Annotated in this window: 105 protein-coding genes, 1 tRNA gene and 1 other RNA gene (2 of these 107 only partly in view); 56 read left to right on the forward strand and 51 right to left on the reverse strand. The window is 43.9% G+C overall.

Going from position 1 to position 115,343, the window contains the following annotated elements; all coding sequences use genetic code 11:
- Positions 1 to 390, forward strand: partial view of a nitroreductase family protein gene (locus tag ACT3ID_RS09290; protein WP_491541743.1) — the 3' portion only. 279 nt of this gene lie to the left of the window's left edge; only the last 390 of its 669 coding nucleotides appear in the window; its start codon lies beyond the left edge, outside the window; its stop codon occupies positions 388 to 390.
- Between the two features lie 87 nt (positions 391 to 477).
- Here the strand turns inward: ACT3ID_RS09290 and tyrA are convergent, their stop codons facing one another.
- Entirely contained in the window at positions 478 to 1,611 is a 1,134-nt protein-coding gene (tyrA, locus tag ACT3ID_RS09295; protein ID WP_491541744.1) for a bifunctional chorismate mutase/prephenate dehydrogenase, read from the reverse strand.
- Positions 1,612 to 1,974: 363 nt separating this feature from the next.
- Between tyrA and uvrB the strand changes: the two genes are divergently transcribed.
- A complete protein-coding gene (gene uvrB / locus ACT3ID_RS09300; RefSeq protein ID WP_491541745.1) occupies positions 1,975 to 4,023 on the forward strand; it encodes an excinuclease ABC subunit UvrB in 2,049 nt (682 codons plus the stop codon).
- A 97-nt stretch (positions 4,024 to 4,120) separates the two neighbouring features.
- Complete coding sequence (locus tag ACT3ID_RS09305; RefSeq protein WP_491541746.1) at positions 4,121 to 4,678, forward strand: class I SAM-dependent methyltransferase; 558 nt, start codon at positions 4,121 to 4,123, stop codon at positions 4,676 to 4,678.
- Positions 4,679 to 4,862: 184 nt separating this feature from the next.
- Here the strand turns inward: ACT3ID_RS09305 and rplS are convergent, their stop codons facing one another.
- The 7 genes from rplS to ACT3ID_RS09340 form a co-directional block, all read right to left on the reverse strand.
- Positions 4,863 to 5,297 carry a 50S ribosomal protein L19 gene (gene rplS / locus ACT3ID_RS09310; protein WP_491541747.1) on the reverse strand — a complete coding sequence of 145 codons (435 nt, stop codon included), beginning with the start codon at positions 5,295 to 5,297 and terminating at the stop codon, positions 4,863 to 4,865.
- A gap of 12 nt (positions 5,298 to 5,309) precedes the next feature.
- The gene (gene trmD, locus ACT3ID_RS09315; RefSeq protein ID WP_491541914.1) at positions 5,310 to 6,002 is read right to left on the reverse strand and encodes a tRNA (guanosine(37)-N1)-methyltransferase TrmD; all 693 of its coding nucleotides are present in this window, start codon (positions 6,000 to 6,002) and stop codon (positions 5,310 to 5,312) included.
- 3 nt (positions 6,003 to 6,005) lie between these two features.
- Positions 6,006 to 6,545 carry a ribosome maturation factor RimM gene (gene rimM / locus ACT3ID_RS09320; protein WP_491541748.1) on the reverse strand — a complete coding sequence of 180 codons (540 nt, stop codon included), beginning with the start codon at positions 6,543 to 6,545 and terminating at the stop codon, positions 6,006 to 6,008.
- 54 nt (positions 6,546 to 6,599) lie between these two features.
- Entirely contained in the window at positions 6,600 to 7,589 is a 990-nt protein-coding gene (gene rpsP / locus ACT3ID_RS09325; RefSeq protein WP_491541749.1) for a 30S ribosomal protein S16, read from the reverse strand.
- A gap of 119 nt (positions 7,590 to 7,708) precedes the next feature.
- Complete coding sequence (gene ffh / locus ACT3ID_RS09330; protein WP_491541750.1) at positions 7,709 to 9,061, reverse strand: signal recognition particle protein; 1,353 nt, start codon at positions 9,059 to 9,061, stop codon at positions 7,709 to 7,711.
- A 156-nt stretch (positions 9,062 to 9,217) separates the two neighbouring features.
- A complete protein-coding gene (locus ACT3ID_RS09335) occupies positions 9,218 to 9,958 on the reverse strand; it encodes a DUF72 domain-containing protein (protein WP_491541751.1) in 741 nt (246 codons plus the stop codon).
- A 117-nt stretch (positions 9,959 to 10,075) separates the two neighbouring features.
- Positions 10,076 to 10,864: an Fpg/Nei family DNA glycosylase gene (locus tag ACT3ID_RS09340; protein ID WP_491541752.1), complete on the reverse strand. Its 789-nt coding sequence runs from the start codon at positions 10,862 to 10,864 to the stop codon at positions 10,076 to 10,078.
- A 132-nt stretch (positions 10,865 to 10,996) separates the two neighbouring features.
- On the opposite strand from ACT3ID_RS09340, the gene ACT3ID_RS09345 reads away from it, so the two are divergent.
- The 3 genes from ACT3ID_RS09345 (at position 10,997) to aat (ending at position 15,219) form a co-directional block, all read left to right on the forward strand.
- Positions 10,997 to 11,845 carry an enoyl-ACP reductase FabI gene (locus ACT3ID_RS09345; protein ID WP_491541753.1) on the forward strand — a complete coding sequence of 283 codons (849 nt, stop codon included), beginning with the start codon at positions 10,997 to 10,999 and terminating at the stop codon, positions 11,843 to 11,845.
- A 139-nt stretch (positions 11,846 to 11,984) separates the two neighbouring features.
- Positions 11,985 to 14,456, forward strand: coding sequence for a zinc-dependent metalloprotease (locus ACT3ID_RS09350; RefSeq protein WP_491541754.1), 2,472 nt, complete (start codon positions 11,985 to 11,987; stop codon positions 14,454 to 14,456).
- A 157-nt stretch (positions 14,457 to 14,613) separates the two neighbouring features.
- On the forward strand, positions 14,614 to 15,219 hold the full coding sequence (gene aat / locus ACT3ID_RS09355; protein WP_491541755.1) for a leucyl/phenylalanyl-tRNA--protein transferase: 606 nt from the start codon (positions 14,614 to 14,616) through the stop codon (positions 15,217 to 15,219).
- A 56-nt stretch (positions 15,220 to 15,275) separates the two neighbouring features.
- Here aat and ACT3ID_RS09360 read toward each other — a convergent pair whose 3' ends face one another.
- Genes ACT3ID_RS09360 through ACT3ID_RS09370 form a run of 3 tightly spaced genes read right to left on the reverse strand, consistent with a single transcriptional unit; the run spans position 15,276 to position 17,746 of the window.
- The gene (locus tag ACT3ID_RS09360) at positions 15,276 to 16,496 is read right to left on the reverse strand and encodes a hypothetical protein (RefSeq protein WP_491541756.1); all 1,221 of its coding nucleotides are present in this window, start codon (positions 16,494 to 16,496) and stop codon (positions 15,276 to 15,278) included.
- Between the two features lie 13 nt (positions 16,497 to 16,509).
- Positions 16,510 to 17,181, reverse strand: coding sequence for an anti-sigma factor family protein (locus ACT3ID_RS09365; protein WP_491541757.1), 672 nt, complete (start codon positions 17,179 to 17,181; stop codon positions 16,510 to 16,512).
- Positions 17,174 to 17,746, reverse strand: coding sequence for an RNA polymerase sigma factor (locus ACT3ID_RS09370; protein ID WP_491541758.1), 573 nt, complete (start codon positions 17,744 to 17,746; stop codon positions 17,174 to 17,176). The genes ACT3ID_RS09365 and ACT3ID_RS09370 overlap by 8 nt, the downstream gene beginning before the upstream one ends.
- A 404-nt stretch (positions 17,747 to 18,150) precedes the next feature.
- On the opposite strand from ACT3ID_RS09370, the gene ACT3ID_RS09375 reads away from it, so the two are divergent.
- A complete protein-coding gene (locus ACT3ID_RS09375) occupies positions 18,151 to 18,516 on the forward strand; it encodes a transposase (protein WP_491541759.1) in 366 nt (121 codons plus the stop codon).
- A 44-nt stretch (positions 18,517 to 18,560) separates the two neighbouring features.
- On the opposite strand, the gene dxs is transcribed toward ACT3ID_RS09375, so the two are convergent.
- From dxs to ACT3ID_RS09390, 3 genes are all read right to left on the reverse strand, one after another.
- Positions 18,561 to 20,483 carry a 1-deoxy-D-xylulose-5-phosphate synthase gene (gene dxs, locus ACT3ID_RS09380; protein ID WP_491541760.1) on the reverse strand — a complete coding sequence of 641 codons (1,923 nt, stop codon included), beginning with the start codon at positions 20,481 to 20,483 and terminating at the stop codon, positions 18,561 to 18,563.
- Positions 20,484 to 20,490: 7 nt separating this feature from the next.
- Positions 20,491 to 20,709: an exodeoxyribonuclease VII small subunit gene (gene xseB / locus ACT3ID_RS09385; RefSeq protein WP_491541761.1), complete on the reverse strand. Its 219-nt coding sequence runs from the start codon at positions 20,707 to 20,709 to the stop codon at positions 20,491 to 20,493.
- A gap of 97 nt (positions 20,710 to 20,806) precedes the next feature.
- Positions 20,807 to 23,275 (reverse strand): DNA internalization-related competence protein ComEC/Rec2, encoded by a 2,469-nt coding sequence (locus tag ACT3ID_RS09390; RefSeq protein ID WP_491541762.1) that lies wholly within the window; start codon positions 23,273 to 23,275, stop codon positions 20,807 to 20,809.
- Positions 23,276 to 23,410: 135 nt separating this feature from the next.
- Between ACT3ID_RS09390 and ACT3ID_RS09395 the strand changes: the two genes are divergently transcribed.
- Positions 23,411 to 24,445, forward strand: coding sequence for an isoaspartyl peptidase/L-asparaginase family protein (locus tag ACT3ID_RS09395; protein WP_491541763.1), 1,035 nt, complete (start codon positions 23,411 to 23,413; stop codon positions 24,443 to 24,445).
- 54 nt (positions 24,446 to 24,499) lie between these two features.
- Here the strand turns inward: ACT3ID_RS09395 and ACT3ID_RS09400 are convergent, their stop codons facing one another.
- The 8 genes from ACT3ID_RS09400 to ACT3ID_RS09435 all read right to left on the reverse strand — a co-directional run bounded on the left by ACT3ID_RS09400 (position 24,500) and on the right by ACT3ID_RS09435 (position 29,231).
- Positions 24,500 to 25,267, reverse strand: a complete 768-nt coding sequence (locus tag ACT3ID_RS09400) for a hypothetical protein (protein ID WP_491541764.1) — start codon at positions 25,265 to 25,267, stop codon at positions 24,500 to 24,502.
- A gap of 150 nt (positions 25,268 to 25,417) precedes the next feature.
- Entirely contained in the window at positions 25,418 to 25,834 is a 417-nt protein-coding gene (locus ACT3ID_RS09405; protein ID WP_491541765.1) for an energy transducer TonB, read from the reverse strand.
- A gap of 19 nt (positions 25,835 to 25,853) precedes the next feature.
- The gene (locus tag ACT3ID_RS09410) at positions 25,854 to 26,690 is read right to left on the reverse strand and encodes a purine-nucleoside phosphorylase (protein WP_491541766.1); all 837 of its coding nucleotides are present in this window, start codon (positions 26,688 to 26,690) and stop codon (positions 25,854 to 25,856) included.
- Between the two features lie 101 nt (positions 26,691 to 26,791).
- Positions 26,792 to 27,424: a DivIVA domain-containing protein gene (locus ACT3ID_RS09415; RefSeq protein WP_491541767.1), complete on the reverse strand. Its 633-nt coding sequence runs from the start codon at positions 27,422 to 27,424 to the stop codon at positions 26,792 to 26,794.
- A gap of 52 nt (positions 27,425 to 27,476) precedes the next feature.
- Positions 27,477 to 27,848: a hypothetical protein gene (locus tag ACT3ID_RS09420; protein ID WP_491541768.1), complete on the reverse strand. Its 372-nt coding sequence runs from the start codon at positions 27,846 to 27,848 to the stop codon at positions 27,477 to 27,479.
- Positions 27,845 to 28,129 carry a hypothetical protein gene (locus ACT3ID_RS09425; RefSeq protein ID WP_491541769.1) on the reverse strand — a complete coding sequence of 95 codons (285 nt, stop codon included), beginning with the start codon at positions 28,127 to 28,129 and terminating at the stop codon, positions 27,845 to 27,847. The genes ACT3ID_RS09420 and ACT3ID_RS09425 overlap by 4 nt, the downstream gene beginning before the upstream one ends.
- Positions 28,129 to 28,449: a hypothetical protein gene (locus ACT3ID_RS09430; RefSeq protein WP_491541770.1), complete on the reverse strand. Its 321-nt coding sequence runs from the start codon at positions 28,447 to 28,449 to the stop codon at positions 28,129 to 28,131. The genes ACT3ID_RS09425 and ACT3ID_RS09430 overlap by 1 nt, the downstream gene beginning before the upstream one ends.
- 77 nt (positions 28,450 to 28,526) lie before the next feature.
- Positions 28,527 to 29,231, reverse strand: a complete 705-nt coding sequence (locus tag ACT3ID_RS09435; RefSeq protein ID WP_491541771.1) for a YggS family pyridoxal phosphate-dependent enzyme — start codon at positions 29,229 to 29,231, stop codon at positions 28,527 to 28,529.
- A 311-nt stretch (positions 29,232 to 29,542) separates the two neighbouring features.
- Here ACT3ID_RS09435 and ACT3ID_RS09440 point away from each other — a divergent pair, with 311 nt between their 5' ends.
- The 4 genes from ACT3ID_RS09440 (at position 29,543) to ACT3ID_RS09455 (ending at position 32,969) form a co-directional block, all read left to right on the forward strand.
- On the forward strand, positions 29,543 to 30,598 hold the full coding sequence (locus ACT3ID_RS09440) for a Nif3-like dinuclear metal center hexameric protein (protein WP_491541772.1): 1,056 nt from the start codon (positions 29,543 to 29,545) through the stop codon (positions 30,596 to 30,598).
- 16 nt (positions 30,599 to 30,614) lie between these two features.
- Complete coding sequence (locus ACT3ID_RS09445) at positions 30,615 to 31,349, forward strand: zinc ribbon domain-containing protein (RefSeq protein ID WP_491541773.1); 735 nt, start codon at positions 30,615 to 30,617, stop codon at positions 31,347 to 31,349.
- 167 nt (positions 31,350 to 31,516) lie between these two features.
- Positions 31,517 to 31,878: RNase P RNA component class A (gene rnpB, locus ACT3ID_RS09450), an RNA gene on the forward strand.
- 581 nt (positions 31,879 to 32,459) lie between these two features.
- The gene (locus tag ACT3ID_RS09455; protein ID WP_491541774.1) at positions 32,460 to 32,969 is read left to right on the forward strand and encodes an OsmC family protein; all 510 of its coding nucleotides are present in this window, start codon (positions 32,460 to 32,462) and stop codon (positions 32,967 to 32,969) included.
- 235 nt (positions 32,970 to 33,204) lie between these two features.
- Here the strand turns inward: ACT3ID_RS09455 and ACT3ID_RS09460 are convergent, their stop codons facing one another.
- The 5 genes from ACT3ID_RS09460 to ACT3ID_RS09480 all read right to left on the reverse strand — a co-directional run bounded on the left by ACT3ID_RS09460 (position 33,205) and on the right by ACT3ID_RS09480 (position 37,607).
- Positions 33,205 to 33,978, reverse strand: a complete 774-nt coding sequence (locus ACT3ID_RS09460) for a M90 family metallopeptidase (protein ID WP_491541775.1) — start codon at positions 33,976 to 33,978, stop codon at positions 33,205 to 33,207.
- A 10-nt stretch (positions 33,979 to 33,988) separates the two neighbouring features.
- Positions 33,989 to 34,450 (reverse strand): SsrA-binding protein SmpB, encoded by a 462-nt coding sequence (gene smpB / locus ACT3ID_RS09465; protein ID WP_491541776.1) that lies wholly within the window; start codon positions 34,448 to 34,450, stop codon positions 33,989 to 33,991.
- Between the two features lie 208 nt (positions 34,451 to 34,658).
- Complete coding sequence (locus ACT3ID_RS09470; protein WP_491541777.1) at positions 34,659 to 35,078, reverse strand: hypothetical protein; 420 nt, start codon at positions 35,076 to 35,078, stop codon at positions 34,659 to 34,661.
- A gap of 61 nt (positions 35,079 to 35,139) precedes the next feature.
- A complete protein-coding gene (locus tag ACT3ID_RS09475) occupies positions 35,140 to 36,369 on the reverse strand; it encodes a site-2 protease family protein (RefSeq protein WP_491541778.1) in 1,230 nt (409 codons plus the stop codon).
- Positions 36,370 to 36,383: 14 nt separating this feature from the next.
- Positions 36,384 to 37,607 carry an arginine deiminase gene (locus tag ACT3ID_RS09480; protein ID WP_491541779.1) on the reverse strand — a complete coding sequence of 408 codons (1,224 nt, stop codon included), beginning with the start codon at positions 37,605 to 37,607 and terminating at the stop codon, positions 36,384 to 36,386.
- A gap of 227 nt (positions 37,608 to 37,834) precedes the next feature.
- On the opposite strand from ACT3ID_RS09480, the gene ACT3ID_RS09485 reads away from it, so the two are divergent.
- Positions 37,835 to 38,692 (forward strand): SirB1 family protein, encoded by an 858-nt coding sequence (locus ACT3ID_RS09485; RefSeq protein ID WP_491541780.1) that lies wholly within the window; start codon positions 37,835 to 37,837, stop codon positions 38,690 to 38,692.
- A 185-nt stretch (positions 38,693 to 38,877) separates the two neighbouring features.
- Here ACT3ID_RS09485 and ACT3ID_RS09490 read toward each other — a convergent pair whose 3' ends face one another.
- A complete protein-coding gene (locus tag ACT3ID_RS09490) occupies positions 38,878 to 41,199 on the reverse strand; it encodes a glycosyltransferase (protein WP_491541781.1) in 2,322 nt (773 codons plus the stop codon).
- Between the two features lie 371 nt (positions 41,200 to 41,570).
- Between ACT3ID_RS09490 and ACT3ID_RS09495 the strand changes: the two genes are divergently transcribed.
- Complete coding sequence (locus tag ACT3ID_RS09495; RefSeq protein WP_491541782.1) at positions 41,571 to 41,996, forward strand: transposase; 426 nt, start codon at positions 41,571 to 41,573, stop codon at positions 41,994 to 41,996.
- A gap of 216 nt (positions 41,997 to 42,212) precedes the next feature.
- Here the strand turns inward: ACT3ID_RS09495 and ACT3ID_RS09500 are convergent, their stop codons facing one another.
- Both ACT3ID_RS09500 and ACT3ID_RS09505 read right to left on the reverse strand, forming a co-directional pair.
- Positions 42,213 to 43,577, reverse strand: coding sequence for a sensor histidine kinase (locus ACT3ID_RS09500; RefSeq protein WP_491541783.1), 1,365 nt, complete (start codon positions 43,575 to 43,577; stop codon positions 42,213 to 42,215).
- A gap of 81 nt (positions 43,578 to 43,658) precedes the next feature.
- Positions 43,659 to 45,038: a sigma-54-dependent transcriptional regulator gene (locus ACT3ID_RS09505; protein WP_491541784.1), complete on the reverse strand. Its 1,380-nt coding sequence runs from the start codon at positions 45,036 to 45,038 to the stop codon at positions 43,659 to 43,661.
- 279 nt (positions 45,039 to 45,317) lie between these two features.
- Between ACT3ID_RS09505 and ACT3ID_RS09510 the strand changes: the two genes are divergently transcribed.
- The 4 genes from ACT3ID_RS09510 to ACT3ID_RS09525 all read left to right on the forward strand — a co-directional run bounded on the left by ACT3ID_RS09510 (position 45,318) and on the right by ACT3ID_RS09525 (position 50,773).
- Positions 45,318 to 46,601 carry an efflux RND transporter periplasmic adaptor subunit gene (locus tag ACT3ID_RS09510; protein ID WP_491541785.1) on the forward strand — a complete coding sequence of 428 codons (1,284 nt, stop codon included), beginning with the start codon at positions 45,318 to 45,320 and terminating at the stop codon, positions 46,599 to 46,601.
- Positions 46,602 to 46,693: 92 nt separating this feature from the next.
- Positions 46,694 to 47,383: an ABC transporter ATP-binding protein gene (locus tag ACT3ID_RS09515; protein WP_491541786.1), complete on the forward strand. Its 690-nt coding sequence runs from the start codon at positions 46,694 to 46,696 to the stop codon at positions 47,381 to 47,383.
- Between the two features lie 495 nt (positions 47,384 to 47,878).
- Entirely contained in the window at positions 47,879 to 50,383 is a 2,505-nt protein-coding gene (locus tag ACT3ID_RS09520; RefSeq protein ID WP_491541787.1) for an ABC transporter permease, read from the forward strand.
- Positions 50,384 to 50,518: 135 nt separating this feature from the next.
- Positions 50,519 to 50,773, forward strand: a complete 255-nt coding sequence (locus ACT3ID_RS09525; RefSeq protein WP_491541788.1) for an ABC transporter permease — start codon at positions 50,519 to 50,521, stop codon at positions 50,771 to 50,773.
- Positions 50,774 to 51,022: 249 nt separating this feature from the next.
- Here ACT3ID_RS09525 and ACT3ID_RS09530 read toward each other — a convergent pair whose 3' ends face one another.
- The gene (locus ACT3ID_RS09530; protein WP_491541789.1) at positions 51,023 to 52,144 is read right to left on the reverse strand and encodes a carboxypeptidase-like regulatory domain-containing protein; all 1,122 of its coding nucleotides are present in this window, start codon (positions 52,142 to 52,144) and stop codon (positions 51,023 to 51,025) included.
- 167 nt (positions 52,145 to 52,311) lie between these two features.
- Here ACT3ID_RS09530 and ACT3ID_RS09535 point away from each other — a divergent pair, with 167 nt between their 5' ends.
- The 8 genes from ACT3ID_RS09535 (at position 52,312) to ACT3ID_RS09570 (ending at position 66,251) form a co-directional block, all read left to right on the forward strand.
- Positions 52,312 to 53,493, forward strand: a complete 1,182-nt coding sequence (locus tag ACT3ID_RS09535; protein ID WP_491541790.1) for an outer membrane protein assembly factor BamD — start codon at positions 52,312 to 52,314, stop codon at positions 53,491 to 53,493.
- 352 nt (positions 53,494 to 53,845) lie between these two features.
- A complete protein-coding gene (locus tag ACT3ID_RS09540; RefSeq protein ID WP_491541791.1) occupies positions 53,846 to 56,308 on the forward strand; it encodes an ABC transporter permease in 2,463 nt (820 codons plus the stop codon).
- A gap of 74 nt (positions 56,309 to 56,382) precedes the next feature.
- Complete coding sequence (locus ACT3ID_RS09545; RefSeq protein WP_491541792.1) at positions 56,383 to 58,269, forward strand: ABC transporter permease; 1,887 nt, start codon at positions 56,383 to 56,385, stop codon at positions 58,267 to 58,269.
- Positions 58,266 to 58,781 (forward strand): ABC transporter permease, encoded by a 516-nt coding sequence (locus tag ACT3ID_RS09550; protein WP_491541793.1) that lies wholly within the window; start codon positions 58,266 to 58,268, stop codon positions 58,779 to 58,781. Before ACT3ID_RS09545 ends, ACT3ID_RS09550 begins: the two co-directional genes overlap by 4 nt.
- A gap of 83 nt (positions 58,782 to 58,864) precedes the next feature.
- Positions 58,865 to 61,288 (forward strand): ABC transporter permease, encoded by a 2,424-nt coding sequence (locus ACT3ID_RS09555; RefSeq protein WP_491541794.1) that lies wholly within the window; start codon positions 58,865 to 58,867, stop codon positions 61,286 to 61,288.
- Between the two features lie 79 nt (positions 61,289 to 61,367).
- On the forward strand, positions 61,368 to 63,800 hold the full coding sequence (locus tag ACT3ID_RS09560; protein WP_491541795.1) for an ABC transporter permease: 2,433 nt from the start codon (positions 61,368 to 61,370) through the stop codon (positions 63,798 to 63,800).
- A gap of 45 nt (positions 63,801 to 63,845) precedes the next feature.
- A complete protein-coding gene (locus tag ACT3ID_RS09565) occupies positions 63,846 to 64,550 on the forward strand; it encodes an ABC transporter ATP-binding protein (protein WP_491541796.1) in 705 nt (234 codons plus the stop codon).
- 102 nt (positions 64,551 to 64,652) lie between these two features.
- Entirely contained in the window at positions 64,653 to 66,251 is a 1,599-nt protein-coding gene (locus tag ACT3ID_RS09570) for a M20/M25/M40 family metallo-hydrolase (protein ID WP_491541797.1), read from the forward strand.
- A 99-nt stretch (positions 66,252 to 66,350) separates the two neighbouring features.
- Here ACT3ID_RS09570 and ACT3ID_RS09575 read toward each other — a convergent pair whose 3' ends face one another.
- Positions 66,351 to 67,901: a CRTAC1 family protein gene (locus ACT3ID_RS09575; RefSeq protein WP_491541798.1), complete on the reverse strand. Its 1,551-nt coding sequence runs from the start codon at positions 67,899 to 67,901 to the stop codon at positions 66,351 to 66,353.
- A 341-nt stretch (positions 67,902 to 68,242) separates the two neighbouring features.
- Here ACT3ID_RS09575 and ACT3ID_RS09580 point away from each other — a divergent pair, with 341 nt between their 5' ends.
- From ACT3ID_RS09580 to ACT3ID_RS09615, 8 genes are all read left to right on the forward strand, one after another.
- Positions 68,243 to 68,668 carry a hypothetical protein gene (locus tag ACT3ID_RS09580; RefSeq protein WP_491541799.1) on the forward strand — a complete coding sequence of 142 codons (426 nt, stop codon included), beginning with the start codon at positions 68,243 to 68,245 and terminating at the stop codon, positions 68,666 to 68,668.
- A gap of 146 nt (positions 68,669 to 68,814) precedes the next feature.
- On the forward strand, positions 68,815 to 70,101 hold the full coding sequence (locus ACT3ID_RS09585; RefSeq protein ID WP_491541915.1) for an efflux RND transporter periplasmic adaptor subunit: 1,287 nt from the start codon (positions 68,815 to 68,817) through the stop codon (positions 70,099 to 70,101).
- Positions 70,102 to 70,190: 89 nt separating this feature from the next.
- On the forward strand, positions 70,191 to 70,880 hold the full coding sequence (locus ACT3ID_RS09590) for an ABC transporter ATP-binding protein (protein WP_491541800.1): 690 nt from the start codon (positions 70,191 to 70,193) through the stop codon (positions 70,878 to 70,880).
- A 93-nt stretch (positions 70,881 to 70,973) separates the two neighbouring features.
- The gene (locus ACT3ID_RS09595; protein ID WP_491541801.1) at positions 70,974 to 72,017 is read left to right on the forward strand and encodes a serine hydrolase domain-containing protein; all 1,044 of its coding nucleotides are present in this window, start codon (positions 70,974 to 70,976) and stop codon (positions 72,015 to 72,017) included.
- Between the two features lie 176 nt (positions 72,018 to 72,193).
- Positions 72,194 to 74,647 (forward strand): ABC transporter permease, encoded by a 2,454-nt coding sequence (locus tag ACT3ID_RS09600; RefSeq protein ID WP_491541802.1) that lies wholly within the window; start codon positions 72,194 to 72,196, stop codon positions 74,645 to 74,647.
- Between the two features lie 173 nt (positions 74,648 to 74,820).
- Positions 74,821 to 76,674 carry a M61 family metallopeptidase gene (locus tag ACT3ID_RS09605; RefSeq protein ID WP_491541803.1) on the forward strand — a complete coding sequence of 618 codons (1,854 nt, stop codon included), beginning with the start codon at positions 74,821 to 74,823 and terminating at the stop codon, positions 76,672 to 76,674.
- Positions 76,675 to 77,099: 425 nt separating this feature from the next.
- Positions 77,100 to 77,966 carry a DUF72 domain-containing protein gene (locus tag ACT3ID_RS09610; protein WP_491541804.1) on the forward strand — a complete coding sequence of 289 codons (867 nt, stop codon included), beginning with the start codon at positions 77,100 to 77,102 and terminating at the stop codon, positions 77,964 to 77,966.
- 191 nt (positions 77,967 to 78,157) lie between these two features.
- Positions 78,158 to 79,777, forward strand: a complete 1,620-nt coding sequence (locus ACT3ID_RS09615; RefSeq protein WP_491541805.1) for a peptide chain release factor 3 — start codon at positions 78,158 to 78,160, stop codon at positions 79,775 to 79,777.
- 80 nt (positions 79,778 to 79,857) lie between these two features.
- On the opposite strand, the gene ACT3ID_RS09620 is transcribed toward ACT3ID_RS09615, so the two are convergent.
- Positions 79,858 to 80,658: a peptidase gene (locus tag ACT3ID_RS09620; RefSeq protein WP_491541806.1), complete on the reverse strand. Its 801-nt coding sequence runs from the start codon at positions 80,656 to 80,658 to the stop codon at positions 79,858 to 79,860.
- Between the two features lie 75 nt (positions 80,659 to 80,733).
- Between ACT3ID_RS09620 and ACT3ID_RS09625 the strand changes: the two genes are divergently transcribed.
- A complete protein-coding gene (locus tag ACT3ID_RS09625) occupies positions 80,734 to 81,225 on the forward strand; it encodes a cupin domain-containing protein (protein WP_491541807.1) in 492 nt (163 codons plus the stop codon).
- Positions 81,226 to 81,476: 251 nt separating this feature from the next.
- Complete coding sequence (gene lpdA, locus ACT3ID_RS09630) at positions 81,477 to 82,883, forward strand: dihydrolipoyl dehydrogenase (protein ID WP_491541808.1); 1,407 nt, start codon at positions 81,477 to 81,479, stop codon at positions 82,881 to 82,883.
- Between the two features lie 98 nt (positions 82,884 to 82,981).
- Here the strand turns inward: lpdA and ACT3ID_RS09635 are convergent, their stop codons facing one another.
- Entirely contained in the window at positions 82,982 to 83,215 is a 234-nt protein-coding gene (locus ACT3ID_RS09635) for a hypothetical protein (RefSeq protein WP_491541809.1), read from the reverse strand.
- A 367-nt stretch (positions 83,216 to 83,582) separates the two neighbouring features.
- Between ACT3ID_RS09635 and lipB the strand changes: the two genes are divergently transcribed.
- From lipB to ACT3ID_RS09665, 6 genes are all read left to right on the forward strand, one after another.
- Positions 83,583 to 84,347, forward strand: coding sequence for a lipoyl(octanoyl) transferase LipB (gene lipB / locus ACT3ID_RS09640; RefSeq protein ID WP_491541810.1), 765 nt, complete (start codon positions 83,583 to 83,585; stop codon positions 84,345 to 84,347).
- Between the two features lie 13 nt (positions 84,348 to 84,360).
- Positions 84,361 to 85,239, forward strand: coding sequence for a lipoyl synthase (gene lipA / locus ACT3ID_RS09645; protein WP_491541811.1), 879 nt, complete (start codon positions 84,361 to 84,363; stop codon positions 85,237 to 85,239).
- A 95-nt stretch (positions 85,240 to 85,334) separates the two neighbouring features.
- The gene (plsY, locus tag ACT3ID_RS09650) at positions 85,335 to 86,033 is read left to right on the forward strand and encodes a glycerol-3-phosphate 1-O-acyltransferase PlsY (protein WP_491541812.1); all 699 of its coding nucleotides are present in this window, start codon (positions 85,335 to 85,337) and stop codon (positions 86,031 to 86,033) included.
- A gap of 10 nt (positions 86,034 to 86,043) precedes the next feature.
- Positions 86,044 to 87,054 carry an NAD(P)H-dependent glycerol-3-phosphate dehydrogenase gene (locus tag ACT3ID_RS09655; RefSeq protein ID WP_491541813.1) on the forward strand — a complete coding sequence of 337 codons (1,011 nt, stop codon included), beginning with the start codon at positions 86,044 to 86,046 and terminating at the stop codon, positions 87,052 to 87,054.
- 88 nt (positions 87,055 to 87,142) lie between these two features.
- Positions 87,143 to 87,826 carry an AlbA family DNA-binding domain-containing protein gene (locus tag ACT3ID_RS09660; RefSeq protein WP_491541814.1) on the forward strand — a complete coding sequence of 228 codons (684 nt, stop codon included), beginning with the start codon at positions 87,143 to 87,145 and terminating at the stop codon, positions 87,824 to 87,826.
- A gap of 20 nt (positions 87,827 to 87,846) precedes the next feature.
- Positions 87,847 to 88,314, forward strand: coding sequence for a HesB/IscA family protein (locus ACT3ID_RS09665; RefSeq protein WP_491541815.1), 468 nt, complete (start codon positions 87,847 to 87,849; stop codon positions 88,312 to 88,314).
- 58 nt (positions 88,315 to 88,372) lie between these two features.
- Here ACT3ID_RS09665 and ACT3ID_RS09670 read toward each other — a convergent pair whose 3' ends face one another.
- From ACT3ID_RS09670 to ACT3ID_RS09685, 4 genes are all read right to left on the reverse strand, one after another.
- Positions 88,373 to 89,509, reverse strand: a complete 1,137-nt coding sequence (locus tag ACT3ID_RS09670; RefSeq protein ID WP_491541816.1) for a DmpA family aminopeptidase — start codon at positions 89,507 to 89,509, stop codon at positions 88,373 to 88,375.
- 250 nt (positions 89,510 to 89,759) lie between these two features.
- Positions 89,760 to 91,010 carry an NAD(P)/FAD-dependent oxidoreductase gene (locus tag ACT3ID_RS09675; protein WP_491541817.1) on the reverse strand — a complete coding sequence of 417 codons (1,251 nt, stop codon included), beginning with the start codon at positions 91,008 to 91,010 and terminating at the stop codon, positions 89,760 to 89,762.
- Positions 91,011 to 91,087: 77 nt separating this feature from the next.
- Complete coding sequence (gene hslO, locus ACT3ID_RS09680) at positions 91,088 to 91,993, reverse strand: Hsp33 family molecular chaperone HslO (RefSeq protein ID WP_491541818.1); 906 nt, start codon at positions 91,991 to 91,993, stop codon at positions 91,088 to 91,090.
- A gap of 326 nt (positions 91,994 to 92,319) precedes the next feature.
- A complete protein-coding gene (locus ACT3ID_RS09685) occupies positions 92,320 to 93,492 on the reverse strand; it encodes a Glu/Leu/Phe/Val dehydrogenase dimerization domain-containing protein (protein WP_491541819.1) in 1,173 nt (390 codons plus the stop codon).
- Between the two features lie 385 nt (positions 93,493 to 93,877).
- Here ACT3ID_RS09685 and recJ point away from each other — a divergent pair, with 385 nt between their 5' ends.
- The 5 genes from recJ (at position 93,878) to ACT3ID_RS09710 (ending at position 98,286) form a co-directional block, all read left to right on the forward strand.
- On the forward strand, positions 93,878 to 95,596 hold the full coding sequence (gene recJ / locus ACT3ID_RS09690; protein ID WP_491541820.1) for a single-stranded-DNA-specific exonuclease RecJ: 1,719 nt from the start codon (positions 93,878 to 93,880) through the stop codon (positions 95,594 to 95,596).
- 70 nt (positions 95,597 to 95,666) lie between these two features.
- A tRNA-Phe gene (locus tag ACT3ID_RS09695) sits at positions 95,667 to 95,739 on the forward strand.
- Between the two features lie 522 nt (positions 95,740 to 96,261).
- Positions 96,262 to 96,621: a hypothetical protein gene (locus ACT3ID_RS09700; protein WP_491541821.1), complete on the forward strand. Its 360-nt coding sequence runs from the start codon at positions 96,262 to 96,264 to the stop codon at positions 96,619 to 96,621.
- Complete coding sequence (locus tag ACT3ID_RS09705) at positions 96,599 to 97,387, forward strand: hypothetical protein (protein WP_491541822.1); 789 nt, start codon at positions 96,599 to 96,601, stop codon at positions 97,385 to 97,387. The genes ACT3ID_RS09700 and ACT3ID_RS09705 overlap by 23 nt, the downstream gene beginning before the upstream one ends.
- On the forward strand, positions 97,372 to 98,286 hold the full coding sequence (locus ACT3ID_RS09710; protein ID WP_491541823.1) for an ATP-grasp domain-containing protein: 915 nt from the start codon (positions 97,372 to 97,374) through the stop codon (positions 98,284 to 98,286). Before ACT3ID_RS09705 ends, ACT3ID_RS09710 begins: the two co-directional genes overlap by 16 nt.
- 157 nt (positions 98,287 to 98,443) lie before the next feature.
- Here the strand turns inward: ACT3ID_RS09710 and ACT3ID_RS09715 are convergent, their stop codons facing one another.
- The 9 genes from ACT3ID_RS09715 to ACT3ID_RS09755 form a co-directional block, all read right to left on the reverse strand.
- Positions 98,444 to 98,863 carry a hypothetical protein gene (locus ACT3ID_RS09715; RefSeq protein ID WP_491541824.1) on the reverse strand — a complete coding sequence of 140 codons (420 nt, stop codon included), beginning with the start codon at positions 98,861 to 98,863 and terminating at the stop codon, positions 98,444 to 98,446.
- Position 98,864: 1 nt separating this feature from the next.
- Positions 98,865 to 99,203, reverse strand: coding sequence for a hypothetical protein (locus ACT3ID_RS09720; protein WP_491541825.1), 339 nt, complete (start codon positions 99,201 to 99,203; stop codon positions 98,865 to 98,867).
- Positions 99,204 to 99,314: 111 nt separating this feature from the next.
- A complete protein-coding gene (locus tag ACT3ID_RS09725) occupies positions 99,315 to 99,518 on the reverse strand; it encodes a DUF3565 domain-containing protein (protein ID WP_491541826.1) in 204 nt (67 codons plus the stop codon).
- 21 nt (positions 99,519 to 99,539) lie between these two features.
- Positions 99,540 to 100,031, reverse strand: coding sequence for a DUF4149 domain-containing protein (locus tag ACT3ID_RS09730; RefSeq protein WP_491541827.1), 492 nt, complete (start codon positions 100,029 to 100,031; stop codon positions 99,540 to 99,542).
- A 47-nt stretch (positions 100,032 to 100,078) separates the two neighbouring features.
- Positions 100,079 to 100,648, reverse strand: a complete 570-nt coding sequence (locus ACT3ID_RS09735; RefSeq protein ID WP_491541828.1) for a plastocyanin/azurin family copper-binding protein — start codon at positions 100,646 to 100,648, stop codon at positions 100,079 to 100,081.
- 18 nt (positions 100,649 to 100,666) lie between these two features.
- Positions 100,667 to 101,773, reverse strand: a complete 1,107-nt coding sequence (locus ACT3ID_RS09740; protein WP_491541829.1) for a DUF8744 domain-containing protein — start codon at positions 101,771 to 101,773, stop codon at positions 100,667 to 100,669.
- Between the two features lie 11 nt (positions 101,774 to 101,784).
- On the reverse strand, positions 101,785 to 102,114 hold the full coding sequence (locus ACT3ID_RS09745) for a metal-sulfur cluster assembly factor (RefSeq protein WP_491541830.1): 330 nt from the start codon (positions 102,112 to 102,114) through the stop codon (positions 101,785 to 101,787).
- Between the two features lie 3 nt (positions 102,115 to 102,117).
- Positions 102,118 to 102,360 (reverse strand): DUF2249 domain-containing protein, encoded by a 243-nt coding sequence (locus tag ACT3ID_RS09750; RefSeq protein ID WP_491541831.1) that lies wholly within the window; start codon positions 102,358 to 102,360, stop codon positions 102,118 to 102,120.
- Between the two features lie 66 nt (positions 102,361 to 102,426).
- Positions 102,427 to 102,783 (reverse strand): ferredoxin family protein, encoded by a 357-nt coding sequence (locus ACT3ID_RS09755; protein ID WP_491541832.1) that lies wholly within the window; start codon positions 102,781 to 102,783, stop codon positions 102,427 to 102,429.
- Between the two features lie 159 nt (positions 102,784 to 102,942).
- Between ACT3ID_RS09755 and ACT3ID_RS09760 the strand changes: the two genes are divergently transcribed.
- The 6 genes from ACT3ID_RS09760 (at position 102,943) to ACT3ID_RS09785 (ending at position 108,174) form a co-directional block, all read left to right on the forward strand.
- Positions 102,943 to 103,686, forward strand: coding sequence for a hemerythrin domain-containing protein (locus ACT3ID_RS09760; RefSeq protein ID WP_491541833.1), 744 nt, complete (start codon positions 102,943 to 102,945; stop codon positions 103,684 to 103,686).
- A gap of 54 nt (positions 103,687 to 103,740) precedes the next feature.
- Entirely contained in the window at positions 103,741 to 104,370 is a 630-nt protein-coding gene (locus tag ACT3ID_RS09765; RefSeq protein ID WP_491541834.1) for a helix-turn-helix transcriptional regulator, read from the forward strand.
- Positions 104,371 to 104,525: 155 nt separating this feature from the next.
- Positions 104,526 to 104,939 (forward strand): ferritin-like domain-containing protein, encoded by a 414-nt coding sequence (locus ACT3ID_RS09770; RefSeq protein WP_491541835.1) that lies wholly within the window; start codon positions 104,526 to 104,528, stop codon positions 104,937 to 104,939.
- A 46-nt stretch (positions 104,940 to 104,985) separates the two neighbouring features.
- Positions 104,986 to 106,353 (forward strand): MmgE/PrpD family protein, encoded by a 1,368-nt coding sequence (locus ACT3ID_RS09775; RefSeq protein WP_491541836.1) that lies wholly within the window; start codon positions 104,986 to 104,988, stop codon positions 106,351 to 106,353.
- A gap of 62 nt (positions 106,354 to 106,415) precedes the next feature.
- On the forward strand, positions 106,416 to 107,240 hold the full coding sequence (locus tag ACT3ID_RS09780) for a phosphosulfolactate synthase (RefSeq protein WP_491541837.1): 825 nt from the start codon (positions 106,416 to 106,418) through the stop codon (positions 107,238 to 107,240).
- A 571-nt stretch (positions 107,241 to 107,811) separates the two neighbouring features.
- A complete protein-coding gene (locus tag ACT3ID_RS09785) occupies positions 107,812 to 108,174 on the forward strand; it encodes a DUF488 domain-containing protein (protein ID WP_491541838.1) in 363 nt (120 codons plus the stop codon).
- A 30-nt stretch (positions 108,175 to 108,204) separates the two neighbouring features.
- On the opposite strand, the gene ACT3ID_RS09790 is transcribed toward ACT3ID_RS09785, so the two are convergent.
- Positions 108,205 to 108,669, reverse strand: a complete 465-nt coding sequence (locus ACT3ID_RS09790; RefSeq protein WP_491541839.1) for an RrF2 family transcriptional regulator — start codon at positions 108,667 to 108,669, stop codon at positions 108,205 to 108,207.
- A 189-nt stretch (positions 108,670 to 108,858) separates the two neighbouring features.
- Between ACT3ID_RS09790 and ACT3ID_RS09795 the strand changes: the two genes are divergently transcribed.
- Positions 108,859 to 109,269, forward strand: coding sequence for a response regulator (locus ACT3ID_RS09795; RefSeq protein ID WP_491541840.1), 411 nt, complete (start codon positions 108,859 to 108,861; stop codon positions 109,267 to 109,269).
- Here the strand turns inward: ACT3ID_RS09795 and ACT3ID_RS09800 are convergent, their stop codons facing one another.
- From ACT3ID_RS09800 to ACT3ID_RS09810, 3 genes are read right to left on the reverse strand one after another with little or no spacing between them, the layout of a single operon-like run.
- The gene (locus tag ACT3ID_RS09800; RefSeq protein WP_491541841.1) at positions 109,270 to 110,268 is read right to left on the reverse strand and encodes a YhdH/YhfP family quinone oxidoreductase; all 999 of its coding nucleotides are present in this window, start codon (positions 110,266 to 110,268) and stop codon (positions 109,270 to 109,272) included. It abuts the gene before it with no gap.
- Positions 110,265 to 111,632 carry an aldehyde dehydrogenase gene (locus ACT3ID_RS09805; protein ID WP_491541842.1) on the reverse strand — a complete coding sequence of 456 codons (1,368 nt, stop codon included), beginning with the start codon at positions 111,630 to 111,632 and terminating at the stop codon, positions 110,265 to 110,267. Before ACT3ID_RS09805 ends, ACT3ID_RS09800 begins: the two co-directional genes overlap by 4 nt.
- Before the next feature lie 18 nt (positions 111,633 to 111,650).
- Positions 111,651 to 112,466: an SDR family oxidoreductase gene (locus tag ACT3ID_RS09810; protein WP_491541843.1), complete on the reverse strand. Its 816-nt coding sequence runs from the start codon at positions 112,464 to 112,466 to the stop codon at positions 111,651 to 111,653.
- A gap of 87 nt (positions 112,467 to 112,553) precedes the next feature.
- Here ACT3ID_RS09810 and ACT3ID_RS09815 point away from each other — a divergent pair, with 87 nt between their 5' ends.
- Complete coding sequence (locus ACT3ID_RS09815; RefSeq protein WP_491541844.1) at positions 112,554 to 114,323, forward strand: DUF2339 domain-containing protein; 1,770 nt, start codon at positions 112,554 to 112,556, stop codon at positions 114,321 to 114,323.
- Between the two features lie 71 nt (positions 114,324 to 114,394).
- A protein-coding gene (locus tag ACT3ID_RS09820; protein ID WP_491541845.1) for a M28 family peptidase crosses the window boundary here: on the forward strand, positions 114,395 to 115,343 show its 5' portion. It continues 710 nt past the right edge of the window; the window shows 949 of its 1,659 coding nt (coding positions 1–949); it begins with the start codon at positions 114,395 to 114,397; its stop codon lies beyond the right edge, outside the window.

Consider the following 115,343-nt stretch of genomic DNA (forward strand, 5'->3'; position numbering starts at 1 on the left):
TTCTATGAAAATCGCGCTACCGATGAGTGGCTGGAGGCGTTAGCTCCACTCGGAACCGATGCTGAAAAGCCGTTCTTGGAAGAGGCGCCTTACTTGATAGCGATATTTTCGGAGCGTTACGGCCTCAACGAAAACGGTGAAAAAGTAACTCATTACTATGTAAAGGAGTCGGTGGGAATTGCAACAGGAATGTTGATAACAGCAATACATAATGCCGGACTGGTTTCCCTGACACATACTCCAAGCCCCATGGGATTTTTGAACAAAGTTTTGGACCGCCCTGACAATGAGCGGCCGTTTCTGTTGTTGGTCGTCGGTTATCCAAAAGGGGATGTAAAAGTGCCCGATATCAGCAAGAAGTCGCTGGATGAGATAGCGAGCTTTATCTGATGTAATTAGGCAATATCTTGTATTAGTTCATAGAGTTCTGCGAAATCCTCTGTGCAACTCTGCGGTTAATCTTTTAAGCGCAAACAATCACGCGAATCGATCCGCAAGCCGGTTAATCAAATAACCGCTTTCTTTCAGCGCCTGGGATGCAAACTTGCCAAAGAAATCAGTCACGGACTCGAATTCTTTAATGAATCCTTCCTTGTCATCATCTTTAACCATTTGCGCCAGCCGGTCATTGTGTTCGATAAAGCTGAGCAGCAGTTCACGGCGCTCTTCATTGGCAAAAACGATATCCGCATATAGTTCGGCGCTTTGGGCGAAAATACGTCCCGTCATCATCAACTCGGCTCGGTAGATGGGTGACGAATAATCCAGGATATCCTGCGGTTTCAGATCGTAGGTTTTCATAAACGAGCCGTGCAGCAGGGCTACAAAGTGACGCAGTCCCTGAACCATGTGCATCACGTGATCATGCTTTTCGGCATCAGCTTCAACCACGCGCATGCCCCAGAGCTTGGTTTGCTGAATAATCCACTGCGAAGCCTCGGCATCCCGTGCAGTACAGACAACCATCAGCTGTTTCGAAAGGTTGTCGACATCTGGACCATGCATCGGGTGTAATCCCAATACGGGTCCGTCATGAGCCTCTTTCATCGTTTTGATCGGATCGGTTTTATTGCTGGTAAAATCGGCAAGGATGGTTTCCGATTTCAGCTTGGGTGCCAGGCGCTCGATCACATCCCCTGTAATATTGATAGGCACTGAAACGATGGCCAGATCTAATTTGGGAGCTATCTCCTCGAGCTCGTGCCAGTTGTGCTTATCGATTTTGTAGATGTTGTGCCCCGTCTGTTCGATTATGCGCGAGTACAGACTACCCATTCCGCCTTTTGCACCAACAATGAGGATGTTTTTAGGTTCTTCGGTAGCGCGCGGGAATTCATTGGACGACTGGCTGGCGCGTGACGAAGACATGATCATTCGCAGGAAATCCTCGGCCCAATCGGGATCCAGATCGTGCTCGGCAGCCATTTCGCGAAACTTTTTAGTTTTTTGATCTTCCCGCTTGGGAGCAAAAATGGGAAGCTGGTTTTCTATTTTCTTATCGATCACTTCGTGTACAATCTGGCGTCGCTCAGCCAAAAGTTCGAGCAACTTGGTATCAATTTCGTCAATGCGCTTGCGCTGGGGATTTAACTTCTTTTCTTTGGGAGTCATTTGGTATTTAAGTTTCCATCTGTCAGTTAACTTTCTGCCGATTGATTGACCTCTCCTGTCCTTCCCTGATAATTTGGGTAGGAACTTTTTAAAAGGATAGTTCATCTAATAAAAGAGTTTTTCTCCCTGCTTGCAGAGAGAAATCAGTAGAGAGTCATCAAACAAAACTAAAAGTAAAGCTTTGCTGTCAATTGCCCTAAAAATATGGGATTTTAACAGAATGATTCAGCGTTATATTTGTTTTATTAAGATGTAGTAGAAATCAGCTAAGAACCTCGGGGTTTTACAGCGGATGAATGACTAATCAATAGAGTTTCCATTGTTAAACTGCGAGGGCCTAAGATAAAGATAAGTAGTTAATACATGTCCCATTTCGATTTACAGTCTCCCTGGCCACCGGCCGGCGATCAGCCGCAAGCTATTGAAGAGCTGGTGGAGGGAATAGAAAACGGTGATAAATATCAGACGCTGCTTGGTATTACGGGGTCGGGAAAAACCCGAACCGTAGCCGATGTAATCGACCAGGTTGAGCGTCCCACGCTGGTAATGAGTCACAATAAAACATTGGCTGCACAGCTCTACCGAGAGCTCAGCGACTTCTTCCCGGATAACCGGGTGGAGTTTTTTATCTCCTATTACGACTACTATCAGCCGGAAGCGTATATATCGTCGCAGGACAAGTATATTGAAAAGGATTTGTCGATTAATGATGAAATTCAGCGCCTCCGTTTGCGGGCGACGAGCTCCCTGCTGTCGGGCCGGCGCGACGTAATTATTGTATCGTCGGTGAGCTGTATTTACGGCATTGGTTCGCCATCGGAATATAAAAAGTTGATTATTACCCTTGAGACAGGCAAGGATATCCCCAGAAACAAATTGCTCTATGATTTGGTGGACCTGCACTACACGCGGAATGATCGCGAATTTAGCCGTGGTACGTTTCGGGTGCGCGGTGATGTTGTGGATCTGTATCCGGCTTATGCTGAGGATGGGTTACGAATCCATTTCTGGGGCGATGAGATCGAAAAGATGGAGCTGATCGATCCCGAAACAGGAAATGTGCTTGATACGGTGCAGGAATTCAAGATCTATCCAGCCTCGCATTACGTAACGTCACAGGGACGTCTTGAAGAGGCAATTGATCAGATCCGTGATGAACTTAACTGGCGCATTGGTACGCTTACTGATGAGGGCAAGCATCTTGAGGCCAAGCGTCTGGAGCAACGCACGCTTTTTGATATCGAGATGATGCAGGAGATCGGTTACTGCTCTGGTATTGAGAATTATTCGCGCTACCTCAGCCAGCGTAAACCGGGTGAACGACCGTACTGCTTGTTCGATTATTTTCCGGATGACTTTTTACTCGTGGTGGATGAGAGTCACCAGACGGTACCGCAAATTTCGGCTATGTACGGTGGCGACCGCTCGCGGAAGATAGAGCTTGTGGAAAATGGATTCCGGCTGCCTTCAGCCATGGATAATCGTCCGCTGACATTTGAAGAATGGGAAAGCTTGGTTAATCAGGCAATTTTCGTAAGCGCGACACCGAGCGATTATGAGCTCGAAAAAAGCGGTGGCGTGGTCGTTGAGCAGATTGTGCGTCCAACCGGACTTATGGAGCCCGAAATTGAAGTGCGTCCTGTTGAAAACCAGATTGATGATCTGCTTGATGAGATCCAAAAGCGCGTAGCCCAGGGAGATCGTGTGCTTTGTATTACGCTTACCAAACGACTCAGCGAAGAGCTTAGCGAATATCTGAAAAGCGTGGGCATTTCGGCTGCTTATATGCATAGCGAGCTGAATGCCATGGAACGCGTGGAGGTGCTTTTTAAATTCCGGCGCGGCGACTTTGATGTGCTTGTGGGTATTAACCTGCTGCGTGAGGGGATTGACATTCCCGAGCTCAGCCTCGTTGCCATTCTCGATGCCGACAAAGAAGGTTTTCTGCGTTCGGAGACATCACTATTTCAGATAATCGGTCGCGCTGCCCGTAATGTAAACGGAAAAGCGATTATGTACGCCGATAAGATCACCGACAGTATGCAGACTGTAATTGATGAAACAGAGCGGCGTCGAAAAATCCAGAAAGAATACAACGAAGAGCACGGTATTACGCCCGAAACAATTCAGAAAGAGCTAAAGCCGCTTGTTGATCCGGCGTTGATATCGAATCAGAGCTTTGACCTGGATGAGGAAGATGTAGAAGGCGAGGCGCTTGAGGTTGTTAAAGTGGCTGATGAAGGCATCAAGTATAAGGCAAATCCTGCAATGAAAGAGGTAACCTTTGATGACAAGGAGGAGTTTCTGGAGTATCTGAAAGAATCGATGTATAATGCCGCCCAGAATATGGAGTTTGAAGAAGCCGCGCGTATTCGCGATCAAATCGAACAACTTGAAAACGAATTGGACTAACAGAACGCAGATACAACGGATTGGCAGGTGACCGCCGTTATTTATCTGTGTAAATCTGCTATATCCGTAATATTCGTTTCTATAATAGAAAATTCGAATGAGTACACTAGCGTATTTAAAAAGTTTTTTTAAGGATAAAGATGTGGCATCTGTAACGCCGACTTCCAGGTTTTGCGTGCAGCGGGTTTGCGAGCCCATCGATTTTACGAAGGATATTTCTGTGGTTGAATATGGGGCAGGTGCGGGCGTTTTTTCTCGTTATTTGCTCAGGCATATGACTGTTGATTCTCATCTGTATCTTTTCGAGACGAACAATATCTTGTTTGAAAAGCTTCAGCAGATCGATGATACGCGCGTATCATTTTATGACAAAAGCGTGGAGTTTGTGAGTGATTTGCTACCCGCCGAAATAATGGGAGAGGTCGATTTTATTATTTCAGGCATTCCTTTTTCTTTTTTGGATGAACGGGTAAAATCCTCCATTATGGAGCAAAGTTTAAACCTGCTGCATGACGGCGGAAAGTTTCTGGCCTATCAAACGTCAGGACACCTGGAAGAGCCTTTACGCCGGACGTTTGGAAATGTGAAAACAGGCTGGGAGTGGCGTAATATACCGCCGATGACGGTGTATGAGGCAGAGAAAGTAAAAGTTTAATCTCGTTTTGTACCTCCGGGCGAAAGGATTGTGAGATGCTACTTTCGCTATCCCAAGCGTCGACGCTTGGGATAGCCATTCTGGAAAATAAAAAGCCATTCCATCCACAAATGGGATAGAATGGCTTTTAAAAGTAGTTTTATAATCCTCAGGAAAGAGAAATCAACGAGAAATAAAGTAAATACTACTCTTCGCCAGAGTTGTCGCCGCTTTCACTATTGGCAGCTGTTTTTTGCTCTGCTTCTCGATTGAGTTCTCTTACATTATCCTGGTTCTGGTCTTTCTCTTTAATACGTGCAGCTTTACCTCTTCTGTCACGCAGATAATAGAGCTTAGAGCGTTTGATGTCACCCTGCTTTTTTAGCTCTATTTTGGCGATAAAAGGAGAATAAAGCGGAAAAATACGCTCGACTCCAATGTTTCCGGCCGATACTTTGCGCACCATAAATGTTTGGTTGGCACCTGATCCGCGGCGGGAGATAACGAGTCCTTCAAACTGCTGGATTCGTTCCTTGTCACCCTCGCGGACGCGATAGTGTATATTTACGGTATCGCCGGTTCTAAATTCCGGATACTCATCCTTAATTAATGTCTGTTCTGCTAATTTTAACTTATCCATGATTAATCCTTACTACTGTTCGTTTCGAAATTTTTTATAAATATCTGGACGTACTTTCTTCGTACGCTCAAGCGATTTTTCAAATCGCCATTCTTTCACTTTTTGATGATCACCTGATCGCAGTACTTCTGGCACTTCCATCCCCCGAAAATTAGCGGGACGTGTATAAACCGGTCCTTCCAGCAAATCATTCTGGAAAGAATCCGTCAGGGCACTTTCCGAATCGCCTAAAACGCCGGGTAATAGTCGCACAATGGCGTCAACCATAGCCAGTGCCGGCAGTTCACCGCCGGAAAGCACAAAATCGCCAATGCTGTATGTTTTGGTGATCAGTTCATCGATCACGCGCTGATCAACACCTTTGTAATGGCCGCACAAGAACATAAGGTTTTTTTGGATGGAAAGTTTATTTGCACTTTCCTGCTCAAACGGTTCTCCGCCGGGAGCCGTAAAAATGATCTCATCATAATTCCGCTGGTCTTGCAAATGCTCAATACAAGAGAAGATCGGCTGGGGCGTAAGCACCATGCCGGCCCCTCCGCCATACTGATAATCATCTACTTTATTGTGCTTGTCTTCAGAGTAATCGTGCAGGTCGTGCACGTGGATTTCAACCAGGTTATTTTCCCGGGCATTGCCCACGATGCTGTGTTTCAGCGGACTTTCCAAGAGCTGTGGTACAGCCGATATAATATCAATGCGCATCATTTATAAACCTTTAAGTTGATGTAAATTTTGGCATTGTATTTTTTCGTTTTCTTCATCGACCTCCACTACATATTCATCCACAATAGGGACAAGCAGTTCGTTGCTTTCATCCGTTATTACCTTAAGAATCGGATGTGCCGGATTTTGCAACATCGCTTTCACCGATCCGATGTGTTTCTTATCGGACCAAACGTCAAACGATGTAAGATCCAGCGGTAACTCATCCGAATCGAGCAGGTTTTCAACAGTTTCACGATCGGCAAAAACGGCCGAGTTTTTCAGCTTTTCGGCCTGCGTGCGATCAGACACGTGCTCAAATTTTACAAAGAACGAAAGTCGGTTCTTTTTTTCCTGTACCCGAACCGACTCAACCCGGGCAGGGACTAAATCCCCTCTGGTATTTTCAATATGTACCAGATCAAGAACATCAAAAAGTGTTGGAGCGTATACTTCAGGGATGATTAACACATCACCCTGTACGCCGTGTGATCGGGCAATATACCCGATCTGTTCGTACTGGTCTTCAATTGGTTCCAGCATAGCTTACCAGATGGACTCCATCTCAAAGATGAGGTCCATCTTTTATCTTGCTAATTAGCTATTCTCTTTCTTTTCATCCAACGCACGTTGAACGGTAACCCGATCTTCTTCTTCGGGGACAAATCCTTCGAGTTCATCCAGAGGTGTATTCTCGATATGCTCAATGGCTTCTTTAGCCAGCATATCGGTGGATACCTGAATTTCAGTTTCTTCCTCTTCATCAGCATCTGAAACGTCATCGTCCTCTTCGTCGGAAGCCTCAGTATCTTCATCGGCCTCTTCAGAAGCCTCGAGCTCTTCTTTAGAATCTTCGACGGCTTCGGGCTCTTCGGTTTCTTCTTTTTCTATATCCGTAGCGGTTTCGTCATCAACTTCAGCTGATTCGTCAGCCGCTTTTTCCTGCACTTCGGCGCGTTCTTCAGCTTCCTCTTCTGCAGATTTTTCAGTATCTACTTCTGTTTCTTGTTCGGCTGTAGCCTCAGCTGCTGTCTTAGTTTCAGCTTCTTCTTCAACTTCTGCTTCATCCGTTTCTTCATCAGCTTCTGCCGCTGCTTCTTGCTCTTCCTCGCCTTCATCCTCTTCCTCAGAGGCAAGAGCTTCTTGTTTGGCTTTTTCTTTGGCGGCTTCTTCGGCTTTCTTCTGTAGTTGCTTCTGGAACTCTTTTTCTTCTGCTTCGAGCAGAGCCTGTTGACGCTCTTTGCGAGTAGGAACTTCTTTTTCCTTCTCTTCACGCTTCTCACGCCATTCGGCCAGAGCTTCTTCAATCTCTTCTTCCGATTTGCCCCACCGTATCAGGTGCATCTCGTACATGATACCTTCTTCTTTAAAAATAGAGCGGACGGTATCTGTAGGCTGTGCACCCTGCTTCAACCAGTGAAGTGCTCGTTCTCTGTTTAAATCAAGCTGGTTATTAGGGGTTACATTATCAAAACGACCTAAATCTTCAACGATTCGTCCATCTCTGGGTTTACGGTTATCCGCCACCACAATATGATGGATCGGTCGCTTTTTACGTCCTCTACGTTGTAATCTTATTCTTAACAATGGTTTATCAGTTTATTTTTAGTTTACAATTCACTTTGATTTATAGAGGATTCGTCGGAATCTTGCGCAATTTTTACAGATGCGTTGCTGGGCTAAACAGCGGTCACATCCGTTATGTGTTATTTTCCAAATGGTAAATTTCCTTTCATACCCTTCATGCCTTGCATCAACTTGCCCATCTTACCCATTCCGGAGAACGACTTCATCATCTTCTTCATCTGCTCAAACTGCTTCAGCAGGTCGTTTATTTCAGAAACCCGTGTTCCCGAACCTTTGGCAATACGTCGTTTTCGGGTTGCATTTAGAATGTCCGGATTATGTTTTTCCTCCGGAGTCATAGAGTTAATAATTGCTTCGATGGGCTTGAAAGCATCCTCATCAATTTCAGCATCCTGCATGGCTTTACCGGCACCGGGAATCATCCCGACCAAATCAGAAATGTTGCCCATGCTCTTAACTTGTTGCAGCTGCTCATAAAAGTCCTGTAGGTCAAACTCATCAGACTTTATTTTCTTTTGCAGCTTTTGGGCCTCTTTTTCATCAAACTCTTTCTGTGCTTTTTCAACAAGTGAAACAACATCACCCATGCCCAGGATGCGTTGGGCCATCCGCTCGGGATAGAAAGGAGAAAGAGCATCGAGTTTTTCGCCGGTACTTACAAACTTGATCGGTTTTTGGACCACATTCTTAATCGAAAGGGCCGCCCCGCCGCGGGTATCACCATCAAGCTTAGTTAGTACAACGCCGTCATAGTCGATAACTTCGTTAAATTCTTTGGCTGTATTCACAGCATCTTGTCCCGTCATGGAATCAACAATGAACAATGTTTCATGCGGCTCTACAGCTTCTTTGATTTCAGCCACCTCGTTCATCATTTTTTCATCTACGTGCATCCGCCCGGCCGTATCAATAATAACAGTATCGAGGGCAAGACTCTTGGCCATCGATACAGCCTCTTTGGCTGCACGGACTGCATCTTTTTGATCAATGGAATAAACGGGAACGTCGATTTGGTTGGCCAGCGTTTTTAGCTGGTCAATGGCCGCGGGACGATAAACGTCGGCCGCTGCCAAAATGGGATTGCGGTTGTTTTCCTGTTTCAGGTAACGAGCCAGCTTTGCACTGAACGTCGTTTTACCGGAACCTTGCAGTCCAGCGATCAGGATTACTGTCGGAGGTGTATGCGCAACGGAAATATCCACACGCTCATGGCCGAGAATTTCGGTCAGTTCATCCTGTACAATTTTGGTAAACTGCTGACCGGGATTGACGGCCGTTAATACATCTTCGCCCATCGCGCGATCTTTTACCTTGTTCGTGAACTTTTTAGCAACGTCGTAGTTCACGTCAGCATCTAGCAGGGCGCGACGTATTTCTCTCACCGTCTCCGCAATGTTGACGTCCGTAATCTTCGCTTCTCCCTTCAGCTTCTGAAAGGCGCTATCTAATTTTGATGAGAGATCCTGAAACATGAGTTAAGGTGTATGTATAACTTTTAAATCTGTTTTCTGCCCGGTTACAAGCCCCGGAACAAAGTTCCGCAAAATAAGGACAATTTCTTGGGTTATCAACAGAATATTCATAATTAAATAAGATATCTCCACCAGCTATAAAATAGTATCTGGGGGTTATTTCTGCAGTTCTTTTTCCAGCAGCTCCTGCATCTTGATACCGTTTTCAACAGCTTTAGCTTCTGCATCGTTATTAAAATACAGATATATTCTCTTGGCGTTCAATGTTTTGAGATTGTGCGCCCATTCCTTCAGTTCTTCTGTCGAATAATCGTATCGATACCATTCATTCTTCCCGTGAAAGCGGACATAGGCCGTATCAGTGGTAGCAATAACCTGTTCCGGCAAGTCGTCGGGAGCCGAAAGAATGCAGTAACCTACATCATGTTTTTTGAGAATTTCCATAACCGGCTCAGTGAACCACGACTGATGCCGAAACTCCATCACATTCTTAAAATCGCTACTCAGAATTTTGCAGAAATTATCCAGCTTTTCGTCATTACGATGAAGGTTCCCCGGCAGTTGCCACAGGATGCATCCCAACTTGCCTTTCAATACCTCTACCACATCGTAGAAATTCTTAACGCCCGAACGAACATTCTCGTCGTTCACTAATTTTTTGCGGTGTGTAATGTATCGACTGCCTTTCATCGTAAATCGAAAATTTCCCGGCGTCTTCTGATGCCAGTTCTTCAGATCTTTTTCTTTGGGCATCTGGTAAAATGAGTGATTGATTTCGACGGTCTTAAAATGCTTGGCGTAATAGGGCAGCCAATCTTTTTTGGGAAGATCCTCTGGATAAAAGAGGCCTTTCCAATGATCATAATAAAATCCGGAACAGCCTGTGAATGTGTACATTGTTTGTTGGCTGGTTATTAATACTTATTTATTTGTAAGTAGTCATTCAGGTAGATACTTTTCATAATACGTAATGCGCAATCCGTGATGCATCTTCAATGTTTTACTCATTACTCATCACATGTTAGGTTTTTGACAATCAGGGCAGATATAGCATCCGCGCCCTGATATTTCTATCCGCTTCACTTTCCCTCCACACTCTGGACAATCTTCACTTTCATCGCGATGTGAAATCAAATATCGATTAGGCATTTCGTTAGGATCTGCTCCATTGTTAATCGAAGTTTTAAATATACGCCGCATACTTTTGTACAGATCATTTATTTGATCCTCTTCAAGGTCTGTTGTTTTTGTTTCGGGATGAATTTTACACTGGTACAGAATTTCATCCGAATATACATTACCGATACCCGCTATCATGTTCTGATCCATGAGTGCTGTTTTTATCATGCTTCGTTTATTTTTTATAAGACTCTGAAATGATTCATAGTCAATCTCCAGTGCGTCTTCTCCCAAATTCTTTTTCTGTTTAAACTGCCCCGGATCATCAATGACATCAATCGAACCGAGCTTACGGCGGGTGGTATAGGCTAATAGTCCATCATCTGAAAAATGAAATACCACGCGCGAATATTTCGGATAATCATCATCCTTTTTTTGATAGCCTACATTGCCGGTCATCCCGAAATGCATCGCCAGCCATTTATCAGATCCGAGTCCCATTAATATATATTTGCCCAATCGTTGCGTTTTTTTAAACTGTTTTGATTCTACGTGTTTTCTCAGCGTTTGGGCCGAAACGTTAAGCACTTGATCATCTTTTACCTCTACTCGGCTAATAGTTTTGTGAAGCGAGGTAGAATCAATTTTCTGTTTAATTACTTCAACATCGGGTAATTCTGGCATCTCTCTTTATCTGATACAATTTCAAACTTAGAAGACATGAGTTATTCTAACATTAAAAAAGTGTCGTTGTTTCCATGATATACAGATGTTATTTTCGGAAACAAATTTAACAGACAATTACAGAAACTATTTATGGCTGATCAAAAAGGATATGGATTGTTGAAAGGGAAAAAAGGATTGATTTTCGGCGCATTGGATGAGCGCAGTATTGCTTGGCGCATTGCACTGGCTTGTAAGCGCGAAGGGGCTGAATTTTCACTGTCGAATGCTCCGGTGGCTCTTCGTTTTGGAGATCTGGATGAGCTTGCCGAGCTGACAGGATCCGAGGTTTTCCCTTGTGATGTGACAAACGAGGATGAGATTGAAGAGCTGATGCAGAATGTGAAGGAGGAGCACGGCAAAATTGACTTTATGCTCCACGCTATTGGAATGTCACCCAATGTGCGCAAAAAACAAGCATATGAGGATCTTAACTACCAGTGGATGCAGCAGACGCTGGATATCTCGTCGATCTCTTTACATAAAGTGATTCACTATGCGGATGAAGCCGATATCCTGAACGACGGCGGCAGCATTGTTGCGCTCTCATATATCGGTGCACAACGCATCTTCTCGAAGTACGGAGATATGAACGATGCCAAAGCACTCCTTGAAAGTATCGCTCGAAATTATGGAAGCCGTTTGGCCGATCGTGGAATTCGGGTTAATACTGTATCACAGGCACCGACAAAAACCTCAGCCGGCAAAGGCATTAAAGGATTTGATGGCATGTACACGTTTGCCGATAAAATTGCACCAATGGGCAATCCCACAGCCGATGAATGTGCGGATTACTGCGTGACGCTCTTTTCTGATCTGACCCGAAAAGTGACGATGCAGAATCTGTATCACGACGGTGGATTTGTGACATCCGGAATCAATGAACAGATGATTCAGGATTTAGCCAAAGTTTATGGTGAGGATGAAGACTCTGAAGATTAGTTAGCCGGATCTCATAGGAAGGGAGGGGATGCAGTAAATTGCATCCCTTTTTTTATTAAAAATTGTTTGCCGATTTTATTCTTTACAATAAAAGTAGTTATTTACCTTCCTCTGAAATCCCCATTAAAATAGTGTGACGATGAAACGATTGGCTTTTCTTACTTTGGCAATTCTGTTATCTGCAACAACTATATTTGCACAGGATCAGGATCTCCCCTCCATAACTGAAAAAACTCAGGGACTTGAGCAGGAAGATGGGTTCTTTACTTATTACTGGGATTATGACACCGGTAAGGTGTGGCTGGAAATCGATACTCTTGATGTGGAATTTCTCTATGTAAATTCATTAACTGCCGGAGTGGGGTCTAACGATATCGGCCTCGATCGCAATCAGCTGGGTGACGATCGCATTGTAAAATTTGAACGACGAGGTCCCAAAGTTCTGATGGTCCAGCCAAATTATTCCTATCGTGCAATCACTGATAACCCGAAAGAACGTGAGTCAGTGCGCGACGCTTTTGCGCAATCGGTATTATGGGGATTTGAAATAGCTGCCGAAGAAGACGGTCGCGTGCTCGTTGATGCCACTGACTTTTTATTACGGGATGTCCATGGAGTAAGCGAGCGGTTAAAACGAAGTGATGAAGGAAATTTTAGTGTGGATAAAAGCCGCTCGGCATTGTATCGCGAGGCAACGATGAACTTTCCGAAAAATACCGAATTTGAAGCTCTTCTCACCTTTACGGGCACAGATCCCGGCGGACAAGTGCGCTCGGTGACGCCAACCTCTGATGCCATAACTGTTCGCCAGCATCACTCATTTGTAGAACTGCCTGACGATGATTTTGAGCCGCGTGAGTTTGATCCACGTGCGGGTTACTTTGGCATCAGTTATCAGGATTACAGCACACCGGTTAGCGAACCATTGACAAAAAGATTCATTAACAAGCATCGTCTGAAAAAGCAGAATCCCGATGCGGAAATGAGCGAGCCGGTAGAGCCGATTGTCTATTACCTGGATCCGGGAACACCGGAACCTATTCGCGGTGCATTACTGGATGGAGCACGATGGTGGAATGAAGCGTTTGAGGCAGCGGGATATAAAAATGCTTTCCAGGTGGAAGTACTGCCCGACACAGCTCATCCAATGGACGTGCGTTATAACATGATCAACTGGGTGCACCGCTCGACGCGCGGCTGGTCATATGGGTCGTCAGTTGTTGACCCGCGCACGGGTGAAATCATCAAAGGACATGTACTGCTGGGATCGCTGCGTGTTCGCCAGGATTATTTGATTGCCGAGGGTTTGTTATCCCCCTACAAAGAGAGCACAAGTTATGACAAAGATGATCCCATGCTGGAGATGGCATTGGCCCGAATCCGCCAGCTTTCGGCGCATGAAGTGGGACATACGCTCGGTCTCTCCCATAACTTTGCTGCCAGCACAAATGGTCGCGCCTCGGTAATGGATTATCCCGCCCCGAAAGTGAATATCAGTCAAGACAGTACGCTCGATCTTTCGAATGCTTATGATACAGGGATTGGTGATTGGGATAAAGTGGCTATTACCTATGGTTATAAGGATGTAAGAGGCTTATCCAGCAAGAAAGCGGCCCTGGATAACGTGATCGAAAATGCAGTTAATGAAGGATTACTTTTTATATCTGATGCGGATGCACGTCCTGCCGGAGGAGCTCACCCCAAGGCTCATCTCTGGGATAACGGAGTTAATGCGGTAGACCAGCTGCATCATATTTTAGATGTGCGGGATATTGCGCTTCAAAATTTTTCCGAATCCAATATTCCACAGGGAACCCCAATGGCTACATTGGAAGATGTGCTGGTACCTATCTACCTGTATCACCGCTATCAGATTGAGGGTACGGTAAAACTGATAGGCGGTCAGGATTACAGCTATAATTTGCGCGGCGATGTCCAATCGGGTCCGCAACCGGTGCCTGATTCAACACAACGCGCGGCGCTGGATGCCATGTTACAAACGTTATCGCCGGAAACACTAACTATGCCCGAACGCATTGTCGATCTCATTCCACCACGTCCCATCGGTTATAACGATACCCGCGAATTATTTAACAGCCATACCGATCCTACATTTGATCCACTGGGAGCGGCAGAAACGGCGGCGGGAATGTCGACCGACTTGTTGTTTGACAATAACAGGGCAGCACGATTGGTGGAAGCTCATTCCCGAGACACATCCCGCCTGGGATTGAGCGAAATGCTTACCAAAGTTATTGAGCAAACATGGAAACAGCCGGTCGATGAAGACTATAGGGGTGCTGTTCAGAATACAATTAACCATGTAGTACTTTTTCGGATGATGAATTTAGCTTCAGAAGAAAATAGCTCATCACAAGTGCGGGCGATCACTAATCTGAAGCTGGAAGAGCTCCGTGAGTGGATGAAAGATGAGGCCGAAAACAATGCGACAGGTAATCAGCGAATTTCATCATTACTTTATGGATATCGTACGCTGGAGCGATTTAAGGAGGAAGGAGAAATGGTTTTACCTACCGATCCATTACCTCCGCCCCCCGGTTCGCCGATTGGCAGCGGTAGTGTCGGACTATTACAGTGCGGATTTCATTGATATAAGAACAAATCGAGTCTTTTTACTGTTAAAATATTTTCTATATCAATTGTAGATATAGCCTGGTTGCGCAGCTCATCAGCGCAACCTTTTTATTTCAATGCTGTAGTTAATAAACTAATCCACAGGATTTAGGTGGTCAGGAACAATAGGAGTTATGATTGATCCGCAGGAGTTACTTAACGCCTATGCTAATGGTATTTTCCCGATGGCTGATTCTCGGGATGATCCTAAAGCCAAATGGTATACTTCAAGGTATCGCGGGATAATTCCGCTGGATAACTTTCATGTTTCATCAAATGTGAAGCGTATTATCCGTAACCATCATTATCATATAAAGTTTGATCATAATTTCCGTCAGGTGATGGAAGCCTGTGCTGATCGCGATTCTACCTGGATATCACACGAAATTATTGAATCCTATTGTCGGTTGCATGAACTTGATCACGCTCATTCAGTAAGTGTATACAATCAAGAATGGGAGCTTGTCGGCGGGCAGTATGGCGTGTCGCTGGGAGCGGCATTTTTCGGTGAATCTTTATTTGGTTGGGCAAAGGAAGCTTCGAAAGTGGCACTGTATTGGACACATCAAGCGTTGATACAGGGCGGATTTGAGCTCTGGGATACGCAGTTTTGGACCGAACACTTGTCGCAGTTTGGCTGTATTGAGATTTCAGCGGAAGAGTATGACAAAAAGCTGGAATCGGCTTTGAAGAAAGAGGCAGAATTTAAAGCAGTTGAAGTCAGTGGCAGTAGACGGTAGGCAGTTTACAGTAAGACCTGCCTCCTGAATCCTGCCTCCCGCTTACTGTCAACTGATCAATACTTCCGTACATTAATTTCATTTACGGCTTGCTCCGGATTCCTGTTCTCCAAAGCTGATTTTTGAACCTGCAGATCGATGCGCTCCGGTATCTCTTCATAGCGGCTGTCGAGGATTACAGAGACTAAAATTTGCTGGTTTGAACTCACAGAACGGAGAGTACGTCCATAGTCTACAAGATATTCTTTGAGATCGGCAACAAATTGTTCATAGGCATTAATAACTTGTTGTTTCTGTTGAGCTCTGCTTTCTTTAGCTTTTTCTTTGTTTGTGGCTTTAACACTGTCGACTTTGGCCTCACCTCGTATTTTTGCCTCTGTCTCTTCCATCTGCGCACGTGTTTGAGCAAGGTCTTCCTTCATGGCTTCAAGGGATTCGTGAAGCCTGGAAAGATCAAAATGTGAACGGCTGCCGCCGTAAAGAGCTTCAAAGGAGAAGAGCGCGCCGAAATTATCCAGTAACAGGTGATTGACTGATCCTTGAATGTGGAACATGTCTTCTTCGGATCTGTCAAAACCTGTCTCAAAGATACTTGCCATCACACGCATATCTTTTTGAGGTTCAGCATCAGCCGGTACAGAATTTATTTCCAACCGGTCCCGAAATTCATTGTCGCTGATATCGCCGTTCCGGTGAGCACGGAGGTCAGCTGCAGCGGCAACGACCGAGATAGTGGGAATTTGTTCTTTTACTTCTTTAGTGTCAGAAGATGAGCTAAATACGGCAACATGGCCTTTAGGTTTATTGGATTTATAGATTACCATTACTTTGTGATTATCGTCTAATTGACCGATCGTAGAACCGTAATCACGCAGAAACTCAACCATTTTATTGGTGATCGTTTCCTCAGTCACTTTTTCCCCGTTGCCGTCATCTCCATATTCAAAGTGGAAAGAAGAACTATTGCCCTCGGAGCCACTGAACATGACAAATCCCGGACCTCCACCTGGAATCGTGAAGATGATGCCATAGTCGGGCAAGAACGTGCCATTGATGTCACGGTTATCCCCAAAAGAAAACATGCTGCTCCTAACACGAACAGCGTTTCCATCGGCAGACCAACTTGTCTTGAAGATCTCTTCCAAGACATTCTCCATGATATTGATATCGCGATTCATGCGATTATTATCGATATCTGATTGGGCATGAACCGGTTGAAAAGCTGCAATTAGTATAAAAACCGCAGCAATAGATAGTATTCTTGTTAGGTCTTTCATAGTATAGTCCTCGTTATTCATTTCGATTTTGATAGCTGACGGTTTGTAACATTTCGCTAAGATATTCATTGGTTTGATACAGCTGGTAGTTAGTGTTTTGCTGTAGTTCTTGCATTGCCTGATTTACCAGTTGCAGGTCGTTCATCCGCTGTTCTTCAAAATAAGTAATCACTTGTTGCAGCTGTTCTCGATTTTGCTGTTCTATTGACTCTGCATAATCAGCAAGCATCGCCGCATTTTCTTCGCGAATTTGCTGCACCAAGGCATCGGCCTGTTCTGCAGTTAATCCCTCATTAGCAGGAGGAATACCACCGAAACTGATGGTCATACCGTTTCCGGATGTGCTAATCTGTAGCTGGGCAACAGATCCCACAAAAATAAACAGCAGAATACCCGCTGCAGCTGCCAAGGCGGTTTTGCCGAATACAGATCGCGGAAGCAGACTCTTTGCGTCCTGCCACCAATCGATAAATGAGCGCTTTTCTGGTTCAACGACCAGCATTCTTTCGTCAGGATTGGGCTCCGGCATTTTCTGCAGAACTGCTCGTGTCTGCTCTAGTTCTGAAAGTTCCTGTTTGAGATCCGGATGTTGCTCCAGATAATCTTCTAGTTCCTTTTTTTGATCCGGAGATATCTCATCATAGAGATAATCCATAAACAGAGATCGTGCTTGTTGTTCATTCATAGCGTAAAGTCTCCAATTCAATGTTCCATTGTTCAAATAAAGTTCGCAATTTCTTTAAGCCGTAATACAGCCGGGATTTAACAGTACTTTCGGGCTCGTCCAGGATTTCAGCTATTTCGCGAAATTTGAGTCCTTCATATTCTTTCATGATCACTACAATGCGCTGTTCAGCGGGCAGTTGTTTGAGAGCCAGCTGCAGGATAGATTCTAGATCATCCTGATGAACTTGCTGGTCTGGATTGGTATCTGTTGTCTCGGCAACGGGATGATCGGTCAGTGCCTCCATCGGGGCCGATCGCCTTCTTCCGGCACGCCTTGTTTCGTCCAGGCAGAGATTATTGGCAATCTGATAGATCCATGCTGAAAACTTCTCGGCATCGTCCAGCGTATCCAGCTTTTTGTAAGCTTTAATAAATGTCTTTTGGGTGATTTCGCTGGCTTCATCATGACTGGCAAAATAGCGATACGCAAAGCGATGGATGCGCTGCTGCCACCGATTTACGAGACGGTTAAACGCATCGATATCACCATTTCTGAAATTTTTTACCAGTTGTGCATCAGTCATTTGATACTCCCGGGAGTTACCAACTTAGCGCTGCTGATCAGCAGTCTGTTACGTACCGTACATATCAATGACGAGACAGGAGGGAAAAAAGTTTTAAATGATGCTATTAAAAAACCTAAATACTCATGCACGATACGGAGTCGTGGCATGAGTAATCGAAAAATCTGTAAGGTTTTATCTAGAGAAAGATCTTACTATAAAAACTTCTGATGAAAGTAAGAGCCGATAACATCTATCATTTTTATAATCAGGGGAATAATAGTGAATCTCTTTTCTACCAAACTTCAAATTACTATTACTTTCTTTGTAAGGTTCGAAAGTATTTGTTGTCCCAAGTACATGTTCTTGCGTATTGCTTGATGCCGAATCATTTTCACTTTCTGATATACCCCAATAATAATTTTATGCCGAGTATTTTTTCGGAGAACATCAGGATTTTCTTAAGCTCATACACCAGAGGTATTAATAACCAAGAAAGCAGATCGGGTTCTTTATTCCGCCAAAATTCTAAAGCGAAGCTTGTAGATGAAATGAAGTATGCTTTGACCTGTTTTCATTATATCCATCAAAATCCAGTTAGCCATGGATTTGTGAGTAGGATAGATGAATGGAAGTTTTCTTCGGCCAGAGACTATTTGGGATTACGAAGTGGGACATTATGTAATAAGGAGTTGGCTTTGGAGCTGTTGAAATTACCAAACGATAGAAAGATTTTGAGAAACTTTCTGGATCAAGAAATAGATCCTGATGATTTAGATAAGATATTTTAGCTCACTCACTCATGCCACGACTCGGAGTCGTGGCATGAGTATTATTAAGCCTTTAAAGAAGATGCTTTTAGTACTTCATGTATTTTCTCTTTGATGCCTTTGGGATCCAATCCGACTTCGGCATGAAGCTCTTCCTGAGTTCCGTGCTCTACAATGCGATCGGGCACGCCCATTATTGTAGTAGGGATGTGGTGCGGTTTATCGGCTAGATATTCGGTTACGGCACTGCCGAATCCACCAAGTTTTGTACCGTCTTCAATCGTGATGATATGCTCGTAGGTATGACAGATTTCGTCAATCAGATCGGTATCCAATGGTTTTGCAAAGCGCATGTTGAAATGTCCAACGTTGACACCTTCTTTGGAAAGATCATCAGCGGCTTCCACCACATAATTGCCAAAGGGACCAAAGCTGAGGATGGCAATTTCATCACCGCCACGCAGTTTTTCGCCCTTGCCAATCTCCATCTTTTTAAAACCTTCGGGATAGTCCATGCCGGTAGCACGTCCCCGCGGATAGCGGATAGCCCATGCGCACTCCTCATAATTCGAGGCCGTATACATCATATCTCGCAGCTCCTCCTCATTCATCGGGGAGGAGACAATCATATTGGGGACATTACGCAGGTATGAAATATCATAAAGTCCGTGATGAGTTGGTCCGTCAGCGCCAACCAAGCCGGCACGGTCAATGCAGAAGACAACCGGTAGTTTTTGAATGGCGACGTCATGGATCACCTGATCGTAGGCTCGCTGCAAAAATGTGGAATAGATAGCGGCAAAAGCTTTTTTCCCTTCGGTCGCCAATCCCGCAGCGAACGTAATAGAGTGCTGTTCGGCGATGCCCACATCAAAGGCGCGATCGGGATATTTTTCCATCAGCGGCCATAAGCTGGATCCACTGGGCATAGCGGGCGTAATACCGACAATACGGTCATCCTCATCAGCCAGTTCAACAATCGCTTCGCCAAATACATGTTGATATTTAGGCGGTTTGGGATCGGTATCGGGATCGAGTTGCTTACCTGTAATTTTATCAAAGGGACTGCTTTGGGCATGCCATTTTGTTTGTTCGCGCTCGGCGGGGGCAAAGCCCTTGCCCTTGACGGTAACGGCATGCAGCAACTTTGGACCAGGAATTTCCCGCAAATCTTCGAGGTGGCGCCGCATGGTATCTACATTATGTCCATCAACGGGACCATAATATTTAAAGCCTAATGCCTGAAAAAGCCCGCCGGGTGTGATAGCTGTTGTTACAGCTTTTTCCAGCTTTGAGGCCATTTGGCGCATTTTTTCTCCGGCCGACTTGAAATAGCCCAGCATATCGTAAATTTCGTCACGCAGCTTATTAAAAGTCTTGCTGGTGGTAATATCAGCCAAGTATTCATTAAGAGCCCCAACATTGGGATCGATCGACATATTATTGTCATTGAGAATTACCAGAATATCCGAATTCATGGCTCCGGCATTATTAAGAGCTTCGAAAGCAAGTCCGGCTGTCATGGCACCGTCGCCAGTCACAGTAACAATTTTGTTATCAGCTTGGTCCAGATCTCGAGCAACAGCCATGCCCAATCCGGCAGAAATGGAAGTGCTGGAGTGTCCTACACCGAAAGTATCGTATTTGCTTTCACTGCGCTTCGGAAAGCCTGAAAGTCCGCCGTATTTGCGATTGGTGTGGAAGTTGTCGCGCCGACCGGTAAGAATTTTATGACCATAGGCCTGATGGCCCACATCCCATACGATACGATCTTCGGGGGTATTATACACGTAATGCAAAGCGACAGTCATCTCTACAACACCAAGGCTGGCGCCGAAATGTCCGCCATGAATAGAAACAATATCGATGATGAAATCACGCAGTTCATCACAAACATCGACAAGCTGATCAGGATCCAGTTTTTTTAGATCATCCGGAGAATTAATTTCAGCTAACAACGGCCCCGGTGTAACTTCTTCAAATTCCATAATCTTATTATTCCTTAGTGTGTTCTTCGGCGTGTTGTTCCGCTACTTTTTCGATGCGTAACTCCGCCTCTTCAAGCGTTTCAGTGCAATGCTTGGATAGTTCGATACCCTCTTCATATAGCTCGATGGATTCTTCCAGGGAAATAGTTTCATCCTCAAGCTCAGTGACAATTTCTTCAAGTCTTTTTAAAGCTTTTTCAAAGCTCTGTGGTTCCTTACTATCCATTATTTATAGATTTATAGGATCTATCAAATATTGACTTCTAAAACCATATAAATAAAAAGTTTTAGCCGTTGGAATCCAATTCTTTTTCTTTTAAGAGTTATTTTTTGGGTTTTTCTGCTGAAATATTTCCAAATTTGTCTAAGTACCCAAGTTGATTGGTAAGTTCACGTACACTATACCCATCAGAAAAGAATTGAACAGCCCCATTGAGACTGGTGTAATAAAGGGTGTCTGTATATTGATGTAGTCGCAGGGCAGCTTCTCGATTTGGGTGTTTAAATTGGTTTTGTTTGGCTACCGAAACAATCCCAGCTTGTGGAGTAGCAATTTCTAAAAATCGATTTGTTGAACTTGTTTTGCTGCCATGGTGACCAACTTTTAGAACGTCAGTATCTGCGAGGTTAGGAAAATTTTCGATCAACCGCTGTTCCTGGAGCTGTTCGGCATCACCCATAAAGAGGAATTCTGTTCTTCCATAGATGAGTTCCAGGATGAGTGAATGATTATTAACATTCGAACTCTTCGCGTTAGGTGAAGGACCGTAAACAAACATGCGCAATGATGGATCAAGCGGTACCTGGTCACCGGCAGAAAGCGAAACAATTGGTATCTGGTGATTGGCCACTTTTTGATGATACGATTGATAGAGCTGCGAATCGTAGTCGGCTCCAGAGTTGTATATTGTGTCAATTTGAATAGCATCAATCAGTTCCAGGATTCCACCGATATGATCGGCGTGCGGATGGGAAAGAAATATCGCATCCAGTTTTCGAATACCTTGTTCTTTTAGGTGTGGGATGATGATATACCTAGCGCTGTTGTAGTCCGGCTGCCAGCGTCCAACATCTATCAGAAAGTATTTATCATTCGGTGACCGGACCAATGCAGCATCACCTTGTCCAACATCAAAAAAAGTGACTTCCAGAGTTGCCGGTTTAAATTTGTGGATTACTTTACGTCCCTGATCAATGCAAAGAAGAACTAGGAAAACGCAAAGAACTTTCCAGCGCATTTTTGGGATGGGAAGGGCAGCAATGAAGAAGATGGCGGCAATCCAGATCCCAAAAAATAGTAGACTCTCTGTATGGACCTGTATCCAGCTCCAGGGCCAGCTGGCGGTGACATCGACGAACCAGTTTAGCCAGCCTAAAAAGCAATCGACGGGTGTATTTAGCGTGGCGGCCAGTTGAGGGAAAGCCATAGCTATAAGAAGTAAGATTAGAGCAGATGGTACCGCAATACCCAGGAATGGAATGACAAATGCATTTGCGAGTGGGCCCACGAGCGAAAATTCTCCGAAGTAATAGGTAAGCAGTGGGAAAAGTCCAACCTGAACAATGAACGAAATAATCACCACCATGACGGGAGCGCCGATCCAGCGGAACCGTATCCAGTTTGGAAGCCATCGCTGAATAACTGGTGCTGTGAGCAGGATGACGTAAACAGCGCCGAAAGAGAGCTGAAATCCGATGGAGAAGAGATCCGATGGATTAAACAATAAAATAAGCAGTGCGGCGACGGCAGTGAGATTTTTTGAATCCCTCACCTTGTGAAATAGCTTTCCGTAGGCAAGAAATATACCGACTAACGATGCTCGTGTTACGGAAGCAGAGAAGTCAGTGAGTCCGGCATAACAGTAGAGGACTGCGATAAGGAGCGCCAAACATATTTGTTTGCCGTAGCGGAGTGTCCAGAAAAAGGGTATCAAAAACCAGAATGGAGCTAAAATAAATCCTACATGAAGACCCGAAACAGCCATGATGTGTGACAATCCCGCCCGGGAGAAGGTAATTTTTTCGTCCCGATCGAGCTCGTTTTTGTAACCGATAAGGAGCGCCTTTGCCAGTGATGTCGTCTGATCGCAGAAATTATTATCGATAGCTTCCAGTGTATTCTGGCGAAAATTGCTCCAGCTAAACGTCTGATCAACCGAAGTAAGCTCATTTATTTCCTGAATGCCGACTTGGGTATATATCCCTTGCGAGGCCAGATACTGCTTGTAATCGAATTGCGACGGATTTCGTTTTTCCTCCAGCGGATAGATGGTGGCTGTAAAGGTGATGTGATTGCCGAGTTTCAGGTTGGGCGGTGTGGAAATATCCTCCGGATTTAATACGGCGCGTAGTCGGTAAGTCTTTCTCCAGGCAATTTCATTAGGAAAAACAGTAGAATCGACTGCTACATCAACTTGATACTTACCGGTGCTGGTTTGTTTGATCTGCTGGATGGTGCCTGAAAATGTGAATTCTTCCCATGTATAGGTGTTCAAAATTTCGGCTTCAGGGGGAATTTCGCGGTAATCAAAAAAAGAGTGCCAGGCTGCACCAAAGGTTAAGATCATCCCCAGATAACAGATGATAGCACTATTATATGCATAAGATTTTAACCATTTTCCATAGATTATTTCGCTGATAAGATAGCCGGCTGTAAAAATAGCAAAGAGGGTGATCCATCCCTCAAAAAAAGTATAGTGATAATCCAGTATGATGCCCGCTGCCATTAGCAGGGCAATCCTCACTGCCGGGTAGGAGGCAAAAGGGAACTGATATGTTTGTTTGGCGGTCACAATAGTAAGACCGCTCAGTCAGTATATCCTTACATCATTAAATTATGTTACAAGCGTCTGCTCTTCTTTGAAATACGTGCTGTGGTGCTTATAATATTTCTCGTACGAAAAAATCATAAATAATGGATAGAGGATATGGGTATCAGAAAATATATTGGCGGTATTTTAATTTTGTTATTGATTGTCGGCTGCACGGCATCAGAGGATCAGCAGAATCAACAGGATCAAAAAGATTGGGCGCTGGTTATCCACGGCGGGGCCGGGGCAATATCTGAAGATCGTCCGGACTCTGTAAAGGAGGCATACTTTAATGATTTGGATGAAGCTGTTTCTATTGGCGAAGAAATTTTGGCTGACGGCGGTTCATCACTGGATGCCGTGGAGAGCGTCATTAATTATCTTGAAGACAATCCTCGTTTTAATGCTGGTAAAGGAGCTGTTTTTACGCATGATGGAGAGCACGAGCTGGATGCGGCCATAATGATCGGCAATACACGCGAAGCCGGTGCTATAACAGGTGTAAAAACGATAAAAAATCCAATCTCGCTGGCCCGTCTGGTGATGGAGAATTCGGAGCATATTATGTTTGCTGCCGACGGTGCTGAAGAATATGCCAATCAGTTTGATCTGGAGCGGGTAAACCAGGATTACTTTTATACCGAAGATCGGTATGAGTCTTTAAAACGAGCTCTTGAAGCTGAAGAGGAAGAAGCGCAGTCCAGTTTGATAAAGCAGGATCAACCTTCTGAATTCCATATCGAGGATAAATATGGCACGGTCGGAGCTGTTGCACTTGATCAGAACGGACAGCTGGTAGCCGGTACTTCAACGGGAGGTATGACAAATAAAAAATATGGGCGTGTAGGCGATGTGCCGATCATTGGCAGCGGAACTTATGCCAGTGATGTAGTGGCTGTGTCTATGACCGGATGGGGTGAACGCATTATGGAGGTTGTTTCAGGTCACACGGTTAGTCAGTATATGAAGCACAAGCCGGCTACGCTCGAAGAAGCAGCGGATTATTTGCTTGAGGATCTGCTTAATCCGGGTGATGCAGGAATGATTGCTGTGGATAAGCACGGAAATATGGTAATGGACATGAATACAAACGGTATGTTCCGTGGCATGTCTGATTCCGAAGGCAATCGAGAAGTGGCTATTTGGGATTAATTTAGGGTTATTAGGTAAGGATAGGGGGGGGGCTGCCCCTTATATCCTTATTTCCTAAAGTCCTTTATAAAATTGTTCTCGCAATTCCTGTACATAGATTCCGATGCTATTTCGCAGGTTAAAAAGCTGTTCATGAAAAAGCTGATACTTCTTTTTTGGTAAGTATGACGAGCTTTTTAAATCCCGTTGCAAAATCGTGAGCGCATCATTGGCACAATACAGCGCTTTTTTAGTATAGGCTATATTGCCGCCAATAAAATCACGTTCGAAGCCAAAGCCGTAACCACCGGCAATTTTTGCCCCTATTTTTAACACATTGCCTATAAAATCGTTATAATCGGATGTCAGATTTTTTGGATTTATCCCTTCAGCCCATTGAAGTATAAGAGCTGCCAACAGCCGGGAATCATTGTATACATCGAGCATCTCTATAGAGCCGTTATCCGACATGGCAAAATCTTCGCTGAGCTCTTTCCATTCTTCTCCGGAGTCATAATCATCATCGTCGAAGATGAAGTCTTCGTCCTCAAAATCATCCAGTAAGGAATCATCAAACTCATCTTCAAAGTAATCGTCATCGATATCATCGTCTTCATCGGGAAAATAAGCATCATCTATTTCTAGCTCCTCCTCGATAAAGGCATCTACAGCGTCCATTTCGTCAGGATTTTCCTGTAACAAAGCTAACCAGCGGGGTATGTTATCGGAATGATCTTGACTGAAAAACTGCCGCAAGTGGATGTTCTTTTTTTCGATTTCATTCAGGTGAGCTTCCCACTGGTGCTCATCCCAAGTGTCATCATGAAAGTTACCTTTATGCATATGTTGTTAACCGATTAACAGTCGATTTAAGTGATTGCAGTATCAACAGTAAAATAACGCTTTTCTCGAAAAGAATGGTATAATTCTAAGGATAAATTATAGGAAATTTTTTTAAGGTAAGAAGTGACTCTCTATAGAAAGAAGCAAAAGCTATAATTCAAATCTTACCGGAATCGTAATATACATGTTAATAGGTTCCCCATTACGTTCTCCAGCCTTAAAATTCACTCTGCGAAGAGCATTTCGTGCTGCATCTTCAAAGCCGTAATCTGTTTCGGTTTCATTTTTAAACGAGATCTTTTCAACGTATCCGTTTTTGTTTACCAACACATTAGCTTCAAGCACAGCTTCAACGCCATCTTTTTTTGCCTTCGTTGGATATTCCAGCTCTTTTTGAAAGGCTTTGAGTCCGCCAACAATTGCCGCTTTTGTTTCGACAACCACTTCGGGATCGGCGTCGGTACTTTCGATTGATTCAATAGATCGTGCTTTTTCTGATCCACTGCAAGATGTCAAAAACAGGAGTGCGATGGAAAAAACAAAAACAGGAAAACGGAAAGAAATCATATCTTCTGAAAACTCTAGATCAAAGTCGTTCCAACACACCCATCATGACCTGAGTCATCTTTGGCTCGGCGATGCCGGCTGCTTCCAGCACATCTTCTATATCAACAGGTTCCAGTGCATCAGGAAAACATTCATCGGTAATAGCCGAGATTCCAAGTACATCCATATCCATGTGTACAGCGGCAATAACTTCGGGAACCGTACTCATGCCGACTACATCGGCACCGATCTGTCGCAGGAAACGATATTCAGCTTTGGTTTCAAGTGTGGGACCGCTTAGCGCTAGATATACGCCTTTGTGCATCTTAATATTATTTTCTAAAGCAACCTGTTCGGCAATATCTATTAGCCGTTCGGTGTATGGTTCACTCATATCCGGAAAGCGTGGACCAAGTTCATCATCGTTGGGACCAATCAGTGGGTTATCACCCAGCATATTAATATGGTCATTGATCAGCATTATTTCACCGCGGGCATAATTGGGATTCATTCCGCCGCAGGCATTGCTGACGAGCAAGGTGTCAGTACTTAAAGCATTAAGCACGCGAAGCGGGAAGGCTATTTGCTGCATGGAGTATCCTTCATAATAGTGAAAGCGCCCCTGCATAGCCACAACTTCTTTACCGCTTAGTGTTCCAAAGATAAGATGACCGGCATGGCTTTCTACCGTTGAGACAGGAAAGTGCGGGATATCTGCGTATGAGATAGTATCAATGACATCAATTTCATTCCCCAGATCGCCAAGACCGGTTCCAAGAATTATTAAGTAATCCGGACGTTCATCCGTTTGCTGTTGGATATAGGAAAGCGCTTCATCGCGTTTTTTGCGGAATTCTTCAACAGATTCTCTGTGCATTGTATGTATATATTGTAGTTAATCAGGAGTCACACAATGTATAAAATGAAGGGCAGAAAATTTAAAGAAAAAGTCTGAGCTGGAATCTCGAATATGCGAATTTAATCCATATCGTCAATGATATTGTCCATATTGTTTGCACCGGGAGGCATCGTCTGTGGTTCCTCTTCCAGGTTTTGATCATTCTCATCGTTGAATAGCGTTTCCATTCTACGTTTAGCCTGTTCGTTGAGCTTTTCGGAGAAATTCTCGTCTTGGGGAGGGGGAGCGTCAAACAAGGCCGCTTCGTCTTTTGAAAACTGTTCCAGTGATTCCTGAGCTAATTCAAGATAAGAGCGAATGCCGCCAATAATTTCTTTGCGCCGATCAAGCAGCCGGATGATACTCTGGCGAACCTGCTGACGTTTTTGTGTTGCTTCGCGAATGATGGATTCAGCTTCCATCTCAGCTTTTTCTATCTTATTACGAGCATCTTTTCGTGCACCGGTAAGTTTTTGTTCGGCCGATTCTTTGGCCGTTTGGAGTGTTTCATGAAGTGCTTCTTCGACCCGCTCGTAATGTTTTAGTTTTTCTTCAAGCTCTTCGATGCGCTTTTCAAGGTCACGATTTTTGGCTACCAGATGTTCCCACTCATTGGATACAAGGTTAAGAAATGCCTGTACTTCATCTCGGTCATATCCCCGAAGTGATTTTTCAAATTCCTGTTTCTTTATTTCCAGTGCAGTTAATTTCATACTAATAGCCTTTAGCTGTCAAAAAATGAGATATTTTACGGTCTTAAACATGCTATTCACGAAGCATGTTCCGTAAGTTATTCGAATCCCCTGTCTGGGACTGGTCTTCTTTTTCTTGCTTATTTTCAATTTCAATATCCTTCTTGGGAGCTTCAACCTGTCTGGTACCCGTGCTTTTATTCGATGAGCGTTCTTCATCCTCTTCAGTGACAATTGTTTCCAGATGTTGCAATCGCCGTTCAGTATCTTTTTTGTGCTGTACAAACGCTTTAGCCAAACGGTTGAAATCTTCTTCTGGTATAGAATTTTTATTTCTATTAATCCATGCCTTAATAAGACCAAACGTTTTTGCTGCCAGGTAGCCGACCAGTGCAAAAGCACCTATCGATCCTACCAGCGCTACTACCATTTCTTCGAAACTCATGACCGAGCCTTATTTTTATCTTTTAAATCATTGGTTAACGTACCCTCGTTATGCGGGGCTTCAATTTGCGAATAATTACCTTCATCCTGTTCAGCGATAATGGTTTCCAGGTTCTGAACTCGTTGCTGCATTTCCTTTTTGTGCTCCATAAAAGCTTTGGCTAAACGATTAAAGGTTTCTTCCTCTATTCCATTTTTCTCTTTGGTGTCGAGCCACTTTTTAATGAGACTTGTAGCACAACCGATAACGACAACTGTTATAACAAATTCGGGACCACCCATTACTCTGTCCTCCTTCTGTTTTTATCAGCAATGTCTGAAACTTCTTGCTGATTTTCTTTCTTGATTGATTCTTCCTCAATTTCTATTTCTTCCATGCCTTTGCCTGCTCCGGTTGAGAATTCATCAGGTTCTCCTGCCGCAATGGCCTCAAGGTTTTCTATGCGTCCCTTTAGGGAATTGACCAGCTTGCGCAGGTCTTCCATCTCTTGTTCGTTTTGTCGGCTGCGATTCATCATTTTCATTTTATTTTTCTGATATTCAATGATGAATCCACCGATAATTGCAACCAGCGGTATAAGAACCCAAATCCAAGCAGCCATAATAGATCAATTTAATTAACAATATGTAATGTACTAAATCTCAATAAGATTGAAAGTACTTATACCGATAATTTTTATTAGTAGTTTCGTTCCCCAAATATTGCGCGTCCCACGCGAACCATTGTCGATCCTTCTTCAATAGCGATTTCCAAATCATTCGTCATTCCCATCGATAACTCATCAAGTGAGACATTTTCTGATTCCAATCCACGGTGTTTATCCCGCAGTTCGCGAAGCATTTGGAATTCAGGACGTACCTCTTCTACATCTTCAGGATCTACGAATGTTGCCATACCCATCAGGCCTCGTACCCGAACGTGATCGAGTCCTTGAGCATAAGTAAGAATTTCCTCCAGGTCGTCGGGTTCGCAACCACTTTTTTGTTCTTCCCCACTAATATTTATCTGGATTAGGGTATTGATAACCCGGTCGATGCGGGAAGCTCGTTTTTCTATTTCGCGCAGATATTTTTTCTTTTCTATCGAGTGAATCCAGTTTACCCGATCGACCATATATTTGATTTTATTCGTCTGGAGATTGCCTACCATATGCCACTGAATTTTTTCTTCCTGATAGGTTTCCATTTTGTCCTGAAGCTCTTTTGCGCGATTTTCACCAAAATGGATTTGTCCGCAGCCAAATGCCTCTTTAATATCCTCAACCGGCTTCATTTTACTTACAGCCACGAGTGTAACTTCTTCAGGATCCCGGCCCGCACTTTTACATGCTTTTCTGATCCGGCTTTTTAAATTGTCGAGATTTTGGCAAATATTTTCGGCCATGAATTTATTATTTAGATCTTGGAGTTAATCTAATCTTTCCAAAAGGAGCAGGTATTAAATTTGGCTTACAATACCTTTGGAAAGGTTAGGTTACCACTTTACTATAAAACTTCAGCAATGAGTAATCAGCTTAAAAATAAGCTTTTAAGAAAGGTATTAAAATGGTATTTTAGAAGTCTGAATTAAAGAATTGGAACTACAAAATTGATTACTCTGGCTCTTAGTATTTTTTACTTCGACGCTGATATATTTCTTTATCGCCTCAGGTGCAATTCAACCGGAACCCTAAAGCACGGAGGCCGATAGCCAAAATGAATATTCAGGTTCGGCATATTTCGACCTTCCTTCACCAATGGGCTCCGCCCAGTACAAAACTTGACTACGATAACGTTGGTTTATTGATCGGAGATCCGAACCAAGAGATTTCTACCATTCTTACCTGTCTTGATGTAACGCTTGAAGTCGTTGAAGAGGCAATCGCAAACGACTGCGATCTTATTGTTGCTCATCACCCCCTGATTTTCCAAAGTATTGATCGTATTAATCCCACCAATGAGCAGGGCAAAATTATTTTCAAACTCATTAAAAATGATGTTGCTCTGATTGCAGCCCATACGAATCTTGATGCCGCACTCGATGGGGTTTCTTTTGTGTTGGGAAAAGAGCTGGAGCTGGAAAATTTAAAATTTCTTGATAACAGCTATAACATCAGCCGAAAAATTGTATTGACAACCAACCATTCCGACAGTGATTCGGTGCTCAAACTGCTGAATTATTATTCGGCTGAAGAAGCTCATTACTACCAGGTGAAGGGTAAAAAGCAGGACCAGCAAACATACGAAGCAATTATCGATGAGCATCATCTCCCGGAATTAGAAAAAGAGCTCGAGAAAAATGGATTGCTCCACCGGGGCAGTTTCCAGGTTATGGATGTAGCAAGCCCGTCGAATAATGTAGGAATGGGGGTAGTAGGATTTTATCGGGATAAGGGCTTAACACAGCAAGAGTTTTTAGATCTGATTGCCGACAGGTTGAATGTTGGTGCAATTCGCTATTCGGGCTCTGTTGATCGGATTAAAAAAGTAGCTGTTTGCGGCGGTGCAGGAGTTTCACTGGCTAAAAAGGCTATTGGCGAAGGAGCCCAGGCATTTGTGACGTCAGATATTAAGTATCACGATTATTTTACCGATACCGACAACTTTTTATTGGTCGATGTCGGCCATTACGAAAGTGAAGTGCCGGTAGTGGCGGCGCTTCAGCAAGAACTCACCGAAGCTTTTGAAGAGATTGAAGTTCTTGAAACAGAAGTAATCACTAATCCAATGCAGGTTTTTATACCTGAGAATAACAACAATCCGCAGGAATAAACGACGACAACAATCTATGGAAGAAGTATTACAACAATTGGCTAATCTTCAATATATCGATAGCAGGATCGACGAGCTTAAACAGCTGCGGGGCGATCTGCCGGAAGAAATTCTCGATATTGAAACGGACATCAATCGGTATGAGGCCAAAATCGAGCGTCTCAAAGATGAAAAGAAAGAGTTAAAGGTAGAAAGAGATAACCTGGAGCTTGAGATAGAGGATGCCTACAACAAAATAGAAAAATATGAAGATCAGCAGATGACGGTCCGAAATAACCGTGAATACGATGCACTGACAAAAGAGATTGAATCTCAGAAACAAGTCGTTGAGAATGCTGAATCTCGTATGGAGGAAATTGAGAAGCGCCTTGAAAAGGTAGATCCTGAAATTGAAGACATCGAGGAAAAGCTCAATGAGACAAAAGAGCTTCATAAAGAGAAAAAGGAAAACCTCGAAAAAGTGAAAGAAGATACCCAAAAAGAGGAGGATATGCTCGAAGAGAAGCGTGAAGAGGTCAAAAAAGATATTGACGAGCGCTATCTGAAAAGCTATAACCGCCTCCGTGAAGGACTTTCAAACGGTCTTGCAGTTGTTCCGATGGAAAGAGGAGCTGCACTTGGGATGGCATTGCCTCCGCAAACACAGGTTGAAGTTCGTAAAAAGAACAAAATCATCATCGACGAAAACAGTGGTCGTATTGTAGTTCATTCCTCTTTCTTTGATCAGGCCGAAGAAGAACTTTCACTCTGATACCTATTGCAGGTATCTCCTTGTAGAAAGATGTACCCACATCGCCTTGAAGCGATGAAGTACATCTTTTTTTGTTTTTGAGGCAATACAAGTAATGAAAATATAGTTACCTCATCCTTAATTGAAGTAGTTAAGGAACGTAAAAAGGTATCCTTTGGTTTTATTTCTTGGATGATCGGGCAGTCGTTCCGACAACTGTCGGAAAGGAAAGTCCGAACACCGACGAGCACTGTGCTTCCTAACGGGAAGATCTGGGTAACCGGATAGAGGAAAGTGCCACAGAAAACAAACTACCTATCGAAAGTAGATGGGTAAAGGTGAAAAGGTGAGGTAAGAGCTCACCGCTCCGGTGGTGACATTCGGAGGCAGGGTAAACCTCACAGGGTGCAAGCTCATGCAGGCAGTGCGCCGCTCGTCGCAATGCTGCCGGGTAGAGTGCTAAAGCCCCGAGGTGACTCGGGGATCAGATAAATGATTGCCATCCGCCAGCTGGCGGATACAGAATTCGGCTTACAGATCATCCGGATATTTACATGAAAAGGCCGTCCCGAAAGGGGCGGCCTTTTGTATTTTATTCCAATAGTTCTGGTACGTTGCCTTTCCATTGTGAAAGGCTTTAAGGCTACTATCTTACAATCTCCATCTGTTGGACTTCATGAATTTTCAGCGGCCTAAGAATTGTGTGCTGATGACAAAGGATGCGGGTGTGGATTTTATACCGGTGATCAGATTTACAGATGTCTCCTAAAGAAAAAGGACCATTAAAATCCACGTATCCTGCGGGAAGAAGCCAGGTTCACAATTCTTTAGCCCGTCCTGTGGAATGCTACAAAGTAGCCCTCCGATAAATCGGAGGATTCCACGGAGGACCTTGATTTTTTAGTCCCTTTTGTATCAAGACAAAAGGGACATCACCTAAAATTAGATGCTGGTATTTACAGATATTCTATCATTTAGTAATAAGAAGCCTGATAGCACAACCTTAAAATCGCGGATTCCCAATTCTATGCAAAAGCTTTTTGTTAAAAAAGAGCCAAAATACGCAGATAAGCGCAGAGAGTATTGTTATATTCTCTATAATCATACTTCTAAGAATTAATAACACCATTGATGGACATTAAAGAATTACGCTCTTTACAGGCACCACTGAAAGAAAAATATAAAACCAAGCCCGAAGAGGCCGTATGGACGCTTCATGCCGAAGGAAAACTGGGTGAGAACCTTGCTTGTCATGTACCAACTGATGCCGGCGAAGTAGAAGCGGGACTTCATCCTGCGACAGGTGGAGACGGCTCACAGACCTGTTCCGGGGATATGCTTCTTGAAGCATTGGTGGCCTGTGCGGGCGTCACCCTCAACTCCGTAGCCACAGCTATGGGAATCGATATTGAGGAAGGGACTGTAAAAGCAGAGGGTGATTTAGATTTCCGGGGCACATTGGGTGTTTCGAAGGAGGCACCGGTAGGATTTAAAAGTATCCATCTGCAGTTTGACCTGAAGACCGATGCTGATGAGAAAAAGGTGAATAAGCTGATTGAGCTCACCGAGCGATATTGTGTTATTTATCAAACGCTGAAAAATAGTCCTGAGTTGGACTCGAGTGTATCTGTAGGAAATTAAGGGGCAAACACTGCCGGTATCATGTTCACCGGAGTGTTTCGGGGTAAAGCATCTATAAGCAATTACTCTTTAGAAGTTTTAGCCTTTGATTTTTTACTTAGTAAGACAGAGAAAAATGTCGACGATAGTTAAATTTCGATAGCCCAGGCATTAACGCCTGGGCTATCAATTTTATAAACAGTCCTAGCCGGCGGACAGGGTGACATTTCGGTTTTGCAAAGGCCCCTAATAGAAATCAGGTAATGTAAGTGGCAGGATCCTGCTGGTAAAATTCCTTGAGCTGTTGGTACAGCTCGGGATGTTTCTTTCGAAGCTCGTGCGGTTTTTCAAAGAAATATTCGGTGACCACGGCAAAAAATTCAGCCAGATTAGTAGCTCCGTACTCATCAATGAGCGTTTGCTGATTACGCTTCAGCGCCTTGAGCAGGTTATTATATTCGTTGCCGACCACCCATCCCCATGATAGATAGCTCGACTGTTCTTGGTCCGATTCAATTTGCGAGGTGGCCCCATAATCGTAATCCAGCTGATGGGCAAATTCATGGAATACCAGGTTTTGACCGTCACGGATGTCAGAAGCTCCTTTCCGGACTTCATCCCAAGACAAGACTACGTGTCCGCGTTCCCATGCTTCGCCATGGCGTTTTTGATATCCTTCTTCAACAAAAAAACCATTGTGCTGATTTTTTACTTTGGCTACGTAGCTTTTGGGGTATACCAATACCGACCGCAACCCCTCATAGAACGAAGACAGATCTTCTATGCCCAGTAACAGGATACAGGCCTGAGCGGCAATGGTAATGCGGATTTCATCGGTTAGTTCAAGACCGGCACAGCCTTCAAAAGTTTTTTCATCCAGAAAAATTAAGACTAGACCCTGCAGTTTTTGCTGCTGATCGGAAGGCAAGTGACGGTAATAAGGGACATTCTTCCGAAGGATCGAAAGCCACTCATCAGGGAAGGATTTCTGCATCAGGCGACGTCGACGCCATTTTTTGAATCCAAACATGGTTCTTTGGTTACATATCTATTTTATAGCTTCCTTTATACTTCCGTTCAAGTTCGCGCTTCATGTCTCGTTCTTTAATATCTTCGCGCTTGTCATGCTTTTTCTTGCCCTTGGCAATACCGATCAGCACTTTTGCATATCCTTTTTTAAAATAGATCTTAAGTGGTACAAGGGTATAGCCTTTTTTGGAAACTGCCTTGTCCATTTCCCTTATTTCGCGCTTATTGAGCAGCAGTTTTCGCTCACGACGCTCATTGTGATTTTCAAATGAAGCCTGCTCATACGGCTTGATGTACATATCACGAAGCCAAACCTCTCCGTCTTTGAGATAAGCAAACGCTTCGCTGAGGCTGGCATTTCCCTCGCGCAAAGATTTTACTTCAGTGCCACGCAATACCAAACCTGCCTCGTATGTTTCCTCAACATCAAATTCGTGGCGCGCTTTTCTATTTTTTATGGTAGGGGTGGACATTGGCAGCTATTTGCTTTTGAGTTGATTGCGAAGTGAATTGACAAAATAAGCTTTTATACTGTCAGATGTGAAACGGCAAATGGCAAACGTGAATTTGCAGATGTGGTATAGTTGGTAATGCTAGATACGTAAGGGTAGTAAATCTTACATAGATATTATCTCTACCCGGTCTGTCATTTACCTTCTGCCGTTTCACGTTTGCCGCCGCTTAATAATCAAACCCTAATTCTCGGAGTTCATTCAGGATATCATCGCCGGGTGATCGGTCAGGCATTGTTTCATAAATGCTCATAATCTGCTGAATTTCGGTACGGGCTTTCTCATTTTCAGGATTCAATTTCAACACTTCGATATACTGTTCGAGTGCAGAGGTCATGCGATCGCGCATGCTGCTGTCTTCAGGGCCGCGATACTCGAGATAAAGACCATAATTGAGGTGTGTCTTTTCTCTAAGCTTTTTTATGTCGGCCTCTGTCTCTGCGGGATCGGCATCCTCTAAAGCAGACAGCGCTTCTGTATAACTATCGTTAGCTATAAGCTCGTCAACATGTGCTTCTAAATTTTCGGGTGTATTGTTTGAGCAGGCGATAAAAAGGATGGTAATAAATAGCAGAGGGAGATAACGCATTGGATCAAAAATTAGATCTGTTGTTAAAATTGAAGGTAAAGATAAGGAAAAGATCTCTACATTAAATTAAATAAAGGGGATTGGGACTAATGCAGAGCACGAATATAACCATACTGGTCCATCCGAGAAATTTCCGAGTGGGATCAAGTTCCCGTTCACGCAGTGCCGGCGGATGTTCTATGCCGACCAAATAAGCAATGAAAAACGACCAGACGACCCAGATTAAAGAGCCCGAGGTTGTAATATCCCCTACAATGAAGTACAGTATAAACGCAGTTATCCCAAGGGCAGAGCCAAGAACCGGCATTATCCACTTAAGATCATCGTGAAAGGCTTTACGGAGCAAAGTATAGAGAACTGCTGACCATATAATCCAGCTTAAAATACCATAGGAATTATCGTATTCGCCAAGGGAAAGGTGAATAAATGGAATGGCTTCTATGCCGGCCAGAACAATCAGTGCTCCGAAAAAGAGTCTGGCAACCGTACGGTGCTTTTTAAAGCCGATAAGTGAATAGAGAATATGTCCGCCGTCGAGCTGACCAATAGGCGTAAGATTGAGTGCCGTAAAGAAAAGTCCCAGCCAACCGGCAAACAGGAAGGGATAATGATACATCTCCCACATCGGCGGGACATGCTCAAAAAAAGAGGCCAGAAAACTGTACAACAGTGTATTGCCCACTATTAGCAGTTGTCCTTCTGTTTCTGCAGGCGGACTATCGGGATAGGAGCCATGCATAGCCACATAATCCTTAACCGTTTCATGTCCGGCGAAATTCTGGATGAACGAAGGATCGGGCAGGGTCGCAAATCCATATAATAATACGCCCAGCGAAACAATAAAACCAGCGATTGGCCCCGATGCGCCTACATCAAACATCTTGTAGGTATCATTGATTTTTTGCTTGATACGAATGACAGCTCCCACCGTACCTATGCCTATCGGGACGGGTATAAAATAGGGCAGCGTGACTTTTATGCGGTGATAAACTGCTGCAAAATAGTGACCGAACTCATGTACAGCCAGAAAGCCAAGCAACAATCCGGCAAAGAGTAGTCCGCGGTAGAAATCAGACAGCGTGGGTAATGCTACTGGAAACAGAGACGGTTCAAATCCAACAAAACCGGCTCCGGCCAGTGACACGGTTACCACCGTAATAAGAAAGAGAGCCAAGTGCTTAAATACCGTCTTTGCGTCCAGCTCCCGCCTCATTTCCTCAGTGATAGATGGTTCAGCCGTTCTCTGGTCTATCTGAAAATCAGTTGTGTGCGTAGATGGTTCGTTATCCAAAAGTTAATACTTGTTTAAATTCTTCTTGCAATGGGCATGGTCATACATCGTGCGCCGCCGCGTCCACGGCAGAGTTCGTTACCAAGAAAGCTGATAGCAATTTTTTTATCCGTGGGGTTGAAGGGCGCATCGCCGAACTCTTCAATAAATTCGAACTGATTCATCAGTTGGTAGCCATGTTCCTTCAACTCCCGAAAAGTGTTTGTGTTTCGTTCGTAGCCCACGATGATACCGGGAGCTACAGCAAAAACGTTAGCACCGTCGGTCCATTGTTCGCGAAATTGATTTGTTCGCTGTTTTCCACCGCAGTTTATGAACGTTAAATCCCGATCCAAAAGTTCTTCCAGCGCTTCTTTCAGTGACGGCTTGGATTCTGTTATGACGGAGCCGTTATGTGAACGTAAAGCAACGACATTATTCCGCCGTTCTGTGATAGCGGGTGGAAAGACAATACATTCATCTTCGCTGGCAAAAGTAAAAATGGTATCCAGGTGCATCGAAGAACGCTGTTTGGGAATATCCACAGCAAGAACATGCTCTACGCCCTGGGCAAGTAGCCCTTCGGTAGCCGTCATCAATCCGCTGAACGATGTACGTTCGCTCATGCCAATAAGTGCTACATTGTCGGATGCTACAAGCACATCGCCGCCTTCAATTGACTCCTGCTCCTCAATTTTAATAGTGTTTTCCCGAATATCAGCGAAGAGCGGATGAAATTGAATGAGCGTTTCCATCAAAAGCGATTCGCGGATGCGGGCTTTTTTGGCCGGACGCGAAAGCAAAATGCTTTGATTCACTACGGCAGCCAGATCACGGGTGAATAGCAGGTTAGGAGTGGGGAGCATCGTGAATCCCTCTATAGATGGTGTTGCGCCCTCTATAGTAAATTGAAGCAGGTTTTTCGGCTCTTGCTGTATTAACTCATCTTCTATGGTGTGCAGATTTTCTTCAGGCAGGCGTCTGATCATCTGTTCAGTTAAAAATGCACGGGCATCTTCTTCTTTCAATGTCTCCAGAAACAGATCCGTTATTTCATAAATTGTTCCATCCTGCGGCATAGCAGCCTCGAAAATTTTGAGCATGTCGAGGTGCTCTTTGCGTGCATCTTCTTCAAAAATTATGTCATCGAAAAGAAGTTCGTCTTTCAATTCCGGATTTACCAGTGATACTTCGTTACCCGGTGTATGCACAATAACACTGTTGAGCAAGCCTGTTTCTGATGTTACAGATAGAACCATAGAAGATTGTTAAGATTAAGAGATGTGATTATTGGCTTTGTGGAATCGTGAAGTCCACAATACGGTTTTAATTTGCCTTCAAATATACGCTTTGAAAGAGCAATATATAAATTGTGATTTTACTTGATATTGAGAGACAAAAATTATCTATTTTATTCGCACGATTTAAATCCCAAAGCTGTTGGAAAAGGTACAATATCTAAACCATTTGATTTAAGCTTCAGAGAATGTCAACAAAGTCAGAAATAGAGTCGCTCGTTTATTTACTGGATGATCCTGATCCCTATGTGCAGTCGGAAGTTAAAAACCGCCTGTTTGAACTGGGTGAAAATGCCGTACCTTTGCTGGATCAACAGAAAAGTGAGATCAAGGATGAGGAATCACGGGAGTTGATCAGTGAAATCATCCATTGGATTACCTACAGTAGCGTCGAAGAGGATTTCCTCGATGTTCTGGAGGGTGGGCTCCGCAATTTGAAACAGCTCGAAGATGCTGTTTTTATTCTATCGCGGTTTGACAATCCCACGTTGCGCGAAAGTGAATACAAGCAAAAGCTTGATCGTTTTGCAGAAATGATCAGTGACGAGGTTCGATATTCGCTGGATCAGAGTGAGAAAATGCACAAAGTACTTGATTTTGTGTTTAATGAGCTCGGATTTCGCGGCAGTACCAGTGATTACTACAATCCCCATAACTCATATTTGAACCGCGTGATCGATCGCCGTACCGGTTTGCCAATTTCACTGGCATTGATTGTGCTGTTTATCGGACGCCGTCTTGATCTCCCCTTTTACGGAGTAAATATGCCTATCCACTTTATGATGAAGTACAAATCTGACGTGGAGGAAGTTATTATTGATCCTTTTGATCAGGGAAAGATTGTCTCATATAACCAGTGCTATTATTTCCTGAAGCAAAATGGCGTAGAGCCGAAAAGTGAACATTTCGAGAAAAGTAGTGAGATAGCTATCCTGGCCCGATGTATTCGCAATCTTATCAACAGTTATGAAAAGTTGGATAAACTGAATAAGACCGAAAGTCTCAAAAAGTTACTTAATACCGTTGAGATGATGGTAAGGCAGTAAGAATAGAAAAGATTATAAATTATTTTTTGATTATTATAATATTTTTATCATTTTACAAGGCGCCTTTTTAGGCGTCTCTCTTGATGAATAGTGGAGGCCTCACCTTGATCGGTGGGGTCTTTCTTATTTTAAATAGGTTTGTTTTACTTCTTTTGTGGATCTGATCTCCTGCCTCTGGACAGTTTTTAAAGCCGAAAGCCAAAAGCATCCTTTTCTTGGTTTGCAAACTCAAACGGATTGATCTGTTCAGCCAAATTATAAAATGACTCCGCTTCATCGTCATTACCGCTGAACTTATGGATATCACCGGCCAGTTTGTACAACAGGGGATTGGCGGGTGCATGATCCATCAATCTCTTCAGCATCGGAATGGCTTCTTCCAGATCTTTATTTTCGACAAGCATAGCCAGCCGGTATAAGTCAGCGCGCAGTGAGTCGTTTTGTGGTTTCAGCCGATTCAGATAATGTTTGCAGCGAGAAAATATGTTGCGGTTGAAATAAAAACGTACCAGCTGATAAATCAGAGAGGCGGGCAACTCGATATTATCCAGACGGTCTTCAAGCTTACGCATGACTTCGCGCTCGTCCATTACCATAAAAAGGTGAACGAGCTTGCAAAGCGTTTCGGGATCGTGCTGCGATTTGAGTATTTCTGTTTTAAGCTCATCTGTAAAAATTTGCTGAAACTGCTGCTGAATTTTCAGCTCCGGGTACATAGGATTTACAAGATCGTCCAGCGCCAGAAGTTGATCAAAGGTGCTCAGCGATTTGAGCTCTTCTTCAGAAAAAACTTCGATATCCCATTTCTCATTGAAGGTGGAAACATTTTTCCAGTATTGTTCACTTTCTGTATCCAGGTCCAGTGAAAATGTAGTGGTGCCAAAATGATGCTCAACTTCCACATGCGGGGCAATACCTATTTTATAGCCCTCAGAGCGTGCTTGAAAGCATAGGTCGATATCCTCAAAGAAAGCCAGCTCATAGTCCTCATCCATTTGCAAGTCATGATCAGTTCGCAGCATCATACAAAAGCTATCCAAATACTCGGTTTTGACCAGCCGGGGAGCATCATCTTCAATGGATCGTATAGCCTGATCAGGATTGAGCGTTTTATTGGTCGCTGGTCCGACAATAGCATAGTCGGGATTGGAATCCATTATTTCTTTAAGCTTGCCAATGGCATCATTTTGAAGTTCCACATCGTTATGAAGGATACAGGCATAGTTGCCGCGTGCTTTTTCAAGTCCCTGGTTGATTGATGCGGCAAAACCAGCGTTCTTCGAATTAGTAATCACTTGGCAGTTTAGAAAGTTTTTTTCCTTAAGCTCATCCAGGTAGTCGTGCGTGTCATCAAGGCTTGCGTTATCGATGACAATCAGCTCAAGCTGCGACTCATCACAGTATTCAGAGATCGATAGCAAACAGTGTTCCAGTGCAGGTTTACCATATGTGGTGGTCGGGATGATCAGGCTGATTTCGGGTTCATTATTACTGTCATAGGTGGGCTGGAGCTGCTCTTTTGCTTGAGCCTCTTCTTTATCTTGCTGCTTTTCTTCAGCCTGTGATTCTTCTTGCTGTTCTTGCTCAGTTTTGCTGACTTCGTGTTTCAACTCCGATGCCTGGACAAAGCGCCGTTTTTTTTCCAGAATTTCAATCTTCAGATTTCGAGCCCCGGAATGCGACGGTTCATCATCCAATACATTTTCAATCAGTTCCAGGGCCTCGTTAAAGCGCCCATCACGTTTCATCTGGATCGCTTCATTGAGCAAGTCGTTATCATAGGAGCGGCGTGTTTGTGCAGGGAGCTTCTGTAATTTTTCAATTATAGCACTACGCTGGTTCTCGTCGGCTTCTGATTTGCGAAGAAGCGTCAGCAAAAGTTCCTGCCGTACTCCGAATGTTGGCTCGGGTGCTTCAACAAAACTGCTGGGCTGATACCAGCTATCATTGCTGGAGAGGAAGGATGGTTCATCGAACCGAGCCGCTAGCTCCATCCCGTGGTACTGCTCAAGATAAGGGTTAAAGAAATGTTGGTTTGTAGCAATGTATGTTAGATTCCAGATGAAATCCCCATCCTGTATCCAGTTATATTGATTCAGTAATTGAAACCACTTTTTTGATGAACGGGGAAGGGTGCGCTGTTGAAGTAAGAATTCCTTTTCAGAATTAGTTAGTCTTTCCAGATTTCGGCTGAGAATGCCTTCATCAATTTTACTAATAGTTTCGGGGGCCCAGAATAGATGGCCGTTGCATTGCAGCAGTGCTTCGTTCAGCGAATATCCCCGTCCGGCAGCTTTTTGATGCGAAAAGTAATAGGTTTGCTCATGCTGATAATAATCCACCATAGATTGAATAACTTCATCACTGCCATCTGTTGAAGCATCATCAATGATGAATATTTCAAATGGGACAGACGACATCTCATAGAGAGAGGTGAGTGTCGTTTCTATAACATCCCTTTGATTTTGAACAACAATTGCTACCGAGAGCAACGGTTTCTTAGCCATAAATACACTTTTGCGGTGATCAGGTTAATTTATATGGAAATATACGAGCTGTGATGTAAAAGGCGAAAATAAATGATAGCTGCCCGAGTTAAAATGCTTTTATCTTGGAAGTGTTCGGAAGTTCGGGAGCGGAGCTCCTCACAACTATTGTTTCTCTTCTCAACTGCTATAGTCACTAGTCAAAGTGAGCTCTGCTCCCGTTATGTCTGATATTTTTAAGAGGATACTACCATTCACTGCTGTTTCACACATGCTTCTGAAAATATTAAGGAATCTGTAAGGAACACTGCTCACAGCGGTCTTACCTATAGTATTTATAAAAACAAACTAAAGTTCTAAGGGAGCTCTGCTCCCGTCAAAATAGCTATTAAATGAGTACCTGGAAGGTTTATCCTCAATATGATTTTTACTTTATAACATCCTCAATAGTAAACTGGATGCCGGTATTTGTCGACAAGATTTCCTTTTCCCTCATTATCGATAGCTTACGTTTTTGTATGAAAAACAAGGGATTGCATATTCATGGCTATGTAATAATGCTTAATCATATTCATCTTTTGGTAAGCTGTGATAGTAACTTATCAGCAGTTATGAAAAATTTTAAAAGCTTCACCTCCAGGAAAATTAGCAGTCTGGCAAAGAAGAAAAATATGGCAACTCAACTGGAAATATTCAGAAAAGCTGCTGAACTGGAAAGGAAGAGCATAAAATACAAAGTTTGGCAAACAGGATTTCATCCCATAGCAATTAACACGGAAAAGTTTTATTTACAAAAATTGAAACTATATTCACAGTAATCCAGTCCGCAAAGGATATGTATCGGAGCCAGAGCATTGGTATTATTCAAGCGCAAGGAACTATGCTGGTTTTAGTGATTATCCATTGGAAGTGGAAATCTTATGAGATTCTTTTGGCTGCGAAAATTCACCTTAGTTCGGGAAGTTCGGGAACGGAGCTCCCTCACAACTTTAGTCACTAGTTCTAAGTGAGGTCTGCTCGTTGGCCTTCAAGGGTCAAAATCGGAGTGTAAATACCGTACCCGTATGCCCGTCTGATTGTACTGAAAGAGTCCCCCGATGTTTACGCATAATTTGTCGCGAAAGACTGAGTCCGATACCTGACCCCCTGCGTGAGGTGGGTTGATTGGTACTGAAAAAAGGTATAAAAATTTTCTGCAGGTTTTCAGGCTTAATTCCGGGACCGTTATCAATGACTTCAATAATGGTCCTGCCATCCTCGTCAAATTTACCGACAAGTCTGATGGTTGGATTATCAGTATCCTTCAATGCGCGAAACGCGTTTTTTGTAAGATTGATGAGCACCTGTTCGATAAGATGCGAGTCAGCCATAATTTCCAGTGTCTCCGGATCTACATCCAAATCTATCTGCACATTTTGCGATTCGGCCTCTCCTTTGTTTAGACTTTTAATCCGCTGCAGTAACTCCTTAACATTTATCATTTCAAACGACGGTTCGGGAATCTGGGTAAAATCACGATACGAGTTGACAAAACGCATCAGGCCATGACTGCGGTTTTTAATAGTCTGGAGTGCTTCTTCTACATCTTTCAGGGATTCTTCGTCGATATGATATGTTCCGTTCTTGGCCAGTGCTTTGTGTTTCAATAACATGTGAACTGTATCGGAAAGAGAGGCTATAGGCGTGATAGAATTCATAATCTCATGCGCTAACACCTGGGTGATATTTTGCCAGGCTTCCATCTCCTTTTCTTCCAGCTCGGTGTGGATATTCTGAAAAGAAACCAGCTTATAAAGGTCGTCGTGCATACGAAATTCAGTGGCTGAAACTGCCAGCTGAAGCGTTTCATTTCCTATTCCCACCCGAACCAATGTTCGATTTCCGCCCTTCAGTTCCGTTACCGCATTGTACAGCGGCTCACTAATTTTTTTTAAGGCTTTAACATGTCGTAGGGCGGGGACATCAAAAAGCCTTTTGGCTGCCGTATTAATCAACTCCACTTCACCCTCATGATTAAATGAAACAAGCCCAATGCCGATGTGTTGCACTACCGTCTGCAGATATCGGTAATGTTCCTGTTTTTCGGCACGCTGTTTTTTAAACTCGTCAATGACCTGAGAAAAAGCATCGTTAAGCTCTTCGAATGAACTACCGAGGCCGTGATCTGGAAAAGCCTGAGAAAAATCAGCGTAACGAATCGAATTGAGAAACCGGGTGAGCTTTGCATTAGTCTGCTCCACATATCGGATGAGCTGGACAACCTGCATCACGATAATAAGAGTGAGAATGGTAATGCTAACGTAGTATTCCGTTCTGAACAGCAAATACATCCATAGTGCAATAGTCGCCCCTAGCATGATTACACGCCATATAACACCAATTCGAAAGTGTCTTATCATAATTTTAAAGCTTTCGGCTCTCAGGCGTCATACTTCAGCCTGCCTTATATAACGGCTGAAGGCTGATAGCTGACAACTTAATTATAGATCATATTTTTCCATTCTGCGATAGAGCGATGCACGTGTCAAGCCGAGCTCATCGGCCGTCTTCGAAATATTTCTTTCATGCTTATTCAGCGCTTTTCGTATGACCGTCTTTTCCACTTCTTTGAGATTAAAGTCATCAAACACCATTGCGGCTTCATCGTCACCTTGTGAAGTGAGCAGAAAGTCTTCCGGCTGCAAAACATTCTGTTCGGTCATGATAACTGCCCGTTCGATCGCGTGTTGTAGCTCCCGCACATTACCCGGCCAGTTATATGTCTTCAGTTTATTGAGTGCTGGTTCTGAAAGTGTTTGTATGGATTTGTTGTATTTCTGAGCGTATTCTTTCACAAAGTGATCGGCAAGCAGAGGAATATCTTCAGTCCGTTCCCGCAAGGGAGGCAGCTGAATTTCAATAGTGTTAATTCGATAAAGCAGATCCTGTCGAAATGCTCCGTCTTGAACGAGTTCCCGAATTGGCTCGTTTGTCGCACATATAAGCCGGATGTCAATATCAATTGGTTTGTTAGACCCCACACGCATCACCTTTCGTGTTTCGATCGCAGAAAGTAGCTTTGGCTGCAGCTGCAATGGAAGATTTCCGATTTCATCCAGAAAAAGTGTACCGCCCGAAGCAATCTCGAAACGGCCGGCGCGCGACTCCTTGGCATCGGTGAATGCGCCCTTCACGTGACCGAAAAGCTCACTTTCAAATAGATTTTCCGGCACGGCCCCCATATCCACGCTGATGAAGACACTGTCGCTTCGCTCAGAACGCCGGTGCAGTGCACGAGCCACCAGCTCTTTGCCGGTGCCGTTTTCTCCGGTGATAAGTACATTAGCATCGGTCTTGGCTACCTTTTCAATCGTTTGAAATACCTTATTCATCGCTGCACTTCGACCGATGATATCCTGATAATGCTGATTAATTTCAGCACTAAGCTGCTTCTGTTGTGTCTTCAGCACATCGACCTGGCGGCGCGACTGCGTTAAATTGAGTGCAGAATTTACCGTAGCCAGTAATTTTTCGTTCTGCCAGGGTTTAACGACAAAGTCTGTGGCTCCCATTTTGATCGCTTTCACTGCTTTTTCTACATCCCCATAAGCTGTGATCAGTACGACTGCAAGCGAAGGGTCGATCTCCAGAATTTTCTGCAGCCATTTGAATCCTTCCTTTCCGCTGCTTACATCTTCAGTAAAATTCATATCCAGCAGTACTACATCGTAATGATTATTTTTTACCAGATTGGGAATCGACCGGGGATTCTTTTCGGTATCCACCTTTGATACGTGCTGCTTTAAAAAAAGCTTCGCTGCTTGCAAAACATCATGGTCATCATCTACAACCAGGATATTTCCTCTTTTATCTTCAGTCATAGTTGGGATATAATTGTTGAGTTAGCCCCGTCCTTAGTATTGCCTCATTATTAGTATCAAACATTATACCAGATGTATTCCCCCTGCAAGAATTTTTAAAGACGATATGTATTTACAATATACAATAAACTGTTCGATTTCGAACAGTTTCTGTATCAGACTGTACATTTCAATTCATCATAAAGGTCATTACTATACCTAAACCCCTTTTTAGCTTTTGGCACGTATATTGATTTCATTATCACCAGCAAGAATCATTAATCGGAAACAGATTATTAAATGTCGCAAAACGCTGATATTTCCAGTTCAGGAATGGATAAAAAAATTGAGAAAAGGACGTGGACTCCGAAACGTATCGCGATGCTGGTGGGTGGAGTAGTTCTTTTAGCATTTTTTGTTTACAGTTTTGTGTTTATGAATGTCCGTTCTTCGCTCAATGTGGAGCGCGACAAGCTGACGGTGAGTACTGTTCAGGAAGATTCTTTCCAGGAATTTATCCAGGTTACGGGGACTGTCCAGCCTATTCAGACTATTTATCTGGATGCCGTTGAGGGCGGGGTGGTGGAGCGTATTTACCGGGAGTCGGGAACGATGGTCGAAAAAGGCGATACGATCCTGGTTCTTTCCAATTCAGATTTGCGGTTGAATGTATTGCAGCAAACTTCTTCGATATATGATCAAATCAATCAGACACGAAATTCCAGGCTCAACATTGAACAGAATACACTCAGTTTAAAAGAGCGACTGGCGGAAGCTGAAAACCAACTTGAAATTACAAAATCGAATTATCAGCGGCAGAAGGCTTTGCATGAGAAAGATCTTGTTGCCGAACAAAATTTCTTAGAAACAAAAGAAAATTACGAATACCAGCAGGAACGCTATGAATTGATTTATGAATCATTCAAGCAGGATTCGATCAAGTCCAGCCAGCAGTTACAACAAATTGATGAATCCCTGGATCGCATGTGGCGCAGTCTGGATGCTGTGCAAGAAATTTTGGACCGGCTGATTGTTACCGCACCGAGTTCAGGTCAGCTTTCTACCATAGAACTCAATCCCGGCCAGTCGATCTCGGCCGGTGAGCGTATTGGACAAGTGGACATACTTGATAATTATAAAGTTCGTGTGAGCATTGATGAATACCACTTGTCACGTATTATGGCAGGACTTAATGGGTCTTTCAGTTATAATGGAGAAACCCATGAATTGACAATTACAAAGATATTTCCGGTCGTGGAGAATGGACAGTTTCAGGTGGATATGGAGTTTGCCGATGATATTCCTTCGGGATTAACGCGCGGCCAAACGGTTCGTATTCGTCTGCAATTAAGTAGTTCTTCAGAGGCCCTGCTACTGGCACGGGGTGGATTTTATCAGACAACCGGCGGAAACTGGATTTATCGTATTACCGAAGATGGCGAACGAGCGGTAAGGCAGGATATTCGATTGGGTCGTCAAAACCCTGATTATTTCGAAGTTTTGTCGGGATTAGAGCCGGGAGACCAGGTTATAACCTCCAGCTACGATACCTTTGGCGATAATGAAGTACTAAATCTTCAGTAACCACTAAGGCGCTGAGGACACGAAGATAAATTTTTAGTGACCTGAGTGTCTGAGTGGTAAAAAATAAGACTATCAACCAATACCACAACATTATGATCAAAACAAAAAACCTTAAGAAAATCTACACTACCGAAGAGGTCGAAACTACGGCCCTCAACAACGTTAATTTGGAAATTAATGAGGGAGAATTCTGCGCTATTATGGGTCCTTCAGGCTGTGGAAAATCGACACTGCTAAATATATTGGGACTGCTCGATAATCCCACGGAGGGAGAATACCACTTTTTAGACTATGAAGTTGCCAACAAATCCGAGCGAGAACGGGCCCAGCTCCGAAAAGGGAATATCGGCTTTGTATTTCAGAGCTTTAACCTGATCGATGAGCTGACGGTATTTGAAAATGTAGAGCTGCCGCTACTTTATTTGGGGATACCGGCTGATGAACGTAAAGAAAAATCCGAAGCCGCCCTTGAACGGATGAGCATGATGCACCGCCGCAACCATTTTCCGCAGCAGCTTTCCGGTGGGCAGCAGCAACGTGTGGCCATTGCACGGGCAACGGTTGCTGATGCCAAACTGATTCTGGCCGATGAGCCTACCGGTAATCTTGATTCGGACCACGGTGATGAGGTGATGAAGCTGCTGGCTGAGCTCAACGAAAAGGGGACTACGATCGTGATGGTAACCCACTCCCCGCACGATGCCGACTATGCCCGTCGCGTTATTCACCTGTTCGACGGACATATCGTGACTGAGAATATGCAGGAAGGTTTTCATGTATAGTAAGCTGTCGGTTATCAGCTTTCAGCTTCTGAAAGCCCCTGATGAAACTGTCTGCTGCTGACTAAAAGCTATATTGGAATCTAAATCAAGATAGTGTGGCGAATCAACTTAATGTAAGTTGAGTTTATTGGCACCTCGAGAAATCTGTCGTGGCTATCAATTCCAGCTTGATTAACTAACGAGCTTCAAAAAGTCTCTCGACTGTACATTCCCGTACACCGATTGTATCACATCGGACAGCTTCCTCTTTGCAATTCCCTGAACGAACAAACAAAGCGCCTTTTTACCGTTGGTATGATTGTTGAGTACTTAGTTGTAGTTAGCGTTTATTGGTTTGTTGCATTGACAAGTTACTACAAAAAACCAGTAAACTATATCGGGATATATTATTGCTGAGAAATTATCTCGAACACAATTAGTGAGTTTCAACTATTAGGCGTCAGCCTTGGGAAGAAGCTGACACCGGTGATTACTAAAAGCTGGAGATTGATAGCTATGATAAAACACTACATAAAGACAAGCCTTCGCAATGCAGGACGAAATCCGGTGTATGCATTTATTAATGTGGCAGGATTAGCCGTAGGACTGGCAGTGTGTCTCATTATCGGCCTGTTTGTACAGAGTGAGCTCTCATATGATAAGTTTCATGCCGATGCTGATCGCATATATCGGATTGTACAGGAAGAAGTCGAAGGAGATGGCTTAGCTTGGTCCGGTCCACAAATGGGCTTACAGCTGAAAGAAGATTTTTCCCAAATTGAAACCGTTTTAAGGCTGATTGATGGGGGTAGTGGATACGGTAGCAAAGCACTCATCAGCTATGAAGATGACGAGACTGGTGATATAAAACGATTTAACGAGGAGAAGTTCCTGTATGCCGATCCGGGATTCTTCAGCTTCTTTTCCTTTTCGCTGGTCCAGGGTACGCCTGAAGAAGTATTAAAAAGACCGGGAACAGTTGTAATCACAGAATCTACAGCCCGTAAATATTTCGGAGACAATGATCCTGTTGGAGAAACTCTTATGCTGAGTAATCAGTTTCCCCTGGAAGTGACGGGAGTAGCTGCCGACACACCCGAACATTCTCATTTAGACTTCGATTTTGTAGCATCCTACCATACTTTTTACGCAAACAGGGGCATACCAAACGAAATAAACAGTTTCTGGTGGCCGCCGACCCATACCTATGTAAAGCTTAATTCAGCCATTTCGGCAACTGACTTAAATGAACAGTTGCCTGCCTTTACAGAACGACATCGGGATGCAGATGACGCTTCACGACTGACTCCACGACTGCAGCCGCTTACCGATATCTGGCTCGGACCAAATTACAGCGGGCAACAGCAGGCTGGAGGATCCATGACTTACATATATCTGTTTTCTGCCATTGCCGTTTTTATACTGATATTGGCTTGTGTGAATTTTGTGAATCTGGCAACGGCACGCGCCGGTAAACGAATCAAAGAAGTAGGCGTCCGTAAAACCACAGGTGCAACACGAAAACAGCTCATAGTACAATTTTTAGCTGAATCAATACTCTTCAGTTTTGCAGCACTGGTATTGGCCTTTCTAATGGCAGAGTTATTGCTCCCATTCTTTAATGCTGTTGCCTCGAAACAAATAGGCATGCCATACGGTGATGGGATTTTCTGGTTAATTGTCTTGCCCATGGTTATTCTTACAGGACTGGCGGCCGGATCTTACCCGGCATTCTACCTGTCTGGTTCAAGTCCTGCATCAGCGATTAAAAGTGCAATGGGGCAGTCTGCGAAGGGAGCCGGGCTAAGAAAAGGACTGGTTATTTTCCAGTTTACTGTTTCTATGGTACTGTTGGCGGGTACAGTTGTAGTGTACCAGCAGTTGCAATATACCAATCAGGCGCGTATGGGGTTTGAAAAAGATCAGATGGTGATACTGCCCGGTTCCGGTTTGTCTGAGGAGGAAACGGCTTCCCGGTATGAAACACTTCGGTCAGAGTTGTTGCAACAGGCGGAGATACAGCAGGTTTCAGCGGCGAGTCAAAGACCGGGCCAAGGCTCTGGCAGTATCTATGTCTGGGAGGCCGAAGGGCTGCCTGATGAGCCGAACCGGCAATTTCCTGCACAATTTGTGGGGAAAGATTTTTTCAACCTGCTTGAAGTAGATATTATAGCTGGCAGATCGCTGCGTGCCGATGATCCTGCCGATATAGGGAGAGTTCGAGCACGTTCAGACGATAATATCCATTTGGAAGGGCGGGCCATCGTGATCAATGAAACGGCCGCTCGCAGATTAGGATGGACCCTGCAGGAAGCGCTGGGAAAACAGATGCGACTTTTCATTAAAGAAGGCAATAACATATATCAAGACTATCGAGGGCGTGTAGTTGGCATTGTAGAAAATTATCACACCACTTCTCTTCATGAACCTATCCAGCCGATAGCGTATATGCCGGCCAAATCACCTGAAGGAGGATATTTGACACTTGCATCTGTCTTGGTAAAAGTCGCACCCGGAAATACACAACAGACGATGCAAGTTTTGGAACAGGTTTGGAATAAAGTCGTTCCGGAACGACCATTTAATGCAGTGTTTCTTGACGAAAGCCTGGACAATCTTTACCGGAAGGAGATACGTCTGGGAAGATTAATTACTGCATTCACAGTTCTGGCTGTATTTATTGCTTGTCTCGGATTGTTCGGACTTGCCGCCTATACAGCTGAAACCCGCACAAAAGAGATCGGAGTGCGAAAAGTACATGGCGCTACAATTTCACAGATCGTTATTTTGCTTTCGATTGACTTTATAAAACTTGTAATCACAGGATTCGTGGTAGCAGCTCCTATAGCCTGGATCATCTCGCACCAGTGGCTCCAAAACTTTGCTTACCGCATCGAAATTGGTCTCGGCGTTTTTATCCTGTCCGGTGCTGCTGCGTTAGTGATTGCTTTAGTCACCGTCAGCTGGCAATCGATACGGGCGGCGCTGGCTAACCCCGTGGATAGTTTGAGAAGTGAATAACTAACAACTCTCAGTCGTCTGCCATCAACTTTCAATAATGAATAAAGTTGCTGATGAAATGACCGCTGATAGCTAAACGATGAACCTGAAAATATCTCCGGAGGTATTCAATATATAGAAAGCGTGTGGAACGATATGTTCAAGGACTATCCCTTTGAATATTTCTTTCTGGATGAGAGTTTTGAGCAGATGCATCGTACCGATACTCGTTTGGCTGAGACTATCACCTGGTTTGCTTTACTTGCGATTCTCTTCGGACTTAGTGCCGATGAGGCAGAGCAGCGAATAAAAGAGATCGGTATCCGCAAAATGTTGGGAGCAACTGTGGGTGGAATAGTAGCGCTGTTTTCCAAATATTTTATGAAGCTTATTCTTCTTGGTGTTTCATAGCGTTACCCACTTCTTGGTTTTTTGCACGAAATTGGCTGGAGGAATTTGCTTATCGTATTGAAATCGGCGCAGCACCTTTCATTCTGGCCGCCGCTGTACTGCTGCTTATAGCAATGTCGACTATCAGTTATAATACAGTCAGAGCGGCACTGCGAAATCCTGTAAAAAGTTTACGGAGTGAGTGAAAAAAGAGCTGACAGTTAGCTATATCAACTACTACCTTAAAATCGCCTGGCGGATCTTCGTCAGTTATTCTTCCAAAATAGAATAATCATCCGGCCGGTATTGACGCGGTGTGGCGCTGGCCAATCGCAGAAAAGCAAAATAGCCGAACTGGGTAGCTCCATACGGCTCAAGGATTTCGCCATCGTCATCGACAGTAACAGGGTGTTCGTTGAGTTCCAGATAAGAAGTTTGTGGACCTCCTGTATTTCTTCTATCTCTTTGGTGATTGTTCAGCCAACGAATATAGCGCCTGCCTTCTTCCTCTTCAGTATAAATGATCTCCAGGCGCCCGAAAAAATTGAGATGGTGGAGGTAGTCTTCATCACCTTCACTTATTATTCGGCTGGCCGAAATACGTTTTCGGTTCCGTAGCGAATAGCCATGCACACCTCGCTTAATATTATGTAGGAGGAATCCTTCTTCCTTTACCTGATCGTGAAGTAGTGCAAGTAGAAAATGACGGATCGAACCATAGAATGCTTCCCTTCGATTCTGTTTCCAGTAGTTGGACTGGGCAGAATCATCTGGTGTTAACTCCGCAAAGAGCGGTTCGCCATCCCATCGCGTACGTGTGCCTGTGTGCTTAAATTCATCCAGATAATATGTAATGTGATAACCGAGAGCTCGGTTTTCAATCTCCAGCGGGGCCAAGGCTTCGGCAGTAAGACGTCCCCACCAGTTTGTATCGAAGCGTAAAACTTCAGGATTGAGAATCTCTACAGAGTCTGCCATTCCTGTTTCTCCGATAAACAGATTGGTAAAGCGTTCCAAATTCTCTTCCCATTCTTCATCAAGATTGCCTACATAGATTTCGGGCATTTCATAAATGACAGGTTCCAACTCGAAATTCGTCTTCTGATCTTCATCGGGGCCTATAACTATTTCGGTAAGTATTCGATCATACCCTATCATGGAAACTACAAGTCGGTGTCCGCCGGCTGGTATTCGACGTAGCTGATAATATCCCTGTGAATCAGTCGCGGTACCGATCTTAGTACCGGATAAAAAAACGTGGACTCCCCTTAGTGGTTGGCCGGTCTCAGCATCAACAACTGTTCCAGATACCTCGGACTGGGCCTGCAGTATTTCCGCAATCCCAAAAATGAGCAGGATCCCAATTGCCAAAGCGTTTGTAATATTACGCATAACAACTATTCTCCCTCCCGGACTGGCAGATCCGAAATATGAGCTTTATAAGTAATTTAAGGCCCGCTTCAGTTTAGATCAAAACATAATTGCTATGCCAATTAATAAATTGCAATTAAAAAGAATTTCATCATCTTTTAGTGATCCAGGAAATAAATTACTCAAACATGCATAAAACCAGTTATTCTTGGCTCTTATTGGCTGCTGTTGTGTTGGTAACGTCTTGTACTTCCTCAAAAAAGTTGTTAGAGAAAGGAAGGTATGATGATGCTATAGAAAAGGCTGCTAAAAAGCTGCGGAAAAAATCAGACGATTCTGATGAATTATATGTGCTTAGAGAGGCGTTTGAACAGGCTAATGCGTTCGATACCCAGCGGATACAATTTCTGGAAAAAGAGGATCACGAAGGGAATTGGCTGGAGATCTATTTCCTTTATTCACAGTTAAGAGATCGGCAAAATGTGATCCGGTCTCTTCCGAGATCAATACGGGATCAGTTTACTTTGGTCAATTATGATGATGAAATAATAAATGCCAAAGAATCGGCAGCTGAGTCACTTTATCAGCAAGGATTGGATTACCTGGAACGCGGAGATCGACAAAGTGCCCGGCTGGCTTATCAGGAGTTCACCAACGTCAAGGATATTTATTCGGACTATAAAGACGTCAATCGACTCCTGGAAGAATCACGATATGCCGGCACCAATTTTGTGCTACTACAGGTTGAAAACAATTCTGATACCGTTCTGCCCAAAGATTTTGTAGCCGAGCTTAAAAAAATCAGCCTTGGAGACCTGAATTCTCAATGGGTACAATATGAAAGCCAGGCGGATACTTCAAAATACTACGATTATTTTGTGGTGGTTAATATACAGAGTATTGATGTATCGCCAGAGACGGTCAAGGAATATACCCACACCGATACCAAAGATATCGAGGATGGAATGCGATACGTATACGACAATAATGGTAATGTCAAAAAGGATTCTCTCGGAAATGATATACAGGTACCGAATATGATTACCATTTCTGCGGATGTGAAGGAAACAGTGCAATACAAAGAGGCTGAGGTCGCTGGCTCAATAGCGTATGTAAATTTACAAAATGACCAGCTGATACATACCGACAAGCTTTCGGTGACTGCCGTTTTTGAACATTTTTCAGCAGTTGTTTCGGGGGATAAACGAGCCCTTTCTAATGAATCTCGTGAGAAAGTGGGTGGTCGACCGGTTCAATTTCCGTCGGATGAACTGATGCTGATGGATGCCGCTGATCTGTTGAAAGATCGAGCAAAGGCTATTATCTATCAAAACCGGGATCTGCTTGCCAATAGTGGTTCGGGATATTGATCTTTGGTGGCAGCCGATAGACGTGAAACGGCAGACTTCTCGTTGTTTATAAGTCACCAACATGCTATTCATAGCCCCCCCCACTCATTTCAGATGAGATGTTTAGCACGAGCGGATGCTCGCTATGTGTAGGGTCTCTAGTTTGTCGTCTCACGTTTCACGTCTCCTGAGCAGTGTCCGATTTCGTACATCTACTGTATGGAAGCGAACAATGGACTATACTAAATGCCTTTCATTGTTCTGCAAAGCCATTCCTCAGATTGGTATGATTGTTGGATTAGTTATTCGTTAACGGTTATTGGTTACTTAGAGCTCCAATTAACCAATAACAAATAACCAATGATCCAGATTAATGCTTAAGAATTATCTCAAAATAGCTTTTCGAAATCTCACTAAACATAAAGTCTATTCGGTGATAAATATTTTTGGATTGGCAGTGGGGATTTCATGCTGTATCCTGATCGGTTTGTTTATTCAAAGTGAGTGGAGTTACGATGAATTTCACAGTAATTCGGATCGCTTGTACCGGGCCTGGGTGCATGAAGATTATGGAGAAAACGAGATCTACTTTAATTCAGTCACACCCCTTATTTTGAAACCGACATTGCAGGAGAATATTCCGGAAGTGGAGTCGGTTAGCCGGTTCTATAATTTTAGCAATTTAGTCCAAATAACGGATGAGCGGCAGGCCCAGTCCGAGACAATTTCGATGGTGGATCACTCCTTTTTTGAGATGTTTGATTTTCCACTGCTTACTGGAAATGCCGAAACAGTATTTTCGAATCCCGGTTCAATCGTGCTTACCCGAGAGACGGCCGAGCGGTATTTCGGTGATGAGAACGCCATGCAACGGAACTTATCTATCCGGATTGGTAATTCATATGAACAATTTACAGTAACCGGAGTTATTGAGGATCCGCCTGCAAATTCCAGCCTTCAATTTCAGTTTCTCATCCCTTTTTCCAAGAGTCCTAAAGTTTTTAGTGAAGGGGCACACACCAGCTGGTTCAGCGTATCACCTGAAACATACGTGTTGTTGCAAGAGGGAGTGAGTGTGGCCGATGTCGATTCCAAGCTAAAAACAATGATGCAGGGTGTTTTGGGTGACCAGTACTCAGAAAGTAATTATACAGTGGGATTGCAGCCCATAACTGACATTCACTTAAACACAGATATACCGGTTGGTATCGCCACTGTAAGTGATCCGACCTACTCCTACATCCTTGGAGTTATTGCGCTGCTGATACTGTTAATCGCCTGTGTAAATTTCATGACGCTTTCTATTAGCCGGTCTACTTCACGAGCTAAAGAGGTTGGAATTCGCAAGACGGTAGGGGCTCTGCGACAGCACCTGATGTATCAATTCTGGGGCGAAGCGCTGTTGATGACGGTAATAGCAATTGGTCTGGGTATTCTTCTGGCCGAAATGCTGCTGCCTTTTTTTAATGCGCTTTCCGGTGAAAGCCTGGAACTTCTGTTTTCAACTGATGCTCTGCTTTTCTTAGCAGGCGCTGCTTTGTTCATCAGCTTGATTTCGGGTATTTACCCTGCACTTATACTATCGGGATTTAAGCCGGTAGAAGTACTCAAAGGCCGCTTGAAATTATCTGCTGATAAGAATCTTTTTCGGCATTCGATGGTGGTATTTCAATTCACCCTGTCAATCGCTCTTATAGCCGGTACATTGATTGTTAACGACCAGCTAAACTATATGCGGTCGAAAGATCTGGGATACCAAAAAGAACAGATAGTGGTACTGGAAACTGACCTGCAGTCGGGACCTGACAATCCGTTTTTGGATGTTATTGAGGAAGGCAATCAAATTAAGGAACGGATCCGTTCTGAAGTTCGAAGTAGCGGCGATGTTGCTGAAGTTAGCATGTCGGTCTATACTCCAATCCAGCAGGGTGGATGGGTAAGTGCTGATTTCAGAGAATCCAGCGGACGTAAGCGGGAGTTTCATTTTAATATTGTGGATCACCAGTTTCTTGATACATATCAAATAGCAATAACAGAGGGCCGTAATTTTTCAGTCGAAAATAGTTCTGATGCTCGTCGCGCGATAATCGTAAACCAGGCGCTGGTTGACGATTATGGGTGGGAAGATCCAATCGGAAAGCAACTGCCCGGACCTAATTTTGATGACCACGAAGTTATCGGAGTTGTGGAAAATTTCCATTTCGAAAGCCTGCATACACAGGTAGAACCATTGATGCTGGCCATCAATCCGGTAATTCCGTTCAGTGGTCTTGACAACCTCAGCTTCTCCGGGTCTCCCACGCCCAGAATATCACTTCGTATCAGCTCGGACAATACTCCTGCTACGATGGAATTGCTGGAAAACCAATGGGCAGCCGTTGCCGCTGGGTCTCCATTTAATTATACCTTTGTAGATCAGGCGGTGGATAACCAGTATCGGCAGGAGGAGCGATTAAGAAAAATTGTGATGTTCGGCTCCGGATTGGCAATTGTAATCGCTTGTCTGGGATTATTTGGGTTGGCTTCGCTGATGATCGTTCGACGTACCAAGGAAATTGGTGTCCGAAAAGTGTTTGGAGCTTCTTCATCCAGTATTGTAGTGCTGGTAAATAAAGAGTTTACAAAACTTGTGGCTATTGCCTTTGTAATTGCTGTGCCAATTTCCTGGTACGGAATGCAACAATGGTTGCAAGATTTTGCGTACAGGATAGATATCGGAATTAGCGTTTTTCTGCTGGCTGGTATTATTGCTTTGGCTATTGCCTGGATTACTGTCAGCTATCAATCCATCAAAGCGACTATGATTAATCCTGTAGACAGTTTACGAAGTGAATGATTATTAACTGTCAGCCAGTCAGCCGCCAGTAATCAATCTGGTAGCTGAATGCTGATAACAGAAAAGAAAAACATATGTTTAAAAACTATCTCAAAGTTGCCTTACGAAATCTTTGGAAAAAGCCGGGTTATTCCTTTATCAACATCTTTGGATTGACTATAGGCCTAACCTGTTGCCTCATTATCTTTCAGTATGTGGCTTTCGAATACAGCTTCGATCGTTTTCATAAAAATGGAAAAAACCTATATCGCGTTACAACCGGTATGGCTCAAACAGGTGAAAAACTATCAGCAGATGGTGCGTTCACACCACAAAGTATGGCACCCGAATTTGTGGAAACGATCCCTGAAATAAGTCGTATTACCAGGGTACATCCAGAGTATCAACCTGCGCTGGTCTCAAATCCGGAACAACCGGAACAGGTTTTTGAGGAAGAAGAGATATTCTATGTTGATCCGGCTTTTCTTGCAATGTTTTCATTTCCACTTACTACAGGAAGTGTAGAGGGGGCACTGGAACCCGGAACAGTATTGCTTTCTGAGTCGATGGCTCAAAAATATTTTGGTGATGAAAACCCCATTGGAAAAAATATTGATATAACAGGTTTGACTGATAAAAGCTACCGCATTGCAGGAATATTCCGTGATGTCCCCGCTAATTCTCATCTTCAATTCGAGATCCTTCTTCCAGTTGAAGATCTCCTCCGTACTGAACAATATATCGATGAACCTCAGGGGGGATGGAGTTATAACAATTTCATGACCTATCTCCAATTACATCCTGATGCCGATCGTGCTGAAGTAAATCAGAAGATGACAGAAGTGATGTCAAGTAACATTGAAGAAATGATACGCCAGAGAGAATTACGTTTATCTGTAGAAGCACAACCATTGCCGGATGTTCATCTGAATTCCGACGTAGTTGCACCCGCAGGTATAACATCAAGTTACAGGACTGTATATTTTTTTATAATTATTGCTTTGGTAACGCTTCTTATTGCGCTGGTAAACTATGTTAATCTTGCAACGGCTCGTGCTGTTGACAGATCACGAGAAGTGGGGGTACGGAAAGTAGTTGGTGCAAACCGTAATCAACTCGTAGAACAGTTTTTCATCGAATCGGCCCTTATAAACTTTCTTGCTATTATATTAGCGATTGCACTATCTGAAGTTATTCGTCCATTTGTAAGTGATGTGGCAGGTATACAGCTGACAAATATTGTTTGGATGAACCAGTGGTTTTGGTTGGCTATAGTTGCCACCTTCGTCGTTAGTACATTACTGGCTGGACTGTATCCGGCCCTGGTCCTTTCCTCCTTTAAGCCGGTATCAGTACTTAAAGGAAAGGGTGGTACTATTGCTTCTGGCAACTGGCTGCGAAAAGGGCTTGTAATATTTCAATTTGCGGCCGCCGTTATTTTGATCGGAGGCACAATTGTTGTGTATAATCAACTCAACTTTATGCGGAATATGGATCTCGGGCTCGATCTGGAGCAGGTTCTTACCGTAGATGGGCCGCGGGTACTTCCAGAGGGAACAGATAGAGCAACAGCCATGTCAACCTTCACAGAAGAACTACAGCGGCTGCCTGCAGTACAGCAAGTGGCTACTTCGGCGTCTCTGCCCGGTCAGGGATTCAATTGGCATGGGGCTAATACCCGGAGGGCGGAAGAAGATCCGAATAACTCTATCCGGGGAGTAGTAACCTATATTGACACTAGCTTTGCTTCTCTGTACGATCTGGAACTGCTGGCTGGCAATGGGTTTAGTAACCGAACAATATCCTCTGGATCAGATAATCCCTGGCCGATAATAGCCAATGAAACCGCTGTAAAATCCTTGGGCTTTTCTTCACCAAATGAAGCAGTAAATCATTCATTGGTCATTGGCGATACCGATTCACGTATCATAGGGGTATACAAAGATTTTAACTGGACATCCGCTCATGAGGAACGCGCGTGAATATTAATAATTTATCCAGTACAATTGCAGACATCGAAGAAATTTATACCCAGTTATTTCCCGGCAACGTGTTTAGCTATGAGTTTGTTGATGAAGCCTTTGATGCACAGTATCAAAATGACCAGCGATTTGCCAAACTTTTTGGCCTTTTTGCTGCACTAGCCATTGCCATAGCATGCCTGGGTCTGTTCGGATTAACCTCATTCACCATACAACAACGGACAAAAGAAATCGGAATCAGAAAAGTATTGGGTGCAACAGTCCCTAACCTGATTACAAGGTTATCAGTAGACTTCTTAAAGTTGGTTATAGTTGCAATAGTTATTGGGTTGGTGGCAGTTTATTTAACAATGAACCGCTGGCTTGCAGATTTTGCCTATCGCATTGAAATGGGACCGGTAATATTCTTGATTGCAGGTGGAGTTGCTGTGTTAATTGCCCTGGCGACAGTCAGTTTACAATCGGTCCGCGCAGCACTGGCAAACCCAGTGGAAAGTCTGCGAAGTGAATGACAAAAGGTGAGACGTAAGACGGTAGATGTCTATTGTTTGCCGTTTCACGTTTGCCGTTTTTTTGGACTAAAAGGAGAAAAGTTATGTTTAAAAACTACGTAAAGATCGCCTGGAGAAATCTTAGAAAAAATCCCAGCTACTCGTTCATCAATATATTTGGGCTGGCGCTGGGTATGGCTGTGAGTATCTTAATTCTGCTATACATTCAGGATGAACTCAGTTACGATAAATATCACGAGAATTCGGATGAGATCTATAGAGTTTCCCGGGAATGGTTTAATGAAAATGGAGAAACAAGTCTGCATTTGGGACATGTTGCGCCGCCATTCGGACCGCTGCTGGAAGAAGATTTTGAGGCCGTTCGAGAAGCTGTTCGTTTTTTTCAGATAAATCCGCTGGTAAAATACCAGGACAAAACATTTGTTGAAGAGCGATTTTTCTTTGCCGATGCTGATCTGTTCAACGTGTTTTCCTGGGAGATGCTCAAAGGCGATCCATCCACGGCGTTAACCTATCCCGATGCCATTGTATTAACACGCAGCACCGCCAGCAAGTATTTTGGTAATGAAGATGCTATGGGCAAATCCATTGAAATAGAAATTCAGGGAATAACCATGCAATTCCAGGTTCGTGGTATTATTGAAGACGTTCCCTCAAACTCTCACTTCCAGTTCGATTTTTTGGCCTCAATGGAGCCGGTGGTAGATTTCTATGGCGGCACAGAACAGTTTATGGACAATTACGGCAGCAATAATTTTGCAACGTACCTGCTGCTTCCTGATAACTACGATTATAATACATTACAGGCTCAGCTACCCGACTTTATCGATAAGCATATGGGACAAAATGATGAGGGTATTCCCGCTTCAGAAAATACTCAACTCAATCTGTGGCCGCTTACGGATATCCACCTCCATTCACACCTGGATTCTGAGATCGAGGCCAATGGCAACATCGAATATGTTTACATATATACAGCCATTGCCATCTTTATCTTACTTATCGCCTGTATCAATTTTATGAATCTGAGCACGGCGCGGTCGGCAAAGCGAGCGGTGGAAGTCGGACTTCGAAAAGTGGTTGGTGCAGACCGGAAATCACTTATTAGGCAGTTTATTGGCGAATCGATTTTTCTTTCTATTCTGGCCATTTTGATTGCTATCCTTCTGGTAGAGCTTACCCTGCCATGGTTCAATAGTTTTATTGATAAAAGCCTTTCTTTGAGTCTTTTTGCCAACTACTATCACCTCCTTGGGTTAATCAGCATTGTACTTCTGGTGGGATTGATCGCCGGCAGTTACCCGGCATTCTTCCTGTCAGGGTTCGAACCTTCGAGCGTACTAAAGGGAACATTTAAGGCGGGCGGAATTCATCGAAAATTCCGTTCTGTTCTCGTAGTATCCCAATTTACAATTTCGGTTGTTTTGATTGTCTGCATGGGCATCGTGTACAATCAACTGGAGTTTATGCAGAATAAAGATCTCGGTTTTGACAAAGACAATGTCATAACACTGCCGGTTAGCAATCAAATTACATCAAACTTCAGAAGCTATCGACAGCAACTATTGGAACATCCCGGTATTGTAAATGTATCGGAAGCCAGCCGTGTGCCTTCGGGACGTTTGCTCGATGCCCAGGATGGCATGGCTGAAGTGAATGGGCAGTTACAAACTGTTGACAACCGTATTGCCGATATCCATGTGAGCCACAATTTTATGGAGACGTTTGGCATCAATTTAGTGGCGGGGCGTGATTTTGACTATAATTTTGCCAGCGATTCCACTGAAGCATTTATTCTTAATGAGACGGCCGTGGAGACGATCGGCTGGGACTCACCGGAACAAGCTATTGATAAAGAATTCCATTATGGCAGCCGTCGTGGTCGAGTAATTGGTGTAGTACAGGATTTCAATTTTGAATCACTGCACCAGCGTATAGCACCTATAGTGTTTTTGATCCCTGATAACCGGATTAGCCAGGTTGCTATTAAAATAGCCGGAAACCAGCGCGAAGAGGTATTGGCTTTCCTCAAAGAAAAGTGGGGTTTATGGCGTTCTGATTATCCTTTCACCTATTCATTTGTTGAAGAAAGTTTTAATGAACAGTATGCATCTGAGCGCCGCCTGGGTAAAGTTTTTGGATATTTTGCCCTGCTTGCCGTTGTGATTGCCTCGCTGGGATTATTTGGACTGGCATCCTTCACCGCTCAACAGCGTATCAAAGAAATTGGTATCCGAAAAGCTCTGGGTGCCACAGTCTCACAAATTGTACTACTTCTTTCAAAGCGGTTTACCATGCTGGTACTATTGAGCGTAGCAATTTCGATACCGATTGCCTGGTACGCGATGGAGCAATGGCTGAGTGGCTTTGCCTACCGAATCAACATACCGGTTTTGACATTTTTGTGGGCAGGAGGCGCGGCGCTTGTTATAGCATGGCTCACAGTTTCATATCAATCAATAAAAGCAGCAACGGTGAACCCGGTTAAAAGTTTAAGAAGCGAATAATAATAGCAGTCAGAAGTCAGCATTCAGTCCTCAGAACGATACTGAATTCCGACAGCTGATTGCTGAAAGTTAAAAACTCATGCTGAAAAATTATATAAAAATCGCGCTCAGAAACCTGCGAAAGCAGAAACTGTATAGCTTCATCAATGTGATGGGACTAGCCGTTGGACTGGCTTTTTGTGTGCTTGTACTGCTCTTCATTAATGATGAATTAACATATGACCGGTTTCATACGGATGCAGATAACATTTACCGGCTGTACCGGCAACCTGTGGCAGAGGATAGTCCCATTGATCTGGAACTCTTTATGCCTCTACCCACCGGAGAGGCCATGAAAACTGATTTTCCTGCGGTGGATGAATACGTCCGATTTGCCCCTTTTGGCACACAAGATGTTCGCCATGAAGGAGTAATATATGAACAGGATAACGTGGTGTTTGCTGACCCGTCGATGTTCTCCGTATTCAGTTTTCCCCTGAGGTTTGGAGATTCTTCAACGGCCCTGGCAAATCCCAGTTCTATTGTACTGGCACCAGAAACAGCACAGCGGTATTTCGGAAATGCGAATCCTATAGGACGTATCCTATCCATCCGTCTCAACGGCGAATATCGCGCTTTTACCGTTACAGGTGTAACAGAACCGGTACCTTCTAATTCAACGATTCAGTTTGAGATGCTGTTGCCCGTCCGGACGCTTTTAAACACGTTCGATGCATATGAACGCGCGGAGAACCGGTGGGACGCCACCCGTGTCATAACATACGTCAGGCTGCATGAGGAGAGCGATGTAAACCAGGTGCGGTCTCAGCTTCCGAACTTCATGAATAATCATATGGGTGAGATGTTTGCTCAGATGCGGGAGGACGGGAGGCTTAAGACTGAAGGTTCGCCAATCATATATCAGTTACAACCACTGTTGGATGTACATCTAAATCCCGATATCCCGGGTGGATTTTCTGCCCCGTCTGACCCTCAGCGATCCTATATCCTGGCTGGTATCGCCCTGGCCGTGCTGTTGATCGCCTGCATCAATTTTATGATCCTGGCCATTGGGCGTTCGACCCGGCGCGCCAAAGAGGTAGGTATGCGTAAGGTGGTGGGTGCTGACCGGAGGCAACTGATGTTCCAGTTCTGGGGAGAGGCGCTGCTGCTTACATTATTTTCTTTCGCGATTGGTATTGTTCTTGCCGAATTATTCCTGCCGGTTTTTAACGAGCTCTCGGGCAAGGAGTTGGATCTGGCCGTTCTTACACAATATCCCGCTACGCTTGGAGTATTGGGAGGAGTTTTTCTGCTCACAGGACTGGTAGCCGGAAGTTATCCCGCTGTTGTACTGTCGGGATTTAAGCCCATTGACTCGATAAAAGAAAAAATTTCCGGTGAAGGATCCAATGTTCTTACTCGTTCACTGATCATCGTACAGTTTGCGTTGTCGATTTTCCTTGTATCCGGTACGCTTATCATGAGCAACCAACTTGAATTTATGAGGGAGAAAAACCTGGGCTTCCGTGGTGAGCAGGTGGTGGTGATACCGATGTCCGGTATGGATGGAGAACGTGTGCTGGACATCTATCAGAATGAACTTTCTGATGAACCGGATATCCTGAATGTTTCCGCTATGTCTTTTGCCTTTGATCAGGGTACCGCCCGCAGGGGGTTTGATTATCAGGGAGAACTGAAACAGGTGGCGGTGTTCCGTGTTGAGCCGAATTTTATTGAAACGATGGATATGGAACTGCTGCGGGGCCGGAATTTTAACCCCGGACTGACCTCTGATTCCACCGAAAGTATTATCATCAATGAAGCTTTCGTTCAGGAGTTTGGCTGGACGGAAGATCCTCTGAGTCAGACCTTAGATATTGATTGGGGTGAACTACGGGATCCCAAAGCCATTGGGGTGGTGCAGGATTTTCACTATCAGTCGCTGCAAAATCGGATCCAGCCGGCCATGTTGTATATAAGTGCTGTGGATGATATCGGAAATCTAATGGTCCGCGTCAGTCCCGATAATATCTCTTCCAGTATTGATAAGCTGCGTTCTGTCTGGGAGCGTATTACCAGTGAGGTGCCATTTAATTACCGTTTTTTGGATGATGGGATGGATCAGTTGTACCGGGCTGAAGAACGATGGAGTAATATTATTGCCTACGGTTCATTGTTTGCTATTCTTATTGCTTGTATGGGTTTGTTTGGGCTGGCGGGTCTTACTGCAGCACGACGGCAGAAAGAGATCGGTATCCGGAAAGTACTCGGAGCCACTGTTTCAGGCATCGTCAGATTAATATCGAAAGATTTTGCCAAACTGGTGATAATTGCTGTAATACTAGCCACGCCTCCCGCCTGGTATTTTATGCAACAATGGCTGCAGAATTTTGCCTATAGGATCGACATTGGTGTAGGTGTTTTTGTTCTTTCGGGAATAGCAGCCCTTTTCGTGGCCTTGGCGACCGTGGTGTGGCATGCCGTTAAGGAAGCCAGAATGGACCCGGTTAAAAGTTTAAGAAGTGAATAAGAAACGTGTTATTTAAACACATTTGCCCATATAACGGTTATTTATATGATTAAGCTTAGAGATATAGACAAATATATCGACAAACGATTTCAGCGGACGTTTATCCTGAAAAATATAAATCTGGATATAGAAGAAGGAGAGTTTGTGACCGTGATGGGACCGAGTGGTGCCGGTAAATCGACGTTGCTGAATATTTTGGGATTTTTGGATGAACCTTCTGAAGGTGAGTACCATTTTCTTAATGAGCCGGTGCACAACCTTAGCGAAAAGCAGAAATCCAACTATCACAAAAGCCATATCGGTTTTGTCTTCCAGGCTTACCATCTGATTGACGAGATGACGGTATATGAAAATATCGAGATGCCGCTCCTGTATCGCAAAGTAAAGAGCAAGCAGCGAAAGGCGATGGTTGCGGATATGCTCGACCGTTTTAATATCGTTGCCAAAAAAGATCTGTTCCCACCACAGCTTTCCGGTGGACAGCAGCAGGTGGTGGGAGTAGCCCGGGCACTTATCGGTAGTCCTAAATTAATCCTTGCGGATGAACCAACAGGCAATCTTCATTCTGAGCAGAGCGAGCAGATTATGGAACTGTTCAAGAAGCTGAACAAAGAGGAAAACGTGACGATTATCCAGGTAACCCACTCCAAAAAGATGGCCTCGTACGGAAATCGAATTATCAATCTAAAAGACGGAGCCATTGTTGAGGAAGATCCTTATGAAGATGATGAGGTTGTCCGTAATGTGTAGTTCGTGATACGGGAGAACAGACAATCTTATCTTTTCAGTAGTTTCGCTGCGGAACACCTGACTTGGAGGCTCCGCTTCCGCTTTGATATTTGTCGTTCGTTTATGCTTATTACTATTTCCCTTATCAATTTTGGGCGTACGAATCACATGGCCCGCATCATGAACTTCAATATCATGAAAAAAAATATTTTATTTCTGACACTGGTTCTTTTTTGCTCTTCTGTTAATGCTCAAACCACACCTCAGGAGGCGGTACAACAGTATCGCTCAGAAAATGGAGCGGTTATTCTGCAGGAATATCAGGAGTTGCTCACGATTCCCAATGTGGCTTCAGATATTGATAATATCCGCCGTAACGCCGACTGGATTATGGATGCTTTCGAAGAACGAGGCGTTGAGATGGAGCTGCTGGAACTATCCGATTCTCCTGATGTACCACCTGTTATTTATGGTAATTTAGAAGCTCCCAATGCCGAACGGACGCTTATCGCTTACGTCCATTATGATGGTCAGCCTGTTGATCCTTCACAATGGAAAGATGATCCCTGGAGTCCAAGTCTTTATTCAGCTTCTATCGAAGACGGAGGTCAGCCTCTTGACTTTCCCGGGCAGGGAGAAGAGATAAATCCGGACTGGCGGATCTACGGCCGGTCGGCTTCGGATGACAAGGCTCCGATTCCGGCGCTTTTGGCTACCCTGGATGCCTTGCAGCAAAACGATATTCCACTTACATCTAATATTAAATTTCTCTTTGATGGCGAAGAGGAAGCCGGCTCTCCTCATATCCGGAAGTATCTGGAGCAAAACAAAGATAAGCTGGAGGGTGACGTATGGCTTTTCTTTGACGGCCCCAAGCATCAAAGTGGACGCCCGCAGGTGGTATTTGGTGTTCGCGGAGTAACCGGAATGGAAGTTACCGTCTACGGTGCCGGCCGTTCGCTTCACAGCGGGCATTATGGTGGATGGGCGCCCGTGCCCGGTCAGATGCTTGCCGAGCTTTTGTCGAGCATGAAAAAGGAAACGGGAGAAATATTGATTGACAATTTTAATGAAAGCACTGCCCCGATTACAGAAGCCGACCGCAAAGCCTTTGAAACATTGCCGGATGTGGATCAACAGCTGCGGGAGGATCTGGGTCTGTCGTGGACTGAATTTGATAATCAGCCTTTGATTGAGCGGCTGATGTATCCAACGCTTACTGTCCGCGGCTTAAGCAGTGGAAATGTTGGTGATCAAGCGCGAAATGTAATTCCGTCACAGGCGACCGCTACGCTTGGTATTCGGTTGGCCAAAGGAAATGATCCGGAGGAGATGAAGGATCTCGTAGAAGATCATATCAGGAAGCAGGGTTATCATATCGTGAGAAACGATCCCGACCGGGAAACCAAAATGCAACACAAAAAAATAGCCAAAGTTACACGCGGCGGGGGGTATCCGGCCGTACGAACGCGCATCGACAACCCAATGGCGCAGCAAATTATCCGTGCTGTTGATCGTGTTTCGGATGATGAAACCATTCTCTATCCGACATTCGGCGGATCACTACCACTGTTTCATTTTACCGAAGTGATGGAAACACCCATTGTAATCGTACCTATTGCCAATCATGATAACAACCAGCATGCACCCGACGAAAATATCCGGATCGGCAACCTGTGGTACGGCATGGATGTGTATACATCCATTTTTACGATGGAGTAAATGTTCCTCCAATTGCAGTTTAGGTTCGCCCAATATTTTCGGCCGATGATTTCACGGTCTCCTTCAAGAGATCAATGGCAATTAGTTGCAAAAGATATATCACCACTCCAATCCGGCTCTCCACTCTCCACCTTCAATTACGGTAATTCCCTTATTCACAGGCAGGTCATTGAACCGCTGCACTTCACCCGAGGGCCAGTGTACTATTATTTCATCCACTTGAGAAGCATTATTCAGCCCGAAATGAAGCCTTAAGCCCGCTTGACTTCGCCAGCTTGGTTGGGTCCCGAGCTCTCGCATCTGGATCTGTTCACGCCCCTGTATTTGAGATTTTACTATTACTTTTGCTCCGATCCCGGATCTGTTTGAGTTAGTACCCTCAAGCCGTATAACAATCCAGTTACCTACATTCCCCCGATTGAGATAAAGTTCATTTTCTTCTGCTCTGCCTGGTGTATTCGGCCAGTTTCCCACGTAAAGATCCAGTGCTCCGTCTCCATTAAAATCACTCAAGGCCATGCTGCCTACATGAGAAATAGTACGCGCCAGCTCTCCTGCTTCTTCGACTCTTTGAAACCGGCCGTTCCCCAAATTTTCATAGATAACAAGAGCAGAACCCCAGTTCCCGACCAGTAAATCCAGCTTACCATTATTATTTAGATCCCCCCATGCAGCCGCAAAACTTGATCCACCGTCCAATACCGGTAAGCCAGCTTCTATACGTTCAAATCTGCTACTTTCACTGTTACGATATAAACGATTACTTCCTGAGGCGTTAGTAAGGTAAAGGTCAGTTCGAGTATCTCCGTCAAAATCTCCCCAGGTTCCTGTGAGTGCATTCAAAGTATCTCCGGTGGGAGGATCGAGAACTGATTCAAACTGCCATTCGCCCAGGTTTCGATAGAGCCGGCTCATTCCGGGACCTGACGGATCAGCATAGGACCAACGGTTTGCCACAAAAAGATCCTGCAGTCCATCTCCGTCGAAATCAGCCCATGCAACAGAAGCTGTTCCGGCAGTGTCATCTGTTACTCCTTCTATAAATTGCCGTGCGAATTCAAAGTCGCCAAGATTTCGCAATAGTAGATTGGGTTGTGAACTGCTAAGTCCGCCATTACCTATAAAAAGATCAACCAAACCATCATTATCGATATCCGCCCAGCTTGCCGAGAATGAAGCAGAGCTGTCGGTAACGGTGGAATCTGATAAAATTTTCTTAAAGTTGCCGTTTCCCTCGTTACGATATAAAAAGTTAGTCTGTCCGCGCTGATTAGTTACATACAAATCGGGATCTCCGTCGTTGTCAATATCGGCCCATGCACTGCCTGAGGAAAAGCCTTCGTCGGATGTGAGGGGACCGGCTTCTACTTCTTCAAAACGATCCCCGTCAATATTTTTATACAGGCGGTTGGGTTGTGGTGCAGCTTCAGAGGCGGACACATCATATCCGTTGGTGACGTACAGGTCAAGGAGCCCGTCGCCGTCATAATCAATCCAGGAGACGCCACCGGTACTGGCACGATCGGTTGCTGGCGCTACATCTAAAATACGTGAAAATGAAATTTCATAAGTTGAAGGGGAGGGAGATTGAATACAACTTACTGTCATAAGATAAACTATAAATAAAACAGGAAGAATTTTTGAGTACATTTTATTAACAGGGTAAATTTATGTGGAGAGCCGGCATTGCGTTTTCCTGTTTATAAACTTCAAACAGAATTGGCTTATTTCCGGCTCGTTTTAAATATTGCGTTGGTAAACTGTAAGGCATTTCTGTTGATCCCCCTTTATTACTTGCCATCGCTTTTCCAGAAAATGAAAAGAATTTAGTGAAACCTTACATATTGTCATAAATATTTACGACCATATTGGTGCTTAGTTAAAGAATAGTCTACTAAATGAAGATGTTATTTAAACTCTGATTTTAGGAAGCTTGATTTATGGAATACCTTAGAACTCTAATAAAATGACTATAATCAAAGATTAACATCATGATAGCACCTAAAAATATAACAGCAGTAGTCCTTTCGCTGACTATAATGCTAGTGCTACAAGGATGTGCAGGATCAGAGAGTGTAGCCGGAAGCGGGAGTAACAAAGAATACAATCAGAGTTATGAAAAAATGAAAGGCGTTGTTGAACAAGCTATAAAAGGGAGTAACATGAATATCAATTTCGTCAATGAGTCGGATGATGGTAGCCAGATAATCCTATCTGTAAGCCAGGATACATATGTGGGCAATGAGCAGGTACAACAGGAGCAGGGCGAAGTACGAATAATTAAGAAAGATGATGAGACAACCGTTGTTGAAGTAGAGAATCCCGACTATCATTTTTCAGTTCCATCCAATCAAAAAAAAGACTACCAGCGGATAATTTATCTTCGAATAGATAATATCCTGGAGAGAGAAGAATAAAAATCGAATTAAAAGCTTTTTTTACATTTTTTGTAACATTTTCACTTTCCAACGCTCTTACTATAATAGGGGAGACCGTTATTTGTATTTGTCATGATGATTGTTTAATTCCGATATAATGTATTTATAAAGACTTGGATCAGGTGATGTCAAAAAAAGGGGATCGCATTTCCAGCGTGGGAATGGATAAAAAGATCGATAAGAAAATTTGGACTCCCAAACGTATTGGGATGGTTGTGGGGAGTATTAGTGTTGTTGCCTTCTTTTTATACAGTTTTGTTTTTATGGATAATCGGTCAACGCTGAATGTTGATCGCAGCAAGCTCACTATTAGCACTGTTCAGGAGGACTCTTTCCAGGAGTTTGTGCGGGAAACTGGGACGGTACAGCCTATACAAACTATATATCTCGATGCTGTTGAGGGCGGGGTCGTTGAAAATATATACCGGGAATCGGGGGCAATGGTGGAGAAAGGAGATACCATTCTTCAGTTGTCAAATTCTGATCTGCGTCTGCAGGTTCTCCAGCAGAGTTCGGCTATTTATGATCAGATCAATCAGACCCGGAATTCGCGTTTGAATATCGAACAGAATACGCTAAGCCTGAAAGAGCGACTGGCAAAAGCGAAAAACCAGCTCGAAATTACCAAATCGAACTTTGAGCGTCAGCAAAAGCTGTATGAACAGAATTTAATTGCTGACCAGGAATTTTTAGAGACAAAAGAAAACTACGAATATGAGCAAAAGCGATATGATTTGATTTATGAATCGTTTAAGCAGGATTCCATCAAATCCAGTCAGCAGTTGCAGCAGATCGACCAGTCGCTGGATCGCATGTGGCGAAGTTTGGAAGCTGTGCAAAGCATATTGAATCGACTGGTAGTTACAGCTCCTATCTCCGGTCAACTTTCAACAATAGAGCTCAATCCCGGGCAGTCTATTTCGTCGAGTGAGCGTATTGGGCAGATAGATATTTTGGATGAGTACAAGGTTCGGGTGGATATCGATGAGTTTTACTTATCTCGTATATCACCCGGTTTAAAAGGAACTTTTGAGTTTAATGGACAAAGTCATCAGCTAGAGATCACAAAAATATATCCCGTGGTTGAAAATGGTCAGTTCAAGGTAGATATGAAATTTTCGGATGAAGTCCCGTCTGGGTTAACAAGAGGCCAAACACTGCGTATTCGATTACAACTTGGGCATTCGACCCAGGCGACCCTCTTAGCCCGTGGCGGATTTTATCAGACAACCGGTGGGAATTGGGTGTATCGTATAACCGAAGATGGAGACCGGGCGGTGCGACAGGATATCAATCTTGGTCGCCAGAATCCGAATTACTTTGAAGTACAATCTGGTCTGGAACCCGGCGATCGAGTAATAACATCAGGCTATGATAATTTCGGGGATAATCAAGAATTGAATTTGGAGTAAACCACACCACTAAGACACAGAGAAAAATCTTAATGAACTTAGTATCTTAGTGGTAGACAACTTAATAACTCAACTAATCACTAACTGCTATGATCAAGACAAAAAACCTAAAAAAAGTTTATACGACTGAGGAAGTAGAGACGACAGCACTAAACGGGGTTAATCTGGAAATTAAAGAAGGAGAATTCTGTGCTATTATGGGTCCTTCGGGATGCGGAAAATCTACGCTCTTAAATATTTTAGGCCTGCTCGACAATCCCACTGAAGGAAAATACCACTTCCTGGATTATGAAATTTCCGATAAATCCGAACGGGAGCGGGCTCGATTGCGAAAAGGTAATATCGGTTTTGTATTTCAGAGCTTTAACCTGATTGATGAGCTTTCGGTAATTGAAAATGTAGAGCTTCCGCTCTTGTATTTGGGTGAATCGGCTGATGAGCGCCGGGAAAAAGCCGAGGTGGCCCTTGAGCGCATGAATATGATGCATCGCAGTAACCATTTTCCGCAGCAGCTTTCCGGCGGACAACAGCAGCGTGTAGCGATTGCCCGAGCGGTTGTTGCCAACAGTAAACTGATTTTGGCCGACGAGCCGACAGGTAATCTCGATTCCGATCACGGGGACGAAGTGATGAAGTTACTGGCCGAACTCAATGAGCAAGGAACAACTATCGTGATGGTGACTCACTCTCCCCACGATGCCAATTACGCCCGACGCGTTATTAATTTATTTGACGGACAAATTGTGACCGAGGATGTGCAGGAAGGGTTTTATGTATAAAGACCTTTTTTCATGATCAGGACTGGGAACTCTGATCTACTAAAGGCATTTAAAGAATATGATATAACTGCTATTATTTAATAGGAGAAAAGTGTGCATTTCCGAAATACAGCAATAATCCTTGTTCTGATATTTGCTGCCGGAGTGATCTTTCCCGGCCAGGCAGAGGCTAAGTCGAATTTTGACCCTGATTCGCTTTCTGTCGAAAAGATAGGAGAACAAGCTTCTTCCATAAACTCGGTAACCAGTTTATTGATTCAGCAACACGGAGAATTGTTAATAGAGCAGTATTTCAATGGTATGAGCGAAGGGCAGACTGCAAATATCAAATCGGCATCAAAAAGTGTGATATCACTGCTGACAGGAATTGCCGTTGATCAGGGTTTTATTGAAAGCGTTGACCAGCCTATCCATCCCTATTTTGAAGAATATTTCGAAGCCAACCCTGATTCCGTCAAAGAAAATATAACGATCAAAGATCTGCTTACCATGCGGACGGGACTTGAAACCACGAGTTTTCATAATTATGGTCGATGGGTAGTCAGTGATAACTGGGTGAAGTTTCAGCTTGATCAGCCTTTAACTAAAGAACCCGGCGGCGATATGGTTTACAGTACCGGAACATCGCACCTGCTTTCGGTAATTCTGACCAAAGCCACCGGAATGAGTACACGTGCTTTCGCCCAAAAGTATCTGTTTGATCCTTTGAATATCCGGCCCGGCGGATGGGATCGCGACCCGCAGGGGTATTATATGGGTGGAAACAATCTTGCACTGCATCCCACGGATATGCTTAAGATCGGACAGATGGTCTTAAATAACGGTACATATCAGGGACAAAGAATTTTATCTGAACAATGGCTGGAAGAAACATTTGAAACCTATACCCGCAGTAATTTTAATCCCTACGACTACGGGTATATGTGGTGGAAAAAACCAGTAGGCGATTATCAGGTGCGTTTTGCCTGGGGATTCGGAGGGCAATATATATTTCTTATCCCGGATCTTGATGTTGTGGTGGTAATGACTGGTGCACTAGCTAATGCTACGCAAGATCGATCGTACAAAGAGCCGGTTTTTTCTCTTCTTCGTGAAGAAATAATTCCTTTTTTGGAAACCAGTTCCAACATTCAATAATCAATAACAAGTAATCGGGTTGCGTTTTCGTTGGATGAATATCGTAAAATATTAGAATGCTTTAATGAACCGGTTTAGTTTGTAACAAACCCATGGTTTAATACTCTTCTAATCTTATCATCAAGTAAATCATAATTTCTTTCGGGGTATTTTTTGTAATAAATAGGGGTATATCTATGTTTAGGAATTATTTAAAGGTTGCTTTGCGTAATCTGCGTAAGCGCAAAGGTTTTGCTTTCATTAATATTTTAGGATTGGCAATAGGCATTGCCTGCTGTCTGCTTATTGCTATGTATGTTTTTGAGGAAATTAGCTATGACCAGTTTCACGAAAAGTCCGATCGCATTTATCGCGTAACACAAACCACCAAAACATCAGCCAAAGAAGAAAAGGGAGCCACCACCCCCTTTCCGGTAGGACCGACACTACAAGATGATTTTTCGGGGCAGATAGAAAAGGCAGTACGCTTTTTCGATATGCAGGAAGATATTCGGACGATGATCAATGTTGAAACAGAGGAGTCATTCCGTGTTGATCATTTTTACGTTGTTGATTCAACCTTCTTTGATGTTTTTTCGGTCGATATGATCCACGGTAACCCGGAGACTGCTCTCAATGAGCCGAATTCAATAGTGATTACAGAAGAGCAGTCCGCCCGGTTTTTTGGAGACGAAAATCCGTTGGGAAAGCAGCTTAGTTTTAAAAGCGTTCAAGATTTAACAGTTACCGGAGTGATAGAGTCGCTGCCTCCGACATCGCACATGGAGATCGATATGCTGGTCTCTTTTAATACGCTGTTCGAACTGTATGGATCGACTGCATTTATGGAGCGTTGGTTCTGGAATCCCTGTTGGACCTATGTTTTGCTTGATGAAAATACAGATCCGGCCGATCTGGAACGGCAATTTCCCAATTTTGTGGATAGAAATTACGCTGATCGTGAGGAGGGCGAAACCCTTTCGTTGGGCTTACAGCCCATTACAGATATCCATCTTCATTCTAATTTGGATCAGGAGATTAAAGCCAATGGCTCAAACTTTTATGTCTACCTGTTTTCGGCCGTAGCAGTTTTAATTTTGGTCATTGCCTGCATCAATTTTATGAATCTTAGCACCGCGCGGGCGACCGAACGGGCTTCTGAAGTGGGAATGCGAAAAGTACTCGGAGCCAACCGCCGTCAGCTTTTCGGGCAATTTATGGGCGAATCATTTTTAATGACATTACTGGGATTTGCCCTGGCTTTTGCTTTGGTTTACATATCTTTGCCCTACTTCAATGATTTTACAGGGAAGGAGTTTGCATTCGCTTTTCTGGGAAGTGGCAAAATGATTATAGCTCTTATTGCGCTCTTTATAGTTGTCACGTTGTTAGCCGGTATGTATCCCGCACTCTACCTTTCGGGTTTTAATCCCACAACAATCATGCACGGTTCAAAAGGATCCGGTGGTGATAGTAATGGAGTTGTGTTAAGAAAAGGCTTGGTCATCTTCCAGTTTGCACTCTCGGTAATGTTGATTATCGGCACGGTGATTGTGTACCTGCAATTGCAACATATGCAGGATAAGCGGCTCGGTTTTGACAAAGAGCGGGTTGTCATTATGCCGATCAAACAGACACTTATTGCCTGGGAGTTCGATGAGTTCCAGGAGAAGGCGCTGGCAAGTACAAATATCATGGAAGTGGCAGGGACCGGAAAAATATTGGGTTCAGACGATCAAACGTTCAGGAAGTACTCACCGGCCAATAAACCTGATGCCCCGCCTACCAATATGTCGCTGAATGTCACGCACGGATTTATCGATACATATGATATAGAGGTGCTGGCCGGACGTTCATTTTCACGGGATTATCCTACCGATTCTGAAAGGGCGATTCTGATTAATCGATCTATGTTGAAACAGATTGGAGCGGAAAAGCCGGAGGACGCCCTTGGCCAATTGTTTTACTATACAACAGGCGAAGATGAACGCAGAGAATATCAGGTAATCGGCGTGGTTGAGGATTTCAATTACACATCAATCAAAAAAGAGATTTCGCCACTGGTGATAAATCTCGAAGATGAGGAACGCCGGGTAGTAGGTACTATAGAATATGCAGCGGCACGACTGGCGCCGGGCAGTATTCAGGATGGCCTTGAAGATTTGCGGGCCACCTGGAAAGAGGTCAATCACATCGATCCGTTCACCTATTCTTTCCATGACGAAGAGCTGGAGAAAATTTATGCCTCCGAAACACAAATGGGTACTATCGCTGGTGTGTTTGCACTGATTTGTGTTTTTGTAGCTTGTTTGGGCTTATTCGGTCTGGCTTCCTTTACATCATCTAAACGAACCAAGGAAATCGGCATACGGAAAACCCTTGGAGCCACTGTACCTGATATTATTACGCTACTGACAAAAGATTATCTGAAGTTGGTAGTTGTAGCCAATATTATCGCATGGCCGGTTATTTATTACCTGGCTGTACAATGGCTTCAGGATTTTCCTCATCGCATTAGTTTGGGATGGAATACTACGGTAATATTTCTATTAGTTGGTTTGGCAAGTGTATTCATTTGCTTGGCTACAGTTAGTTACCAGTCGATTCGCGCGGCATTACTTAATCCGGTTAACAGCATTCAGCAGGAGTGAAAATAGCTCGAAAGTTTTTGTCTGAGGAGAATATCTCTCCATCCGGCCGCTGGTTTGCGGTCGGATAGATAATCAAGTTATCTCCATACCCGATGAATTAAAAACAGCTCCTGAAATAATCCTCAAAAAATCTTATCTAAAGCATGATCTAAAACATAAGATAAGATTTTGATATGAAGAGATTGTTTCTTGTTTTGTTGGCCGGAGTATTGCTTTTGGGATGCCAGCCAGAATCCCAGGATGAGCCAACTATAAAGTATGATGTACGCTTTCCGAATGCAGAACACAATGAGGCCGAAATTACAGTAACACTGGATAACCTACTGTCTGGTCCCGTCACGTTTTCAATGAGTCGTACATCGCCCGGTCGATACGCGCTGCATGAATTTGCCAAGAATGTGTATGACGTATCAGTGACTAATGGCGAGGGGGATTCACTGGAAGTCCACCGCCCCGATCTGCACAACTGGATGGTTCGCGAGCACGACGGCACGATTAAGTTCAGCTATACATTGTATGGCCGCCATGCTGATGGCACCTACACCGGCATCAATGAACAACATGCACATATGAATATGCCGGCTACTTTCGTATGGGTGCCCGACCTGCCCGAGGCGCCGGTGACTGTACAATTTCATCCGCCGGAAAACGCCAACTGGGATGTCGCTACGCAGCTTGAGAGTACCGATGAACCTTACACGTTTACCGCGCCGGATTACTATTATTTTTTGGATAGCCCGACAGAGCTTAGTGATTTTACGATGACAGAGTGGGAGGCAACAGGAGATACGGCCAATCAGAAAATTCAGCTGGCAGTGCATCATAACGGGACTGAGGAACAGGTGGAAAATTATACCCAAATGGCGCAAAAAGTCGTGGATGAACAGATAGCTATATACGGAGGAGCGGCCGATTTTGAATATGACAGATATACTTTTATTGCGGATTACCTGCCGTATGTGTACGGGGATGGCATGGAGCATCGAAATTCAACTATTTTAACCAGTCAGCGTCCACTGGATGAAGAGGGTGCACTGCAGAATCTGTTTACTTTGTCACACGAATTTTTTCACAGCTGGAGTGTAGAGCGGCTGCGCCCGGAAACGCTGGAGCCGTTTGATTTTATGAATGCCAATGTCTCTGATGCGCTCTGGTTTGCCGAAGGATTCACCAGCTACTACGACGATCTCACCATTCGCCGGGCAGGTATAACTTCGGACCAGAAATATGCCCAGGATTGGTCGGGGACTTTGGACTACGTACTTAATTCTCCGGGCAATCAGTTTTATAGTCCCATGGAGATGAGCATGCAGGCTCCGTTTGTTGATGCGGCCACCTCGGTGGATGCCCAGAACAGATCCAATACGTTTATTTCGTACTATTCGTGGGGAGCAGTGTTAGGTTTGGGACTGGATTTGAAGCTTCGAACTACGTTTGAGGATGTTACTCTCGACGATTTTATGCGCCGTATGTGGGAAGAGTTTGGAATTCCTGAAGAACCCTATTCTGTAGAAGACCTGGAAAATACACTGGCAGAAGTTACCGACAGCACCGAATTTGCAGAATCATTTTTTAATAATCACATCCGTAGTGGAGAACATATCGACTTAGAGCCGTTGCTGGCCCAAGCGGGATTTCAGCTGCAGAAAGCCCATCCCGGTGAAGCTGTCATAAGTTTTGGATCGGCGAACATAAATTATGAAGGTGGAGAGGCTACGATATCCCAAAACACACAGGTTGGCAGTCCACTCTATAAAGCCGGGCTCGATGTGGATGATGTAATTCATTCCTTGGATGGGCAGTCGATCAATAATGCGCGCGATATGCAGCGTTTGTTGGCTAGTCACGAACCCGGAGATGAGCTGTCAATTACATACTCTTCTCTCGGAGAGGAATACGAATCTACAGTTATACTGGCCGAAAATCCTGAACTTGAACTACTTCCGTTTGAGGAGATAAATAAAGAGGTGACAGATGAAATGAAGTCATTTCGGCAGGATTGGCTGGGCAGCAAAGTCAGGAAATAGGAGTTAAGGGATTGCTAAAGGAGAATACATACGGAAGTTAGCGGAATGTTTGGCGCCATCCACGGATAGTTGTGCTAAATAAAAATATTAGATCAATCTCCCTAAATCCCTCTTCTCCAAGAGGGCAGGAGGATTTGAGTATCCTACAAAAGAGTAGTAGCTATCAATTCTGGAATTGCTGCTGATAGCTGACGGTGTGATACTGATAAGATGCAAACATGTTTAGTCACCAAATATTTCTAAAGTTCATATAGTCAATCCTTTGTGAACCTCCGTGTCTCCTCTGTGTATCTCTGTGGTAAGTTTTTTGACTTTAATGCTGTTGGAGCAACGATTCAGGCATGCAAGTTACAATCTTGTGCAATTAGATTAATTCAGATACATTAGAAAGGTAAAAGCCAGCTACTGTCACAATAATCGGAAATATGGGCATCAGAAAATATCATATCGGTTGCACGGTCTGGAGCCTCAAAGAGTGGGTCGATAATTTCTTTACCGACGATGCCAAACAGAGCGATTTCCTTTCGCAATATGCTTCTGTTTTCAATACGGTAGAGGGAAACACAACTTTTTATAACATTCCCAGCGAGCAAACATTAAAAAGATGGAAGCAGGAAACGCCCGACGAGTTTAAGTTCTGCTTTAAATTTCACCGATCTATCACGCATGATAAGCGTCTTCAGAACACAGAAGATGATATCCTGAACTTTCTGGAGACGTTCGACCCCATTGCCGATCGCCTGGGACCGTTTATGATTCAGCTGCCGCCGCAGTTTTCGCCCGCCGAATTTATGCGCCTCGAAGAGATGATCAGTATGTTGCCTGGCGCCTATCGCTATGCGGTAGAAGTTCGTCATCCCGATTTCTTTAACCACGGACGCGAAGAGCACCGGCTGAATCGCCTGCTGAAAGGCTATAATATTGACCGAATAATTTTTGATACGCGCAAGCTGCACGCGATGAAATCGGATGAGCAATCGGTGTTAGAAGCAAAAAAGAAAAAGCCTGAGGTGCCGGTTCGTTTTATCAATACCGGATCGCGTCCATTGGTACGTTTTGTGGGATCGAATGATCCCGTGGCAAATGAGCCTTATCTCAAAGAATGGGCCATTGTTGTCGCCGATTGGATAAAGGAGGGGCTGCATCCGTATATCTTTACCCATACGCCCGATAAAGTGAGTCAGCCAGCTAATGCCAAGAGATTCCATCAGCTGTTATCTGATCTTATTGGTGTTGATCCGATGCCCGCATGGCCTAAAGATCGACAGAATAAGCAGATGGATCTTTTTTAAGAAGTACCCCATCCGACGGCTGAATTTGCCGTCTGGTGGGTTAATAGGCGCATCTGTCTTATTAACGGAAAAACTAAACCAGACGGTAACCTGCATAACCAGTGTAGTCCGTGTACTATTAATTAAGTGATAAATGCATATAAAATCCTTATCTTTACAGGCTTTTTGAATCCATAAACTGATACCCATTCATGTCCCAGACTGATACCGCAACCGAATCCCAAAAAGAAGTAATTGAGGAGGCGAAGCGCCGGCGCACGTTCGCGATTATATCGCACCCCGATGCCGGTAAGACGACGCTGACTGAAAAGCTGTTGCTTTATGGCGGGGCTATACACGAGGCGGGATCGATCCGTCAGCGTAAAGCCAATCGCTATGCAGCCTCCGACTGGATGGCAATTGAAAAGGAGCGTGGTATTTCTGTGACGTCTTCGGTTCTGCGATTTGAAAAAGACAACATTAAATTTAATCTGCTCGATACACCGGGACACAAAGACTTTTCTGAGGATACGCTCCGGACGCTGGTTGCTGCCGATACGGCGTTGATGGTGATTGACGTTGCCAAAGGCGTTGAGGAACAGACCGAGAAACTGTTCGAGGTTTGTAAGATGCGCGAAATTCCCATTATCACTTTTGTGAACAAATGCGACCGGCCGGGTCTAGAACCGTTGGAAGTGATCAGTAATATCGAAAACCAGCTGGGTATTGAGGCTATACCGGCATCATGGCCGCTGGGTTATGGTCGGGATTTTCAGGGTATCTATGACTTGATTGGCAAGAAGCTGCATCTGCAGACTAAGGAAGAGCACGGTGCTAAAAAGGCTGAAACCGAAATTTATGACCTGGAAGAGGGTATTGAACAGTCGCATCTGTCGGATTTTGATAAGGAGAAATTCCGCGAAGAGGTGTTATTGACTGAGGATATGATGGACATGATGGATAATGAAGAGTATCTGAACGGAAAGGCAACGCCTGTATTTTTCGGTTCGGCCCTCAACAACTTCGGACTGGATGTCTTCATGAATTATTTCGCCGATCTTGCCAGTCCGCCGCAGCCATACCAGGCCGATAACGGTGAGAAGCGTGATCTTGACCGCGGATTTTCGGGTTTTGTCTTTAAGATGCAGGCGAATATGAATCCCGATCACCGCGATTGTGCCGCTTTTATACGAATTACCTCGGGTAAGTTTGAGCGCGGACTTCAGGTGACGGAGAGTAATACTGGTCAAAAGGTAAAGATGTCAACGCCGCATACGCTGATGGGTGACGAGCGACATATCCTGGAAGAGGCCTATCCCGGGGATGTTGTGTCGCTGTTTAACCCGGGTTCGTTTCGTATTGGTACGACAATCTACAGCGATGATCCTGTAAAATTTGATGTAATTCCGCTGTTTACGCCCGAGCATTTTATGAAAGTTTCAACGAAAGATCCCTTTAAACGAAAGCAGCTGCGCGAAGGTTTGAAGCAGCTGGCCGAAGAAGGGGTTGTTCACGTATTTGAGGTACCGCAAGGGGTGGGTAATGAGCTGCTGCTTGGTACGGTCGGTGCACTGCAGTTTGATGTGGTGAAGCACCGGATGTCCACAGAATACAATACCGAACTGCACATGAATTCCGTTTCTTATCACGCTGCCCGATGGCTGGGAGACAACGACACAGAGGTCGTTGAAAAGTTGGAAGGCAGCTACTCCACCCATGTGACCAAGGATATGGAAGGGAATCCAATTGTGCTATTTGACAGTGGCTATGCCCTCAATCAGGCAGAAGAAAAAGTGGGTGCTGAAAATCTATATAAGTTTAAACAGGGATAAGTGAATAGCGAATAACGAACAAGGAATGATGAATAACTTCATCAGTTCCTCATTCGATTTCCATTAATCTGCGGTTCAATTTATTTCCCGCCATTTGCCTTTACATCAGCTTGACAGAATTCAAGTAAGTCAGGAATCGGGCTATCCACTAGTATTGAAGTATAATCTGTTGTTCGGACGGCGTAGTACATCAGACAATCTTCCTCGGTGCAATGATGACCGTTGCCAGAATCCTGATGATTTTCCTGCATCGGGCTTCCGTTTGCCACGAGGCCCATATTGTGTCCGAACTCATGATTAAAGACTGTAGCCTCCAGTTTATAGCGGTCTGCTTGTCCAATACCCCCACTATTTTCATGGATCGCTGGCCCGAAGAATCCCATTGAAGTGTTAAAGTAGGCTATTCCAAGTACATTCTGCTGTGAAAACTCTCCATCCACGATTATAAAATAGGCCCATAACGTTTCGCCGTCGGGGTTGTCATAACTGGTGTAGTTGTCGCGATGCTCCTCTTCAAGAGCACGGACATCTTCAGTGGAGTATGCATTTTGCTCACCAGCTTCGATACGCGTCGGACTTTGTATATTGATTTCAGATTTATTCAGGTGCTTCTTCAGAAATGATTCCAGGCTGTCCAACGCTCGTTCGGTCGGCTCATAGCCGGGCATATAGTCAATTTCCAGGTTCAGCTCATCGAACTGCTCATCACTCAAAAATGAGCGAGCAGAATCACCAGGTGGAGCTACGCTGGAAAATTCTGGTAACCGCTCTGTGCCATTGTCTGAGCCTGGATCCGAGTCGGTTAAATCCGAACAGGAAGAAATTAGAATAACAGCTATAATTGTTGTGAAGATAAACAGTATGTATCTTCTTAATTTCATAAAATCATATCATAGTTTATTGAGCTTTGATGTACATGGTATCCAACTATAATTGTAGAAATTTGTTTCATATTTATGTCAGAACAGAAAGTTCAAGATATAGTTAAACGACTGGATCTTAGCCCGCATCCTGAAGGCGGCTATTATAAAGAAGAATACAGGAGTAGCGAGACTGTGTGTTTGGAGGATGGAAAATCAAGGAGGGCAGGGACAGGCATTTATTTTATGCTACCCAAAGGAGTTTGCACGAATTGGCACCGGGTAGCCTCTGATGAGCTGTGGCATTTTTATGATGGGAGTCAATTGGTGCTCGAATTGATTGATACGGCCGGTAATTTTTCACGGCTATTTCTTAATAATGAATTGTCCGGAGAGGGAAAATTTCAGCAGGTGATTCCCAAAAACTGCTGGCAGCGTGCTTACAGTACAGGTGTTTTTACGTTGGTGGGATGTACAGTTGCTCCGGGATTTGAGTTTGAAGATTTTGAAATGACTGAGCAAGAGAAACTTGCTGAACGCTATAGTCATATTGCGGCACAGATCATGGCTGCTCCTTTTTCTGAATAAGAATGCGAGTTTATTTTAATGCGTGGTACAGAATATTTTAACTCTCTCTTCCTTATATCTCTCATCTATAATTCTTAACTTAGAGCGCAATTTTAGAATTGTTGATTTAATGATTTGTAGATTGACTGAATTACATATCATTATTTTGTTGTTAGACTACAAAACAGCCGTAAACAGTAATCAGTCTTTTGATATCCAGTCGATAAATCAACAAATCAATAAATTATTAAATCATTAAATAAGTATTTCTTATGGCAAAAGAATTTGATGTTTGTGTAATCGGATCCGGCCCAGGTGGTTATGTAGCAGCAATCCGCGCATCCCAACTCGGTTTTAATACGGCAATTGTAGAAAAACGTCATCTCGGAGGTGTATGTCTTAATATCGGATGTATTCCAACGAAAGCGTTGTTGCGGTCTGCAGAGGTGTACGAAAGTATCGAGCATGCCGGTGACTACGGTGTCAATGTTGAAGATTATTCAGCAGATTTTGGCGGCATGATCGAGCGCAGCCGGAATGTAGCCAATAAAATGAGCAAAGGTGTTCAGTTTCTGATGAAGGCCAATAAGATTGAAGTCTTTGAAGGAAAGGGCGTGTTTGAATCGAAAGACAAGCTCAAGGTTGTTGATGAAAATGATGAAACGCAAGAGGAGATTACTGCTGATAATTTCATTATTGCTACAGGTGCTCGTGCTCGTGAACTCCCGAACCTCCCTATTGATGGTGAGATGGTCATAGACTATGAAAAAGGAATGAAGCTCGAGGAGCAGCCGGAGAAAATGGTTGTTGTCGGGGCAGGTGCTATTGGTGTTGAATTTGCTTATTTCTATAACACCATCGGTACGGAAGTAACACTCGTTGAGCTGCAGGATTCACTGGTACCGGTTGAGGATAAAGATATTGGTAAGGAGCTTGGCAAAATTTATAAGAAGAAAGGAATTGATGTCCGAACCGGAAGTACGGTCGAAAGCGTCGAAGAGGATGGAGACGGCGTTAAGGTTACGATCAAGTCTGGTGATGACGAAGAGACTATAAATGTGGATGTTGTTCTTTCGGCAGTCGGTGTTGTTGGAAATGTTGAAGGTATCGGCCTTGATGAGATTGGCGTCGAGTATGAGAAGGGAGTTATCAATGTCGATAAAGAAACCTATCAAACCAATGTCGACGGAATCTATGCCATTGGCGATGTGGCCGGAGGACCGTGGCTGGCTCATAAGGCCACACACGAAGGAATTGTTTGTGTGGAAAAGCTGGCAGGAGAAGATCCGTTGCCAATTAAGTATGATAATATTCCTGCATGTACCTATTGTGAGCCGCAGATTGCTTCGGTAGGATATACGGAAGAGCAGGCTAAAGAAGAGGGCTATGATGTTAAGGTCGGTAAATTTCCGTTCTCTGCCAGCGGTAAAGCAACTGGTCTTGGTCACGAAGAGGGATTTGTCAAGGTTGTTTTCGATGAAAAATACGGGGAATGGCTTGGCTGTCACATGATTGGTTCTCATGTAACTGAATTGATCGCTGAAGCTGTAGTAGCACGTGATCTCGAAACGACCGGAAAAGAAATTATTCATGCTGTGCATCCGCATCCGACGATGTCAGAAGCTGTAATGGAAGCGGTAGCTGAAGCTTACGGTGAAGGCGTGCATTTGGGTTCATAGTTTAGCACAGGCCTCATATAGTATGATAAAAAAAGCCCGCAGAGTATATCTGCGGGCTTTTTTTCTTAAAGAACTCTTGATGTATAGTCGGTGATGAATTACTCCGATCCCTCTGTTTTTACTAATTTATTATAAAGTCCCATTATCAGAAGAGGAGCCGCCCACTGGCCGACAAACAGGGCCATATCATCCTTTTTTAAAAGTTTTAAAGTCAATGATGTGCCCATGATGCTTACCGAAGACCAAAGGAAGGCATCGGAGGGTAACTCAGCGGTAACATCTTCAATTTCCTTTGCAACTTGACCTTCTTCTTTATTTTTTGCTTCAGCCATAATCTCAATTGATTTAATTAGCAGTTGATGGTTTTATATTCGTTCTATTAAGGTAGATCATTTTTGATGGATACTGGCTAGCAATAATTGGGAAATCGCTGTGCCTATTTAAAGTACAAGAGATATGAATGAGTCACAGGATAGAAAATCAAATAGGTCTGTCATCTCGACGGCGACTTTAGTTGCGGAGAGATCTTTGATTTTAAAATGGTACGGAAAACAAAGATTTTTCACTCCGCTACGCTCTGTTTAAAATGACGACAGAGGTGAGGGTTATTTAGTGGAGTGATAAATTGAGAATTATTACCAATAACCACTCTTGTTGTGAGTAGTGATTCCATGTCATGTTTCGTATTTTACCAGAGCTATGAATACAGTAGAATTTTTTGATTTAGGCCACGCTTCCTACCAACCCGTGTGGGATTTGCAAACTGCTATTCAGCAGCGACTTGTGGATGAAAAACTGAGCCGCCGGAAAAAGCAGAAGCTCTATAAGTCCGGCAATGAAAGTAACGATGTGTTGCTGTTTGTAGAACATCCACATGTGTATACCTTGGGCAAGAGCGGTGATAAAGCTAATTTGCTTAAAGGACTGGCGGAGCTGGCCGATATTGATGCCGAATTCATCGAGATCGACCGCGGCGGTGACATAACGTATCACGGACCGGGTCAGATAGTTGGCTATCCTATTTTTGATATGGATCGTCATTTTACGGATATCCACAAATACCTGCGCTATCTCGAAGAGGTAGTTATCGGAACCTGTGCTGAGTATGGTATCGAGGCCGGACGTATTGAAGGCCTGACGGGCGTTTGGGTGGGTGACCAGAAAATTTGCGCTATGGGTATCCGCTGCTCGCGATGGGTTACAATGCATGGCTTTGCTTTTAATGTGAATACCGATCTCAGTTATTTCAATCATATCGTTCCATGCGGTATTATGGACAAAGAAGTGACTAGTCTGGAGGCATTGTTGGGGCATGAAGTGGATCCATCCAAAGTGAAAGCACACCTGCTAAGAAATTTCGAGAAAGTCTTTGATATCAGCATTGTTAAAGTGGATTCATTGCCTGAACTGGAGGATGAATTTTCGTATCTTAAGCATTCAGACATTAAAGCAGCATCCCATTAATTGATTTACCATCATGATTAAAGAACTCAACGTTGTCGACAGGAACGAAACATCTCAACGGCGCCCCGACTGGCTTCGTGTTAAACTTCCTTCTGGTGAGAAGTTCAAAGAAGTGTCCGAAACAATTCAAAAGCATTCCCTGAATACCGTTTGCTCAGAAGCCCGATGCCCCAATATTGGTGAGTGCTGGGGAAATGGTACGGCAACATTTATGATTCTCGGTGATGTCTGTACACGTTCATGTTCTTTTTGCGCTGTTAAGACCGGACGCCCGGAGCAGGGTTTGGATTGGGATGAGCCACGGCGCGTTACAGATGCTGCCAAGAAAATGGGGCTTAAGCATGTAGTTCTTACATCGGTGAATCGTGACGAGCGGGATGACGGCGGTGCCCCGATATTTGCAGAATGTCACCGACAGCTTCGTAAAGAGATCGAGGATGTCACCATTGAATCGCTTATTCCCGATTTTCGAGGCGTTTGGGATGCTCTGCAAATAGTTATTGACACTCCGCCCGATGTATTAAGCCACAATCTTGAGACGGTCCCCGATTTGTATCGCACCATACGTCCGCAGGCAAAGTATAAGCGCTCACTGGAATTACTGCAGCGTTGCAAAGATCAGGGCCTGCGAACGAAAACTGGCATTATGGTTGGGTTTGGAGAAACACGCGAACAGGTCATTGAATTAATGAAAGATTGTGTTGAGCACGAGGTAGACGTATTAACAATTGGTCAGTATATGCAGCCGACAAAAATGCACCAGCCGGTCGAAGAATGGGTTCATCCGGATCAATTTGCAGAATATAAAGAGATAGGAGAAGAACTTGGGATTGGCCACGTAGAGAGCGGTCCGCTCGTACGCTCCTCATATCACGCCGAGAAGCACGTATAAAGCATTTTTTACGATCTTTAAGGGATTTGATCTCGAGATTTTACTCTGATCTTTTATATTTCAGCAGATCAGCTTTTCTCACATAATCAACATATATGTTAGCACTTGCAGTTGTCATACTATTGAGTTATTTGCTGGGGTCTATACCATCCTCTATATGGGTTGGCAAACTCGTGAAAGGGGTAGACATCCGGAATTACGGGAGCGGTAATGCGGGGGCTACGAATACATTTCGTCTTTTGGGATGGCAGCCTGGTGTGGCAGTATTACTAATTGATTTCTTTAAGGGATTTGCAAGCTCACGCTGGCTTAGCCAGTTGGCATACTCTATTGGATCGGGTCCGGTGGCGCTATTCGACTTTTGGGATGTAGATCCTTTTTTGAGCATTGTCTGCGGACTTGCGGCTGTGGTCGGACATATGTTTCCACTTTACGCCTGGTTCGACGGCGGCAAGGGAATGGCAACTGCTGCAGGTATGCTCTGCGGAATAGAGCCGATATCTGTAGGTATTGCAGCTATTGTTTTTACCATAGTTATGGTTGCAAGCCGATACGTATCGCTGGCGTCGCTGGTAGCTGCTTTTGTCTATCCGTTAATGCTGGTATTTTTTCGCTATAGCTTAGGTTGGGATATTGACGGCAGCATACTCATTTTTGCCTCATTGGTCGGGATTGGTATAATCATTAAACACCGTGGAAATATACGGCGATTGTTGAATGGAACAGAAAACAAGGTTAGCTCATTCAAACCAGCTGTGGGCTGGCTGAATAAAGAAGAAAAACCGCAACCCTAGAAATAGCATTGTGAAGAAAATAACCATCATTGGTGCTGGCAGTTTTGGGACAGCACTTTCTGTGGTATTGGCCAGAGCAGGCAATAAAGTGCAGTTGTGGGCCAGGGAGCAGGAAATTGCATATGCTATTAATAGTCAGCATCGAAACCCATCCTATATCCCTGATGTCACGTTGCCGGATTCTGTTGAATCTTCTACCAGGTTGGAAGAATGTTTTGATGATCCGGAAATGGTGGTTTTTGCTACCCCTTCGCATGTCGTACGTGAAGTAGCCGAAAATATTAAACCTTTTTTGGAGGGCGATGAGATAGTTGTCAATGTTGCCAAGGGAATAGAAAACGATACATTTCAGACGATGTCGCAGGTGCTTAGTAATGTGCTGGAAGGCACCATTATTGATGATCATATCGGAGTGATTTCGGGTCCGAGCCACGCCGAAGAAGTCAGTAAATTTAAGCCCACAGCCGTGGTGGCCAGCTCATATTCAAAGCGGACCACCGAGAATATCCAGGATACATTTATGACGCCTATGTTTCGGGTGTATCTGAACTATGATATCATAGGTGTGGAGATTGGAGGTGCGGTGAAAAATATTATGGCTATTGCCGCCGGTATAATTGACGGAGCGGAGCTCGGCGATAATGCAAAAGCGGCCCTGATTACCCGTGGATTACATGAGATGAAAAGGCTGGGAATGAAATTGGGAGCTTCACAAGATACTTTTTCGGGACTGACAGGAATGGGTGACCTTGTGGTAACATGTACTAGTGAACACAGCCGCAATCGGTTTGTGGGTTATAACATCGGCCAGGGTAAAAGCCTGGATGAGGTGATATCAAAAATGAATATGGTAGCAGAAGGTGTAAAAACCACTCGATCGGTGCACGAATGGAGTAAGAAGCTGGGAGTAGAAATGCCCATCACAGCGGCGGTATACCGGGTTCTTTTCGAGCAAGAGGATCCCGAAGATATGGTGTACGATCTGATGACACGGAATCCCAAAGAAGAAATAATGATCTAATCCAGGATAGAAAAAAACAGCTATGGAATTTTATACTTAATAATTTGTTGTTACCTTCGTTATGTATTGAAAATAAGATTCAGTGGCTATGTATCCAGAAAAACATACCTCAGCCTCACTTTCCCAGATGGATTATCTGGACGTAAAGAATCTCGCAGAGACGGGAGAAGGAACCTATCTCGAATTTAAGCGCACTATTCCATCAGCATATAAGATTGCCCGTGAAATTGCTGCATTTGCCAATACGAAAGGTGGCACTGTGCTTATTGGTGTGGACGATGATAAATCACTGGTGGGAGTCATAGGATACCAGGAAGAAGAGTTTTTGCTTGGCAAAGCTGCCCGTGAGCTGTGTCGGCCAACGGTCGATATTACAATTGAAATCGTGCATTTTGGCGAACGTGACCTGCTGGTGATAAAGGTGCCGGAAGCTGCAGACAAACCTATTTTTGTACAGGGCGAAGATGAAGATACGGTGTTTATGCGCGAAGAGGATCGAAATAAAGTTGCCAGTAAGGAACTTATCGAGATCATTAAGAAGAAAAATTCAGATGAGGGTGTAACATTTGAGTACGGACCAAAGGAACAACAACTGTTTAGATATCTGAATGAATATGGCGAAATAACCGTTAAAAAATTTGCTCAACTAGTTGACGTGCCCAGAGCAAGGGCATCAACAATATTGGTTAATTTGGTAAGTGCTGATATTCTGAATTTATTCAGGAAGGACAACATCGATTACTTTACGTATTCGCAGAAGTGTGAAACATAATTTTAAAGAGATTTACCCTAATGCCTGCTGAAACAGAAGACAACCTGGACGATGTAATTTCCGATCTTATTGATGACGATGAAGAGGATTCTTCTACGGAGCCTGACTCTGCTTCTCCCTTAGAACAGATGCAAACTCCCGATGATATTGAATTCAGCGGGCCACCGGTTCAGCTGACGGAACGAGCGGCTGAACAAGTTCGCAAGATCAGATCAGATGAGTCTCTCGATGAAGATCTGTGTCTGCGGGTGGCCGTTGAAGGCGGCGGTTGTTCCGGATTAAGCTATAAGCTGGGATTTGATTACAAGTCCGAAGAGGATGAAGTAATTGTAAGCCAGGGAATCGAGATTATCGTTGCCCAAAAACATATGATGTATCTTAAAGGTATTTCAGTCGACTATCCCGACGGTCTTAACGCCCGAGGCTTTACCTTTGACAATCCCAACGCGAGTGAGACATGCGGCTGCGGTAGTTCATTTGCTACGTAGTAGATAATTGTGCTGATAATAGGTTGTATAGTGATTTATTGCAATAAATCACTACAACTTAATGTTCCCTCCCATACTTTTCCATGATGGTCAGAACTTCTTCGACCGGCAAGGCTTTGATCGTATTTCCATCCCTGCCTGTCATTGTTTCGGCGTGGAAAAGAGAATTGATGATGGCTTCTTCAGTTGCCTCATTAACAGCCATAAACAGCGGTGACATTGAGCTGTTGCGAAGAACATTCTGGTCTTTTGCAAGCTGGTCTGATCGATATGGAATTCGCACCGATTCAGCCGTAGAAAAAGCGATCACATAATCGCCGCTGCCGTTTGAGGCAATACCCCCGGTTTTTGCCAGTCCAAGCATGGCCCGCTTGGCCAATCTCTCCAGATTGCGTGATCCCAGCGGAGCATCAGTGGCTACAACAATCATGCAGGAACCGTCGGGCGTTTCATTGAGTTTATCATTTAGATAATACTTATCGAGCTCTTCTCCTACAGGCACGCCCGCTATTTGAAGCACGCCACCGAAATTACTCTGAACGAGCACGCCTACAGTATAACTTCCAGCATCGTCGGGCAAGGTACGCGATGAAGTGCCGATACCACCTTTAAATCCAAACGTGCGTGTTCCCGTCCCGGCTCCTACGTTGCCCTGTTCAACAGGACCCGATGCGGCATTTTCTATTGCAGCTAAAACATCGTTCTTGGATACATGGCGCCCGCGGATATCATTCAAATAGCCGTCATTTGTTTCACCTACTACCGGATTTACGGATCGAACGTTGCTGTTTTCCTCAAAGCTGAATGTGTGATCAATGAGTGCATCGGCAGCCGTAGGGACGCTCAGCGTATTAGTAAGGATGATTGGTGTCTCAAGGTTGCCGAGCTCCTGGATCTGCGTTGATCCAGCCAGCTTGCCAAAGCCGTTGCCCACATACACGGCAGTCGGGACTTTCTCTTGAAAAATATTTCCGCCGTGGGGAAGGATGGCAGTAACGCCGGTGCGAATATTATCACCTTCGATTAACGTTTGATGGCCGACCTCGACACCCGATATATCCGTAATGGCGTTAAGTGATCCGGTTTCCATTACACCGATCTCAACTCCGTAATCTCGAAGATTCTTATCCTGGGCAGAAACTGTCATAGCTGTAAAAGTAAAAAGTAAAACAAGTACTGTTTGAATGATTTTCATTGATCAATAATTTGGATCCAAAAATTAAGTACCTAAACTTTACCAAACTTTGGGGGTTTAGTAAAGTTATTATTCAGATGTCAGACTCAGAAATTGCAAGAGATGGTAGACTGAAGCGAGGGATGGTTACGTGAATATCAGCATTTTGAATCAGGATATTCAGGATTTAAGGATGTACTTGGATAACGTTCATTCAATCCTGCTAATCACGATAATCTTGTTCATATTGTGCCAATCTGTGGCTTCATCGTTATTCTGTAAACCGATCGGTGATGAGCCGGACGCCGCGCTTGAAGGTGAAATAGTGCCACATCCACTCAACAAAAACGCGGAAACGATTGCGGAAGCCGATCAGAAAGAATATGTGGACGATTGACCATAGAATCCAGGCAAAAAAACCGCTGAACTTGAATCCTCGAATATCAGCAACCGCTTTGGCGCGTCCGATAGTAGCCATCGTGCCTTTATCAACGAAATGAAATTTACTTCGCTTCTTTCCTTTAATCTCATTGCGGATGAGATTGCCGATAAACTCTCCCTGCTGAATTGCAACAGGTGCCAGCGCCGGCAGTGGATTTCCGTCTTCGTCTTCTTTATGGGCAGCATCACCAATCACGAAGATGTTATCATGGTCGGGGAGAGAAAGATCATCCTCGACAAAAACGCGGCCGGTGCGGTCTTGTTTGGTATTAAGCGAGGAGAGCAGCGGCGATGCCGCAACACCTGCCGCCCAGATGATATTGGGTGTTTCGATCGTTCCTTCTGAAAAAGAGACTTCATTTTTCCCAATATCAGTAACGGGAGTATTCAATAAAACGCGGACGCCCATATCCTCCAGCGTTTGACGTGCTTTTTCGGAAAGGGATTCAGGATAACCATTGAGAATACGCGGGCCAGCTTCGACAAGAAAAATACGCGTTTCATTTTTGCTGAATGTGTTATAGTCGCGCATCATACTGCGCTTCGCGATTTCGGCTATGGCTCCTGCCATCTCGACACCCGTAGGTCCGCCGCCAATAATTACATACGTCAGATAGGGTTCCCGAAGTTTGGGATCATCGAGCTGTTCGGCCTTTTCAAGAGAGAGAAGAATACGCTCCCGAACCTGGAGGGCATCGCCAATGGACTTGAGTCCCGGCGCATAATTCTCCCATTCATCGTTACCAAAATAGTTGTATTGAGCACCCGGAGCCAGTACCAGGTAATCGAAATTGATTTTTCGCCCGCTCTCAAGCTCAATGAAATTTTCCTCTTTGTTGACCCTGGTAACATTTCCTAGCAGTACTTTCATCCCTTTGCGGTTGCCCAGAATAGCGCGAATAGGGACGGCGATATCGCCGGGTGAAAGGGCAGCTGTAGCCACCTGATATAGCAGAGGCTGGAAAAGGTGATGGTTTGTCTTGTCGATAATGGTAATATCGACGTCAGCTTTTTTAAGCTTCTTGGCAGTGTTAATGCCGCCAAATCCACCACCGACAATAACGACGTGTTTGCGGGACATTTCTTAATAGTTAATTTACGGCCGAAGGTTCGGTTCTTCTACCTGTAACATTCAAACCTGCAACCTTCAACATCTTGTTAATTCATCTTCGCCTTCGTTTGCATAAGCAGATCTTCAATCTCTTGTTGTGTTACATTATAATGTTCATTGCAAAAGTGGCAAACCAGCTCTTGTCCCTCGTCACTGATCTCCTTGAGATCCTCATAGCCAAGCATCGCCAAAGCATTGACAAAACGTTTCCGGGTACAGCGGCAAAAGAAATCCACTGGTTGACGATCCAGTTCTTTAACCTCCATCGGAGCCATGGCCTTTAGCATAATATCATCAATATATTGCCCTTCGGAGAGCATAGAACTTATGGGATCAAACTCTAGTAACTTTTCCTGAAGCTTATCAATGGCGCCTTCCGGAGCATCGGGCATGCGCTGAATTAAAAGACCGCCCGCTTCAGTAACTTCTCCCTCGCTGTCGATGCCGACATCAAGCAGCACAGCCGAAGGGACCTGTTCCGACTGCACCATATAATAGGCGATATCGTCTGTGATGTTTCCGCTGACCAGCTCGATACTGCTGTGCTGAGGCTCGGCTTCATTATAAAGTGTTTTACTCACAGTCAGAACGCCGACACCTAGACCATCTCCGATATCTGTTTCTGGTTTATAGTATTCAAGTTGAGCCTGCGGATTCTGAACATAGCCGCGGATTTCGCCCACCCGGTTGGCTTCGGCAACGAGCAAACTTACGGGACCCTGTCCCTCAATGCGCATTTTAATGCGCTCTTCGCCTTTGAGCTCGGAAGCCAGAAGCATTGTTCCCGTCAGTGCCCGCCCAAGTAATACGGTGTTGAGAAGAGATAGATTATGATTTTGGCGGGCTGTCTTGACGACGTCTGTTGTTTTTACTACTGAAATCTTGAGGTGTCCGTCCTTGCTGATACCTTTAATCAGGCGGTCTTTTTGAATAAAATCTTCTTTTGATATCATATGGTGATCTGTTTGGTTTTTAATTCCAGTCTTGCAACAAAAAAGGCGACATAAACATTTAACCCGTATTTCTCATGAATATTATTGTCACACTAAATATCCTGTAATGGTGCAAAAACTTATCAGGATGTTAAGGAGTTAAATAAAATTACAGTGTGTATATAACTTTGAAATTTGTCCGCCAGCTTCGTTGGAGACCAAATGGTTCAATCAACGTACCTGAGTACGTCTCATTCACCATTTACCTTCCGTCTTGCTGACGACCAAATTTCTTTGTGAGAAATACGGGTAAGTTCAGGCCGCCCCGACATTCAGGTTTAAATAATTTACAGATTTGCGTTCTTATAGAGTTCCCCAATATGTCCTGAAAACTTGCTCTCGGAGGTATAAATTTGACCGATTTTCCCAACCTCTTCTATGCGCTTTTCGGCAAGAATATTAGAGGCTACAAATGTTGGCGTATTATTTTCTTCTGAATAATCCAGGATATCCAAAATAGTGTCGTAAATTTTTGACGCCTGTTCGTGAGCACGCTTTTCGTTATATCCTTCAAGCTCGTTGGCCACGTTAATAAGTCCGCCACCATTAATCACATAATCAGGAGCGTAAATAATACCTTTATCCAGCAGCATTTGACCGTGTCGTTTTTCTTCATCAAGCACGTTGTTAGCACCGCCGGCAATGATATCACACTTGAGATGATCGATCGTGTCATCGTTTACAATTCCACCGAGTGCACAGGGGCTAAAAATGTCAACATCGAGTCCATATATATCATCGGGATCCACTACTTTAGCGCCTACATCTTCTGCCAGTGCCGTTACTTTATCTTCATAAATGTCACAGATAAAGAGTTCAGCACCTTCTTTGCTGAGAAAATCAACAAGGTGTGAGCTGACATGTCCCGCTCCCTGTACCGATATCTTTTTGCCCTCCAGCGAATCAGATCCATACGCTTTTTTGGCACAGGCCTTCATGCCCTGATATACTCCATAAGCTGTAACAGGAGAGGGATCACCGCTACCGCCGATCGCTTTTGGTAAACCGGTTACATATTTAGTTTCCATCCGGACCCACTCCATGTTTTGCACGTTAATGCCCACATCTTCAGCTGTAATGTACCGTCCGCCGAGACTGTCAACATAGCGACCGAAAGCACGAAACAAAGCTTCATTTTTTTCCTTCCGAGGATCACCGATAATCACAGCTTTGCCTCCGCCCAGGTTTAAGCCCGAGATAGCGGCTTTATACGTCATCCCCCGAGAAAGCCGAAGCACGTCGCGAATTGCTTCCTGCTCATTATTGTAGGGCCACATACGCACACCGCCCAGTGCAGGTCCCAGCGTTGTGTCGTGGATGGCAATAATTGCCTTTAACCCCAAGCTTGGTTCCGAGCAGACGACTATCTGTTCATGCTCGTAATCTTGCAGCTTGTGAAATAGTGGAAAATTATCAGAAATATCTGATGGAGTAGTTTTTTCTATAGTGGTAGATTGCATAATATCTGGATTAAGTCATCATTAAATTTTTAATCAAATCCCTTGCCAATTCCACGAATTGCCCTATTTAACCTTTTACTCTGCCGATGGTCTTTTTTTTGAACTATTGTTCAGAATTATTTCAATAATTCAGAATAAATCTCTTAAATCGGAGTATCCTAATCTACAAAAAATAGGGCAAATTTAGTAGTGCAGCTGCGAGACCAAAAACAACTGATGCTGAAGATGACTGGAAAACTTCTTTTTTTAATGGATGATATTTATCTCTGAAATTGTATTTTAATTAGAGATCAGCGGCAGATAATTTATTATCGTGCGCTAGTGTAGCTATGTGGTTTGACCGCCGATAGACTATTTATGACAAAAAAGAAAAAAACAGGTAATTATGTCTTTTCGCTGGGTATATGCTACACCAGAAAACAAAGAAGCTATATCCGTGTTGCAAGAGCAGCTGGGGGTTCCCGAGAAAATTGCTCATCTGCTCTCGTTACGGGATATAGATACATATGAGAAAGCAAAAGCTTTTTTTCGGCCGGGGTTAGATCAGCTTCACGATCCTTTTTTAATGAAGGATATGGACAAAGCCACCGAACGACTGGCCAAAGCTATTCGCCAAAGAGAAAAAATCCTTGTTTATGGGGATTACGATGTAGACGGAACCACGTCGGTTGCTATTTTATATCTTTTCCTGGAGGAGTTTGGCGTCGATGTTGAATTTTATATCCCCCACCGGTTTAAGGAGGGGTACGGCATAAATGAGGAGGGTATTCAGCATGCTGTAGAGATCAATGCCGATTTGATTGTATCGGTGGACTGCGGCATTACAGCTGTGGAAGAAACCGAACAGGCCCGAAAACACGATATCGACGTAATCATCTGCGATCATCACAATGTTGGGGATGCCATTCCCGACGCGGTGGCTGTATTGGACCCTAAAAGAGATGATTGCAAATATCCGTTCAAGGGATTATCCGGTGCCGGCGTTGGATTCAAGCTGATCCAGGGAACAACGGAAAAGCTGGGTCTTGGCGATAAGCTGGTTTTTAAGCTGCTTGATCTCGTGGCTATCTCTATTGCTTCGGACATTGTACCCATTCAAGGAGAGAACCGAATCTTGATGCGTGAAGGGCTCAAGCAGATTAATGCCGAGCCGAGGGTGGGTATCAAAGCACTGCTGGATCTTATCAATTTGGAGGTGGGCTCTATTGCGACGTCGAATATTGTGTTTTCTATTGGTCCCCGCATTAATGCGGCCGGACGGATGGGCGATGCCACGAAGGCCGTAAGACTGCTGATTGCCGATACGCCCGCCGAGGCAAAATCGCGCGCCCACGAGCTGGAAAGCATTAACATTGCCCGCCGCGACAAAGACACCAAAACGATGGAAGAAGCCAAGGAGATGGTCGATTCAGAATATGATCTGGATGATATTTCTTCGATGGTGTTGCATCATCCCGACTGGCATCTGGGTGTTATCGGGATTGTGGCCTCGCGGCTGGTGGATACCTACGGGCGCCCGGCCGTGATGCTGAGTACGGTAAACGGAAAAATTAAGGGATCGGCGCGGAGCATCGACGGGTTTAATATATACGAGGCGTTTAAAAAGTGCGAAGATCTGCTGGAGCAGTTCGGCGGTCATGAATATGCCGCAGGCCTTACGATCAAGAAAGAGAATGTGGAAGAATTCCGCCGTCGAATAAATGAAATTGCCTCTAACAATCTATCGGAAAAAGATTTTACGCCTGAGCTGAATATCGATTGCGAGTTGGATCTCAGTGATGTGGATATGCGCTTTTGGAAGCTGTTGAGTCAGTTTGAGCCGTATGGACCAGGCAACCTGCGCCCGATATTTGTCAGCCGCGACGTCCGCGTTGTGGGCGTGCCGACGGTGGTAGGCAAAGGGCACCTGAAGATGAAGGTGGCACAAAACGGGTCCGGCAAATTTGACGTGATCGGGTTTAACATGCACGAATACCTGCCGGTGATACGCAACACTGACGGCCAAAATTTGAATATCGCCTATTCCATTGAGGAGAATAACTGGAATGGCCGGTGCACCCTGCAGCTTCGTCTGCGGGACATCCAGATTGAAGACGAAGAGTAGCAAAAAATCCGCGTTCTGTTCTTTGTATAAAGTGGAAAAGCTTTTATATTTGGCAACTCTTATTCGAGTTGGGACTGTAGCTCAGTAGGTAGAGCACGCGACTGAAAATCGCGGTGTCGGCGGTTCGATTCCGCCCGGTCCCACGCAAGGCCTTGCAGCTTTTTAGTTGCAAGGCCTTTTTTGTTTTGAGTTGGTCTATCGTCCGATTGCTGGGTTTGCAGTCGGACGGGTGGAGGGGAGTAGCCTTGTTTATCCATCGGACGGCGAACCCAGCCGCCTGATGGGTTACTGAATTTCCTCTCATTTATCTCTGGTCTGTATCCATCAGAGCTACAATAATTTTTTGATAGTGCTGGATTTCTTCAAAGCTAAATTTCCTGTAGCGTCGATCTTTAAGCCACTTCTGAACTGACTGTAACTTTCTATCGTGACCCCTAGAATAATTTATTGGGGAATATCCTTGATAAACAAAAATTGGCGTGTAATGTATGGATAGCAAAAATAATTTAAGTGGAAGTACGGATAATTAACTAAATGTCTAGGTGTTTGAAAATTAGTATTAAATATTTTAAAATAATTTAAGTTGATTTTGAAACCGTAGAAAAAGTAAGACTGATTTATAAGAGAGTTAAAAATTAATCTTTAATCTTAGAGGGTTATTTATCATGTCAAAGAATAAAAAAGCTGCTATCGATCTGGATGAAATCAAGGATAAAAAACTAGATGAAATAAGTGCATCAGAATTTTTATCTGCTCTTAACGAGGGTGGAGCTAGTCTAGAACACTTAACAGTGTGGCCCGAAAAGAAAAAAGTAGAACTCCATGTTGAGCCTGAGAATTGGGGTAACTTTAATGTAGACGACATCTTGGATGTAATAAAGAATGAAAAGAAAAAAACAGAACTGGAAAAGAATCCTATGGAATCTTGGAGTGATCCAAGAAGAATGCCTGATCCGAGAAAAATGACATATGATCAACTTTTAAATCGACTGGCAACAGATCTTGAAGAACGATTCCGAAAGTAAAAAATTTGTTGATCGCCGGGAAAGTGTGGTTGTAATAATTCATCGGGATGGAGATCTACTGTCTGAATCAGTAGCGAATCATTTATCCCAAGAGCAAGTTACAGTTAGGCAGTATAAACCGAAATCAGTGGGAGATCTACAGGTAACATTATGCAATAATTCTTTTTGCATAAATGGCCTAAAAGTGAGGGGTATATTCTTTCGCGTTTCTCCTAATGAAAACTTTAGTTACCATTTCCGAAAGCAAGATCAGTCTTTTATAGATACTGAAATGCGCTCAATTTGGTTATCAGCATTTCATTGTGATTCAGTGCTGGCAATAAATAATTACGATGCTATTTCCTGGTTTGAAGGTATAGAATGGTACCAGTGGAGACGTCGTTTGATCCAAAAGAATATACCAGTATCCCAATTCAGCTTTGGGAAAATGAATTTCGATAAATCGAAATATTGGTATCCTTATGCTAGCAATTCTTCAAGATCTGTGCCCAATTCAAATACATGCAAGATTTTAGGAGCCCCTAAGACAAATAGTATTAGTTGTAAAAAAAGCTTTGCAGTAGATGGAGAAATAATTTTTGGGCCTGGGAGCTCAATTATAAAATCAACAGCACAAACCCTGTTGGAGTTAGGAATATATATTGCGGAAATCCATTCTGATGAAAAAGGACATATCCTTAAAGTAGAAACTCAACCACATCCTAAAAAAAAGCTCAGAGATTTATTAAGTCATAAAATCAGAGAATCGTTTTGCGAATTTGTATAGTAGGTAATGATGAGGATCTGACCTCAACATATATATCATGGCTTTGTGAAAAAAGAGATATTGATATCGTTAAACTCTCTGAAGAGAAGCTCGGCGTGAATTGGGATTTTTCTTACGATGATACAGATCTTGCTTCAGGATATATTGAAACATCTAATCATAAATATACATTTTCATCACTTGATGGGATTTTTGTACGGTTGACTCCTAATCCAGGTCTTCCTGAAGGTTTGGAATTAACTGCTGAAATAAATTCAGTATTGGTCTTAGAAAGACGAAAGGCTCTTCAATACTTCCTCAATTCTATAAACTGCCCGGTAGTTAATCGTCCCTGTGCAGGTAGATCAAATGGTTCTAAACCTTTTCAAATGCAGATGTTAGACAGCAATGGATTTAAAGTGCCTGAGTGGATAGTCAGTAATCGAGAAGCTGATATCAGGCAATTTAGCCAGAAATATCAGCGTAAAGTTATATATAAATCTTGTTCGGGGCTTAGATCAGAAGTACGTTTACTAGATGACCAATTGTTAAATCGACTGGAAGAAGGAACCTCTCCCGTGATATTACAAGAGTACATTGATGGTTATGATGTAAGAGTTCATATTGTTGGAGAACAAGTTTTTCCTACTTTAATCAGATCCGATGGTGTTGATTATCGATTCGAAAGTGAGAATAATGAATTCGAAGCAACTCAGATTCCTGACATCATAAAAAAACGTTGTATAAAAGTTGCTTATTCCGAAAATTTAAATCTAGCCGGTATCGACTTTCGGGTAACCGATGATGACCAATGGTACTGCTTAGAATTAAATCCTGTTCCAAATTTTCTTCCGTATGAAATGTCTACTGACCAACCTATTGGTGAGGCAGTTTTAGATTTGTATGAATCAAAAAATTAGCATCTGACGAGTTCGTCCTGGAAGGGTAGAGAATCTGCCTATTGTCATCGGCACCATTGATTGGTTTATCCGCAGGAACGCAGGACGATAACCAAAGTCTCTATACGTAAATGTGTTGTTTTTGTTATTTGTTATCATTTACAATGGACCTGGCGGTTTAGTTTGTATCTGTATATTTAAATGAAGTCACCCGATTCCAGTGGAGCCCGATAAAGAAAACAACAGCAGTAAGCTCAAATGAGCGTCCGACCAACCAGGCATATTCAGAAAAACGGAGCAGGTGATCACCGATATTTATAAAAATGCCCAGGTTTAACGCGACAGGGATAATCATCGCCCAGAGCTGGTCGCGATCTGCCGTCTTAACCCGGCTCTTTGGTAAAATCCAGTAGGCCGTTCCGAGAGTCAGCTGAATAATCCATCCGAAGATCAGCATCTCTATATGGATGGTGAGCAGATGCCATATTCCCGGATAAAGGGGATAGGCTTTGTGGATGAGCAATGATGCCCCCAGCAGAAATCCCACGATCAGGTACAGAAGCGAAAGGCGAATCATTAACCGGCTGGGCAGGGGCATATCAGCTATTTCGTTTCTTTTTGCGATTGCGCAGACGTTGTTTTTTCGACTGGATACGCGGCCACATCTCAATAGTGTATGTAACAGCCGCCAGAACCTGCGAAATGGCAGAGATAATAATCATGAGATCCCAGACGGCGGCTTCGGAAGTCGAAACCCACGGCTCGGCTGTAATGCGAAGTGCCAATCCGCCGTTCAGTAGAATGTAGGTCAACCAGCCCCACAGTTGGGGTTTGAATCCTTCTTCGCGGGTGCGGCCGGGAAACATCCATATCGAGACGCCAAAGATGATTTGCGTGATCCACCCGACCATTAGCATGTGCCAGAAAAGGGGCACCATGGCGGGCGAACTGATCGATTCGATTTCAATGGCAATGCCCAACAGGAGTGAAAGTAGGAAGAAAACGAGTCCTGTTTTAATAAATGTGCGGGTAATTTTTGGCATAAGTAATTAAAAGTCTTTCGGTTCGTTGCGATCGCATTTTTTGCAGTCCAACGTGGTACCGATGTGTTTTTGCCGACCTTCTTTCGTTGTTACCCACGGACGAATCATCCATGGCGGGTTATGGCGCACGTGCTGGGTGTGTCCGCATTCGAGCCGGGCTACCCAATCGTCATGTTCATCTTTGTGAAAGCCTGTAATTGGCTGTTCCATCAATGTAAATGAATTCTGCTATTAACCTCTCAGTAATTTCAGAGCGTAGTACAGGATCCCCAAACCAAGCAGCAAATTCAAGCGTCCGAGCCAGCTCGATATCTTTCGCATGACTTGAGTTTTTTGGGATTCAGGCTGCTCATCCATTAGTTTGGCGGCTTTGGGGCCGGCATAAAAATCGTGCACTCCGCTGACGATAAGTGCTGCCGCAAACAAGTACAGTTTAATGAATAAGTATCCACCGAAAACATCCGTCCAAAAGGAGCCGGTTAATAACTGGTCAATCGTAAAGCCGCGTGTCAAAAGATTGGTGATACCGGTAATAGTCAGCACAACGAAAAGGATCCAGGAGATGCGACTGAATTTTTTGCCAACAAGTGTAAAGAAAACTCCTTTTTTATGTTTCAGGATTTCGTGGCGTGATGCCGGAACCAACACGGCCACAGTAAACAGCATTCCTCCTATCCAGAATATCGCAGAGATGACGTGAATAAAAACGGACAGATAGTACATAGAAAAAAGAAAGGCGGTCGATCGATCCGACCGCCTTAAAGTTATATTTATTCAACTGTCAAAGTACCCTTCATACCGCCGGAATAGTGGCCGGGAAAGCTGCAAATATATTCGTAGTCGCCCGATTCATCCGGAGCGTTAAATACCACTTCTACTGTCTCTCCACCGGCAGCGAGATCGGTGCTAGAAACTATTTGATCCGTCATATCTGCCGGAATATAATCGCTATCTTTAGCTCGTGCAGCTGCATTGGCAAATGCCTGTCCATCTGCACCCATAGTCAATAATATCCAGTTGTGTGCCATAGCTGAAGCCGGCAGGTCACTTACTGTGGTTAGACGTATGCGAATTTCTTCACCGGGTTCGGCAGAAATAGATTCGAGTTGAAGATAGTCGCCGGATTCTCCGCCGATGGTAATTCTGTCTTGTTGATTTTCAACGACAAATCTCATCTGGTCGATGCCGATAATTTCAATGGTTCGGATGTCATCATCGGCCTGTGCAGCGGTTTCCGATTGATCGCTTGCTTGCTGTTGATCTCCGGATTCACCTCCGCAGGCGGTAAGCATTCCAAAAAGTAATAGTAGTGACAATGCGTGTGATAAATAACGTTTCATAGTAGATTTAGGATTAGGTTAAGTAGTAGAGTTTAGAATTGTTGATTTGTTATGTGTAAAAGATTTTCGAATAAGCTGGAAGGCTACCCCTCCCAGAAACAGAAGTATGGCCGCTACGTTTCCATAGCTTCCCATCTGTCGGAGGACGGGATAAATTGCCATGTCTCCGATAATCCGGATTAGCAAAGAAAAGTGCAGTAAAATCAGTGGCAGGTAAAAGTACATGTGCCAGGGAACCAGCTTGCCGGACAGCGACGGAATGATAATCGAAGCGTGGGCGAATATCATGCTGAAAACAAATCCCACAAAAAGCATGTGCAAAATTCCGTCATAAATAGGTCCGGCTGTCGGAAACCCATACCAGAGGCCATACAGCCCGCCAAGGATGAGCCAGCTGTAGCCGGTAAGCAGACAAATGGCGCTGTATTTGGTCCAGGTTGTGGATTTGATCGTGCGTCGGGCCACATCATACTGGATCAGCCATCCCGCGCTGCCAATTAACAACAGAGAGGCGATACTCCATCCGATGTCTCGATCGATATGGGTAAGTGCTAACGCTGCGATCCATCCGAAAATAAGTACGGTAAAAATTTGTTGCGCTCGCTCGGGCGGACGCATGATACGATTAAGTTCCAGCCGTTCGCCAAAAATAGTGAGCATGGGAAAGGCAGCCCACCACACAACGAGCGAATAAATAGGATATCCGGCTACAAACATCAGATTGCCCACTAGTAAAGAGGCTGCGCCCAACGCCATAATCAAGTGATAAATTTTAGGCTGAAGATAGTAAAGAAAAAACATTACTGCTGAAAGTCCGACGGATCCGATAATCAGTGCCCAGTCAGAAGGGGTTGGCAACCCGATCAGCATAAGAATAGTTGAAGTGGCCATAAATACCGGGGCTGCGTATGCCCATTTCTTTTCCAGGGCAGCGGCGCGCTCCAGGCCGATAAGAGTGCCCAGAAATCCATTGATCATCAGCGGTCCGTGAGCAATGGGAGATACAAAAGGTTCGGTGGTGGACAGTAATCCCAGGCGGACCAATCCGGAATAGAGACCGGCCAGTAATCCAATAGCCGCCAATATCAATAATCCAACAAGAACAAAAGTTGGCACTTTATTCATTTTCAAATTCATTATACACGCTGTTGGGGCGGAGGTTGGGCGAAAAATTCTACGTCCTCTTTTATCATATCGACCGACCATTCCGGCTCCCATACCAGGTTAATTTCGTACTGATCGACTCCATCTGTGGATTCCAGCGCCTGCACGATCTGCTGCTCCAGGTATCGACGCATCGGACAGCCCGGCGTGGTGACGGTATATTCTATTCTCACGTTGCCATCGTCTATATAGATGTCATATACCAGCCCCAGGTCTACGATGTTTACGCCCAGTTCCGGGTCGATTACATCGCGGAGCTGCCGGACTATCCTGCGTCGATCTATGGAGGAGGAAGCAGACATGAGTTATGCGTCCGTTTTACCAATACGAACTTTCCAGACATCAGGTCCCTCTTCGAGGTATTCCCAGCTGAACTTGTCATCACCTCGTTCGGCTGCCATCTCGTAATACAACGGCTTGGGATTGTGATCATTAATAATCACAAACGTTTCGCCTTCGGCAAGGGCATCATATGTTTCAAAAATGGCAGGATGTTTACGTTTCGGCTCAATTTTTCGGATGTCAAGTTGTTGTTCTGTATCAGGCATTGTTTGGTTATTTATTATTAGTTATTGGTTAATAGTTAACTGTTGTGAATAACCATTAACTAATAACTACTTTACTGCTTCTGCTTCTTCCCAGCTTTCAATCAAATGTTCTCGTTTGTTATCACGTTGACTCCATTGATCCACTTCCGGCAGCGGATCTTTCACTTCATTGATAACATGGTCGGCCCATTCTTCAGAGAGCCGTTCATTTAACTCGATATAGTCTTCCCACTCCATCGGTACTTCATCATCGGGAAAAATGGCCTCTTCCGGACATTCGGCCACACATGCATCACAGTCGATGCATTCAATCGGATCGATAACCAAAAAATTGGGCCCTTCCCGAAATGCATCAACGGGACAAACGGCCGCGCAGTTGGTGTGTTTGCATTGGATGCACGGATCGGTTACGACGTAAGCCATCTTTTAAAGCTGTTTGTTTGTTGATTCATTCGAAAGGTAGAAGTAGCAGAAATTAATTTCAACTATAAAAACGGTTATTACCAATTTAATTGATTTATTTATCTAAGACTGATAACTTGATGCTGTACTAAAAAGAGAATCATCAGAAATTTAACCGTTATGAATCGAAGACAATCACTTAAAGAATTGACGCCGGACGCCACGGTAGGTCAGATAGTAAATGCGGGGGCAGATTCCGAAGTTTTGTTGGCATCTATTGGATTAAATCCGGAGAAGCATAGTGCACAGACACTGCGCTCAGTGTGCCAGGCGCGACAGTGGAGTGAAGTTGAACTGCTGAATTGGCTCAAGGAAAAAGATGATAAACAGACAGATGACGAAAAACCCAGATACGAGGTAGGTGATAATGTCAGTGCACTTTGTTCTCGGTTGCTCAGGCATTACCACAAGAATAGCCGAGCTCTTGTAGAAGAAATTGAGCAAGCATTTCCCCGAGTTCATCAGGTGCACGGAAATCAATATCCGTGGTTAAAAAATATGAAATGGCATTTCGATTCATTCAGAGAAGCTGTGCGATTGTTCTACATGTTTGAGGAGGAGAAATTGATACCACTTGTGAAAAGAATATCGGAAAAGAAATCCTCCCTGCTCCACGGAACTGTCCAAAGGGTCAATCGTTGTTTGAACATTTTAAGTCGCGACCATGATCGTTTATACAGACAGATGCAAACAATTCGAAATAAGGCCAGGAATTTTGAAAATCCGGCCAATGCCTGCACGACACTGCGAATTATGAATAAAAATTTTGAGCTGCTTTTTAGTTCTCTTGAAGAACAGTTTGAGTTTGAAAAAGAAATACTAATCCCAAAAATCGCAGAACATTTGGCTTTGATTGAGGATTAGAATAAAAGATCAGGCAACAATTAGCGGAGAATAATTTAATTTACTTTGATTGGCATGATTACCGGCACTAAAAAAGAGATTATTGATTTGATTAAACGCCGGGGTACACTCTCTATAGATGAGGCGGTCGAAGAAACGGAACTTGCAAAAACAACCCTGCGCGAGCACTTCATACAGCTGGAGCGTGACGGTTTTGTCGATCGAGAGTATTTGCGGTCCGGGCCCGGACGTCCAAGTCTTCAGTATCAGCTGACGCCCAAAGGCAACAGCTTGTTTCCATCATACGAATCTTCACTGATGCGTGAGCTTATAAATCATATTAAGTCTGAGGGAGACGAAGATATACTCGAGAATTTCTTCGAATGGTTTTGGAATGAACGACTGAAAAAAGCACGTGCACGCATGGACGATGCTTCGGAAGAAGACCTGGAACGGCGGCTTGAAGCTTTGATGCAGATGCTGGAAGAAGAGGGCTTTATGCCGGAGTTTGAAATTGATCATGATAACGAAGAGCTGACTGTAAAAGAGTGTAATTGCCCCTTCAGCGAAGTAGTCAAAGAAACGCGGCTGCCCTGCAAACTCGAAGCTAAGTTTTATGAAAAGTTATTTGAGCAGAAAATTGACCGGACAACTTATATTGCTGAAGGAGATCATGCCTGCACCTATGATATTAAATCGATATAGCTTCTATAGAAAAACTGACAAACAACCTTTTACCACAATGCAAAAGCTAAATGTAGGGAGCAATACTACACAGATCACCAATTATACCGTATGAATTTATTGTGAAAAAAACGGTAAGATCGTTCTTAATGATTCATTAAAAAAACAATAAAGATATGGGCACTGAAAACATTGTACAGGCACTCAATGATCAACTGAATAGAGAAGTTTCAACTTTTTTACGTTACATGCTTCAGGCGGCTTCCATCAAGGGAGCTGAATACGAGAGTGTGCGTAATATGTATCTCGAGGAGGTTCTGGATGAAGTGAGGCATGCCCAGTACTTGGCAAATCAAATTGAGATGCTCGGGGGTACTCCTGAACTCGATCCGGATCTGACACGACCGCCTGAAGATGTCAGTGAAATGCTGAAGAACGACGCTGAAGAGGAGAAAAAAGATGTGCAAAATTATAAGCGCCTGGCGGAGCTGGCAGAAGAAGAGGATCTCCTGTCTTTGAAGATGAACATGGAAGACCAGGGTGCCGAAGAAGACGAACACGGACAAGAGATGCGAAGATTATTAGGCTGATGTATGGCTGCAACTATTACAGTGTGACATTCTAAAAGAGAGAATTATGATTGTTCACGATTTATCAAAATTTATCAGTGAGGCTTCATACGAGCATTTATCAGAACGTGCAAAAAACCAGCTGAAGATTCGCCTGCTGGATTCTCTGGGGACGGCTATTGGCGCGGTCGAAGGTCCGCCGGTGCAAGCGATACGGAAGATGATAGACGATTTTGGCGGATCTGAAATGAGCTCGCTTGTAGGCGGTGGCAAGAAAACACCGGATCGTGCGGCGTTTTACAACAGCGGGTTAGTTCGGTATCTGGATTTCAATGATAGTTATCTGGCCAAAGGTGAAACCTGTCATCCGAGTGATAATATCGGCTCAATTTTGGCGGCGGGAGAAACTACAAATCTTAGCGGCAAAGAGTTTTTGACGGCCCTCGGTGTGGCCTATCAGGTACAGTGTCGGCTTAGCGATGAAGCGCCGGTCCGTGATAAAGGTTTCGATCACACCACTCAGGGATCTTATGCCGTGGCCGCTGGTGTTTCCAAAGCTTTGGATCTTGATGAAGAGAAAACGGCCAATGCGATCGCTATTGCCGGTACTGCCTTAAATGCACTGAGGGTTACCAGAACCGGTGCACTCTCAAACTGGAAAGGCATGGCCTATCCTCATACGGCCTTTGGTGGTACGCACGCTGCATTTCTGGCCAAGTATGGTATTACGGGTCCGCCGGCCGTATTCGAAGGTAACAAGGGTTTTATGGATTCCATTGCCGGTGACTTTGCGATTGACTGGCAAAATGAGGGACTGGAACGTGTGACCAATACCATTATCAAAAAATACAATGCCGAAATACATTCGCAGTCATCGATAGAAGGGATGATCGAATTGAAGGAGAAGCATGGCTTTTCTGCTGACGAGGTGGAGCAAATAGAAATCGAAATATTTGATGTAGCCTATCATATCATCGGCGGTGGAGAAGAAGGTGATAAGACGATTGTCCGTACCAAAGAAGAGGCCGACCACTCGTTACAATATATGGTGTCGGCTGCGCTGCTCGACGGACAGGTAATGCCGGAACAGTATAGAGGAGATCGTATTAAAGCTGATGACATTCAGTCGCTGCTTAAAAAAGTAAACGTATCACCCAAACAAGAATACAGCGATCGTTTTCCGGATGAAATGCCTGTAAAACTTATCGTGAATTTAAAGAGTGGAGAAAATCATACTATCGAAAAAAATGATTATGAAGGTTTCCACACACGTCCCATGAGTTGGCAAACGGTCATTAAAAAGTTTGAAGGATTGGCTGATCCTTATACCACCAAAGATCTGCGCAAACAAATCACAGAGATAGTTCAGCATTTTGAGCAGCATTTGATTTCGGATCTGATGGAGCTTCTTACAGAAGTAGAGCTAGAATCTTGATTTGCAAATTAATGTACGGACGCGGGCATGCCGCATCCCGACAACTAAAACTTGTTATTATTATGGCTGATAAAAAAACATTCGATTTCCTGAACAAGAATGAACGAGAACCAAAACCACGAAAAACGGGCATTACCGAGATACGTGGACCCTACTACGCTGTTATGGGTAAGCGATACCTGTTGGACATAATGGAGACTATGGGTGAACATGTCGATTCACTGAAATTTTCCGGCGGATCGTTTTCGATCATGCCCAGAGAGGCGGTTGTAGAGCTTATAGATATCGCCCACGATCATGATACGCTCGTATCTACCGGCGGGTTTATGGAGTATGTCCTCACCCAGGGAAAAGGGGCGGTCGGTAAATATATTGATACCTGTAAAGATTATGGTTTTGATATCATTGAGCTTTCTGCCGGATTTATCTCACTGCCTACAGACGACTGGCTGCGTTTGATAGATAAAGTGCAGGAAGCCGGATTACGGGCGAAACCAGAAATCGGAATCCAATTCGGTGCCGGCGGTGACACAGCCAAAGGCGAACTTGAATCCGAGGGTACCCTCGATACGGGCTATGCCGTTAAGCAGGCGAAGCGTTTTGTTGATGCCGGAGCCTATATGATTATGATCGAGTCAGAAGGCATTACCGAAAACGCCGATCCGTGGAGAACTGACGTGCCCGCAGAGTTTATTAACGAAATAGGTCTCGAGAAGCTGATGTTTGAGGCAGCCGATCCGGAGGTATTTGCGTGGTACATTAAAAACTATGGTCCCGAGGTAAATATGTTTGTTGATCACAGCCAGATTGTTCAGCTTGAAACGCTTCGCCGCGGTATCTGGGGCACGAAAAGCCTGTGGGGACGCGTATTGACGTATAAGGGGTAATATGATTACATGATTTATGAGTACTGCAATGTTGTTGTTTACTCTATTGTGATGATTTAATCACTCTACATTTTGCGTAGACACGCAGTAACTAAAATTCTCCCCTTGAGAAGGGAGCTTGGTCATAAGATTAAATTGGAATTACAGTTCATTTTTTCAACGAAAAAAAATGAAGTCGCCGGTCTATGAATCGCGAAACGCTTCGCACATAAGAGCGGGATAATTTCGATGGACCTTCAATGAAGATGAACTATTTTAAAAATAACACCGGTACGAAATTATCCTATTCGCTCTTAGTGCTCCGCCCGTGATTCTAATGCCGGGGGGGTAGAAAAACCAAGTACTTCTATAATACTATTTTAGAAAAGTTTACTTCGCAGAGGAGGAGCCGCATTGATTAAAATTTTTACTGGCAGATGGATCCCTGGTCTAAGAATGTTTTAAAAACTAATTTACTCTGCGCTAAAACTTCACCACTACAGTTAGTCCAAGTCTGGAACTTGAATAAGTATTTAAACAGTATAGATATAAGATTGAGTCAAAAAGATGGCTATAGCTTAAGGAATCAGATATGAGTACTGAAAAGATCAAAACCAAGCGCATCTACGAAGAATATTTCGACGATGACGGATACAGAGTGTTGGTAGATCGACTCTGGCCCCGGGGAGTATCAAAAGAAGAGGCAAGGTTGGATGAGTGGCTAAAAGAAATAGCCCCATCAACAGAGTTGCGAAAATGGTTTGATCATGACTCTGATAAGTTTGCGGATTTCCAAAAACGGTACAAAGCCGAGTTGGAGAAAAAAGATAAGGCTGTGAATTATCTTTTAAAAAAGGCTGAACAGCAGCCGCTTACATTACTCTATGCGGCAAAGGATGAACAGCATAATCATGCTACGGTACTGCAAAAATTTCTTAATAAAAAGAGTGACTAAGAGAAAGAGTGAAGTTGAATTTAGCCGATGCTATTCAGAGACCCAGTCAAATTTGTTATTCTCGGTAATACGTAAATTGAAAGATTTTCCTTTTCCAGCCAATTCAGCCAGCGTGTTATTCTCAAGCATTTCACGTAACTCTCCTCTTACTTCAGCCCATTGATCATGAATAGGGCAAGGTTTCTGTTCTCCACAGCCGGGTAAGCCGAGCGCACATTCCGTCAGGATATCCAGTCCGTCAATGGCTTCCACTACCTCAATTAGTTTGATTTCATCAGCCTCTTTTTTTAGTCGAACTCCACCTTTTGGTCCTTTTAACGATTCAAGAAGGTTTTCCTGTGTCAACTCTTGAAGAATTTTTGTTAAAAAATGACGCGAAATATCGAGCTCTTCACTGATTCGGCTTATCGAGATGAATCTATTATCATCTTCTCCTTTCGCGGCCAGATACAATGAAGCCCTCATACCATAAATACAGGCTTTCGATAAAATCATGGAATAAAATTTTTAAGATATTTTTATCTTAAAAAGATATATAAAAAAATACACTGGTGAAATCCATCTCTATAATTAAAATGAGGGAGAAGAATAACAGTCAAGCTTTGAATATTAGGATATTTTAATTAATATAAATTAAATATTTCTAATCTCTTTTATGGAGAACAAAGGGGAACTAGTAATCTAATGGCCGACAAAGGAAAAGGCACTGTTCTCATTGTCGAAGATGACTTGCTTCTTTCGATGGTAGAAGAACGTCTAATTAAAAAACTGGGCTTTGATGTTGTTGGAAAAGTCGACAATGGACTCGAGGCGATAGAAAAAGTTGGGGAGTTGGAGCCCGATATCATTGTTATGGATATCTCACTTAAAGGAGATATGGATGGTATCGAAGCTATGGGAAAAATCAGAGAAAATTCTGATATACCTGTTGTGTATCTGTCAGGGAGTGGTGACCGTTACTCTTACGAACGGGCTAAAAAAACCGGATTCACCGATTTTTTGACCAAACCTGTTACCAGTGGCGACTTGAAAACGCCACTGTTTGCCGCTCTTGATCAGAAAAGTAATTCTTCCACTTTTACTAAAGCAGGATAGTTAGGTATTAAGGTCTACCAATATCCGACCTATTTGTTTGCCTTCCAAAATGCGATCGATTTCTTTGCTGAGCTCTTCCAGTGATCGTCTTTTAGCTATATCATTTAATTTGTCAGGCTTCCATGATGAAGCCAGTTTTTGCCAAAGTTCTTTTCTAAGTGTCATTTTGCAATTACCGCTGTCTATTCCGGCAAGATAAATCCCTCGCAGAATAAACGGATAAACGTTGGTATGAAGCTCATGTCCCAGTACATTTCCGCAGCATGCTACGGTTCCGTGGAGCTTGGTCTGACGAATGGCGGTGTCGAGCATAATGCCGCCAACCGTATCGATGGCTCCCGCCCAGCGACTGCTGAGGAGAGGTCGAGAGGATTCATCCTGCACTTCATCACGATGAATGACAGTTGAGGCACCTAACTCTTTTAAAAAAGATGTTTGGTTCAGCTTGCCTGTGGCTGCTGTTACCTGATATCCCAGCCTTGAAAGAATTGCTACTGCCATTGTTCCAACGCCGCCGGTTGCCCCGGTAACAAGAATGGGGCCATCACTGGTCTGTACATCGTTATGTTGCAGGTGGTGGACGCCGATAGCGGCCGTAAATCCGGCAGTGCCGATAATCATACTTTCACGAATTGATAGCGGGTCGGGAAGCGGGACAATCCAGTCGCCCGGTACGCGGATATATTGGCCGAAGCCGCCAGGTGTATTTTGTCCGAGATCGTAGCCGGTTACAAGTACAGCGTCACCTTTTTTAAATCGATCATCTTGACTTTCTGTTACTGTACCGGCCGCATCAATACCGGGAATATGTGGATATTTTTTAGTTACGCCTTTGTTGCCGGTGGCAGAAAGTGCATCTTTATAATTCAGGGAAGAGTATTGTACCTCAATCAGTACCTCGTTGTCAGGCAGGTCTTCGATAGACCACTGTCGAATATTTCTTTGAAATGTTCCTTCGGAGGTTTCTTCGACAACCAGTGCTTTGAATGAATCATTCATAGATAATTCGCGAGTTTTTTGAGCCATTGTAATTTGCCTTCATACGGTGGATAACGGAGCGAGATATCAAGCCAATTGGATTTTTTCATGATACTTTTTTGATGAGAGAAAGTATCAAAGCTTTTCTTTCCATGATAGCTGCCAAATCCACTTTCTCCGATGCCTCCGAAAGGGAGCTCCATATTACCCAGATGCATGGCAGCGTCGTTAACGCACCCGCCACCGAATGCTGTATGATTTATAACCTTTTGCTGATTTGACTTATCGGTGCTGAAAATATATAAAGCCAGTGGACTTGGCTTTTTGTTTATAACAGAAATAATCTGTCCCAGATTTTCATAGGTAAGAACGGGCAGGATGGGTCCGAAAATTTCATCTTGCATAATATCATCTTCCCATGTTACCTCATCCATTATAGTAGGTGCTATATAGCGGTCTTTGATATCCGTTTCACCACCTGCTATTACTTTTTGGGGATCCAAAAGCTCCTTAAGACGCTCGGTGTGCTTTTTGTTAATGATGCGAGCAAAATCGGGGCTTTTCTTTGGATTGTCGCCGTAAAAAGATTTGATTTCTTGCTTGAGGTACTCGATAAATTCATCCTTTATAGAATGGTGAGTATAAACATAATCCGGACTCACGCATGTTTGTCCGGCGTTAATAAATTTACCCCAGGCAATGCGGCGGGCAGCTAAAGCAAGTTTGGCCGTTTGGTCTATAATGGCAGGAGATTTTCCGCCCAGTTCAAGGGTTAAGGGCGTGAGCTGTTCTGCGGCTCTCTGCATAATAATTTTTCCAATGCGCGCACTGCCGGTATAAAAGATATAATCCAGCGGTTGATCTAATATTGAATGTGTGACTTCAGGACCCCCTTGCACCACATGCAGAAATGCGGAATTGAAGTTGTCATTAATGATCTTGGCAAGCAGATTAGCAGTATGAGTTGAGATTTCCGATGGTTTTAAAATCGTGCAGTTTCCTGCTGCAATAGAACCCAAAGCAGGGTTTAATGTAAGTTGTACAGGATAATTCCAAGGTGAGATTACAAATGAAATTCCCCGGGGTTGGGGTTGTATATAGCTTTTCGAGGGGAAGTTTATTAATGATCTGCTAACCGTCTGCGGTTTTGTCCATCTGTTGAGGTTGGAGATCATATGATCAATCTCCTGGAAAATGATAAACAATTCAGTGCCAAATGTTTCAAAGGCTGGTTTGCCGAAATCTGACTGAAGAGCTTCAAAAATGTCTTGCTCATGATCCTTGAGGATATTTCTTAATTTACGCAGCTGCTCTTTGCGATATGTAACACTTCGAGTCTTATCGCTGTTGAAGAATTGTTTTTGTTTTTCAACGAGTGCTTTCATGGATCGTGTTCATTTTCATCATGAAGAATGTCCTTTAAAAGTATCCATTGAACGATATACTCCAAACAATTTGCCTGCTAATAGATCAAACAATTTGGTTGGCAGAAATCCTTTCAATACTGGAATAAGTTTAACCATAAATGGCTCGCGTAGATGAATTTTATCTTTCTCTATGGCGTTTATAATCCGATTGGTAATGTAGTCAGGCTCCAACAATGGAGTTAACAAAGGAGCTGTAACACCTTCAAACATTCCTGTTTTGATGTAGCTGGGTTCGACAGATGTGACCTTTATTCCATAATCTTCTTGTTCAAGCTCAATGCGAAGAGATTCTGACCAGCCGATGAGTCCCCACTTGCTGCCGGTGTAAGCTGCCATTTTTGGATTGGCAATTAGCCCGGCAGCAGATGCAATATTAACAATGTGCCCACTCCGTCGATCAACCATTTGTGGCAAGAATGCCCGGGTAGTATGCATTGCGCCCAGTAGGTTTACCTCAACAGTGCGCTGAATATCTTCTCGGGTGTGACTGTGGTAAAGATCACCGGTTACAATACCGGCATTATTTATCAGAATATCGATATGTGAGAAGCTATTTAAAACCTCTTCGGCAGCAGAATAAATCTGATCGGGATCGGAAATATCAACTTTTTTTATAGTGATTTTATCACTGAAATCATGCTGTTTATCAGAAAGCTCGTTTAAGCTTGAAGTGTTGATATCCCACACAATCAGTTTTTGGGCTTTTTTCTGAAGGGCCTGCTGCCCCATCAATAAGCCGATGCCGCTGGCTCCCCCGGTGATAAGTACATTTTTACCTCTGAATTTACTCATAAATTGTATAGTAATAATAATCCGTAATGATAGAAAAGATGCATAAATTTTCTTATATCATCTGGGTAACAAATCTGATGAGCATATATGCCAGATCAAGATAATGAAGATCTCCAATCCCGAGTTAATCGCCTTGAGAAAAAGGTGGAGGAGTTGGAACGTCGATTAGAGGATAAGTCAGTTCATGAGCAAAAATCAGAACCAGCCTCCCCGCCTTCTGCATCGACCGCTCCTGGTAATTCCGTGCAGCAATCAAATCCCCAACAAACAGATACACTCGATTGGGAATCCAGCAATATTCAGGTGGGAGAGCAGTGGCTCAATCGGATTGGAATAGGACTACTGCTGATTGGGGTAGCCTTTCTGTTTAAATATTCCATTGATCAAGGTTGGTTGATCCCTCCCGTCCGCAGCGCTATCGGTTTGGGTATAGGGATAATTCTTTCGGCAGCAGGTTTGCAGATGAAACCGGAAGAAAAGCCTTTGAAACAGATACTGTTGGGCGGCGGAATTGCCGTCTTTTATATCACCGGCTTTGCAACTTTTCAGCTCTATACATTTATGCCCTCGGGCATTATCTGGACGTTTATGGTGATTGTGACACTTCTTTCACTTTCGCTTTCGCTGCAGCAGGATGAAGCTGTGCTGTCAGTGGTTGGTACTCTGGGCGCCCTTGGAACGCCTTTTATGCTTTATACTGGAGAAGGTAGCGTGGTGACGTTAATGGCATATACCATCCTGATTTTAGTGGCGGCTACTATCATTTACATGCAAAAGGGATGGAAATCTCTGCTCTGGAGTATCGTGTTGGGGGGTGCGCTGGTAATTTTTGTAGGACTAGTCAATACAGCTTATTACGGTGATTCGCCTCCACTTCTGGATTACTGGTCGATACAGGTGGGTGCCATAGTTTGGATGTTGGGATCATGGATTTTACCGGTGATACGTGAACAGCTGAGAAAGCACAATAAACTCCGCTGGCTGAATTCTGCTGTAAAATCTGTGAAGAAACAAGTTGATCAATATGAGAAATTTGGTACTGGTTCCAGCATTCATTTGGTTGCATTTTTTGTTCCTTTGCTGATGCTCATAATGACGGTATCGTTATGGGAGCTTTCTATGAATGAGGCAGGATTGGGGGCAATCATATTAGCCGTTGGCGGTAGTTTATTTTACTTGCCGTTAACCAGGTACGGACTTTCAAAGCTTGCTTCTACCCATGTTCTTTTGGGGTTGTGTATGCTTACGATCGGGTTTGTCTTAATTCTGGAAGGCAATTTTCTGATCATTGTAATAGTGACTGAAGCTGTGGCCCTGCGCTTTGTGGCTTGGCAGATAAAAGATGCACGAATAAGTGCAAGCTCACATATATTGTTCATAATCGCTTTTTTCTGGTTGTTGAATACGTTGTATTATGACATAGGAGTGGCTGAAACATTTCTCACTATTAAAACGGCAACACAGCTGGGAGTTATTCTGGCAGCTGGTTTGTTGATTCCGCGCTGGTTGCAAAAGCGGGATCCGCGACAGTTATACCAGGTGATAAGTCATGTCATTTTTCTTCTTTGGCTTTATCAAAAAAGTATGGTGTTCGACAATGGGCAGGGCTGGGTAACCGTCACCTGGGGTAGTTATGCTATTTTACTGCTGGTATGGGGAGCTATATGGAATAACAAAGGAGGTCGAATGATTGGAATGGGGACCATATTCTTGGTTGTCGGCAAGTTATTCCTGATTGATCTTTCACAGCTGGAGGCGGTTTGGAGGATTCTGCTCTTTATCGGATTTGGAGCAGTATTTCTGGTTCTGGGCTACTACTGGCAATCTAAATGGAATCCCGAAGAGCAATCGGGTTAAGCAATAATTAAAAAATGTGTTACCTTCAGTCGGTATGAAAACAGCAATTAAATATTCGTAAGATTTAAACCATGAAAAAAGTACTTTTTACTTTTGCAACTGTTTTAATTTTTGTGGGGTGCATGGAATCCCCGATCGATCGCACAGCACAAACGATTACGGAAGAAAGCCTGATGGAGCCGATAACAGTTCTATCTTCTGATGAGTTTAAAGGACGTGCTACCGGCACTGAAGGAGAAGAAAAGACGGTTGAGTATCTGGTTTCAAAATTTAAAGAATATGATATTCAGGGTGGAGCATCTGATGGTGGATATGTTCAGAATGTACCGCTGATCGGACAGAAAACGGCCGAGGATGCACAGATATCCATCACAAAAAATGGAAGCATCATACATGAATTCGAATACTATACCGATTTTATGGCTTGGCCGAGCAACCTTGAGGAGAATGTCTCGGTTGAGGATGCTGAGTTAGTATATGTGGGATACGGTATTCAGGCGCCTGAAGAAGATTGGGATGATTTTAAAGAAACAGATGTAGAGGGAAAGGTACTGGTGGTAAAGAATAATGATCCCAATAGTGACCCCAATCTGTTTGAGGGGAAGAAGAGATTGTATTACGGCCGCTATGATTATAAATATGAGAAGGCTCAGGAATTGGGTGCAGCGGGTGTGCTTATCATCCACACAACGCCCACGGCGGGTTACGGCTGGGATGTCGTGGCAAACAGCTGGAGCCGTGAACGGTTTTACCTGCGTGAGGACGCATCAATGAAGGATTCTCCGACAAAGTTTAATGGCTGGCTGACAAAGGAAGCAAGTACTTCTCTTTTTGAGAGCGCGGGACTAGATCTCGAAAACCAGCTAAAAGCAGCTGAAGATCGCAATTTTGAGCCGGTAACTTTACAAGGTTTGCAGCTAAATGTTGATTTATCAGCAGAATATCGCGAGCAGAATGCTAAAAATGTATTGGGTGTGATTGAAGGCACAAGCGATCGCCTGAAAGATGAATACCTGGTGC

The organism is Fodinibius sp. GM108 (assembly GCF_058386985.1).

Excerpts from the sequence above, each read along its gene's own strand:
- tyrA (WP_491541744.1), bottom strand. The coding sequence starts at position 1,611 with ATGACTCCCAAAGAAAAGAAGTTAAATCCCCAGCGCAAGCGCATTGAC.
- uvrB (WP_491541745.1), top strand. The coding sequence starts at position 1,975 with ATGTCCCATTTCGATTTACAGTCTCCCTGGCCACCGGCCGGCGATCAG.
- ACT3ID_RS09305 (WP_491541746.1), top strand. The coding sequence starts at position 4,121 with ATGAGTACACTAGCGTATTTAAAAAGTTTTTTTAAGGATAAAGATGTG.
- rplS (WP_491541747.1), bottom strand. The coding sequence starts at position 5,297 with ATGGATAAGTTAAAATTAGCAGAACAGACATTAATTAAGGATGAGTAT.
- trmD (WP_491541914.1), bottom strand. The coding sequence starts at position 6,002 with ATGCGCATTGATATTATATCGGCTGTACCACAGCTCTTGGAAAGTCCG.
- rimM (WP_491541748.1), bottom strand. The coding sequence starts at position 6,545 with ATGCTGGAACCAATTGAAGACCAGTACGAACAGATCGGGTATATTGCC.
- ffh (WP_491541750.1), bottom strand. The coding sequence starts at position 9,061 with ATGTTTCAGGATCTCTCATCAAAATTAGATAGCGCCTTTCAGAAGCTG.
- ACT3ID_RS09335 (WP_491541751.1), bottom strand. The coding sequence starts at position 9,958 with ATGTACACATTCACAGGCTGTTCCGGATTTTATTATGATCATTGGAAA.
- ACT3ID_RS09340 (WP_491541752.1), bottom strand. The coding sequence starts at position 10,864 with ATGCCAGAATTACCCGATGTTGAAGTAATTAAACAGAAAATTGATTCT.
- ACT3ID_RS09345 (WP_491541753.1), top strand. The coding sequence starts at position 10,997 with ATGGCTGATCAAAAAGGATATGGATTGTTGAAAGGGAAAAAAGGATTG.
- ACT3ID_RS09350 (WP_491541754.1), top strand. The coding sequence starts at position 11,985 with ATGAAACGATTGGCTTTTCTTACTTTGGCAATTCTGTTATCTGCAACA.
- aat (WP_491541755.1), top strand. The coding sequence starts at position 14,614 with ATGATTGATCCGCAGGAGTTACTTAACGCCTATGCTAATGGTATTTTC.
- ACT3ID_RS09360 (WP_491541756.1), bottom strand. The coding sequence starts at position 16,496 with ATGAAAGACCTAACAAGAATACTATCTATTGCTGCGGTTTTTATACTA.
- ACT3ID_RS09365 (WP_491541757.1), bottom strand. The coding sequence starts at position 17,181 with ATGAATGAACAACAAGCACGATCTCTGTTTATGGATTATCTCTATGAT.
- ACT3ID_RS09370 (WP_491541758.1), bottom strand. The coding sequence starts at position 17,746 with ATGACTGATGCACAACTGGTAAAAAATTTCAGAAATGGTGATATCGAT.
- ACT3ID_RS09375 (WP_491541759.1), top strand. The coding sequence starts at position 18,151 with ATGCCGAGTATTTTTTCGGAGAACATCAGGATTTTCTTAAGCTCATAC.
- dxs (WP_491541760.1), bottom strand. The coding sequence starts at position 20,483 with ATGGAATTTGAAGAAGTTACACCGGGGCCGTTGTTAGCTGAAATTAAT.
- xseB (WP_491541761.1), bottom strand. The coding sequence starts at position 20,709 with ATGGATAGTAAGGAACCACAGAGCTTTGAAAAAGCTTTAAAAAGACTT.
- ACT3ID_RS09395 (WP_491541763.1), top strand. The coding sequence starts at position 23,411 with ATGGGTATCAGAAAATATATTGGCGGTATTTTAATTTTGTTATTGATT.
- ACT3ID_RS09400 (WP_491541764.1), bottom strand. The coding sequence starts at position 25,267 with ATGCATAAAGGTAACTTTCATGATGACACTTGGGATGAGCACCAGTGG.
- ACT3ID_RS09405 (WP_491541765.1), bottom strand. The coding sequence starts at position 25,834 with ATGATTTCTTTCCGTTTTCCTGTTTTTGTTTTTTCCATCGCACTCCTG.
- ACT3ID_RS09410 (WP_491541766.1), bottom strand. The coding sequence starts at position 26,690 with ATGCACAGAGAATCTGTTGAAGAATTCCGCAAAAAACGCGATGAAGCG.
- ACT3ID_RS09415 (WP_491541767.1), bottom strand. The coding sequence starts at position 27,424 with ATGAAATTAACTGCACTGGAAATAAAGAAACAGGAATTTGAAAAATCA.
- ACT3ID_RS09420 (WP_491541768.1), bottom strand. The coding sequence starts at position 27,848 with ATGAGTTTCGAAGAAATGGTAGTAGCGCTGGTAGGATCGATAGGTGCT.
- ACT3ID_RS09425 (WP_491541769.1), bottom strand. The coding sequence starts at position 28,129 with ATGGGTGGTCCCGAATTTGTTATAACAGTTGTCGTTATCGGTTGTGCT.
- ACT3ID_RS09430 (WP_491541770.1), bottom strand. The coding sequence starts at position 28,449 with ATGGCTGCTTGGATTTGGGTTCTTATACCGCTGGTTGCAATTATCGGT.
- ACT3ID_RS09435 (WP_491541771.1), bottom strand. The coding sequence starts at position 29,231 with ATGGCCGAAAATATTTGCCAAAATCTCGACAATTTAAAAAGCCGGATC.
- ACT3ID_RS09440 (WP_491541772.1), top strand. The coding sequence starts at position 29,543 with ATGAATATTCAGGTTCGGCATATTTCGACCTTCCTTCACCAATGGGCT.
- ACT3ID_RS09445 (WP_491541773.1), top strand. The coding sequence starts at position 30,615 with ATGGAAGAAGTATTACAACAATTGGCTAATCTTCAATATATCGATAGC.
- ACT3ID_RS09455 (WP_491541774.1), top strand. The coding sequence starts at position 32,460 with ATGGACATTAAAGAATTACGCTCTTTACAGGCACCACTGAAAGAAAAA.
- ACT3ID_RS09460 (WP_491541775.1), bottom strand. The coding sequence starts at position 33,978 with ATGTTTGGATTCAAAAAATGGCGTCGACGTCGCCTGATGCAGAAATCC.
- smpB (WP_491541776.1), bottom strand. The coding sequence starts at position 34,450 with ATGTCCACCCCTACCATAAAAAATAGAAAAGCGCGCCACGAATTTGAT.
- ACT3ID_RS09470 (WP_491541777.1), bottom strand. The coding sequence starts at position 35,078 with ATGCGTTATCTCCCTCTGCTATTTATTACCATCCTTTTTATCGCCTGC.
- ACT3ID_RS09480 (WP_491541779.1), bottom strand. The coding sequence starts at position 37,607 with ATGGTTCTATCTGTAACATCAGAAACAGGCTTGCTCAACAGTGTTATT.
- ACT3ID_RS09485 (WP_491541780.1), top strand. The coding sequence starts at position 37,835 with ATGTCAACAAAGTCAGAAATAGAGTCGCTCGTTTATTTACTGGATGAT.
- ACT3ID_RS09490 (WP_491541781.1), bottom strand. The coding sequence starts at position 41,199 with ATGGCTAAGAAACCGTTGCTCTCGGTAGCAATTGTTGTTCAAAATCAA.
- ACT3ID_RS09495 (WP_491541782.1), top strand. The coding sequence starts at position 41,571 with ATGAGTACCTGGAAGGTTTATCCTCAATATGATTTTTACTTTATAACA.
- ACT3ID_RS09500 (WP_491541783.1), bottom strand. The coding sequence starts at position 43,577 with ATGATAAGACACTTTCGAATTGGTGTTATATGGCGTGTAATCATGCTA.
- ACT3ID_RS09505 (WP_491541784.1), bottom strand. The coding sequence starts at position 45,038 with ATGACTGAAGATAAAAGAGGAAATATCCTGGTTGTAGATGATGACCAT.
- ACT3ID_RS09510 (WP_491541785.1), top strand. The coding sequence starts at position 45,318 with ATGTCGCAAAACGCTGATATTTCCAGTTCAGGAATGGATAAAAAAATT.
- ACT3ID_RS09515 (WP_491541786.1), top strand. The coding sequence starts at position 46,694 with ATGATCAAAACAAAAAACCTTAAGAAAATCTACACTACCGAAGAGGTC.
- ACT3ID_RS09520 (WP_491541787.1), top strand. The coding sequence starts at position 47,879 with ATGATAAAACACTACATAAAGACAAGCCTTCGCAATGCAGGACGAAAT.
- ACT3ID_RS09525 (WP_491541788.1), top strand. The coding sequence starts at position 50,519 with ATGTTCAAGGACTATCCCTTTGAATATTTCTTTCTGGATGAGAGTTTT.
- ACT3ID_RS09530 (WP_491541789.1), bottom strand. The coding sequence starts at position 52,144 with ATGCGTAATATTACAAACGCTTTGGCAATTGGGATCCTGCTCATTTTT.
- ACT3ID_RS09535 (WP_491541790.1), top strand. The coding sequence starts at position 52,312 with ATGCATAAAACCAGTTATTCTTGGCTCTTATTGGCTGCTGTTGTGTTG.
- ACT3ID_RS09540 (WP_491541791.1), top strand. The coding sequence starts at position 53,846 with ATGCTTAAGAATTATCTCAAAATAGCTTTTCGAAATCTCACTAAACAT.
- ACT3ID_RS09545 (WP_491541792.1), top strand. The coding sequence starts at position 56,383 with ATGTTTAAAAACTATCTCAAAGTTGCCTTACGAAATCTTTGGAAAAAG.
- ACT3ID_RS09555 (WP_491541794.1), top strand. The coding sequence starts at position 58,865 with ATGTTTAAAAACTACGTAAAGATCGCCTGGAGAAATCTTAGAAAAAAT.
- ACT3ID_RS09560 (WP_491541795.1), top strand. The coding sequence starts at position 61,368 with ATGCTGAAAAATTATATAAAAATCGCGCTCAGAAACCTGCGAAAGCAG.
- ACT3ID_RS09565 (WP_491541796.1), top strand. The coding sequence starts at position 63,846 with ATGATTAAGCTTAGAGATATAGACAAATATATCGACAAACGATTTCAG.
- ACT3ID_RS09570 (WP_491541797.1), top strand. The coding sequence starts at position 64,653 with ATGCTTATTACTATTTCCCTTATCAATTTTGGGCGTACGAATCACATG.
- ACT3ID_RS09575 (WP_491541798.1), bottom strand. The coding sequence starts at position 67,901 with ATGTACTCAAAAATTCTTCCTGTTTTATTTATAGTTTATCTTATGACA.
- ACT3ID_RS09580 (WP_491541799.1), top strand. The coding sequence starts at position 68,243 with ATGATAGCACCTAAAAATATAACAGCAGTAGTCCTTTCGCTGACTATA.
- ACT3ID_RS09585 (WP_491541915.1), top strand. The coding sequence starts at position 68,815 with ATGTCAAAAAAAGGGGATCGCATTTCCAGCGTGGGAATGGATAAAAAG.
- ACT3ID_RS09590 (WP_491541800.1), top strand. The coding sequence starts at position 70,191 with ATGATCAAGACAAAAAACCTAAAAAAAGTTTATACGACTGAGGAAGTA.
- ACT3ID_RS09600 (WP_491541802.1), top strand. The coding sequence starts at position 72,194 with ATGTTTAGGAATTATTTAAAGGTTGCTTTGCGTAATCTGCGTAAGCGC.
- ACT3ID_RS09605 (WP_491541803.1), top strand. The coding sequence starts at position 74,821 with ATGAAGAGATTGTTTCTTGTTTTGTTGGCCGGAGTATTGCTTTTGGGA.
- ACT3ID_RS09610 (WP_491541804.1), top strand. The coding sequence starts at position 77,100 with ATGGGCATCAGAAAATATCATATCGGTTGCACGGTCTGGAGCCTCAAA.
- ACT3ID_RS09615 (WP_491541805.1), top strand. The coding sequence starts at position 78,158 with ATGTCCCAGACTGATACCGCAACCGAATCCCAAAAAGAAGTAATTGAG.
- ACT3ID_RS09620 (WP_491541806.1), bottom strand. The coding sequence starts at position 80,658 with ATGAAATTAAGAAGATACATACTGTTTATCTTCACAACAATTATAGCT.
- ACT3ID_RS09625 (WP_491541807.1), top strand. The coding sequence starts at position 80,734 with ATGTCAGAACAGAAAGTTCAAGATATAGTTAAACGACTGGATCTTAGC.
- lpdA (WP_491541808.1), top strand. The coding sequence starts at position 81,477 with ATGGCAAAAGAATTTGATGTTTGTGTAATCGGATCCGGCCCAGGTGGT.
- ACT3ID_RS09635 (WP_491541809.1), bottom strand. The coding sequence starts at position 83,215 with ATGGCTGAAGCAAAAAATAAAGAAGAAGGTCAAGTTGCAAAGGAAATT.
- lipB (WP_491541810.1), top strand. The coding sequence starts at position 83,583 with ATGAATACAGTAGAATTTTTTGATTTAGGCCACGCTTCCTACCAACCC.
- lipA (WP_491541811.1), top strand. The coding sequence starts at position 84,361 with ATGATTAAAGAACTCAACGTTGTCGACAGGAACGAAACATCTCAACGG.
- plsY (WP_491541812.1), top strand. The coding sequence starts at position 85,335 with ATGTTAGCACTTGCAGTTGTCATACTATTGAGTTATTTGCTGGGGTCT.
- ACT3ID_RS09660 (WP_491541814.1), top strand. The coding sequence starts at position 87,143 with ATGTATCCAGAAAAACATACCTCAGCCTCACTTTCCCAGATGGATTAT.
- ACT3ID_RS09665 (WP_491541815.1), top strand. The coding sequence starts at position 87,847 with ATGCCTGCTGAAACAGAAGACAACCTGGACGATGTAATTTCCGATCTT.
- ACT3ID_RS09670 (WP_491541816.1), bottom strand. The coding sequence starts at position 89,509 with ATGAAAATCATTCAAACAGTACTTGTTTTACTTTTTACTTTTACAGCT.
- ACT3ID_RS09675 (WP_491541817.1), bottom strand. The coding sequence starts at position 91,010 with ATGTCCCGCAAACACGTCGTTATTGTCGGTGGTGGATTTGGCGGCATT.
- hslO (WP_491541818.1), bottom strand. The coding sequence starts at position 91,993 with ATGATATCAAAAGAAGATTTTATTCAAAAAGACCGCCTGATTAAAGGT.
- ACT3ID_RS09685 (WP_491541819.1), bottom strand. The coding sequence starts at position 93,492 with ATGCAATCTACCACTATAGAAAAAACTACTCCATCAGATATTTCTGAT.
- recJ (WP_491541820.1), top strand. The coding sequence starts at position 93,878 with ATGTCTTTTCGCTGGGTATATGCTACACCAGAAAACAAAGAAGCTATA.
- ACT3ID_RS09700 (WP_491541821.1), top strand. The coding sequence starts at position 96,262 with ATGTCAAAGAATAAAAAAGCTGCTATCGATCTGGATGAAATCAAGGAT.
- ACT3ID_RS09715 (WP_491541824.1), bottom strand. The coding sequence starts at position 98,863 with ATGCCCCTGCCCAGCCGGTTAATGATTCGCCTTTCGCTTCTGTACCTG.
- ACT3ID_RS09720 (WP_491541825.1), bottom strand. The coding sequence starts at position 99,203 with ATGGTGCCCCTTTTCTGGCACATGCTAATGGTCGGGTGGATCACGCAA.
- ACT3ID_RS09725 (WP_491541826.1), bottom strand. The coding sequence starts at position 99,518 with ATGGAACAGCCAATTACAGGCTTTCACAAAGATGAACATGACGATTGG.
- ACT3ID_RS09730 (WP_491541827.1), bottom strand. The coding sequence starts at position 100,031 with ATGTACTATCTGTCCGTTTTTATTCACGTCATCTCTGCGATATTCTGG.
- ACT3ID_RS09735 (WP_491541828.1), bottom strand. The coding sequence starts at position 100,648 with ATGAAACGTTATTTATCACACGCATTGTCACTACTATTACTTTTTGGA.
- ACT3ID_RS09740 (WP_491541829.1), bottom strand. The coding sequence starts at position 101,773 with ATGAATAAAGTGCCAACTTTTGTTCTTGTTGGATTATTGATATTGGCG.
- ACT3ID_RS09745 (WP_491541830.1), bottom strand. The coding sequence starts at position 102,114 with ATGTCTGCTTCCTCCTCCATAGATCGACGCAGGATAGTCCGGCAGCTC.
- ACT3ID_RS09750 (WP_491541831.1), bottom strand. The coding sequence starts at position 102,360 with ATGCCTGATACAGAACAACAACTTGACATCCGAAAAATTGAGCCGAAA.
- ACT3ID_RS09755 (WP_491541832.1), bottom strand. The coding sequence starts at position 102,783 with ATGGCTTACGTCGTAACCGATCCGTGCATCCAATGCAAACACACCAAC.
- ACT3ID_RS09760 (WP_491541833.1), top strand. The coding sequence starts at position 102,943 with ATGAATCGAAGACAATCACTTAAAGAATTGACGCCGGACGCCACGGTA.
- ACT3ID_RS09765 (WP_491541834.1), top strand. The coding sequence starts at position 103,741 with ATGATTACCGGCACTAAAAAAGAGATTATTGATTTGATTAAACGCCGG.
- ACT3ID_RS09770 (WP_491541835.1), top strand. The coding sequence starts at position 104,526 with ATGGGCACTGAAAACATTGTACAGGCACTCAATGATCAACTGAATAGA.
- ACT3ID_RS09775 (WP_491541836.1), top strand. The coding sequence starts at position 104,986 with ATGATTGTTCACGATTTATCAAAATTTATCAGTGAGGCTTCATACGAG.
- ACT3ID_RS09780 (WP_491541837.1), top strand. The coding sequence starts at position 106,416 with ATGGCTGATAAAAAAACATTCGATTTCCTGAACAAGAATGAACGAGAA.
- ACT3ID_RS09785 (WP_491541838.1), top strand. The coding sequence starts at position 107,812 with ATGAGTACTGAAAAGATCAAAACCAAGCGCATCTACGAAGAATATTTC.
- ACT3ID_RS09790 (WP_491541839.1), bottom strand. The coding sequence starts at position 108,669 with ATGATTTTATCGAAAGCCTGTATTTATGGTATGAGGGCTTCATTGTAT.
- ACT3ID_RS09795 (WP_491541840.1), top strand. The coding sequence starts at position 108,859 with ATGGCCGACAAAGGAAAAGGCACTGTTCTCATTGTCGAAGATGACTTG.
- ACT3ID_RS09800 (WP_491541841.1), bottom strand. The coding sequence starts at position 110,268 with ATGAATGATTCATTCAAAGCACTGGTTGTCGAAGAAACCTCCGAAGGA.
- ACT3ID_RS09805 (WP_491541842.1), bottom strand. The coding sequence starts at position 111,632 with ATGAAAGCACTCGTTGAAAAACAAAAACAATTCTTCAACAGCGATAAG.
- ACT3ID_RS09810 (WP_491541843.1), bottom strand. The coding sequence starts at position 112,466 with ATGAGTAAATTCAGAGGTAAAAATGTACTTATCACCGGGGGAGCCAGC.
- ACT3ID_RS09815 (WP_491541844.1), top strand. The coding sequence starts at position 112,554 with ATGCCAGATCAAGATAATGAAGATCTCCAATCCCGAGTTAATCGCCTT.